Annotated in this window: 87 protein-coding genes and 4 pseudogenes (2 of these 91 cut by a window edge); 42 read left to right on the top strand and 49 right to left on the bottom strand. The window is 72.4% G+C overall.

Annotated elements, in window-relative coordinates:
* From AB0947_RS01640 to AB0947_RS01540, 21 genes are all read right to left on the bottom strand, one after another.
* Positions 1-152 carry the 5' end (the start) of a hypothetical protein gene (locus tag AB0947_RS01640; RefSeq protein WP_366748271.1) on the bottom strand. The gene continues 1,168 nt to the left of window position 1, outside the view, so 152 of the gene's 1,320 nt are visible here — the first part of the coding sequence; it begins with the start codon at positions 150-152; its stop codon lies off the left edge, out of view.
* A 5-nt stretch (positions 153-157) separates the two neighbouring features.
* Complete coding sequence (locus tag AB0947_RS01635; protein ID WP_366748270.1) at positions 158-1,441, bottom strand: DUF4910 domain-containing protein; 1,284 nt, start codon at positions 1,439-1,441, stop codon at positions 158-160.
* Complete coding sequence (locus AB0947_RS01630) at positions 1,429-2,454, bottom strand: SDR family oxidoreductase (protein WP_366748269.1); 1,026 nt, start codon at positions 2,452-2,454, stop codon at positions 1,429-1,431. The genes AB0947_RS01635 and AB0947_RS01630 overlap by 13 nt, the downstream gene beginning before the upstream one ends.
* Before the next feature lie 3 nt (positions 2,455-2,457).
* Positions 2,458-3,105 carry a PIG-L deacetylase family protein gene (locus AB0947_RS01625; RefSeq protein WP_366748268.1) on the bottom strand — a complete coding sequence of 216 codons (648 nt, stop codon included), beginning with the start codon at positions 3,103-3,105 and terminating at the stop codon, positions 2,458-2,460.
* A complete protein-coding gene (locus tag AB0947_RS01620; protein ID WP_366748267.1) occupies positions 3,102-3,896 on the bottom strand; it encodes a glucose-1-phosphate cytidylyltransferase in 795 nt (264 codons plus the stop codon). The genes AB0947_RS01625 and AB0947_RS01620 overlap by 4 nt, the downstream gene beginning before the upstream one ends.
* Before the next feature lie 11 nt (positions 3,897-3,907).
* On the bottom strand, positions 3,908-5,143 hold the full coding sequence (locus AB0947_RS01615) for a class I SAM-dependent methyltransferase (protein ID WP_366748266.1): 1,236 nt from the start codon (positions 5,141-5,143) through the stop codon (positions 3,908-3,910).
* On the bottom strand, positions 5,140-6,366 hold the full coding sequence (locus AB0947_RS01610) for a glycosyltransferase (protein ID WP_366748265.1): 1,227 nt from the start codon (positions 6,364-6,366) through the stop codon (positions 5,140-5,142). The genes AB0947_RS01615 and AB0947_RS01610 overlap by 4 nt, the downstream gene beginning before the upstream one ends.
* Positions 6,367-6,368: 2 nt before the next feature.
* The gene (locus AB0947_RS01605; RefSeq protein WP_366748264.1) at positions 6,369-7,607 is read right to left on the bottom strand and encodes an O-antigen ligase domain-containing protein; all 1,239 of its coding nucleotides are present in this window, start codon (positions 7,605-7,607) and stop codon (positions 6,369-6,371) included.
* A 1-nt stretch (position 7,608) separates the two neighbouring features.
* A complete protein-coding gene (locus AB0947_RS01600; RefSeq protein ID WP_366748263.1) occupies positions 7,609-9,147 on the bottom strand; it encodes a right-handed parallel beta-helix repeat-containing protein in 1,539 nt (512 codons plus the stop codon).
* Positions 9,148-9,160: 13 nt separating this feature from the next.
* The gene (locus tag AB0947_RS01595; RefSeq protein ID WP_366748262.1) at positions 9,161-11,116 is read right to left on the bottom strand and encodes an alginate lyase family protein; all 1,956 of its coding nucleotides are present in this window, start codon (positions 11,114-11,116) and stop codon (positions 9,161-9,163) included.
* A complete protein-coding gene (locus AB0947_RS01590) occupies positions 11,113-13,293 on the bottom strand; it encodes a bi-domain-containing oxidoreductase (RefSeq protein ID WP_366748261.1) in 2,181 nt (726 codons plus the stop codon). Before AB0947_RS01590 ends, AB0947_RS01595 begins: the two co-directional genes overlap by 4 nt.
* Before the next feature lie 18 nt (positions 13,294-13,311).
* The gene (asnB, locus tag AB0947_RS01585) at positions 13,312-15,246 is read right to left on the bottom strand and encodes an asparagine synthase (glutamine-hydrolyzing) (protein ID WP_366748260.1); all 1,935 of its coding nucleotides are present in this window, start codon (positions 15,244-15,246) and stop codon (positions 13,312-13,314) included.
* Positions 15,247-15,249: 3 nt separating this feature from the next.
* On the bottom strand, positions 15,250-16,770 hold the full coding sequence (locus AB0947_RS01580; RefSeq protein ID WP_366748259.1) for a Wzz/FepE/Etk N-terminal domain-containing protein: 1,521 nt from the start codon (positions 16,768-16,770) through the stop codon (positions 15,250-15,252).
* The gene (locus AB0947_RS01575; RefSeq protein ID WP_366748258.1) at positions 16,767-18,137 is read right to left on the bottom strand and encodes a Wzz/FepE/Etk N-terminal domain-containing protein; all 1,371 of its coding nucleotides are present in this window, start codon (positions 18,135-18,137) and stop codon (positions 16,767-16,769) included. Before AB0947_RS01575 ends, AB0947_RS01580 begins: the two co-directional genes overlap by 4 nt.
* The gene (locus tag AB0947_RS01570) at positions 18,134-19,387 is read right to left on the bottom strand and encodes a glycosyltransferase family 4 protein (protein WP_366748257.1); all 1,254 of its coding nucleotides are present in this window, start codon (positions 19,385-19,387) and stop codon (positions 18,134-18,136) included. Before AB0947_RS01570 ends, AB0947_RS01575 begins: the two co-directional genes overlap by 4 nt.
* 1 nt (position 19,388) lies before the next feature.
* Positions 19,389-20,705 carry a nucleotide sugar dehydrogenase gene (locus AB0947_RS01565; RefSeq protein ID WP_366748256.1) on the bottom strand — a complete coding sequence of 439 codons (1,317 nt, stop codon included), beginning with the start codon at positions 20,703-20,705 and terminating at the stop codon, positions 19,389-19,391.
* Positions 20,706-20,778: 73 nt separating this feature from the next.
* Positions 20,779-22,257, bottom strand: coding sequence for a sugar transferase (locus AB0947_RS01560; protein WP_366748255.1), 1,479 nt, complete (start codon positions 22,255-22,257; stop codon positions 20,779-20,781).
* Positions 22,258-23,009: 752 nt separating this feature from the next.
* On the bottom strand, positions 23,010-24,014 hold the full coding sequence (meaB, locus tag AB0947_RS01555; RefSeq protein ID WP_366748254.1) for a methylmalonyl Co-A mutase-associated GTPase MeaB: 1,005 nt from the start codon (positions 24,012-24,014) through the stop codon (positions 23,010-23,012).
* Between the two features lie 7 nt (positions 24,015-24,021).
* Positions 24,022-26,196: a methylmalonyl-CoA mutase gene (gene scpA / locus AB0947_RS01550; protein WP_366748253.1), complete on the bottom strand. Its 2,175-nt coding sequence runs from the start codon at positions 26,194-26,196 to the stop codon at positions 24,022-24,024.
* On the bottom strand, positions 26,196-28,010 hold the full coding sequence (locus AB0947_RS01545) for a methylmalonyl-CoA mutase family protein (RefSeq protein ID WP_366748252.1): 1,815 nt from the start codon (positions 28,008-28,010) through the stop codon (positions 26,196-26,198). The genes scpA and AB0947_RS01545 overlap by 1 nt, the downstream gene beginning before the upstream one ends.
* 100 nt (positions 28,011-28,110) lie before the next feature.
* On the bottom strand, positions 28,111-28,608 hold the full coding sequence (locus AB0947_RS01540) for a winged helix DNA-binding protein (protein ID WP_366748251.1): 498 nt from the start codon (positions 28,606-28,608) through the stop codon (positions 28,111-28,113).
* Between the two features lie 129 nt (positions 28,609-28,737).
* Here AB0947_RS01540 and AB0947_RS01535 point away from each other — a divergent pair, with 129 nt between their 5' ends.
* On the top strand, positions 28,738-29,253 hold the full coding sequence (locus AB0947_RS01535; RefSeq protein WP_366748250.1) for a YceI family protein: 516 nt from the start codon (positions 28,738-28,740) through the stop codon (positions 29,251-29,253).
* Here the strand turns inward: AB0947_RS01535 and AB0947_RS01530 are convergent.
* Positions 29,234-30,955 carry a hypothetical protein gene (locus AB0947_RS01530; RefSeq protein WP_366748434.1) on the bottom strand — a complete coding sequence of 574 codons (1,722 nt, stop codon included), beginning with the start codon at positions 30,953-30,955 and terminating at the stop codon, positions 29,234-29,236. The two genes, AB0947_RS01535 and AB0947_RS01530, sit on opposite strands and share 20 nt — an antisense overlap.
* 276 nt (positions 30,956-31,231) lie before the next feature.
* On the opposite strand from AB0947_RS01530, the gene AB0947_RS01525 reads away from it, so the two are divergent.
* Complete coding sequence (locus tag AB0947_RS01525; protein WP_132783268.1) at positions 31,232-31,621, top strand: cell division protein SepF; 390 nt, start codon at positions 31,232-31,234, stop codon at positions 31,619-31,621.
* A 606-nt stretch (positions 31,622-32,227) separates the two neighbouring features.
* Here the strand turns inward: AB0947_RS01525 and AB0947_RS01520 are convergent.
* The 3 genes from AB0947_RS01520 to AB0947_RS01510 form a co-directional block, all read right to left on the bottom strand.
* Positions 32,228-34,252 carry an Hsp70 family protein gene (locus AB0947_RS01520; RefSeq protein ID WP_366748249.1) on the bottom strand — a complete coding sequence of 675 codons (2,025 nt, stop codon included), beginning with the start codon at positions 34,250-34,252 and terminating at the stop codon, positions 32,228-32,230.
* Positions 34,249-35,025, bottom strand: a complete 777-nt coding sequence (locus tag AB0947_RS01515; protein ID WP_366748248.1) for a hypothetical protein — start codon at positions 35,023-35,025, stop codon at positions 34,249-34,251. Before AB0947_RS01515 ends, AB0947_RS01520 begins: the two co-directional genes overlap by 4 nt.
* Before the next feature lie 62 nt (positions 35,026-35,087).
* Complete coding sequence (locus AB0947_RS01510; RefSeq protein WP_366748247.1) at positions 35,088-36,758, bottom strand: hypothetical protein; 1,671 nt, start codon at positions 36,756-36,758, stop codon at positions 35,088-35,090.
* 161 nt (positions 36,759-36,919) lie between these two features.
* On the opposite strand from AB0947_RS01510, the gene AB0947_RS01505 reads away from it, so the two are divergent.
* The 3 genes and pseudogenes from AB0947_RS01505 to AB0947_RS01495 all read left to right on the top strand — a co-directional run bounded on the left by AB0947_RS01505 (position 36,920) and on the right by AB0947_RS01495 (position 39,194).
* Complete coding sequence (locus AB0947_RS01505; RefSeq protein ID WP_366748246.1) at positions 36,920-38,107, top strand: ATP-binding protein; 1,188 nt, start codon at positions 36,920-36,922, stop codon at positions 38,105-38,107.
* Positions 38,104-38,433: pseudogene (locus AB0947_RS01500) on the top strand (nucleotide pyrophosphohydrolase); the annotation flags it as partial. The gene AB0947_RS01505 and the pseudogene AB0947_RS01500, both read left to right, overlap by 4 nt.
* 275 nt (positions 38,434-38,708) lie before the next feature.
* Complete coding sequence (locus tag AB0947_RS01495) at positions 38,709-39,194, top strand: DUF6099 family protein (RefSeq protein ID WP_366748245.1); 486 nt, start codon at positions 38,709-38,711, stop codon at positions 39,192-39,194.
* A 49-nt stretch (positions 39,195-39,243) separates the two neighbouring features.
* On the opposite strand, the gene AB0947_RS01490 is transcribed toward AB0947_RS01495, so the two are convergent.
* Positions 39,244-39,408, bottom strand: a complete 165-nt coding sequence (locus AB0947_RS01490; protein WP_171151986.1) for a hypothetical protein — start codon at positions 39,406-39,408, stop codon at positions 39,244-39,246.
* A 238-nt stretch (positions 39,409-39,646) separates the two neighbouring features.
* Here AB0947_RS01490 and AB0947_RS01485 point away from each other — a divergent pair, with 238 nt between their 5' ends.
* Complete coding sequence (locus tag AB0947_RS01485; protein WP_366748244.1) at positions 39,647-40,570, top strand: LLM class F420-dependent oxidoreductase; 924 nt, start codon at positions 39,647-39,649, stop codon at positions 40,568-40,570.
* A gap of 208 nt (positions 40,571-40,778) precedes the next feature.
* On the opposite strand, the pseudogene AB0947_RS01480 reads toward AB0947_RS01485, so the two are convergent.
* A pseudogene (locus AB0947_RS01480) lies at positions 40,779-41,012 on the bottom strand (D-alanyl-D-alanine carboxypeptidase); the annotation flags it as partial.
* A 127-nt stretch (positions 41,013-41,139) separates the two neighbouring features.
* Between AB0947_RS01480 and AB0947_RS01475 the strand changes: the two are divergent.
* From AB0947_RS01475 to AB0947_RS01440, 8 genes are all read left to right on the top strand, one after another.
* A complete protein-coding gene (locus AB0947_RS01475; protein WP_366748243.1) occupies positions 41,140-42,081 on the top strand; it encodes a hypothetical protein in 942 nt (313 codons plus the stop codon).
* A gap of 97 nt (positions 42,082-42,178) precedes the next feature.
* Complete coding sequence (locus AB0947_RS01470) at positions 42,179-43,648, top strand: 3' terminal RNA ribose 2'-O-methyltransferase Hen1 (protein ID WP_366748433.1); 1,470 nt, start codon at positions 42,179-42,181, stop codon at positions 43,646-43,648.
* Positions 43,645-46,212 (top strand): polynucleotide kinase-phosphatase, encoded by a 2,568-nt coding sequence (locus tag AB0947_RS01465; protein WP_366748242.1) that lies wholly within the window; start codon positions 43,645-43,647, stop codon positions 46,210-46,212. Before AB0947_RS01470 ends, AB0947_RS01465 begins: the two co-directional genes overlap by 4 nt.
* Positions 46,213-46,451: 239 nt before the next feature.
* Positions 46,452-48,299: a RiPP maturation radical SAM C-methyltransferase gene (locus AB0947_RS01460; RefSeq protein WP_366748241.1), complete on the top strand. Its 1,848-nt coding sequence runs from the start codon at positions 46,452-46,454 to the stop codon at positions 48,297-48,299.
* Between the two features lie 123 nt (positions 48,300-48,422).
* Positions 48,423-49,031, top strand: coding sequence for a DUF5825 family protein (locus tag AB0947_RS01455; protein ID WP_366748240.1), 609 nt, complete (start codon positions 48,423-48,425; stop codon positions 49,029-49,031).
* 90 nt (positions 49,032-49,121) lie between these two features.
* On the top strand, positions 49,122-50,345 hold the full coding sequence (locus AB0947_RS01450; protein ID WP_366748239.1) for an arginine deiminase: 1,224 nt from the start codon (positions 49,122-49,124) through the stop codon (positions 50,343-50,345).
* An 89-nt stretch (positions 50,346-50,434) separates the two neighbouring features.
* Positions 50,435-51,457 (top strand): ornithine carbamoyltransferase, encoded by a 1,023-nt coding sequence (argF, locus tag AB0947_RS01445; RefSeq protein ID WP_366748238.1) that lies wholly within the window; start codon positions 50,435-50,437, stop codon positions 51,455-51,457.
* A gap of 111 nt (positions 51,458-51,568) precedes the next feature.
* The gene (locus tag AB0947_RS01440) at positions 51,569-53,014 is read left to right on the top strand and encodes an amino acid permease (protein WP_366748237.1); all 1,446 of its coding nucleotides are present in this window, start codon (positions 51,569-51,571) and stop codon (positions 53,012-53,014) included.
* On the opposite strand, the gene AB0947_RS01435 is transcribed toward AB0947_RS01440, so the two are convergent.
* Positions 52,974-53,426: an ATP-binding protein gene (locus tag AB0947_RS01435; RefSeq protein WP_171151951.1), complete on the bottom strand. Its 453-nt coding sequence runs from the start codon at positions 53,424-53,426 to the stop codon at positions 52,974-52,976. The two genes, AB0947_RS01440 and AB0947_RS01435, sit on opposite strands and share 41 nt — an antisense overlap.
* Before the next feature lie 280 nt (positions 53,427-53,706).
* On the opposite strand from AB0947_RS01435, the gene AB0947_RS01430 reads away from it, so the two are divergent.
* Together AB0947_RS01430 and AB0947_RS01425 are read left to right on the top strand one after the other, a co-directional pair.
* Positions 53,707-54,534, top strand: coding sequence for an enoyl-CoA hydratase family protein (locus tag AB0947_RS01430; protein WP_366748236.1), 828 nt, complete (start codon positions 53,707-53,709; stop codon positions 54,532-54,534).
* 6 nt (positions 54,535-54,540) lie between these two features.
* The gene (locus AB0947_RS01425) at positions 54,541-56,862 is read left to right on the top strand and encodes a bifunctional salicylyl-CoA 5-hydroxylase/oxidoreductase (protein ID WP_366748235.1); all 2,322 of its coding nucleotides are present in this window, start codon (positions 54,541-54,543) and stop codon (positions 56,860-56,862) included.
* 36 nt (positions 56,863-56,898) lie between these two features.
* Here the strand turns inward: AB0947_RS01425 and AB0947_RS01420 are convergent, their stop codons facing one another.
* Together AB0947_RS01420 and AB0947_RS01415 are read right to left on the bottom strand one after the other, a co-directional pair.
* Entirely contained in the window at positions 56,899-57,711 is an 813-nt protein-coding gene (locus tag AB0947_RS01420; RefSeq protein WP_366748234.1) for a PaaX family transcriptional regulator C-terminal domain-containing protein, read from the bottom strand.
* A gap of 15 nt (positions 57,712-57,726) precedes the next feature.
* Positions 57,727-59,319 (bottom strand): AMP-binding protein, encoded by a 1,593-nt coding sequence (locus AB0947_RS01415; protein ID WP_366748233.1) that lies wholly within the window; start codon positions 59,317-59,319, stop codon positions 57,727-57,729.
* Positions 59,320-59,528: 209 nt separating this feature from the next.
* Between AB0947_RS01415 and AB0947_RS01410 the strand changes: the two genes are divergently transcribed.
* The 3 genes from AB0947_RS01410 to AB0947_RS01400 all read left to right on the top strand — a co-directional run bounded on the left by AB0947_RS01410 (position 59,529) and on the right by AB0947_RS01400 (position 61,627).
* On the top strand, positions 59,529-60,659 hold the full coding sequence (locus AB0947_RS01410; RefSeq protein ID WP_366748232.1) for an acyl-CoA dehydrogenase: 1,131 nt from the start codon (positions 59,529-59,531) through the stop codon (positions 60,657-60,659).
* On the top strand, positions 60,656-61,054 hold the full coding sequence (locus tag AB0947_RS01405) for a RidA family protein (RefSeq protein WP_366748231.1): 399 nt from the start codon (positions 60,656-60,658) through the stop codon (positions 61,052-61,054). Before AB0947_RS01410 ends, AB0947_RS01405 begins: the two co-directional genes overlap by 4 nt.
* A gap of 144 nt (positions 61,055-61,198) precedes the next feature.
* Complete coding sequence (locus AB0947_RS01400; protein ID WP_366748230.1) at positions 61,199-61,627, top strand: DUF6299 family protein; 429 nt, start codon at positions 61,199-61,201, stop codon at positions 61,625-61,627.
* Positions 61,628-61,646: 19 nt separating this feature from the next.
* Here AB0947_RS01400 and AB0947_RS01395 read toward each other — a convergent pair whose 3' ends face one another.
* On the bottom strand, positions 61,647-62,465 hold the full coding sequence (locus AB0947_RS01395; protein ID WP_366748229.1) for a GntR family transcriptional regulator: 819 nt from the start codon (positions 62,463-62,465) through the stop codon (positions 61,647-61,649).
* Positions 62,466-62,767: 302 nt separating this feature from the next.
* On the opposite strand from AB0947_RS01395, the gene AB0947_RS01390 reads away from it, so the two are divergent.
* The 9 genes from AB0947_RS01390 to AB0947_RS01350 all read left to right on the top strand — a co-directional run bounded on the left by AB0947_RS01390 (position 62,768) and on the right by AB0947_RS01350 (position 72,798).
* On the top strand, positions 62,768-64,048 hold the full coding sequence (locus AB0947_RS01390) for an extracellular solute-binding protein (protein WP_366748228.1): 1,281 nt from the start codon (positions 62,768-62,770) through the stop codon (positions 64,046-64,048).
* Positions 64,049-64,126: 78 nt separating this feature from the next.
* Positions 64,127-65,125, top strand: a complete 999-nt coding sequence (locus tag AB0947_RS01385) for a sugar ABC transporter permease (RefSeq protein WP_366748227.1) — start codon at positions 64,127-64,129, stop codon at positions 65,123-65,125.
* Positions 65,122-65,952, top strand: coding sequence for a carbohydrate ABC transporter permease (locus tag AB0947_RS01380; RefSeq protein WP_366748226.1), 831 nt, complete (start codon positions 65,122-65,124; stop codon positions 65,950-65,952). The genes AB0947_RS01385 and AB0947_RS01380 overlap by 4 nt, the downstream gene beginning before the upstream one ends.
* An 8-nt stretch (positions 65,953-65,960) precedes the next feature.
* Positions 65,961-67,472, top strand: coding sequence for a glycoside hydrolase family 3 protein (locus tag AB0947_RS01375; protein ID WP_366748225.1), 1,512 nt, complete (start codon positions 65,961-65,963; stop codon positions 67,470-67,472).
* A gap of 102 nt (positions 67,473-67,574) precedes the next feature.
* Entirely contained in the window at positions 67,575-68,606 is a 1,032-nt protein-coding gene (locus AB0947_RS01370; RefSeq protein WP_366748224.1) for a phytanoyl-CoA dioxygenase family protein, read from the top strand.
* Positions 68,603-69,892: a DUF6271 family protein gene (locus AB0947_RS01365; protein ID WP_366748223.1), complete on the top strand. Its 1,290-nt coding sequence runs from the start codon at positions 68,603-68,605 to the stop codon at positions 69,890-69,892. Before AB0947_RS01370 ends, AB0947_RS01365 begins: the two co-directional genes overlap by 4 nt.
* Positions 69,889-71,115: a type III PLP-dependent enzyme gene (locus AB0947_RS01360; protein ID WP_366748222.1), complete on the top strand. Its 1,227-nt coding sequence runs from the start codon at positions 69,889-69,891 to the stop codon at positions 71,113-71,115. The genes AB0947_RS01365 and AB0947_RS01360 overlap by 4 nt, the downstream gene beginning before the upstream one ends.
* Before the next feature lies 1 nt (position 71,116).
* Positions 71,117-71,620 carry a GNAT family N-acetyltransferase gene (locus AB0947_RS01355; RefSeq protein WP_366748221.1) on the top strand — a complete coding sequence of 168 codons (504 nt, stop codon included), beginning with the start codon at positions 71,117-71,119 and terminating at the stop codon, positions 71,618-71,620.
* Positions 71,620-72,798 (top strand): MFS transporter, encoded by a 1,179-nt coding sequence (locus AB0947_RS01350; RefSeq protein WP_366748220.1) that lies wholly within the window; start codon positions 71,620-71,622, stop codon positions 72,796-72,798. Before AB0947_RS01355 ends, AB0947_RS01350 begins: the two co-directional genes overlap by 1 nt.
* Before the next feature lie 52 nt (positions 72,799-72,850).
* Here AB0947_RS01350 and sbnA read toward each other — a convergent pair whose 3' ends face one another.
* The 5 genes from sbnA to AB0947_RS01325 are packed head-to-tail and all read right to left on the bottom strand — an operon-like array spanning position 72,851 to position 81,886.
* Positions 72,851-73,873, bottom strand: coding sequence for a 2,3-diaminopropionate biosynthesis protein SbnA (sbnA, locus tag AB0947_RS01345; protein ID WP_366748219.1), 1,023 nt, complete (start codon positions 73,871-73,873; stop codon positions 72,851-72,853).
* 37 nt (positions 73,874-73,910) lie between these two features.
* Positions 73,911-74,981: a 2,3-diaminopropionate biosynthesis protein SbnB gene (gene sbnB, locus AB0947_RS01340; RefSeq protein ID WP_366748218.1), complete on the bottom strand. Its 1,071-nt coding sequence runs from the start codon at positions 74,979-74,981 to the stop codon at positions 73,911-73,913.
* On the bottom strand, positions 74,978-75,982 hold the full coding sequence (locus AB0947_RS01335; protein WP_366748217.1) for a TauD/TfdA family dioxygenase: 1,005 nt from the start codon (positions 75,980-75,982) through the stop codon (positions 74,978-74,980). The genes sbnB and AB0947_RS01335 overlap by 4 nt, the downstream gene beginning before the upstream one ends.
* 40 nt (positions 75,983-76,022) lie before the next feature.
* The gene (locus tag AB0947_RS01330) at positions 76,023-79,289 is read right to left on the bottom strand and encodes an amino acid adenylation domain-containing protein (protein ID WP_366748216.1); all 3,267 of its coding nucleotides are present in this window, start codon (positions 79,287-79,289) and stop codon (positions 76,023-76,025) included.
* Positions 79,290-79,303: 14 nt separating this feature from the next.
* Positions 79,304-81,886 (bottom strand): Pls/PosA family non-ribosomal peptide synthetase, encoded by a 2,583-nt coding sequence (locus AB0947_RS01325; protein WP_366748215.1) that lies wholly within the window; start codon positions 81,884-81,886, stop codon positions 79,304-79,306.
* 618 nt (positions 81,887-82,504) lie between these two features.
* Between AB0947_RS01325 and AB0947_RS01320 the strand changes: the two genes are divergently transcribed.
* Positions 82,505-82,774: a hypothetical protein gene (locus AB0947_RS01320; protein WP_366748214.1), complete on the top strand. Its 270-nt coding sequence runs from the start codon at positions 82,505-82,507 to the stop codon at positions 82,772-82,774.
* Between the two features lie 17 nt (positions 82,775-82,791).
* Here the strand turns inward: AB0947_RS01320 and AB0947_RS01315 are convergent, their stop codons facing one another.
* Positions 82,792-82,956 (bottom strand): hypothetical protein, encoded by a 165-nt coding sequence (locus tag AB0947_RS01315; RefSeq protein WP_366748213.1) that lies wholly within the window; start codon positions 82,954-82,956, stop codon positions 82,792-82,794.
* A gap of 319 nt (positions 82,957-83,275) precedes the next feature.
* Between AB0947_RS01315 and AB0947_RS01310 the strand changes: the two genes are divergently transcribed.
* From AB0947_RS01310 to AB0947_RS01300, 3 genes are all read left to right on the top strand, one after another.
* Positions 83,276-84,241: a Rieske 2Fe-2S domain-containing protein gene (locus AB0947_RS01310; protein ID WP_366748212.1), complete on the top strand. Its 966-nt coding sequence runs from the start codon at positions 83,276-83,278 to the stop codon at positions 84,239-84,241.
* Entirely contained in the window at positions 84,225-84,770 is a 546-nt protein-coding gene (locus tag AB0947_RS01305; protein WP_366748211.1) for a DUF1360 domain-containing protein, read from the top strand. Before AB0947_RS01310 ends, AB0947_RS01305 begins: the two co-directional genes overlap by 17 nt.
* A gap of 70 nt (positions 84,771-84,840) precedes the next feature.
* Positions 84,841-85,380 (top strand): hypothetical protein, encoded by a 540-nt coding sequence (locus AB0947_RS01300; protein ID WP_366748210.1) that lies wholly within the window; start codon positions 84,841-84,843, stop codon positions 85,378-85,380.
* A 25-nt stretch (positions 85,381-85,405) separates the two neighbouring features.
* Here the strand turns inward: AB0947_RS01300 and AB0947_RS01295 are convergent, their stop codons facing one another.
* Together AB0947_RS01295 and AB0947_RS01290 are read right to left on the bottom strand one after the other, a co-directional pair.
* Positions 85,406-86,500 carry a glutamate--cysteine ligase gene (locus AB0947_RS01295; protein ID WP_366748209.1) on the bottom strand — a complete coding sequence of 365 codons (1,095 nt, stop codon included), beginning with the start codon at positions 86,498-86,500 and terminating at the stop codon, positions 85,406-85,408.
* A 245-nt stretch (positions 86,501-86,745) separates the two neighbouring features.
* Positions 86,746-86,949 (bottom strand): annotated as a pseudogene (locus tag AB0947_RS01290) (hemerythrin domain-containing protein); the annotation flags it as partial.
* Between the two features lie 465 nt (positions 86,950-87,414).
* Between AB0947_RS01290 and AB0947_RS01285 the strand changes: the two are divergent.
* Positions 87,415-89,481 (top strand): putative Ig domain-containing protein, encoded by a 2,067-nt coding sequence (locus tag AB0947_RS01285; RefSeq protein ID WP_366748208.1) that lies wholly within the window; start codon positions 87,415-87,417, stop codon positions 89,479-89,481.
* 83 nt (positions 89,482-89,564) lie between these two features.
* On the opposite strand, the pseudogene AB0947_RS01280 reads toward AB0947_RS01285, so the two are convergent.
* The 3 genes and pseudogenes from AB0947_RS01280 to rpmB all read right to left on the bottom strand — a co-directional run.
* A pseudogene (locus AB0947_RS01280) lies at positions 89,565-89,687 on the bottom strand (TIGR03769 domain-containing protein); the annotation flags it as partial.
* Between the two features lie 61 nt (positions 89,688-89,748).
* The gene (rpsN, locus tag AB0947_RS01275; protein ID WP_366748207.1) at positions 89,749-90,054 is read right to left on the bottom strand and encodes a 30S ribosomal protein S14; all 306 of its coding nucleotides are present in this window, start codon (positions 90,052-90,054) and stop codon (positions 89,749-89,751) included.
* Complete coding sequence (rpmB, locus tag AB0947_RS01270; RefSeq protein ID WP_366748206.1) at positions 90,054-90,290, bottom strand: 50S ribosomal protein L28; 237 nt, start codon at positions 90,288-90,290, stop codon at positions 90,054-90,056. Before rpmB ends, rpsN begins: the two co-directional genes overlap by 1 nt.
* Positions 90,291-90,373: 83 nt before the next feature.
* Between rpmB and rpmG the strand changes: the two genes are divergently transcribed.
* From rpmG to rpsR, 4 genes are read left to right on the top strand one after another with little or no spacing between them, the layout of a single operon-like run.
* Positions 90,374-90,538, top strand: a complete 165-nt coding sequence (gene rpmG, locus AB0947_RS01265; RefSeq protein WP_026252351.1) for a 50S ribosomal protein L33 — start codon at positions 90,374-90,376, stop codon at positions 90,536-90,538.
* A 5-nt stretch (positions 90,539-90,543) separates the two neighbouring features.
* A complete protein-coding gene (locus AB0947_RS01260) occupies positions 90,544-90,801 on the top strand; it encodes a type B 50S ribosomal protein L31 (RefSeq protein ID WP_366748205.1) in 258 nt (85 codons plus the stop codon).
* A gap of 5 nt (positions 90,802-90,806) precedes the next feature.
* Positions 90,807-91,952, top strand: a complete 1,146-nt coding sequence (locus AB0947_RS01255) for a GTP-binding protein (protein ID WP_366748432.1) — start codon at positions 90,807-90,809, stop codon at positions 91,950-91,952.
* A gap of 20 nt (positions 91,953-91,972) precedes the next feature.
* Positions 91,973-92,215, top strand: a complete 243-nt coding sequence (gene rpsR / locus AB0947_RS01250; RefSeq protein ID WP_366748204.1) for a 30S ribosomal protein S18 — start codon at positions 91,973-91,975, stop codon at positions 92,213-92,215.
* Positions 92,216-92,359: 144 nt separating this feature from the next.
* Here the strand turns inward: rpsR and AB0947_RS01245 are convergent, their stop codons facing one another.
* Positions 92,360-92,518 carry a hypothetical protein gene (locus AB0947_RS01245; RefSeq protein WP_366748203.1) on the bottom strand — a complete coding sequence of 53 codons (159 nt, stop codon included), beginning with the start codon at positions 92,516-92,518 and terminating at the stop codon, positions 92,360-92,362.
* 247 nt (positions 92,519-92,765) lie between these two features.
* Complete coding sequence (locus tag AB0947_RS01240) at positions 92,766-94,295, bottom strand: UDP-N-acetylglucosamine 1-carboxyvinyltransferase (protein WP_366748202.1); 1,530 nt, start codon at positions 94,293-94,295, stop codon at positions 92,766-92,768.
* A 446-nt stretch (positions 94,296-94,741) separates the two neighbouring features.
* On the opposite strand from AB0947_RS01240, the gene acnA reads away from it, so the two are divergent.
* A complete protein-coding gene (gene acnA, locus AB0947_RS01235; protein WP_366748201.1) occupies positions 94,742-97,459 on the top strand; it encodes an aconitate hydratase AcnA in 2,718 nt (905 codons plus the stop codon).
* 190 nt (positions 97,460-97,649) lie between these two features.
* Here acnA and AB0947_RS01230 read toward each other — a convergent pair whose 3' ends face one another.
* From AB0947_RS01230 to AB0947_RS01215, 4 genes are all read right to left on the bottom strand, one after another.
* A complete protein-coding gene (locus AB0947_RS01230; protein WP_366748200.1) occupies positions 97,650-100,406 on the bottom strand; it encodes a SpoIIE family protein phosphatase in 2,757 nt (918 codons plus the stop codon).
* 913 nt (positions 100,407-101,319) lie between these two features.
* A complete protein-coding gene (gene grpE / locus AB0947_RS01225; protein ID WP_366748199.1) occupies positions 101,320-101,769 on the bottom strand; it encodes a nucleotide exchange factor GrpE in 450 nt (149 codons plus the stop codon).
* Between the two features lie 2 nt (positions 101,770-101,771).
* Positions 101,772-103,679 carry a molecular chaperone DnaK gene (gene dnaK, locus AB0947_RS01220; RefSeq protein WP_366748198.1) on the bottom strand — a complete coding sequence of 636 codons (1,908 nt, stop codon included), beginning with the start codon at positions 103,677-103,679 and terminating at the stop codon, positions 101,772-101,774.
* A gap of 35 nt (positions 103,680-103,714) precedes the next feature.
* A complete protein-coding gene (locus AB0947_RS01215; protein ID WP_366748197.1) occupies positions 103,715-104,086 on the bottom strand; it encodes a J domain-containing protein in 372 nt (123 codons plus the stop codon).
* Positions 104,087-104,925: 839 nt separating this feature from the next.
* On the opposite strand from AB0947_RS01215, the gene AB0947_RS01210 reads away from it, so the two are divergent.
* A complete protein-coding gene (locus tag AB0947_RS01210) occupies positions 104,926-108,195 on the top strand; it encodes a GH92 family glycosyl hydrolase (RefSeq protein WP_366748196.1) in 3,270 nt (1,089 codons plus the stop codon).
* A 99-nt stretch (positions 108,196-108,294) separates the two neighbouring features.
* On the opposite strand, the gene AB0947_RS01205 is transcribed toward AB0947_RS01210, so the two are convergent.
* A complete protein-coding gene (locus tag AB0947_RS01205) occupies positions 108,295-112,101 on the bottom strand; it encodes a GH92 family glycosyl hydrolase (protein ID WP_366748195.1) in 3,807 nt (1,268 codons plus the stop codon).
* 342 nt (positions 112,102-112,443) lie between these two features.
* Here AB0947_RS01205 and ngcE point away from each other — a divergent pair, with 342 nt between their 5' ends.
* The 3 genes in view from ngcE to AB0947_RS01190 are tightly spaced (at most 29 nt apart) and all read left to right on the top strand, a layout consistent with a single transcriptional unit that may run on beyond the window.
* Entirely contained in the window at positions 112,444-113,889 is a 1,446-nt protein-coding gene (gene ngcE / locus AB0947_RS01200; RefSeq protein ID WP_366748194.1) for an N-acetylglucosamine/diacetylchitobiose ABC transporter substrate-binding protein, read from the top strand.
* A 29-nt stretch (positions 113,890-113,918) separates the two neighbouring features.
* Positions 113,919-114,845: a sugar ABC transporter permease gene (locus AB0947_RS01195; RefSeq protein ID WP_366748193.1), complete on the top strand. Its 927-nt coding sequence runs from the start codon at positions 113,919-113,921 to the stop codon at positions 114,843-114,845.
* Positions 114,846-114,849: 4 nt separating this feature from the next.
* Positions 114,850-115,343, top strand: partial view of a carbohydrate ABC transporter permease gene (locus AB0947_RS01190; protein WP_366748192.1) — the 5' portion only. Its footprint extends 433 nt past the window's final position; the window shows 494 of its 927 coding nt (coding positions 1-494); it begins with the start codon at positions 114,850-114,852; its stop codon lies off the right edge, out of view.

The following is a 115,343-nucleotide window of genomic DNA, read 5'->3' as shown; positions in this document are numbered from 1 at the left end:
CCCACCGCGAAGTTGCTGATGCTGGAGGCCGCCTGGTCGGCGAGCCCCCAGGACAGCCGGCCGGCGACGGCCCGCCGGGCGGAGCGCCGGGCGTGCGCGGCCCGGGCCGCCGGTGGCGCCGTGGTCCGCGGGTTCTCCCCCTCGGTGGTCATCGGCGTCATGCCTTGATCAGCCCGGCGCCGTGCAGGGCGTCGGCCGCGGCGGCGACGGTGTCGAACGGCAGCCCGGACCGCTCGGTGACGTCCAGCAGACCGTGCTCGCCGTCGGAGAGGCTGAGCACCCAGAGCATGGCCATCTGGGCCTGCTTGGTGTCGCTGCGGCCGCCGAGCGCGTCGTACAGTCCCCGCCGGCCCAGCTGCGGTTCGCCGTAGGGGCTGAGGTTGACGTACCGCCGGTTGCGGTCGAGGACGGCGAACGCCTCGCGGCAGACGGCGAGCGTGTCGGCCATCGCCTCCGGGGAGACGAAGTCCAGGTCGTCCGCCGAGGTGTGGTACTCGGGATAACCCGCGTACGGCGTCCGGGTGAGCGAGCCCACCCCGAGGTCGAAGCCGGGCGAGCAGTACTGCCGCTCGTCGTAGCCGTAGGGCGTGAACTCGGTGACGCGGTGCGGGCGTTCGGAGGCGGCCAGGACGTGCCGCATCACCCGGTCGATCTCCGCGTCGCCGCGCCGGCTCTGCTTGTACGTCAGCCGGCCCGGGTCGCCGGCGCAGGCCAGCACCAGGCCGTGCCTGACCCGGTCCACCCGCTCCGCGTTGCGGGCCAGCCAGGTGATCGCCCCGATGGTGCCGGGCGCGAAGACGAACCGGTAGGTGTAGTACGGCGTCCGCTCCGCCAGCGCCCGCGCCAGGAACGTCGCCACCGCGATGCCGGCCAGGTTGTCGTTGGCCAGCGACGGGTGGCAGACGTGGCAGGAGACGATCACCTCGTCGGGGACCTGCCCGGGGACCACGTGCTCGGCGTAGCTGAGGTGGCCGTCGGCGAGGGTGGAGTCGATGCGGACCTCGTAGTCGCCGTCCTCCATCGCGTCCAGGGTCTGCTGGGCCAGGCAGAACCCCCAGTCCGGCTTGTAGTAACTGGTGCGGTACGGCACCCAGGCCGGCTGCTCCGGCAGGGTGTGCAGGTGCCCGCGCAGTTCGGCCAGCGGCATGGTCGCCGACACCGGCACGCTGTAGCCGAGCACGTGCAGGCTGGACGCGGCGAAGTCGACGACCCGGTTGCCGGCGGTGTCGGCGATGTACGCGTCGCGGATGTTCCACTCCTGCGGCACGGTCCAGTCGAGCACCTGCGTGCCGGTCGGCACCTCGTGCCGCTGGAGCGGGATGTACTCCCCGACGATGTCCAAGGTGGCGCGGACACCGTCGCCGGTGATGCTCCGGCACAGCGGGTACATCCGCTCCACCAGCGCGTACATCTCCTCGCCTGCCCCGGTCACGGGCGCCACCGCAGGGTGTCGTCGACGGCACCGGACCCGGACGCCGCGCGCAGCACGGCGAGGCGGGTGAAGCGCTGCTCGAAGTCCTCCCGGGTGAGGCCGGACTTCCGGTAGGCGTCGGCGAGTTCGAGCGCGCCCCGCTTCACCGTCCACGCGCAGTCGAAGCCGGGCACCGCGGCGCGGAAACGGGAGAAGTCCACCCGGTACGACCGCGGATCGGCACCGGTCTCCCCGGTGATCACCACCTTCGCCCCGGGCACCGCCTCGGCGACCTGCCCGGCGATCTCGGCGACGGTGACGTTGTTGGTCTCGCTGCCGATGTTGAACGCCCGGTCGTGCACCGCTTCCCGCGGCGCGCTCAGCGCGGCCGAGAAGGCCCGTGCGATGTCGGCGGCGTGCACCAGCGGGCGCCAGGGGGTGCCGTCGGAGAGCACGAGCACCTCACCGGACAGCAGGGCGTGGCCCACCAGGTTGTTGAGCACGATGTCGGCGCGCAGCCGGGGCGAGAAGCCGAAGGCGGTGGCGTTGCGCATGTACACCGGGGTGAAGTCGCCGTCGGCCAGGGAGTGCAGGTCGTCCTCCACCCGCACCTTGGACTCCGCGTACGGCGTCACCGGGCGCAGCGGGGCGTCCTCGGCCACCAGGTCGTCGCCGCCGGCGGCGCCGTAGACGGAGCAGGTCGACGCGTACAGGAAGCGCCGCACCCCGGCGTCGCGGGCCAGCCGGGCCAGCCGCACGGACGCGTGGTGGTTGATGTCGTAGGTGAGCTCCGGTGCCAGCGATCCCAGCGGGTCGTTGGAGAGCGCGGCCAGGTGGATCACGGCGTCCACCCCGGTCAGGTGGTCGGCCGTGACGTCACGCAGGTCCACCCGGTGCCCCGGCGGGTCGGCGGGCGCGGGGCCCAGGACGCAGTCGGCGAACAGGCCGGAGTCGAGGCCGACGACCTCGTGCCCGGCGGCCGTCAGGACCGGCGCCATGACGGTGCCCAGGTAGCCCTGGTGCCCGGTGAGCAGTACGCGCAAGGTTCATTCCCCCAGGTCAAGCGTGAGTTTGGTGACGGTGAACGCCTCGGCGTAGCGCTCGTGGCATTCGATGCCGCGGATCCGGGCCAGGCCGAGGAAGGCCTCTTGGTCGTACCAGGGCCGGTGCCGCTGCGAGGGGTAGTGCTCCTGCAGCAGCCGTACCTTCTGTTCGGCGGTCCGCGGTGACAGCGGCTGGTAGGCGGACGGCCGGCCGAGATCGCCGTCCCACTTGACGATCTCGTAGCCGAGGACCAGGTGGTCGCGGAACGCGGTCGGTACCAGCCGCGCCAGGCCGCGGTGGTCCTGGTGCGCGTCGTCGGTGCGCGGGGCGAGGACCAGGTCCGGGTCGGTCCGCTCGCGCAGCGCCTCCACGGCGGACTTGGCCTCCTCCCAGTGCGCGGGAAGCCGGCCGTCCGGCAGTTTGTGCACGGTCAGCCGCAGGTCGGCGCCCGGGCAGAAGGCGGCGAGCGCGGCCCGCTCCTCCTGCTCGCGCTCGCCGCCACCACCGGAGAGCACCAGCGCGTCGACACGGACACCCGGCCGCGCCTGGCACAGCGTCAGCAGCGTGCCGCCGGCGCCGATGGCGATGTCGTCGCAGTGCGCGCCCACCGCGACGATCCGCTCCAGGGGTCCCGCCCCCAGCCGGATCACGCGGTCACCCCCGCGCCGTCCCGCTCCCACACGGCCCACGGACGGTCACCCCGGGCATAGGCGGCGTCGAGCGCGGCCCGCTCCTTCACGGTGTCGGTCGGCTTCCAGAAGCCGCGGTGCCGGTGCGCGACCAGCCGTCCGCGCTTGGCCAGCTGGGCGCATCCGTCGGCGACCAGGTCCCCGTTCTCGGGGATGTGGTCGAAGACCTCCTGGCGGAGCACGAAGTAGCCGCCGTTCTCCCACAGCGGCAGTTCGCTCACCGCGGTGATGCCCCCCACCAGGCCGTCCTCGCCCAGCTCCACGCAGTGGAAGGACGACTGCGGCGGCACCACCATCATCGACGCGCCGGCGTCGCGCCGGGCGAAGTTCTCGATCATCTCCGGCAGCGGGGCGTCGGTGAGCACGTCGGCGTAGTTGGCGAGGAACATCTCGTCGCCGTCCAGGTGGTGCCGCACCCGGCGCAGCCGCTCCCCGATCGGCGACTCGATGCCGGTCTGCGCGAACGTGATCGTCCAGTCCGAGATGTCGGTGGACAGCAGCTCGGTCCGCCCGCCCCGCAGCACGAAGTCGTTGGACGTCGTCTCCTCGTAGTTGAGGAAGAACTCCTTGATGTGGTGGGCCCCGTACCCGAGGCACAGGATGAACTCCGTGTGGCCGAAGTGCGCGTAGTAGCGCATGACGTGCCAGATCAGCGGTCTGGGGCCGACCATCGCCATCGGCTTGGGCACGTCGTCCGCGGCACCGCTGCGCATCCGCATCCCGTAACCGCCGCAGAACAGAACGACCTTCATGCTGTGCCCTCTCACGACGCGGCCTCGACAATGCTCAGTTCCGGGATGGGGAAGACCAGCCGGCCGCCCCAGTCGTGCACGTAGGACAGCTGCTCGACCAGTTCGGCCCGCAGGTTCCACGGCAGGACCAGCACGTAGTCCGGCTTGTCGGCGGCGATCCGCTCGGGCGGCAGGATCGGGATGCGGGTGCCCGGGGTGAACCTGCCGTGCTTGTAGGGGTTGCGGTCGACCGTGTACGCGAGCAGGTCGGGCCGGATGCCGCAGTGGTTGAGCAGGGTGTTGCCCTTGCCCGGGGCGCCGTAGCCGACGACCGTCTCGCCGCGCTCGGCCGCCTCGACGAGGAACCTCAACAGGTCCCGGCGCACCTTGGCCACCCGTGCGGAGAACTCGGTGTACCCGGACAGCTCCTGGAGCCCGGCGGCCTTCTCCCGGTCCAGCACGTCGGCCACCCGCCGGGACGGCTCGCCGGCGGCCTCGGCCGGCCGGGCCCACAGCCGGATGGAACCGCCGTGCGTGGGCAGCAGCTCGACGTCCACCAGCGCGAGTCCGCCGCCGGCCAGCGCCCGGATCGCGGAGGCGACCGTGTAGTACTGGAAGTGCTCGTGGTAGATCGTGTCGTACTGGTTCTCCTCGATCAGGGTCAGCAGGTGCTGCACCTCGATGGAGACCCAGCCGTCGTCGGCGACCAGGGCGCGCAGTCCCCGGGTGAACCCGACGACGTCGGGGATGTGCGCGTACACGTTGTTGGCCACGACCAGGTTCGCCGGGCCGTGCCCGGCACGGACCGCCGCGCCGGTGTCCGGGCTCAGGAACTCCGTGAGCGTGGGCACGCCCGCGTCCCGGGCCGCCGCGCCGACGTTCACCGACGGCTCGATGCCGAGGCAGCGGATCCCCCGGTCCACCACGTGCTTCAGCAGGTAGCCGTCGTTGCTCGCGACCTCGACCACGAAGGCGTCCGGGCCGAGTCCCACCCGCCGCACGGCGTCGGCGACGAACGTGCGCGCGTGCTCCACCCAGGACGTCGAGTACGAGGAGAAGTACGCGTACTCCTTGAACGTCTCCTCCGGCGTGATCAGCGGCGGGATCTGCGCGAGCCAGCAGTCGGTGCAGACCCGCAGGTGCAGCGGGTACGTCGGCTCCGGCTCGTCCAGTCGGTCCGCCGCGAGAAAGCTCTCGCACGGCGGCGTCGCCCCCAGGTCGACGACGCTCACCAGCGCCGCCGAGCCGCAGAGTCGGCATCGTGTCATCCAGTGCCCCCCATTGGTTCCGTCCCCCCTCGATGCGCCCGCCCCGCGATCGCGGCGCGGTACTCCTCTTCCAGGCGCTCCAGCCCGACGGCCGGGCTGAAGCCCTTCTCGTAGCGGCGCCGGGCCGCCTGGCCCATCTCCCGGCCCAGCTCCGGCCCGGTCGCGATCCGGCGGATCCGGTCCGCGAGCGAGACGGGGTCGCCCGGCCGGTGCAGCAGCCCGGTCACCCCGTCCTCGACGAGTTCGACGAACCCGCCGTGACCGGCGGCGACAGCCGGCACGCCCGCCGCCATCGCCTCCGCGACCACCAGGCCGAACGTCTCCATGGCCATCGACGGGGCCACCACGGCGACCGACCGCGCGACGGCCTGCCGCACCTGGGCCGGTTCGAGCAGACCGGCGTAGCGCACGTCGTCCCGGCCCGCCGCCCACGCGGTCACCTTCCGCTCCAGCGGCCCCGCGCCGGCGAGCACGAGCGGCACGCCGACACCGCCGTCCGCCGCGATCGCGTCCCACGCGGCCATGAGCAGCCCCACCCCCTTGGCCTCCGCCAGCCGGCCGAGGAAGAGCAGGTGCTCGCCGTCGCCCTGCCGGCAGGCGCCGGGATCGGGTACGAAGTTGTGCTTCACCGTCAGCAGCCCGGCCGGCAGGCCCGACCGCACCAGGACGTCGCGCTGCGCCTCGGAGATGCACAGGAACCGCTCCACGCCGGACCACCACCGCCGCCGGTTGACCGACAGGCTCACCGCGAGCGGCACCGTCGCGAGACGGGAGCCCCGGTAGCAGCCGTGCCGGACGGCGGGCAGCGGCACCGCCGGGCCGACGCACTCGGTGCACAGCCGGCCGTCCCGTTGCAGCGTGCCGGGCGGGCAGACCTGGGTGTAGTTGTGCAGCGTCGCGACGACGGGCACGCCCACGTCGGCGCAGGCCGCGAGGACCGCGGGCGACAGGAGCGGGAAGACGTTGTGGACGTGCACCACGTCCGGCCGCTCGGCGCGGAGCCGGGCGGCGAGCTCCCGGCGCACCGCCGGGTTCCACGGCACGAGCAGCGGCACCGCGACCTTGCCGGACAGGGACCGGCCGGCGATGTCGTCGCTGCGCCGCTCGAACACCCCGACCCGGTGGCCGGCCGCGCGCAGCAGCGCCACCTCCTCGTCGACGACCCGGTTCTCGCCGCTCGGCTGCGCCGAGGAGTAGCGGTTGTGCACCACGAGGACGTGCATGGTCAGCTCACCTCCCGGTCCTGGGCCCAGCGCGGGACACCTGGCCGGGGCGGCGGGGGCGCCGGCGGTGGTGGAGCCGTGGCGGGCGCCGCGAGCAGCGAGGCGGCCAGGGCCAGGTGCAGCAGGTACGGCGAGGCGTCGCCGAGGCCCGCCTCGGTGTAGGACGAGATCGCGACGTAGCTGATCAGGAAGATCGCACAGGCCCTCGACAGCGACGGCGGCCGCAGCAGCGCGACACCGCCGAGCACGAGGATGACCGCCGCCACGAGGGCGACACCGACCAGGCCCTGCTCGTTGTAGACGGCCAGCCAGCTGTTGTCGATCGGCAGCCCGCCGAACGACTTGTCGCCCAGGCCCACGCCGAAGAACCGCTCCCCGGTCGTCCGGGGCGCCGCCAGCAGGGCGTCCCAGACCTTGGCCCGGCCGGTGAGGCTGGAGAAGTTCTCCTTGCTCTGTCCGCGCAGGAACCACGCCTGGAGCGCGGAGGCGAACCCCACCGCGGCCACCGTCGCGCACAGCACCGCCCAGGTGAAGAAGCGGCGGGCCGCGGCGCTGGTGAGCATGAGCGAACCGATCGCCAGTGCCAGCCCGGCGAGCAGGCCGACGGTGGCCGTCCGGGTGTGGGTGAGCGCGAGGAGGACGAGTGACGGAACGATGACGACCACCGCGCTCGTCCTGTCGACCTGGCGGCCCAGGAGCAGCAGCACGGTCAGCCCGGTGATCACCGCCGTGTACTGCCCGATCTGCGGCGGGGTGAGCGGCCACAGCGCGCCGACGAGGCGTCCGCCGTAGAGGTCGGGCATGGCCGCGCCCGGTGAGATGGCCAGGCCCGCGGCCACCGACACGAGCACCGCGAAGTACATGCGGATGTGGTACCGGACGAAGGTCACACTCCCGTCCCACCAGCGGCTCACCAGCCACAGCGTGCCGATGAAGAGGGCAAGCCGGGTGCAGCGGAACAGCGCGCCGAACCCGGACTCCAGGTGCACGCTGGAGAGCACGCTCGGCACCAGCAGCAGGGTGAGCAGGAACACGAAGGCGCTGGGTCTGACGCGCAGCCGCACATTGAGGGCGAGCGCCAGCGCGAACGCGGCGACCAGCGAGCCCATGGTGACCAGCTGGATGAGGGAGCGCGGCAGCTGGACGATGGTCTTCGCCCCGGCGGAGCCGAGCGTGTTGAGACCCAGCAGCAGCCAGACGATCCCGACGGCCTTCGGTGGGGTGGCGGGGGCACGGTCCATCTCAACCACCGGCCCGCTTCGTCGCGAAGGTGCTGCCCGTGTCCTGCCGGTACGGCGGGCCCTGCCACTGCCACCGGTCGAGCACCCGGCTCGGGTCCTGGACGACGAACTGCCACGGTCCGCGGTAGGTGTTGTCGTGCCAGCGGTTGTGCTGCTCCAGGGTGATCGCCTCGGCCACCCGCTTGCCCTTGTAGGGCGACCAGTCCGGATAGGTGCCGTAGTTGGCCAGCACCGCCATGCGGTCGCACTTCTCCGTGCACTTGACGACGGACCTGTCCAGGACGAAGCGGTTGTCGTGGATGTCCACGCGCTGCGTCTTCCAGCGGCAGTCGGCGTACAGCGGTGCCCTGGCGATCGCCGGTTTCGCGCAACGGGCCTTGTCCTTCACCAGCAGCGTGCAGTCACCGGAGGAGGTGTTGGCCGGACTGTTGCAGAACCGGTCGGCGTTCTCCCACAGGGTGATCCCGTTCCAGTTGTTCTCCAGCAGGTTCCGGTAGATCTCGATCTTGTCCGTGCGGGCCGCGACCCGTGGCTCGCCGCCGGCCTCCGACAGGTAGACGGTCCCGAACGGGAAGTCGTCGCCGCGCTCGGCGCTGCCGCGGCCCTCGACCCAGTTGTTCCGCCGGATCGTGTTGTTCCGGATGACCGCGTTGTAGCTGATCTCGTAGATCAGCGCCGCGCCGTCGTTCTTCTCGATCAGGTTGTCCTCGAAGCGGAAGTCGTTGTTGTTGGTGTCCGCCCACAACCCGGCCCCGCGGTTGTCGTGCACCCAGTTGCCGCGCACCTCGGCGCCGTCGACCGACCAGAACTTGACGCCTCCGGTGCAGCCGCAGCCGGGCTTGCGCCGCTCCCAGTCGCCGGTGTTGTTGCCGGTGATCTCGTTGCCCTCGACCACCAGGTCGCGGATGGTGTTGCCGGTCTTGTACGCGTTCATCCCGTACTGGCCGTTGTCGCGCAGGCAGTTGGCGCGGACCTGCTGGCGGGCGCCGGCCATCAGCCCGGCGCCGTCGTTGTCCTGGATCGTGCTGTGCTCGATCACCCACCCGTCGGCCATGTCGTGGTTGACCACGCCCTCGTCGGTCGGGGCGACGAAGCGCCGCACGGTCAGGTAGCGGATGGTGACATCGGGGGCGGTGCCGCTGAACGCGTACGCGTTCTTCCTCCCGCCGTCGAGGACCGCGCCCGGCGCGCCGAGGTAGCGGTCCCCCTTCTTGGGCATGACCTGGGCGTAGCGCTCCGGATCGAGCCGATGCGTGCCCGGCCGCAGCCAGAACGTGGTGCCCGCGGGGCTGTTCTTCGTCTTCTCGGCCAGGTCGCCGACCACGTCGGGGTCGACCGTCACCGCACCCGCCGGAGCCTTCGCGGGCCCGGCGCCGGGCTTGGCGCACACCCGGGCCACGGCTGAGGCGGCCCCGGATTTGGACGGCGCGGCGGCCGGCCTGCCCGGAGTGTCCGGCGAGCTCGTACAGCCGGCCGCCGCCAGCAGGGCCAGCGTCAGCGGTGCCGCGGGCCACGCCCAACGCCGGCACTCGATCCCCACGGGTCCTCCCCCCCTAGCCGCGGAACGTCAGTACGGTGGTGAACCCCCGCAGGCCGTCGGCGACACCGGTGCCGACCAGCGTGGTGGTGGGTTCCTTGCGCCCGAAGCCCGCGGAGTACCAGCCCAGCGGCGGCTCGGTCTCGCCGCGGTGCGCCCGCCAGGTAAGTTCCCCCGGCAGCACCAGCACCGCGGAGCGGTCCTCGCCGTCCCGGGTCCAGGTGAGTTCCGCCAGGTTCCCCACCAGCTCCGCGCCGACGGCCGGGCCCAGGTGGAAGGCGAGCCGCACGGGCCGGCGCGGGCCGAGCACCTCGTCGACCACCCTCAACTCCCGCTCCGCGGCGCTCAGCTCCACCCGCCGGCGGTGCGTGGAGGGGCGGTAACCGTCGTGCTCGGCACACCAGCGGGCCGTGCCGTGCGAGGAGGCGCCGGAGGTGTCCGCGGCCAGGACGCGGCTGCGGGCGTGCCGGGTCCACAGGAACGGGCCGCCGGAGACGGACTGGTCACCGCCGTCCAGTTCCAGGGTGTTGTGGCCGAGCGTCGACCGGAAGTACCGCCGCCACGCGGGCTGCCCGTGGTAGCAGTACGTCCCCGGGTCGGCGAGCACGTCGACCCCGTCGTGGCGGACCTCCACGGACAGCGCGTCCGCGTGGGCGTGCGCGGCGATGGACAAGAAGCCGTGCGGGCCGCCGTCGCAGCGGCACCAGATTCCCTCCGGACCGCGCAGGATCGTCATGCCCGCGTCGGCGAAGTGGGCCGGCCGGCTCGCCGGGCGGGACACGGACAGCCGGGCGGGTCCGCAGAGCGCGGCCAGCAGCGGGGTGCGCACATCGGTGCCGGTCACCTCCGGCCACCAGGCGAGCCGGCCGAACACGGCGTCGCCGGTGGCCAGCAACGAGGCCCAGCGGTCGGTGCCCGCGCCGTCCACGACCAGACCGTGCCCGTCGTCCGCGTCGCCCTGGCGCGGCGGGCGCAGCCGGTCGTCCACGACGGCCGCGAGCGCGTCGGTCATCCGCAGCAGCACCAGGCGGACCGTCGCGGGAACCGGCACGCCCGCGGCGTCCGCCTCGGCCACCGCGGCCAGGCCGAGCTCCAGCACGAGTCCGTGGTACTCGGAGGCCAGCTCGCGGTTGAGACCGGAGGGGAAGGTGTTGGCGCGCAGGTGCCGCTCCAGCGACCGCAGCGCGTCGGCCCGCCAGCGCGCCGAGGCGGGGAACCAGTCGAACGCGCAGGCCGCGGCGAACTGCCCGGCGGCCTCGGCGATCACGTGGTTGTTCGCCGACGACCCCCGGCTGGGGAAGGCGGCCAGCCAGCGCTGGTGGTGCCAGATCTGGTGCAGCGCCACCGGGTCGCCCTCGAACAGGGCGGCCGCGCCCGGCCAGCCGTCGAGCAGCCGGCGGATCCACACCCAGGACAGCAGCCGGATGCCCAGCTCGATGCCGCTGGTCCAGTGCACCCCGCGCAGCGGCGGGTTGGCCGCCCACCACGACCGCAGGTGCCCGGCCACGCGTTCGGCGTACCGCTCGTTCCCGGTGACCGCGTAGGCGGCGGCGAGCACGGTGAGGTACTGGTGCCGGGACGGCTCCCAGATCTGCTTGATGTCCCCGACCGCGTCCTCGTCCCGGTACGGCACGTCGAAGGCGTAGCCCTGCGGGGCCCGGCGCCCGGTCTTCGGGTCGTACCGCCAGTCCGGGTCGGCCAGGTCGTCGCGGACCACCCCGAAGAACTCGGCGTGCCCGTCCATCAGCCGGTCCGCCTCGGCGACGAGTCGTTTGGCGGCGTCCGGCGGCACCGCGGCGACCGTCCCCGCGGGCAGGACCGCGGTGAACCGGGCGCCGGTCACGCTCGGACAGTCCGGCGGCGGTGCCGCACGCCACCGCCGTCTGCGCACCGCGTCGCCCGCCCGGCCCGCGACCTCCCGCGGTCCCATCCGGGACAGCCGCCGCAGGTACCAGCCCGCGCTCATGGTCATCGCGCCCGCTCCAGCGTCACCGGCGCACCGGCGGCCAGCCCGGTCCGCACGGCGAGGGTGGCCGCCGTGGTGGCGACCAGCGACGGGAGCGGCACCGGCATCGGCCCGCCCGTCCGCACGGCCTTGACGAACGCGGCCAGCTCGGCGTTCTGCCCCTTGTCCCGGGCCTTGGGCAGCCGCGAACTCACCCACCGCTTGCGGTCGTACACGAAGGCGCGGACGAAGTCGTCGAGCCGCAGCGCCTTGCCGTCCGCGACCAGGTCCAGCGTCTCCTTGGGGAAGCCGGCCGGGCCGCTGGTGACGTAGCTGACGGTGGCGGTGGACCCGTCCGGGTAGCGCAGGACGACCTGGAGGTCTTCGTTGCCGGGCGAGGCGACCGCGTACACCGAGACCGGGTCGGCCCCGAGCAGCCAGCTCGCCGTGTCGATGAAGTGCCCGCCCTCGCCGGCGAACCGCGAGCCCTCGGTGCCCTGCTGGAGGTACCAGCTGGTGTGGTCCAGGCGGCCCGCGTTGACCAGGTACCGCAGGTTCGCCGGGCCGGTCCGGGTTCCGAACCGCGCCCTGGCCTCCCGCAGCAGCGGCGCGAACCGGCGGTTGAAGCCCACCTGCAAGCGGTCGTTGCCGGACTCCTCCACCGCCGCGAGCACCCCGGCCAGCTCCTCCTCGGTGAGGGCCAGCGGCTTCTCCACGAACACGGCCTTGCCGGCCAGCAGCGCCCTGCGGGTCAGGTCGGCGTGCGAGCTGTGCCGGGTGACGACGAACACCGCGTCGACGGACTCGTCACCGAGCACGGCGTCGAGGTCGGTGGTCGCCTGGGCGAAGCCGAACTTGCGCTGCGCGTTGGCCGCGGACAGCGCCGTCGTGGTGACGACGGTCGCCAGCTCGACGCCGTCGCGCTGCGCCAGGTGCGGCAGCAGCATCGACGTCGCGTAGTTGCCCGCGCCGACGAACGCCAGCCGCACCGACGCGTTGGCCGCCCGGACCGGACGCCGCCGCACGTTCACCGCGGGCACGGCCACCGCCGGTGCCGCCGCCTCCCCGGTCCCGCCCTCCTGCCGGGGATAGCGGAACAGCACGGCCACGGCCTTCAGCTCGCCGTCCTTCAGCCGCCGGTACGTCTCGACCGCGTCGTCGAAGTCGGCGACGTGGGACACCAGGGGCTCCACGTCGACGCTGCCGCGGGCGAGGAGGTCGAGGAAGCACGCCAGGTTGCGACGCTCGGTCCAGCGCACGTAGCCGATCGGGTAGTCGCGCCCCTCCAGCTCGTACTCCGGGTCGTAGCGCCCGGGGCCGTAACTGCGGGAGAACCGGACGTCCAGCTCCTTCTCGTAGTACGCGTTCCACGGCAGGTCCAGGCGGCACTTGCCGATGTCGACGACCCGGCCGCGGTCCCGGCTCAGCCGGGCGGCCAGCTCGACGGGCTGGTTGCTGCCGCCTCCGGCGGCCAGGTACACCTGGTCCACGCCCAGGCCGCCGGTGAGTTCCGCGACGGCGCTCTCCACGGCCGCGGACGCGGGATCGCCGCAGGCCGCGGCGCCCAGACGCCCGGCCAGCTCGCAGCGCACCGGGTCGGGGTCGACACCGACGACGCGCACCCCCGACGCGGTCAGCAGCTGCACCACCAGCTGCCCGATCAGCCCGAGGCCGATGACCAGGGCCACTTCGCCGAGCCGTGGCTCACCCTGGCGGACGCCTTGGAGGGCGATCGACCCGACGGTGCCGAAGGCCGCGTGCCGCGGCGCGAGGCCGTCCGGCACCGGGACGTACAGGTTCCTCGGCACCCAGTTCACCTCGGCGTGCAACGCGTGCTCGTTGCCCGCGCAGGCCACGAGGTCGCCGGCCTTCACATCGTCGATCCCGGCGCCGACCTGCTCGACCACCCCGCACAGCGAGTAGCCCAGCGGCGTGTAGGAGTCCAGCTTGCCCATCACCTTGCGGTAGGTGGCGGGCACCCCGTTGGTGGCCACGCTCTGCATGACCTTGGCCACCTGGTCGGGACGGGAACGGGCCTTGCCCAGCATCGACATGCCGGCCTCGGACACCTTCATGAGCTCGGTCCCGGTGGAGATCAGCGAATAGGCGCTGCGGACCAGCACACCGCCCGGCTTGCACCCCGGCACCGGCACGTCGAGCACCGCCAGCTCGCCGCTCTTGTAGTTCTGCACAACCTGTTTCACCCGAACTCCTCTGAATTCCTAAGCCGTCATCCGAGTGCGCTGGCCGGACCCAGAGGTCGCGTCGCGGTACCAGTACTCGAGCGTCAGTACGTGCCACAGATGCTTGGAGAAGTCCCGCTGCCCGGCGGCGTCCTCGGCGACCATCCGCCGCAGCGCGTCGCGGCGCAGGAACCCGGAACGGACGAGCTCCCCGTCGTCGACCACCTCACGCACCAGCGGTGCCAGGTCCCGGCTCATCCAGGCCCGCAGCGGCGCGCTGAACAGGCCCTTGGGCCGGTACACGATCTCCCGTGGCAGGACGGAGGCGGCCGCCTCCTTGAGGACGGCCTTGCCCTGCCGTCCGGCGATCTTGCGGTCGCCGGGCACCGCGAAGGCCGCCCTGACCACCTCGACGTCGACGTACGGCACCCGCACCTCGGTCGACGCGGCCATGCTGGAGCGGTCCGTGTACGCGAGGTTCAGACCCGGCAGGAACATCCGGGCGTCGGTCAGGCACATGCGGTTGACGAAGTCGTCCAGGTCGTTGTCCCGGTAGGTGTCCGCGTGCTCGGTGAGCACGTCCTCGACCGTCCCCGCCAGGTCCGGATCGAGGAGGGCGAGCAGCTCGTCCCGGTCGTACATGGTGTAGCTGCGCCGGAACGCGGTCTCCTCCGGCAGGTCGGCGAAGGAGAGGAACCGCTTCGCGAAGCGCACCGACCGGTACCCCCGGCGGGACGTGGCGACCGGCAGCCGGTCCACGGCCGCGGACACCCCGCGCCGCAGGGGCCGCGGGACGCGCTGGTAGCGCAGCGCGAGCAGGTTGGCCAGGTGCTTGCGGTACCCGGCGAACAGCTCGTCGGCGCCCATCCCCGACAGCAGCACCTTGACCCCGGCCTCCCGGGCGGCCGAGCAGATCAGGAACGTGTTGATCGCGGCGGGGTCGCCGATCGGCTCGTCCAGGTGGTACGTCATCCGCGGCAGCAGGTCGAGCACGTCCGGAGCGATCTCGATCTCGTGCAGGTCGACGCCGAACCGCTCGGCCACCTGCCGGGCGTAGCGCAGGTCGTCGGGCATCGCCTCGAACCTGGCGTCCTCGGCGCGGAACCCGATCGTGTAGGCGGAGATGCCGGGCCGGTGACGGGCCGCCAGCGCGGTCAGGTAGCTGGAGTCCAGCCCGCCGGAGAGGAAGGTCGCCACGGGCACGTCGGACAGCAGGTGGCGCCGGGTGGACTCCTCGACGACGGCGGCGAGGTCCGGCCGCTCGCCGGCCCGGGCCCGCTCCCGGCCCTCGGCGGCGACCTCCCTCAGGTCCCAGAACCGGCCGCGCTCCACCGAGCCGTCGGCCCGGCACCGCAGCCAGCTGCCCGGCGGCAGCTTCTCCGCCTCGCGGAACGCGCACCGCGAGTCCGGCACCCAGTAGTACAGCAGCGAGGCCACCAGCGCCGCGTGGTCCACCTCCAGCGGCCCGCCCGTCACGGCGGCGAGCGCCTTGAGCTCGGAGGCGAACACCAGGCCCGCGCCGCGCCGCAGCAGGAACAGCGGCTTGATGCCGAGCTGGTCCCGGACGAGGACGAGGTCACCGGTGCGCTCGTCGAAGATCCCGAACGCGAACATGCCGCGCAGCCGGGGCAGACAGTCGGTGCCCCAGCGCCGCCAGGCCTCCAGCAGCACCTCGGTGTCGGAGGTGCCGCGGAAGCGCACCCCGGCGGCCGCCAGCTCGGCACGCAGCTCCGGCGCGTTGTACAGCTCGCCGTTGTACGTCAGGGCGAGGCCGCCCGAGACCATCGGCTGGGCGCCGGTCTCCGACAGGTCGATGATGGCCAGCCGGCGGTGCCCGAGGTGCACCTCGCCGTCACCGGCCCGGTGGCTGTACCGGCCCGACCCGTCCGGACCGCGGTGGGCCAGGGTGCCGGTGAGCCGGTCGGTCACGGCCTTGCCGTCCGGCCAGCGGTACGTACCCGCGATGCCACACATCTCCTACCGTGCCTCCTGGTCGTTGTCCGCGCCCCGTGCGGCCCACATCGGCTGCCGCTCCGTGCGCCGCCAGCCCGTCTGCTGGGCCGGGCGCTCGCTGCGGCCGCGGAGCGCGGTGTGCAGCCCGTCCCACAGCGTGCCGTCGGTCCGGTCGCGCGGATCGGGGTCGATCAGCACCACACCGATCACCGCGATGTGCTGGTCCGCCAGTTGCCGCGCCACGGTGTGCAGCCATGCGGCGCTGCCGTGGCCGGCACGCACGACGAGCACGGTCTGCGTGCCCAGGTGGCGCAGGTCGGTCCACGCCGTGCCGGGCGCCACCGAGCCGACGCCGAGCCGGCGTTCCTGGGGCGGCACGGCCTCGGCGCGCTCGCCGCTGACCACGGTCGGGTCTCCCGGCTTCGGGCGGTGGTCCGCGAGCTGCGGGCCGGGCAGACCGTCGACGACGGTCACCGCCCCGTCCGCCGCCATCGCCCTGGCGAGGTCGAGGGCGATCGCACCGGTGGCGCGCGCACAGCCGAGTTCCAGCAGCGACACCGGTTCCGTGGAGCCGCGCACGGTACGGGCGAGGTGCGCGGTGAGCCGTTCGCGCGACAGCCGGGTCCGTCGGCGCTGCCAGGGCCTGCCCGGCCGGCGGGGCAGCTCGGCGATGACCGAGGCGCCGAGGTTCGCCGCGATGTCCCGGCGCAGCACGGGGCGGTCGGCGACCACGACGCCCACGGCGGCGACGGAGAGGCCGAGGACGAGACCGAGGACGAGTCCGATCGCGGCGTCGGTGGCCGCCGACTTGGGCAGCGAGTGCTTCACCGGGCGCGGGGCGTCCACGATCTCCGTGCCGGCGACGACCTGGGGCGTGCCGACACGCGCCTCCTCGGCGCGCTGGTTGAAGTCGGCGATCCGCGTCGTCAGTTCGGCCCGGCGGGCGAACAGCGACTCGATGCTCGCCGACTCCTGCGGGTCGGCCGCCGTCTCCGGTGACCGGTCGCCGATGTCCTTGTTGACCTGCGCGAGTTCGTCCTTCATGCGGTCACGCTGGTCGAGCAGCGCCTTGGCCTCGGCGTTCGCCGTCGCCCGCATCCTGCGCACGTGGTCCGCGACGAACGCGTCGGCCAGGGCCCCGGCCCGGGCCACCGCCTCCGCGTCGCTGCCGCCGGTCACGGTGATCTCCAGCAGGTTGTTGGTGAGGCCGGCGCCCCGGTAGTCACGCAGGAAGTCCTCGGGGTTCTCGGAGGACTTGAGCGACCGCAGGGCGCTCTCGGCGATCCGCGTGGTCCCCAGCACCTCGACGTCGGTGCGGATCAGCGTTCCGGTGTCGTTCGGCTGGTCCTCCTTGTGCGCGACCAGCACCTTGGTGACCGCGGTCGGCGGCGGTGGCATCAGGACCGCCACGGCCGCGCCGGCCAGCAGTCCGAGGAGTGCCAGGGCGCACCAGAGGCGGCGGCGCCTGCGCACCGCGACCACCAGTGCCTGGAGGTCGAGGAGCGGGGTGGTGGCCGGCGGCTCCGGCGCCGTGCTCGTCGTCACGCCGAACCCCCCGTCGCGTGGCCGCGTACCGCGAGGGCCAGGGTGGCCTCGTCCGAAGGGCGCGCGGCCGTCCTCGTGGGCCGGGTGCGGACCAGGCCGGCGACGACGATGCCGACGACCTCGTGCCCGCCGTCCGCGCACGCCTCGGCGATGCCGGCGAGCTCCTCCGCGGTCCAGCTCCCCGCGCTCAGGACGACCAGGACGCCGGACTCGGTGTCGCGGTCCGGTACGACCGGCCGGTCCACCGGGACCCGCACCACCCGCAGCTGCGGGTCGCTCTTGGCCTCGGCGGCGAGCTGTTCGGCGGCCCGGCCCCCGATCTCGTCGCCGTCCGGTACGACGGCCAGCAGACGCCGGGGAGACGGAACCCGGGTCCGGAGCCGGGCGCACACCCGGCGGTAGCGGATCCGCCGGCCGGCCTCGTCGCCGGATGCCTGCGGGGCCGGGAGGTCCCACCGGGTGTCGACCCCGAGGAGCCGGCGGATCCGGGCCCGTGGACCGCGGCCCTGCGGCCGGTGCCCGCCCCGCCGTTCGCCGGGCACGTCGACGGTGCCGAGGAGCGCCGAGCCGAGCGCAGCGGCGATCTCCGGCTCGGTGCGCAGCCGGCGATCCGCCCGAGCGGCGACGAGATGGCCGATGACCGCGAGCAGGAAGAACAGCAGCGCCCCGGCGACGACGAGCTGCACCCTGGTCGGCGGCGCCTCGCCGGTCGGGCGGGCCGCCGGCCCCATGACGACCATGCCGGCCACGGTGTTCGCCGGGTCGGCCTGCTCCAGCTTCGTCATGGCCTCCTCCAGCGACGTGCGCAGCTTCTCCAGCTCGGTGCGGGCCTGCACGCTCTCCACGGTCTGTCCCGGATCGGCCGCCCTCGCCAGTTCGCTGATGCGGCGGTTGGTCTCCTCGACCTGCTTCCGCAGCGCCGCGGGCCCGGTGGCCGCCTTGGCGTCGGTGCCGCCGCCCGCGATCCGCGCCGCGAACTTCACGAACTGGTCGGCCACCTGGTCGGCCAGCCGCTGCGCGCGCTCCGGCGTGTCGGCCGTGCCCGAGATCTTGATGATGTTGCCGTCGGAGGCCTTGGCGGCCACCTGGTCCCGCAGCTCCGTGCCGCTGACGCCGGGCCAGCCGAGCGCGGCGGCGGCGCGGTCGACCACCGTCGAACTGGTCGCGATGTCCACCTGGGTGAGCAGTTCGCGCTCTTCCCACTGACCGGGCAGCAGGACCGAGGCCGACGTCGTGTAGCGCGGCGGGAACAGCAGGGAGGCGCCGTAGCCGGCGAGCGCCCCCACCAGGGCGAGGACGGCGAGGAGCCGCCAGCGCCGGTGGAATATCCGCCCGATCGTGACCAGGCGTATCGTGTCGTTGCTCAACGTCGCGGCCTCTTCCCCGCCCGGACCGGACCGCCCGCCGGCACCGGGGCGCGGTCACGGCAGGCAGCGGCGTAGGCGGCGAGCAGCGACGCCTGCGAGTTGCGCCAGGACAGCGGCCCGCTGATCCGCTCCTGGCCGAGCTTGCCCATCCGGGCCCGCTGCTCCGGATCGTCCAGCAGCAGCGCGATGAGCCCCGCGAACTCGGCCTCGTCGTTGGCGCGCGCGTAGACGGCGGCGTCACCGGCGGAGACCCGCGCCTCGCGGAGGTCGAACGAGACGATGGGCCGGCCCATCACCATGTACTCCAGGACCTTGTTCATGGTGGACACGTCGTTGAGCGGATTGAGCGGGTCGGGGGAGAGGCACACGTCCGCGGTGGACAGGTAGCGCACCAGGTCGGCGTCCGGGACGCGCCCGGTGAACTCCACCTGCTCGGCGAGCCCGAGCCGCCGGGACAGCTCCACCATCGCGTCGAAGGTGTCGCCGGCGCCGACGAACACCGCGTGCCAGTCGGTCCGCCCGAGCTCGTCGCGCAGCTTCGCGAGGGCCCGCAGGGCGTAGTCGACGCCGTCCTGCGGACCCATGACGCCCAGGTAGCACAGCAGATGAGGCTTGCCGCGCTTCAGCTCCGGCTCGGGCGGTACCGGCTGGAACCGCTCGGTGTCGGGCGCGCTGCGCACCACGAAGACGTCCTGCGGACGCCGGCCGCCACGGCGCAGCGCGACGCCCCGGTAGCTCTCGTTCGTGGCGAGCACGACGTCCGCGGCCCGGTAGGTGAGCCGTTCCAGCGCGCACACACCGCGGTAGAGCAGGTCCTTGCCGCGGTCGAACCGGGACAGGTACAGCTCGGGCACCAGGTCGTGCTGGTCGAACACGAACCGCGCCCCGCGCCGCTTCAGCCACAGCGCCGGCAGGAACAGCAGGTCGGGCGGGTTGCAGGCGTGGACCACGTCGACCGGGCCGACCTTCCGGGCCAGCCGGACCGTGTGCCACAGCGCCGATCCGTACTCCCGCAGGTAGCCGGCCGGTCCTCCGGTGGCGGCGCGCAGCGGGTAGCGGTGGATGCGCACCCCGTCGATCTCCGCCTCCGGCTCCGTGTCCCGCTTGGTCCCCCGGGGGCAGATGACGTGCACCTCCCAGCCGGCGTCGCGCAGCGTCGTGCACTCCTGCCACACCCGCCGGTCGAACGGCACGGACAGGTTCTCCACCAGGATCAGCGCGCGCCGGGCCGGGCCGGCGCCGCCCGTCATGTCACCAGGCAAGGCCCACGTACCCCGGTTCGGCCCGGCGCGCCTCGGCGTCGGGGAGACGGACGAGGTCGACGAGCACCGGTCCGCCGCCCTGGGGCAGGGCCGACAGCACGGCCGGGTCCCTGGTGCCGACCAGGCACACCTCGGCGTGTTCCAGCACCTCGCCGACGGAGTCCGCGAGCAGCTGCGCGAGGTGCGGCAGCCGGTTCTCGATGTACTCGCGGTTCGCGCCGATCAGCCGGGACAGGTTCACGTTGGCGTCGTAGATCCGCAGGTCGTACCCCTTGCCGAAGAGCCTCTCCGCCAGCTCGACGAGCGGGCTCTCGCGCAGGTCGTCGGTGCCGGGTTTGAAGGAGAGCCCGAACATGCCTATGCGTCTCCTGCCGGTCCGCTCGACCAGGTCCACCGCGCGTTGCAGATGGTCGGAGTTGGAGGGCAGCACGTGCGCGAGGATGGGCACCGAGACGTCGGCCCGCCGCGCCGCGTGCACCAGGCTGCGCAGGTCCTTGGGCAGGCAGGAGCCGCCGAAGGCGAAGCCGGGCCGCAGGTAGGCGGGGCTGATGTTCAGCTTGCGGTCGGCCAGGAAGACGTCCATCACCTGGTGCGAGTCGACCCCGAGCGCCTGGCACACCGCGCCCAGTTCGTTCGCGAAGCCGATCTTGAGGCCGTGGAACGCGTTGTCCGCGTACTTGATCGCCTCGGCCGTCGGCACCGGCACCCGGAACACCTCTCCGGGCAGGCCGTCGTACAGCGCCGCCACCGTGTCGCCGCTCGCCGGGTCCAGCTCGCCGATGACGGTCTTGGGCGGGTCGAAGAAGTCCCGCACGCTCGTGCCCTCGCGCAGGAACTCCGGGTTGACCGCGACCCCGACGTCCACGCCGGCCGTACCGCCGACGTACTTCTCCAGGATGGGCACCAGCAGGTTCAGGCAGGTGCCCGGGAGCATGGTGCTGCGGAAGACGACGGTGTGCCGCCCGCCGCGTTCGGCCAGCGCCGCGCCGATCTGCTCGGTGACCCGCTCCAGGTACGTGGTGCACAGACTGCCGTTGGGCTCCGACGGCGTCCCCACGCAGACCAGCGACACCTCGCTGTTCACGACCGCCTCGCGGACGTCGCCGGTGGCGCGCAACGCCCCCGTCCGCACGACCTCGGCGGTGAGCTCGCCGATCCGCTCCTCGACCACCGGGGCCTTGCCGTCGTTGACCAGGTCGACCTTCACCTGGTTGACGTCCACCCCGATGACCTCGTGCCCCATGCTGGCCAGGCACGCGGCCGACACGCAGCCCACGTAGCCGAGCCCGAAAACGCTGACTCTCATGACCCGTTCCTCCCCCCAGGCAGGCCTGGTGGCCTGCGGTCCGCGCGTCCGGCCGGACGACGGCCCCCGCACATCAGTAGGCGCCCTGCCCGTAGAGCACCGCACGCAGCGTCTTCCACAAGATCACTGTGTCCAGGGCGAGCGACCAGTCCTCCACGTACCGCAGGTCCAGGCGGACCGCTTCCTCCCACGACAGGTCGCTGCGCCCGCTGATCTGCCACAGGCCGGTGAGTCCGGGCTTGACCAGCAGCCGACGCCGGATGTCCGGGTCGTACGCGGCGCACTCCTCCGGCAACGGAGGCCGCGGACCGACGAGCGACATCGATCCGGTGAGCACGTTGAACAGCTGCGGGAGCTCGTCGAGCGAGTACCGGCGCAGCACGGTTCCGACCCGGGTCACGCGTGGATCCCGGCGGAGCTTGAACAGCGGGCCGGCACCCTCGTTGCGGTGGGCCAGCTGGGCACGCGCCCCGTCGGCCCCGACGACCATGGTGCGGAACTTGTACATGGTGAACTCGCGGCCGTCCTTGCCGACCCTGCGCTGGCGGTAGAACGCCCCGCCCCGGCTGTCCGCCACCACGAGCAGCCCGACGAGCACCATCAGCGGCGCGAACAGCAGCAGCAGGAGCGCCGCGCCCATCCGGTCGACGACGCCCTTGACCGCCCGACGGCCCCCGGTGAAGGCCGGCATGCTGACCCTCAGCAGCGGGATGCCGAGCACCGCGTCGACGTGCAGCCGGGGACCGGCCACCTCCATCAGCACGGGTGCGACGACCATCTCGGCGTCGCTGCCCTCGAGGTTCCAGGCCAGCCGCTGCAGCCGGGCCGGTGACCAGTGCGGGTCCGGTGTGACCGCGACGACACGGTAGCCGTCGTGGTGGACGTGCTTGGCGACGTCCGCGAGCCGGCCGACTACCGGCACCCCGTCCAGTTCGTCACCGTCGAGACCGAGACCGTCCGTCGTGCACACGGCGTCCACGCGCCAGCCGAGGTGCGGGAACTTGCGGGTCCGGATGATCAGGTCGCGCGCGGTGGCCACGCTCCCGGCGGCGAGCACCGGTCGCAGGCACTGCCCCTCCTTGCGCTGCCTGTGCAGCCACAGGCGCAGCAGGTACCGCGCGGTCATGGTGACGAGCGCGATCGCGGGGACCGCGACGAAGATCCAGAGCTTGATGTTGCGGGAGGTGAGGGCTATCCCGCCGAGCGCGAGTACGACGGTCGCCGTGAACAGCGAGCGTCCGAGCCGCCGGAACTCCTCGGCTCCCTGGCCGAGTACGGCCGGAGCCCACGCCCGGCTCACCGCGAGCGCCCCGAGCACCAGCAGTTCGGTGCCGAAGGCGAGTATCCCCCACTTCTCATGCCAGTTGGCCGCGTCGCGGGCCCCGAAGAAGTTGCCGATAGCCGCCACCACGCAGGCCGTGGCCACGGTGTCGCTGATGATCACGATACGGCGGTACCGCTGCTCCCAGTCGGTTATGGACCGGCTGGCCGCCCCGTTCGCCAGACGCTCGCGCGCAGACGGAAACGGGCTGACAAGTCCCCCTTGCCGCACAGAACCCCCCCAGGTCCCAGTGGTTCGACGTGTTCGCCCAACACTGTTCGTCCCCCTCGGGAGGCCCCCGCCTCCCGCACTGTTCCTCCCCCGGGGGCCCCCACCCCCGCGCATGCCGTCCCGGACTACCAGAATTGATCATCAACACGTCCGGCACAGGGGACGCGACTACCGGCCTTCCATTGCGCCGGACTTAAAGATCATTAATTGGTTGCCAAGTGTCCGAACAGCTGAAGCACGGTCAATCTAGACCATCGGGGCCGATCTGAAGAGAGGATGTGTGGAATTTGTGCTCAGGCTTTTGGGGCTCGGTCCACCGCCCGGTGACCGCCCACGGGCGCCTTTGCGCCACCGCGCGCCCAGCGGCTCATCGAGCCCCGGGAGCGGCTTCCACGCGACGTGATCGTGTGGGTAGAGGTCCTCTGACCTGCGGCTTCTGTGGCCGGCCGAGGGAGGTGGGCGCCGCGCCGATCATGGCGCGGGCCGTCATGAATGCAGCCGGGCGCCCGTGCGGTGGGCGACCGGCGTGATCGAAACCAGCGCTGCGCGGTATGGCCGGTCTTCACTGGTTACCGCCCGACCCCGCCCATCACTTCAGGAACTGACGTTCATATATCCGCGCGTTTGTTCGCGCTGCGCGCTTCCCCTGATTCCTGGATCGCACACCCGGGTGCATTCCACGGAAGGGATTTCCACGCGGTACCGCCGGTGGCCCGCCGCGCCGAAGGGACGCGGCGGGACCCGGGTGTCGCTCAGCCTTCGGCCGGAAGCGCCGTACGGCCCTCGAAAGCCGCCAGGATGCGCTCCGCCGCCAGCGTGGCCGTCAACCGGCCCTCCCTGACCTGCTGTTCGAGGTCCGGTGCCGTCGCGCGGACCGCCGGGTCGGCGTGCAGGCGGCCGAGGAGTTCGTCGCGGACCATCGCCCAGGTCCAGCCGACCTGCTGGTCCCGGCGTTTGGCGGCCAGCCGGCCGGTGGAGTCGAGCAGGACGCGGTGCTGCTCCAGACGCTCCCAGACCGTGTCGAGACCGGCCGGCTCGCGGGCGCTGCAGTGCAGCACCGGCGGGGTCCAGAAGGCGTCCTTGCCGTGCATCAGGCGCAGCGCTCCCGCCAACTCCCGTGCCGCCGCCCGCGCGTCGCGCTCGTGCGGACCGTCCGCCTTGTTGACGGCGATCACGTCGGCCAGCTCCAGGACGCCCTTCTTGATGCCCTGCAACTGGTCACCGGTGCGGGCCAGCGTCAGCAGCAGGAAGGAGTCGACCATCTCGGCGACCGTCGTCTCGGACTGCCCGACGCCGACGGTCTCGACCAGGATCACGTCGTAGCCCGCCGCTTCCATCACCACCATCGACTCCCGGGTGGCCTTCGCGACCCCGCCCAGCGTGCCCGCGCTGGGGGAGGGACGGACGAAGGCCGCCGGGTCGACCGCCAGGCGCTCCATCCTGGTCTTGTCGCCCAGGATGGAGCCGCCCGTGCGGGTGGAGGACGGGTCGACGGCGAGGACCGCCACCCGGTGGCCCAGCGAGGTCAGCATCGTGCCGAACGCGTCGATGAACGTCGACTTGCCGACACCCGGCACCCCGCTGACGCCGATCCGGCGCGCCCGGCCGCTGTGCGGCAGCAGCTCGGTGAGCAACTGCTGCGCCAGCGCCCGGTGCTGGGGCCGGGTGGACTCGACGAGGGTGATGGCGCGGGCCACCAGGGCCCGCTTCCCGTCGAGCACGCCCTTCACATAGGTGTCCAGATCGATCGCGGCCATCGCGGCCCTACAGCTCGTGGCCGAGGTCGGCCGACAGGCGCTTGACCAGGTCGTGGGCGGCGTCCGGGATCACGGTCCCCGGCAGGAACACCTCCGCCGCGCCCATCTCCCGCAGGGCCGGCACGTCCTGCGGCGGGATCACCCCGCCGACCACGATCATGATGTCCTCGCGGCCCTCCTCGGCGAGCTTCTCGCGCAGCGCCGGGACGAGCGTGAGGTGACCGGCGGCCAGCGAGGAGACCCCGACCACGTGCACGTCCGCCTCGACGGCCTGCCGGGCGACCTCCTCCGGCGTCTGGAACAGCGGGCCGACGTCGACGTCGAAGCCGAGGTCGGCGAAGGCGGTCGCGATCACCTTCTGGCCGCGGTCGTGGCCGTCCTGGCCCATCTTGGCGACCAGGATGCGCGGCCGGCGCCCCTCGGCCTCCTCGAACGCGTCCACCAGCGCCCGGGTGCGGTCCACGGACGGGGACCGGCCTGCTTCGTTGCGGTACACGCCGGAGATCGTACGGATCTGGCTCGCGTGCCGCCCGTACACCTTCTCCAGGGCGTCGGAGATCTCGCCGACCGTCGCCTTCGCGCGGGCCGCGCGCACGGCCAGCTCCAGCAGGTTCTCCGTGCCGTCGGCCGCCCGGGTGAGCGCGTCCAGGGCGTCCTGGCAGGCCCGCTCGTCCCGCTCCGCCCGCAGCCGGCGCAGCTTCTCGATCTGCTGCGCCCGCACGGAGGAGTTGTCGACCTTGAGGACCTCGATCCGCTCGTCGCTGTCGACGCGGTACTTGTTGACGCCGATCACCGGCTGCCGCCCGGAGTCGATGCGGGCCTGGGTGCGGGCCGCCGCCTCCTCCACTCGCAGCTTGGGGATGCCCGCGTCGATGGCCTGCGCCATGCCGCCCGCCTGCTCGACCTCCTGGATGTGCGCCCACGCCTTGCGGGCGAGGTCGTACGTCAGCCGCTCCACGTAGGCGCTGCCGCCCCACGGGTCGATGACCCGGGTGGTGCCCGACTCCTGCTGGATGAGCAGCTGGGTGTTGCGGGCGATGCGCGCCGAGAAGTCGGTCGGCAGCGCCAGGGCCTCGTCGAGGGCGTTGGTGTGCAGCGACTGGGTGTGGCCCTGGGTCGCCGCCATCGCCTCCACGGCCGTGCGCGTGACGTTGTTGAAGACGTCCTGCGCGGTCAGCGACCAGCCCGAGGTCTGCGAATGGGTGCGCAGCGAGAGGGACTTGGCGTTCTTCGGGTCGAACTGCCGCACCAGCTTCGCCCACAGCAGCCGGGCCGCGCGCAGCTTGGCGATCTCCATGAAGAAGTTCATGCCGATCGCCCAGAAGAAGGACAGCCGGGGCGCGAACGCGTCGACGTCCAGGCCCGCCTCCCGCCCCGCGCGGATGTACTCCACCCCGTCCGCGAGCGTGTACGCCAGCTCCAGGTCGGCGGTCGCGCCGGCCTCCTGGATGTGGTAGCCGGAGATGGAGATGGAGTTGTAGCGGGGCATCCGCTGCGAGGTGTACGCGAAGATGTCGGAGATGATCCGCATCGACGGCTTCGGCGGGTAGATGTAGGTGTTGCGGACCATGAACTCCTTCAGAATGTCGTTCTGAATGGTCCCGGCCAGCTTCTCGGGCGGTACGCTCTGCTCCTCCGCCGCCACGATGTACAGCGCCAGCACCGGCAGCACGGCGCCGTTCATCGTCATCGACACCGTCATCCGGTCCAGCGGGATGCCGTCGAACAGCCGGCGCATGTCGTAGATCGAGTCGATGGCCACGCCCGCCATGCCGACGTCACCGGTCACGCGCGGGTGGTCACTGTCGTAGCCCCGGTGGGTGGGCAGGTCGAAGGCGACCGACAGGCCCTTCTGGCCGGCCGCCAGATTGCGCCGGTAGAACGCGTTGGACTCCTCGGCGGTGGAGAAGCCCGCGTACTGGCGGATCGTCCAGGGCTGGTTGACGTACATCGTCGGGTAGGGGCCGCGCAGGTACGGCGCGATGCCCGGGTAGGTGCCCAGGAAGTCCAGGCCCTCCAGGTCACGGCCGGTGTACAGCGGCTTGACCCCGATGCCCTCCGGGGTCTCCCACAGCGGCTGCGGGCCCCCGGTGGCCCGCTCCAGGGCCGCACGCCACTCGCCCTCGGTGGCGTCGGCGGCCGGGGTCCCCAGCTCGATGCCGGAGAAGTCGGGGATTCCCATCAGGACACTCCCATGCGGTCGAGGGTCGCGGACAGGACGTCCACGGCGTCACAGCCCGCGAAGACGTACGAGTCGATGCCGGCGTAGTCGCCCCGGCCCGCCAGGAAGACGTGCCGGGCACCGGCCGCGCGCAGCGCCCGCGCGGTCTCCTCGGCCTGTTCGGCGTAGAGCGCGTCGGTGGAGCACAGCACGGCCTCGGTGGCGCCGCTGTCCTCGAAGCGGCCCTCGGCGACCGGCTCGATGCCGCCGGCCTGGAAGAGGTTGGCGGCGAAGGTCGAGCGGGCGGTGTACTCGGCGGCGGAGCCGATCGTGGCGAGGAAGACGCGCGGCCGGGCGCCGGTCGCCGCCAGATGGGCGTCGGAGCGGGCGCGCAGCTCCTCGAACGCCTCGTCGCGGCGCACGCGCGGCAGCCCGCCGGACGGCGGCTCGGGCGCGGGCGCGCGCTCCACCGGCTTCTCCGCCAGCAGCGGGAACTCGCTGACGCCGGTGATGGGTTCGCGCCGCTTGGCGAGCCGCTTGGAGCGCTCGGCCCAGGTCGTCGCCAGGTCGGTGCGCAGCCGGCCGGAGCGCAGGACGGCGGCCTGGCCGCCGTCGCGCTCGACCGACCGGAAGAACTGCCAGGCGGCCTCGGCGAGTTCGTCGGTCAGCCGCTCGACGTACCAGGAGCCCCCGGCCGGGTCGATGACCCGGGCCAGGTGGGACTCCTCGATCAGGATGGAGGAGGTGTTGCGGGCGATCCGGCGCGCGAACGCGTCCGGGAGGCCGAGCGCGTGGTCGAACGGCAGCACGGTCACGGAGTCCGCCCCGCCCACCCCCGCGGCGAGCGTCGCGACCGTCGTGCGGAGCATGTTCACCCAGGGGTCGCGGCGGGTCATCATCACCGGCGACGTCACCACGTGCTGCACCTGCGCGCCCGCGTCCGGTGCCCCGCACACCTCGGCGACCCGCGCCCACAGCCGGCGCGCGGCGCGCAGCTTGGCGATGGTCAGGAACTGGTCGGCGGTGGCCGCGTAACGGAACTCCAGCTGGGCGGCGGCCTGGTCGACGCCGAGCCCGGCCTCGGTCAGCTCCCGCAGGTAGGCCACGCCGGTGGCGAGCGAGGCGCCCAGCTCCTGCGCGGCCGAGCCGCCCGCCTCGTGGTACGGCAGCGCGTCCACGGTCAGCGCGCGCAGGCCCGGGTACCGCTCGGCGCAGCGGACGGCCAGGGCGGCGAAGGGGGCGAAGTCCAGTGCGGTGCCGGTACGGGCCTCGTACCCGAGCGGGTCGCCGCCCAGGTTGCCGCGGGCGGCCTCGGGGTCGACGCCCTTGTCGTCGTACAGCCGCAGCAGCGCCTCGGCGGCGGCCTCGGTGTCGCGGCCCGCGTCCAGGGCGACCGCCGCCAGATCGAGGTAGACGCCGTCGAGGGCGCGGCCCAGCGCGGAGACCGGGATGCCGCCCTCGCCCAGCACCAGCCACAGGGAGGTGCCGCCGTTCTCCAGGTCGGCGAGCACGGCGTCGGCCGTGCCGTCGGCGAGTGCCGTGTGCCGCTGCCGTACGTCCCAGCCGCTCGTGCTGGTGCCCTGCGCGCGGCTGCCCCGCACGAAGGGGGCGAAGCCCGGCAGGCCGGGGTCGGGCGCGCTGTCGCGCGCGGTGTACAGGGGCCGGGTGCGCAGCCCGTCCTCCAGCGTCGTGGACAGGGCGTCCTCGGCTGCCGCGCCGGTCAGTTCCTTGCCGGACTTGCGCAGGACGCCCTCGACCAGGCGTTGCCACTGCTCATGTGTCGCGTCAGGGAACTCGGCGGCCAGTGAGAGCCCGTCGTCAGGCAGGACCGTCATGGCTCGGATGCTAGGGCAGGCTGTCGGAGCAAGGGCGGAGCACGGGCTGTGAGGTTTCTCTTCTTGCGGTGGTGACGTGTGTCTCTCCGTGCCCGGCGGCTCAGCGGGTCCCGGTCTCCAGATCCGGGACGAGGGCGCACACGGCCGCCCGCTGCTCGGGGCCCATGGAGTCGGCGAGGGCCTGGCGGACGGTGCCGGCGAGCAGGGCGGAGGTCTCGCGCAGCAGGTCGCGGGCCTTGTCGGTGAGGGCGACCTGCACGCCCCGCTTGTCGCCGCACACGGACGTGCGGCTGACGAGACCGGCCCGCTGGAGGCAGGCGATCTGGTAGGTGAGGCGGGTCTTGGGGCGGCCGAGGAGATCGGCGACCTGCGTCATCCGCAGTCCGGTGCGCGGCTGCTCCGCCAGCAGGCACAGGATCAGGAACTCGTCGTGGGAGACGTCGAGGGTCTCCTTCACGGCCGACCGCAGCCGCTGCTCCACGGCGCCGGTCGCGGCCAGCAGGACCATCCAGGCGCGCAGTTCGCCCGGGAGCAGCCCGTCGCCGTGCGCGAGGGGGCAGGAGGGCTGGTCGGCGGTGTGCGCGTCGGAGGCGGACATGGGTCGAGTCTACCTGTTGTCCAAATTTGTACGAGAACACCCGGCGCTGGTTGTTCAAATTTGGATGAGGGGCTAGCGTGAGATCCAGTCATCCAAATTTGAATCACCTTTGAGCCTCTGGAGTACGACATGACCGTCGCCGTGGAGACCGGCCTGTGGCAGCTCGACCCGACCGCGTCCACCGTGGGCCTGCGGCACAAGACCCTGTGGGGCCTGGTCACCGTCAAGGGCGCCTTCACCGGCGTCGGCGGCACCGGCGAGGTGCGGCCCGACGGCTCGGCCACCGGCACCGTGACCCTGGACGCGGCCTCCCTCGACACGAAGAGCGCCAAGCGGGACGCGCACCTGCGGTCGGCCGACTTCTTCGACGCCGAGCGTCACCCGGAGATCACCTTCGCCGTGCGCGGCGCGGACCGGCTCGAAGGCGACACGGTCCGGGTCACCGGACAGCTCACCGTCCGGGGCGTCAGCCGGCCCCTGTCCCTCACGGCCCGCCTGACCGGCGTGAGCGCCGACGCGCTGACCCTGGAGACGGAGTTCGGCGTGGACCGCGAGCAGTTCGGCATGGGCTGGAACCAGCTCGGCATGATGCGCGGCCTGACCACGGTCACGGCCGCGCTCCGCTTCACCCGCGCCGCGGACTGAGGCCCAGCGCCGCCCGGGGCACGTCCTGGGTGGACAGCGTCTGCGGGTCCGCCGTGAAGGCGCGCAGCCGGTAGCGGGTACCGGGCTTCACCGGCGCCGGGACATCACCGGACGGCGCCCACAGTACGACGGTCGCCGTGCGGTGCGCGGGAATCGTCGCCGGGCCGCGCATCAGCGACCAGTAACGGCCCATCCCCTGGCCGGCGCTGAGCATGTAGTGCGGGGTGAGCGCGGTGCCGCCCGTGTTGGTGACCCGCAGGGTCAGCCGGGACAGGGTCCGTGCCGGGGTCCGCCGGGCCGCCGTGACGTCCATCCGCAGCGGCGGCGTCCCCGTCACCGCCAGGGCCGCGCTCACCAGCGCGGGAGTGATCAGCGCGGTGGCGGCCACGGCCAGTGCCGCCCGGCGGCGCGGACCGGTGAACGGGCGGGGCCGCGGCTGCCAGGCGTGGGCGAACTCCGGCAGGGGCGCGGTCACCGCCGCCGCCAGCCACAGCGGGGTCATCATCAGGTAGTAGCCGTCCTGGGACCGGGTCGCCAGGTAGAACGCGCACCAGGGCAGCACGGTCGCGGCCGGCCCGAGCCGCCGGACGAACAGCGCGAACACCGCCAGCAGGGCGGCGGCGAGCAGCACGCTCGCCCGGCCGTACCAGTCGAGGCGGTCGCTGCCGTGGGTGAAGTACAGCGAGACGTCCACCAGCCCCTGGCCGTGCAGCACCGCGCCCTGGGTCAGCGGCAGGGCGATGCCCCGCAGCCACCGGCCGGGCTCGCTCACGACGAAGTACACGTTGATCAGCAGCCAGGTGAGCACCGCGGTCCCCGCGATCCGCAGCACCACCCGCGCCGCCGCCTGGCCGCCCAGCTCCCCGCGCCGCACGGCGTAGATCCCGGCCAGCAGGAACGGCGCGACGAACCACGGAAGTTGCTGGGCGGCGCACGCGGCGCCCAGACACGCGGCACGCGCGAGCCCGGCCGCGCCCAGCCGGCCGCGCGCGCCGAGCCGGGGCCAGCGCACCACCACCGGCAGCAGCAGGACCAGGCCGATGATCGCCGGGTAGCCCTGGCGGGCGTACATCGGCAGGAAGCCGAAGCCGAGGCAGACCATCGTCGCCGCCGAGCGCCAGGGCACCGGGAGCAGCCGCCACAGCACCACCGCGCCCACGACCAGCGCGACCGTCGCCGCCGCCGTCGCCGGGGCGCCGCGGTGCCCCAGCCACAGCAGCGGCGCGGTGAGCAGCGGGGCCAGCGGGGGGTAGCCGTAGGTGAAGTCGTATCCGCCGCCCATGGTCGGCGTCAGCGCGACGCCCTCGGCGTGGAACAGCCAGGGCCAGGGCTGGTCGTACACCGGGCGCCCGGCGACGAGTTCCCGCGCGGCCTGGGTGGTGAGGACCGCCTCGTCACCGCCGCCGTGGTTCAGGGCCCAGGCGCACAGGGCGAGGGTGACCGCCGTCGCCAGCACCACCAGGTCCAGACGGGCCAGCGAGCGCGTCCGGCGGACGGTGAGGGCGAGCACGCCGGTCACCAGGATCGAGGCGTAGCAGACCGAGACGACCCCCGCGAGGACCAGCTGGTGCGTCGCCGCCTGGGTCCACACCGAGCGCGTGCCGATGAACAGGCTCACGTCGGCGAGGAGCGTCAGTACGCGGTGCCACTGCGCGGGGCCGTCCGGCACCGCGGCGCGGGCCCCCGGATCGGCGGACACCACCGACGATGTCCGCCGTCCGGGTGTCACCTGCTGTGTCTCTGCCAAGTGCACGGCACGCGACGCTAGCGGGGAGGAGTGAGCGGTGCGCGCGGACCGATGAAGAGTCGGGTATGAGCCCGGTAAGAAACGGGCGTATCCGTACATCTGACGCAGGGTGTGACGCGCGAGATACGGCCGGCCCGGTCGCGCACCGTGTCGTTGTTGGGCCGAACGGGTGACTTGGCGTAAGAATTGGCTGGTGCAGGCAACAAGTGCGAGTCAGGTCAGGGGGAGCCGGTGAGCCGTTACGACGTCACCGATGAACAGTGGGAAGGGCTCGCCCAGGTCGTGCCGCTGCGGGGCCGGGACGCCTGGCCGTCCGCGGTGGACCACCGCTCGCTGCCCGACGCCGAGACCGAGACCCGGCGCCGGTTCGTGGTCCTGCGTGTCAACGTCTTCGCGGACGCCCGGGAAGTCGCCGAGACCCTGATGGCCGGGGCGCCGGTGCTGCTCGACCTGTCCGGCGCGGAGGGCGACGTCGCCAAGCGCGTCCTCGACTTCAGCACGGGCGTCGTCTTCGGCCTGGGCAGCGGCATGCACCGCGTGGACCGCAACGTCTTCCTCCTCACCCCGCCCGGGACGGAGGTCAGCGGACTCATGGAAGGCGCGGCGATCTCGGGCGGCTGACCCCGCGCCGCGCCCTGCCGGGGGGTGCGGGAGCACGGGCGGTGCTGCGGGAGCGCGGGAGGTGTTGCTGGAGTTCCGGCCGTGCTGCGGGTGGGCGGGCCGTGTTGCGGGAGCGCAGCGCGCCGCGCGAGGACGCGTGGCTGGAGTCCCGGTCGTGAAGGCGGAACCGCACTCGTGACGCTGGACCCCACCCGTGCCGCTGGAGCCCGGCAGGGCGTGATGCGGCTCAGCCGTGCGCGTTACGGCACCTTTGCTACGCGATGCGGGCATGACGCGGCGCCAGGCGGTTCCGGCCGCGCATGATGCCGAACGGCGGGGCGCGAGGCGGTCCGGCGGTGCGTGACATGGCCCCCGTGGTGCGGACGCGGCTCCGGCGGTGCGGGATACGGGCGCGGCCATGCGCGACGCGGCTCGGCTCGTGTGAGGTGCGGTCCCGGCTGTGCGTGACATGACCCCGGCGGTGCGTGACACGGCTCCAGCGGCGCCCTACGGGCACGGCGGGCGCGATACGGGCACGGCGCTGCGCCGTGCGCGGCCGTACCCGGTGCGGAGTGGCGCCCGCGACCGCCCCCCTGGGGTGGCCGCGGGGCCGCGGGACGCGTGTTCTCAGTGCCGTGCGGCGCCCGCCGCGGGGTTCGGGGTGCGGGCGGTGAACACCCACACGCCGTGCGACTGCGTCGCGCCCATGACGCGTCCCTTGGTCAGCAGCCAGGGGCTGTCCTTCTGGAACGGGGCGAAGTTGTCGTTGGAGACGATGATGCCGCCCACTTCCTCGGCGATGCTGATGACCAACGCGTCACCCCGGCCCTCCGTGCCGGCCGGCGGCTGGACCACCTGGTGCTCCGCGACCGCTTGCTCCACCAGCGGCCGTTCCTCCACGCTGACCTGGTGCCGCAGGGAGGCGTCCACGACCACGTGGATGTCGCGCTGCGGATGCTTGAACCGGAGCGCGGTCACCGCCGCCTGAAGCGCCGCGAAGCTCGGCCGGCCGCCCTGCGCGCGCGGCGGCCTGCCGTTCCAGGCGAGGTTGGAGCCGTCCACGACCAGCGGCTCGGTGGATTCGCCGGGCTGCCGCGGCCTGCCCTGCGGGGTCTGCGGATGCGTGGGCTTCGGCACCGGCCGGGAAGCGGGGGACAGGGCCAGCAGCCGTTCGAGCTCCTTGGTCACCTCAGGCTCCACCGCGCCGTCGCCGAACACCTCGACCTCACCGTTGAGCACGACCTCGCCGGTGCGCTGAAGGGTCGCCTTGACCGACAGCAGTCCCTCCTTGCTGTAGGTGAACTCCAGGTCGAAGACGCCCTCGCTGCGGTCACGGCAGGGCTCCGGGTACGTCAGCCGCAGCTCGGTCAGCTTGACGTTGTCCGGGTGCTCGACCGGCCGGTCCGGCGCCCCTTCCCAGACCTCGACCGTCAGCTTGGTGACGTTGTCCTTGTTGGGCTCGTACGACTTCACGCGCTGCTGGGGCAGCCTGAGGTTGCGCGGGATCAGGGTGCTGAACCGCCTGTTGCCGTCGCTCCCGGTCGTGACCGTGCCGAGCGCGTGCGTGTTGACGACCCGGATGACGCTGCTCAGCTCCCCGGCCATGGCGGCGGCGCAGATGGCGGCGCCCTCGGCCACCGCCGTCATCGGGTCGAACGCCTCGACGGACACCGGATCACGGTCGAGGGCCTCGGCGACCGCGGCGCGTACCGCCGGGATCTGGCTGCTGCCGCCGATCATCAGCACGGCGGTCAGGTCCTCCGGATCGAGCTGCGCCTGGGCCAGACACTCCTCGACGGGCTCCAGCGCCCGGGTGATCAGGTCCTGGATCTCGTACGAGAACTCGTCCTGGCCGATCTCCACCGACGCCCCGTCCGGGGTCAGCACGCTGACCGACTCCTGCTGGGACAGCAGAATCTTGCTGCGTTCGATGTCGAGCCGGAACTGCCGTTTCTCCGACTCCGTCCACGCCCGCCGCGCGGGGGACCGCTCCAGGACCATGCGGCGCAGCCGTTCGTCGATCTCCAGACCGCCGAGCCGGTTGACACCGCGGCTGGCCTTCTCGTCGAAGAAGCCGTCGTCGTGCAGCAGGAGGGTGGCGTCCATGGTGCCGCCGCCCCAGTCGAAGACCAGGAACTCGCCCTCCTCCTCCAGGTAGTGGGCGTAGGCGATGGCCGCGGCGGTCGGCTCGTTCAGCAGGGCGCGCACCCTGATGCCCGCCGCACGGGCGGCTTCCCGGGTACGGAACCGGGCCGCGCCGGTGGCGTTGGCCGGCACGGTGATGACCGCCTCGTCGATGTCCGTGGCCGCCTCGTCCTGAGCGGCCACGGCCATCGAGCGGAACACCGCGGCCGCGGCGGTGGTGGCGGCGAACCGTTCGCCCCCGATGGTGACGAGCGGTTCCTCGCGCAGCATCCGCTTGCACGCCTCCACGGCGCGCTCGGAGCGCAGCTTGGCCTCCCAGCCGAACAGCGTGCCGGCGCGCAGCGAACTGGTGCCGACCACGGACGGGTACAGGCGCTCGAAGCCCGGACGGCGCCAGGTGGCGTCCAGTCCGTGGCCGCCGATCTCCAGCACCTCGGCGAACTCGCCACCGGTCCACTGCGCGGCCACCGAGTTCGTGGTGCCGAAGTCGATACCGGTGGCCGTCATGCGTCTTCTCCCGTGGTGTGCTGTGCGGCGTCCGCCGCGATCCGCCGGAGCTGACCGGCGAGGATGACCTTGCCCGTCAGCTCGTCGACGTAGGCGGGGCGGAGCAGTTCGAAGGCGTCGCCCGCCCCCTCCGTGACGACGAACGCCTCCGCCTGCTCCGGTGTGTCCAGCCGCCGGATCCCGAGGGCCTTGAGGTGGTCCGCCATCGCGGCGCGGACGGCCGGGCCGCCGTGGTCCGGCTGGGTCCACAGCAGGGCGTCCATCTCGGCCACGCGTCCGGTGAAGGCCGCGCGGGTGCGGAACTCGTCCAGCACCGCCTTGCGCACGGCGGCCGTGAGCGCGCTCGGCGCGGGCGCGTCGCCCGCCCCGGACTCCGCCAGAGCGGCGGGGACGCGTTCGACGATGCCCTTGATCAGCGTGGGCGCGTCCACCGGGACCCGGGCGGGAGCCGGCGCCGGGGTCTCGGCGGGCGCGGGCGGTCCGGCGGACTCGACGGGTGCCCCGGCGGGGTCCGGGCGTTTCGCCGCCGCGGCCGGTGCCGGCCGGGCGGTGGCCGCGCGGCCGGCCTGGCGGATGCGCAGACCGGTCGGCTTGGGGCCCTTGGCGCGCCCCTCCGTCCCGGGCTGCACACCGCCGCACGCCGGGCAGATGCGCCCTGGGCGGTCGGCCTTGTCGACCCTCTTCCTGGCGGCGGCCTTCCTCGGCGCGGCCTTCTGGTCGGCTGACCGGCCCCGGGAGCCGGTCGATCGAGAGGGGTTGTTGCTGGGGGACATCGCGGACGGTTACCTCGCAGAGAGGGTGTGGAGCAGGGCGGGGAGAGGCGGCCGGGCGGTGATCAGGCCCGTCGGTCGTGGCGGTCGAGACGCGGTGGCGTGCTGCGCAGGTCCTCCAGGAGTTCCACGGCGGCGCGCGCCCGGATCCGCTCCAGCTCCGCGCCGCTGACCGCGGGCGTGCGCCGGGGCAGCGGCGCCGGCGGCGGTACGAGCGTGACGGGAACCGAGTCCGGCATCAGATAGCGGTCGGGCTCCAGCGGGATGCGGAAGAAGACCGACAGACCGGCGTCGGTGCCCTGCGCGGCGCGGATGCGTTCCTCCGCGTCGTTGATGCGCGCCTGTTCGGCGTGGTCGCCCTCGGCCTCGCGGAACAGCTCCCGGCAGTGCTTCTCCCACCGGAACGAGCCGTGGTCCAGACCGAGTTCGATGAAGGGGTTGGTGACCCGGTCGCGGCTGTTCCTCGGCGTGGCCCGCCAGCGGCGCACCAGCGCCAGATTGGCCTGCGCCTGCTCGCCCAGACCGGTGGCGGCCTCCGCGAGCGCCTCGGCCTGAGCGAGGTCGCCCTCGACCGCGGCGACGTACGCCCTGATGACGAGGGCCTCCTGACGCAGTCCGGTGCCGGCCTTCCTGCCGGTGCCGCCCTTCTCGAACCGTGCCGCCTGCTGCCCGGCCTCCTCCAGCCGGCCCGCCTTCAGCAGGTCGTACGCGCGGTTCAGCGCCACCAGCGCGTGGAACGGGCTCAGTTGGGGGCTGACGCTCTCCCGCGGCTGCCACAGACTGGCCATCAGCAGCCACAGTCCCGCGTCGGCGACCGTCTCGCGCGGCCATTCCCCGTTGATCGCCCCGGACCTGAGGTCGCGGAGCTGGATCTGCTGGGTGCGGGGCAGCAGGGCGTCGAGTTCGTCGATTCGCGTGACGTCCCCGTCGGCGACGACGTCGTACAGCAGGTCCCACAGATCGGCGGGGTCCAGCCGCTCCAGGGGCGCACCGTTCAGGAACGCCTCGCGCCGCAGGTGGCCGGTCCATTCCAGGGCGGCCGCGTCCTGCGGAGCGATCGTGTCCGGCACGAGGCGTGCGCGCAGGTAGAGCGCCTCGTCCGGGTCCCGGTCCGCCCACGGCCTGTCCTCGGGCAGCAGACCGCCGTGGTCCACCAGGTCGTCCAGGACCGGCAGCGGCGCCCAGGGCAGGATGCCGGGCAGATGGCGGGTGGGCACGGGAACGGCGCCGCGGGTGGCGGCGGCGGCGAAGAGGGAGAAGGCCGGGCCCCCGGATACGCCGCGCGCCCGGCCGCTGACGAGCAGCAGGCTCGGCGCGCTGGAGCAGATCACCCGGCAGCGCTCCGCCCCGGCATCGGTCAGCCAGGGTACGTCCGCTTCCCACAGGACCCGTACGTGCGCCAGCACCTCTTCGGGAGCCGCGTGTTCCAGGGCCCTGCGCACCGCCGGGAGGAGCGCCTCGCGGTCCGGCGCGCCGGCGGCCGCGGCCCGCAGGACGGCACGCGGTTCCTCGGGCAGACCCGGTACGGCGGAGAGTTCGTCCAGGACGCCGTGCACGGCCGGGACGGCGTCCCCGGTCACGCCCAGCCAGGCCCACTTGCGGCGCAGGAAGCCGCTGACCGCCGTGCGGTCGCGGGACTCGCGCCGCTCGCGGTCGCGGGCCAGCCGCTCCTTCTCCGCGGCGATCGCCGCACGTCTGCGCGCCGCGGGATCGCCCGTCTCGAACTCCTCGTACACCCCGGCAGAGTAACGGTGGGCACCGACAACGACCACAAGAGCGTCATCTTTTGCAAAATTCCTGGTCCGCGCCGGATGTCCGCCGCGTCAGGTCCCCCGATCGTAGGAACGTCCCCGCAGTGAAACGGTTCGGCGTACGGGCGGAGCCGTACCGTCCGCATATGGCCGTGCCCTCCGTGTCCGCTGAGCCGCCGGCGGCCGACGCCGCCGTCCCCGCGCACTCCCGTCCGTCCCCGGACATCCGGTCCCGGATCACCGAACTGCGGCTGTCGGCCTTCGCCGGGCACCGGCGGGCCGGGTTCCCGCTCGGCCCGGTCACCGTGTTCGCGGGGCCCAGCGGGACCGGCAAGACCACCGCGCTCGCCGCGTACGAGGCGCTGGCACGGCTCGGCGGCGGCGCCCCGCTCGCCGAGGCGTTCCCGGACCCGGCCGCCTGCGTGCCGGAACGGGCCCGCCCCGACGCCGGAGGGCGGCGGGGATTCCGGATCGGCTGCACCGCCGACGGCGCCGAGGGCCCGGTCCGGCTCGACCTCGCCGTGCAGGCCGAACCGTACCCGCGGATCGTGGGGGAGCGGCTGACCGCGCGCGGGGTCGTCCTGCTGGAGACCGCCCTGCGCGACCCCGGACGCCGGACCGTCCAGGCCGCCTGGCACACCGCCGGCTCCGCCCCGGTCACCCGCGCCCCGCTCCCCGACGACCGCCTGGGCACCGCCCTGCTGCCGCTGCGCGTGGCCGGCAAGACGGACGGCCAGCGCCATGTGCTCGCCGCGGCCGAGCAGATGGTCGTCGCCCTGCGCTCCGTCTTCCCCTGCGACCCGCGCCCCGAGCACATGCGTGCCCCCGTCCCGACCGGCTCGGGCCGGCTGCTGCGCGGCTGCGGCAACCTCGCCGACGTACTGTGGCGCACGCGCGCGGAGTGCGGCCGGCGGCACGGCCTGCTGGTCGAGGCGCTGCGCGGGGGCTGCGCCGGGCGGGTGGCCGACCTGGTCGCCGAGCCGCTGGCCGACGGCACGGTACGGGCGCTGATCGACCGCGGTGACGGCTTCCGCAGCGAACTCGCCCGGCTGGGCGACGGCGAGCTGCGCTACCTCGCGCTGACGCTGGTGCTGCTGACCGGGCCGGGCGTGCTCGACGTGGACACCCCCGGCGAGGTGCCCGACGCGCTGCGGACCCTCACCGTCCTCGCCGACGGTTTCGACCGCGGCCTGGATCCGCGGCAGCGCCGGGAGGTGCTGCGGACGGCCGCGCGGATGGGCGAGCGGGGGCACATCCGCTGTGTGGCCGCGGTGAGCGACGCGTCATGGGCCACCGGGACCCCGGGTGTCACGGTGGTACACCTGAACCCGTGACCGAACACCCCGATCCCGGCCTGGCCCGACTCCAGCGCCGACTGGCCGAGTTCGCCGCCGCGCGGAACTGGCAGCCCTACCACACGCCCAAGAACCTCGTCGCCGCCCTCTCGGTGGAGGCCTCCGAACTGGTCGAGATCTTCCAGTGGCTGACCCCCGAGGAGTCGGCCCGGGTGATGGACGACCCCCGGACGGCCCACCGCGTCACGGACGAGGTCGCCGACGTCCTGGCCTATCTGCTCCAGCTCTGCGAGGTCCTCGGCGTCGATCCGCTCGCCGCGCTGGCCGCGAAGATCGACCGCAACGAAGGCCGGTTCCCGCTTCCCGGTGCCGGGCACGGCGGCCTGGACGGCGGCCTGGACGGCGGCCTGGACGACGATCCGGACGGGGAAGAGGGTCGGAGCCGAGGCCGGGACCAACAATCGGAGTCCTGAACTCCGACATTACTCTCCGCAGTCAAACTGCCGGTCGAATCCGAATTGTTGTCCACAGATTTCGGTCTTCCTCTGGCTTTTCGCCCTACCGTCCCTCACGCTGGGTAGTGAACAAGGGAGTTCGGCTGGCCGTGTGAGGCGGCGCGGCGGAGGGACGGGGGCACCGTATGGATGCGGTACGGCTCATTCTCACGAGCAGGCGGGCCCTGGCGGGCGGCGCCGACACGGCGGAGATGATGGCGGAGGTCTGGCAGGCACAGGCCCTGGCGCAGGCGATCGGGAGCCGCCTCGCGGTCTCCGGCCCGCCGGAACTGCGCGGCGAGGCACTGGGGCTGACGGAGCTGGCGGGCCGGGGCTGCGGAGTCCTGGACCCGCCCGAACTCGACCCCGGCGACCTGCGCGCCGCCCAGCTCACCCGGCTGGACGACGCCCGCGAGACCCTGCTCTGCCTCGGCGGCCTGCTCGGCGAGGTCGGCATGGCCCTGGTCGGCATGGCCAGCGCCGCGGCCGACGAGACGACGTACTGGCAGTGCATGGAGGCGATCGACGCCGCCGACGAGTCGCGTGACCGCGTCCTGGAGATGCTGCGCAAGCTGGCGGCCCGGGAGGAGATGCTGCCGGGCGGCATCCAGGACAGCCCGTCGGGCGTCTGACCGGCGGCCCTGCCGCGTGGTCACCGCGCGCGTCGCCGAGCCGTCCGCCTCATCGCGCCTCGTCGGCCGCGCCCGGCGCCGGCGCCCCGGCCTGGAGGTCCGCCAGGGCCGACAGGTCCGCGTTCAGTGCCGCCATCAGCTCCTCCATCTGCTCCAGCAACCCCTTCGGCCGGCCGGCGGGGCCCTCCGGCCGGGGGACGGACTCTTCGGACATGACGGCCTCCTCGGCCCCCGGCCCGCCGGGGCCGGCGCGGTGACGCGCGACGGAGGACACGGTCCGGCGCGGGGCGCCGGACGGTCCGGCTCCGACGGCCCAACGATCACCGCCGGAGCCGGTCACCGGCCCGCGACGGGACCCGCGCGCGGGACGGAGGAACGTCACCCGACCGGGGACCGCCGTGCCGGACGGTACCGGCGCGGTTGACGCGGACGGCGCCGTGCAGGATAGATGTATGGACCTTCGAATCTTCACCGAGCCCCAGCAGGGGGCCACCTACGACACCCTGCTCACCGTGGCCAAGGTCACCGAGGACCTGGGCTTCGACGCCTTCTTCCGTTCCGACCACTACCTCCGCATGGGCAGTGTGGACGGCCTGCCCGGCCCGACGGACGCCTGGATCACCCTGGCCGGCCTCGCCCGCGAGACCAAGCGCATCCGTCTCGGCACGCTGATGACCGCCGGCACCTTCCGACTGCCCGGCGTCCTCGCCATCCAGGTCGCCCAGGTCGACCAGATGTCCGGCGGCCGGGTCGAACTCGGCCTGGGGGCGGGCTGGTTCGAGGAGGAGCACAAGGCGTACGGCATCCCCTTCCCGAAGGAGAAGTTCGCGCGGCTGGAGGAGCAGCTCGCGATCGTCACCGGGCTGTGGGCCACCGAGGCCGGCAAGACCTTCGACTTCCACGGCACGTTCTACGACCTCACCGACTCGCCGGCGCTGCCCAAGCCCGCCCAGAAGAAGGTCCCCGTGCTGATCGGCGGCCACGGCGCGACCCGGACCCCGCGGCTCGCCGCCCGGTACGCCGACGAGTTCAACATCCCGTTCGCCTCGATCGAGGACAGCGAGCGGCAGTTCGGCCGGGTGCGGGCCGCGGCGGCGGAGGCGGGCCGCGACGCGGACGACCTGACGTACTCCAACGCGCTCGTCGTCTGCGTCGGCAGGGACGACCAGGAGGTGGCCCGGCGCGCCGCCGCGATCGGCCGTGAGGTGGACGAGCTGAAGGCCAACGGGCTGGCCGGTTCCCCGGCGGAGGTCGTCGACAAGATCGGCCGGTACGCCGAGATCGGTTCCCGGCGGATCTACCTCCAGGTGCTGGACCTCGGCGATCTGGACCACCTGGAGCTGATCTCCGGCCAGGTCCAGTCCCAGCTGTCGTAGCCCCCCGGCGACCCGGCCCCGGCCCACCGGGGCGGGCGGTGCCGATGGGCGGGTCAGGGCGGGGGCCCCGCCGTGCCCCTGACCGACCGGAGGGCCAGGTGGCGGGCGTGGGCGCCGGCCGCGCCGGGACTGCCGGGGCTGCCCGCGCGGCCCGGCCGACCGGCCCGACGCGGGTGCCGGGGGGACCCGTGGATCCCCCCGGGCCGGCTCAGCCCCCCTGGGTGAAGCCGTAGTCCAGGATCTTCGCCGCGTCCTTGAAACGCTGGTCCGCCGACGTGTCCGCGAGGATCGTGCCCACGACCGTCCTCGAACCACGGGTGGCCGCGAACACCAGGCAGAACTTCGCCTCCGGACCGGAGCCGGTCTTCACGCCGAACGCGCCCCGGTAGGAGGTGAGGAGCTTGTTCGAGTTGTTCCACGGCTGCATGGCGTGCGTTCCCCCGCCGGGCCGGTACGACCGCATGTCGTCGTAGACCTTGGTGCCGACGATGGGGCTTCTGTGCACACCATGTGCCGGAACTATGGCTTCCGTCACAGCGCACATGATCCCTGCCTGGTCATATGACCGCGTGCGTAAAATCCTCCCCCTCGCCCTCACCGGCCTGCTCGCCGTGTCGGCGTGCCAGTTCGCCGGCGGCGACGACCCCGGCGACGAGGCCCACCGCCTCAACACCATGGAGTCGTTCCCGCTGCACGCCTACGTACCGGACGCGACGTCCCGCGACGGCAAGGCCGTCGGCACGGCCCAGTGGATCCTCGCCAAGCGGTGCATGGTCCGGCTCGGGTTCACCGGTTTCAGGACACTCGACATCAGGACCGTCGAGTCGACCTACCCGGTCCGGCAGGGCACCTTCATGGGCGGAGGCAAGGTCGGGGACGACAGCCCGTACGGTGTGGACGACCCCGGCCGGGCGGCCGAGCACGGCTACCACAACGTGGTGCGGGACGAGTCCGCCGGCCAGCCCATGGAATGGCCCGCCGACCAGTACGCGGCCCTCACCGGCACGTTCGAGTCCCGCGACAGCCACCGGGCGCACGGCCACCCCATCCCCGCGAAGGGATGCATGGGCGAGGCCTTCCGCAGGATCTACGGCCCCGAGCCCAAGCCGGCGAAGATCGGCGGCGTGCGGCTCAGCGGCTACTACTCGCTCCCCGTGCAGTACTGGTACCAGGCGCACAAGCAGGCGCGGAAGGACCCCGCCTGGAAGAAAGCCGAGCGCGAGTGGTCCGCCTGCATGAAGGACAAGGGCTTCCACTACTCCGACCCGGACCAGGCGTCCACCGACTCCGACTGGTTCCGCGGTGACGAGCCGTCGGAGAAGGAGAAGAAGACCGCCACAGCGGACGCCCGCTGCAAGCTCGACACCGGCTTCATCCAGGCCGTGCACGCCGTCGAGAGCCGCGCGCAGAAGACCGCCATCGGCAAGAACGAGAAGGCGCTGGACGCACGGCTCGCCGACGACCGGCGGGCCATGGCGAAGGCGCGGAAGATCGTCGACGACGCGTCCTGAGCGGGCGGGCCCGGCCGCGGAGCCGGGCCCGCGGGCCACCGCCGCACGGAAAACCTGTGGTCGGCGAGGTCCCGGCCGGGGAGACTCGGCGGCGTTCCTGACGATCTCCACCACCGGCACGGCCGGGAACCCGGCCACCGACCTCGGGTACCTGCTGCACAAGCACCCCGACAAGGCGCAGGCGTTCTCCACGTCGTACGGCACGGCGCACGTCTTCTACCCCGAAGCCGACGCCGAACGCTGCACGGCCGCCCTGCTGCTGGAGACCGACACGCTCGCACTGCTCCGCCGGGGCAAGGGCAAGGGGCGCGGCGGCGCCCCCGACGCGGCCCTCGCGCAGTACGTCAACGACCGCCCCTACGCGGCCTCCTCGCTGCTCGCCGTCGCGCTGAGCAGCGTCTTCTCCAGCGCGCTGCGCGGTGTGTGCAACGCCCGCCCCGAGCGGGCGGCGGCCCCGCTGCCGCTGCGCGTCGAGGTCCCGGCGCTGCCCGCCCGCGGCGGAGCCGACCTCGTACGACGGCTCTTCGAGCCGCTCGGCTGGACGGTCACCGCCGATCCCGTGCCGCTCGACACCGCGTTCCCGGAGTGGGGCGACTCGCGGTACGTCCGGCTCGTGCTGGAGTCGCAGCGGCTGACCCTCGCCGCGGCACTGCGCCACCTGTACGTCCTGCTGCCGGTGCTGGACGACGCCAAGCACTACTGGGTCTCCGCCGACGAGGTCGACAAGCTGCTGCGTGCCGGTGAGGGCTGGCTCGCCGGCCACCCGGAGCAGCAGCTGATCACCAGCCGCTACCTGTCCCGCCGCTGGTCGCTGACCCGGCAGGCACGCGAGCGGCTGGAGCTGGTGCGGCTGGCCGAGGCCGACGACAGCGAGGTCGAGGACATCGACAACGCCGTCGCGGAGGAGACCGAGGCGGAGGAGAAGCCGGCCCCGCTCGCCGAGCAGCGCCGGGCGGCGATCCTCACCGCGCTGCACGCCTCCGGTGCCGCGCGCGTCCTCGACCTCGGCTGCGGGCAGGGGCAGTTGGTGCGGGCGCTGCTCAAGGACACCCGGTTCACCGAGATCGTCGGCGTGGACGTGTCCGTACGGGCCCTGACCATCGCGGCGCGGCGGATCGGGCTCGACCGGATGGGAGAGCGGCAGGCGGCCCGCGTCCGGCTCGTCCAGGGCTCCCTCGCCTACACCGACAACCGGCTCAAGGGGTACGACGCCGCCGTGCTCAGCGAGGTGATCGAGCACCTCGACCTGCCCCGGCTGCCCGCCCTGGAGTACTCCGTGTTCGGGCACGCGCGTCCCCGCACGGTCGTCGTGACCACCCCGAACGTCGAGTACAACGTCCGCTGGGAGAGCCTGCCCGCCGGGCACGCCCGGCACGGCGACCACCGCTTCGAGTGGACCCGCGAGGAGTTCCGCGCCTGGGCGGCGACGGTGGCCGGACGCCACGGCTACGACGTCGAGTTCGGTCCCGTCGGCCCGGAGGACCCCGAGGTCGGGCCGCCCACCCAGATGGCCGTGTTCCACCGCGACGACCGCGACGACACCGACAAGGAGGCGAAGGCCGCATGAACGGAACCCGCCGGCCAGGACGGGAGCTGCCCGTCACCGACCTGTCCCTCGTCGTCCTCGTCGGCGCCTCCGGCTCCGGCAAGTCCACGTTCGCCCGGCGGCACTTCAAGCCCACCGAGGTGATCTCCTCCGACTTCTGCCGCGGTCTGGTCGCCGACGACGAGAACGACCAGAGCGCCAGCCGGGACGCCTTCGACGTCCTGCACTACATCGGCGGCAAGCGGCTGGCCGCCGGCCGCCGCACCGTCGTCGACGCCACCAGCGTGCAGCAGGACGGCCGGCGCCAGCTGATCGAGCTGGCCAAGCGGTACGACGTGCTGCCCATCGCCATCGTGCTGGACGTGCCGGAAGAGGTGTGCGCCGCGCGCAACGCGGCCCGCACCGACCGCGCCGACATGCCCCGCCGGGTCATCCAGCGGCACATCCGCGAACTGCGCCGGTCACTGCGCCAGCTGGAGCGCGAGGGCTTCCGCAAGGTGCACGTCCTGCGCGGCACGGAGGAGGTGGAGAACGCCACCGTCGTCACCGAGAAGCGCTACAACGACCTCACCCACCTCACCGGCCCCTTCGACATCATCGGCGACGTCCACGGCTGCTCCGCCGAACTGGAGGCGCTGCTGGCCAGGCTGGGGTACGCGGACGGGGCGCACCCCGACGGCCGTACCGCCGTGTTCGTCGGCGACCTGGTCGACCGCGGCCCGGACAGCCCCGGTGTGCTGCGCCGGGTGATGTCCATGGTGAAGTCGGGCAACGCCCTGTGCGTCCCCGGCAACCACGAGAACAAGTACGGCCGCCACCTCAAGGGCCGCCGGGTCCAGCCCACCCACGGACTCGCCGAGACCATCGCGCAGATGGAGGGCGAGAGCGAGGAGTTCCGGGCCGAGGTACGGCAGTTCATCGACGGACTGGTCAGCCACTACGTCCTGGACGGCGGCCGGCTCGTGGTCTGCCACGCCGGCCTGCCGGAGAAGTACCACGGCCGCACCTCCGGACGGGTCCGCTCGCACGCCCTGTACGGGGAGACCACCGGCGAGACCGACGAGTTCGGGCTGCCGGTGCGCTACCCGTGGGCGGAGGACTACCGGGGCCGGGCCGCGGTGGTCTACGGCCACACACCCGTGCCCGAGGCCACCTGGCTCAACAACACCATCTGCCTGGACACCGGTGCCGTCTTCGGCGGCAAGCTGACCGCGCTGCGCTGGCCGGAGCGGGAACTGGTCGACGTACCGGCCGAGCGGGTCTGGTACGAGCCGGCGCGGCCGCTGCGCACCGAGGCGCCCGGCGGGCAGGACGGCCGGCCGCTGGACCTGGCGGACGTGCACGGCCGCCGGGCCGTGGAGACCCGGCACGCGGGCCGGGTGGCCGTCCGCGAGGAGAACGCGGCGGCGGCCCTGGAGGTCATGAGCCGCTTCGCGACCGACCCGCGCCTGCTGCCGTACCTGCCGCCGACCATGGCGCCGACGGCCACCTCACGGGCCGAGGCCCGCGACGGAGCCGCTGACGGACACTTCCTGGAGCACCCCCAGGAGGCCTTCGCGCAGTACGCGCGGGACGGCGTCGCGCGGGTGGTGTGCGAGGAGAAGCACATGGGCTCCCGCGCGGTGGCCCTGGTCTGCCGGGACGCGGAGACGGCGCGCAAGCGGTTCGGTGCGGACGGCCCCACGGGGTCGCTCTACACCCGTACCGGGCGGCCGTTCTTCGACGACGCGGAGGTGACCGAGGAGATCCTCGGGCGGCTGCGCTCGGCGATCGGGGACGCCGGTCTGTGGGACGAACTGGACACCGACTGGCTGCTGCTGGACGCCGAGCTGATGCCCTGGTCGCTGAAGGCCACGGGGCTGCTGCGCGGCCAGTACGCGGCCGTCGGCGCCGCGTCCGGCGCGGTGTTCCCGGGCGCGCTCGCCGCCCTGGAGGCCGCGGCGGCGCGCGGTGCCGACGTGGGCGCCCTGCTCACCCGGCAGCGCGAACGCGCCGCCGACGCACGGGCGTTCACCGCCGCCTACCGCCGCTACTGCTGGACCACCGAGGGCCTGGACGGGGTCCGGCTGGCCCCCTTCCAGCTCCTGGCCGTCCAGGGCCGCAGCCTCGCCGCGCTCCCGCACGACGAGCAACTGGCCCTGATCGACCGGATGGTGGAGCACGACGGCACCGGACTGCTGCAGACCACCCGGCGGCTGTACGTCGACACCGGCGACCCGGAGTCGGTCCGCGCGGGCGTCGACTGGTGGCTGGAGATGACCGGCCGGGGCGGCGAGGGCATGGTCGTCAAGCCGGTCGGCGCGCTGGTCCGCACCCCCGAGGGGCGGCTGGTGCAGCCCGGCCTCAAGTGCCGGGGCCGCGAGTACCTGCGGATCATCTACGGTCCCGAGTACACCCGGCCGGAGAACCTGGCCCGGCTGCGGCAGCGGTTCCTGAACCACAAGCGGTCCCTGGCGCTGCGCGAGTACGCCCTCGGCCTGGAGGCCCTGGACCGGCTCGCCGGCGGGGAGCCGCTGTGGCGGGTGCACGAGGCGGTGTTCGGGGTGCTGGCGCTGGAGTCGGAGCCGGTCGACCCGCGGCTGTAGGCACCGCCGGGCACACCGCCTCACGGCACCGGCGCACGCCTTCCCGACGCGCCGGTCACACGACGCCCTTGTGTCGCACACACCTCTGTCCATATGGTGGACAGCCGTGCGACGCAAGGGCGTTGGCGTGTCCTGGGGGGAGTGGCGAGCGTGGAGATCAAGAAGATCGTGGTCCGCGAGGACCAGCGGGGCACCACCCGCAGGCCGGCGATCCTGGAGAAGCGGCCGACCCGCTGAGCATGCGCGTCCACCTGGTCACGATGCCGTGGCACCCCCTCGACCTGCCCTCGCTGCAACTGGGTCTGCTCCAGCGGATCGTGCGGCGGTCCCGCCCCGGTGACGAGGTGAGCGAGTTCCACGCCTCGCTGCGCTGGGCGGAGTACCTGCTGGAGGGCTCCGGCGGCCGGCTCCGCCCGGGCGACTACGTCGCGGTCGGCAGCGACGCCGTCTTCCACGGCCTCGGCGACTGGGTCTTCTCCGGCGTCCTGTACGACGACCCCGGCTGGGGCGAGGCCCGGCTGAAGGAGTACGCGGCCGACCGGGACGTCCCCATCGGCACCGCGCTCGCGATGCGCCCGTACGCGGCCGGCTTCATCGACGCCTGCGCCGCCGAGATCCTGGCCGCCGGACCGGACGTGGTCGGGTTCACCAGCACCTTCATGCAGAACGTGCCGTCCCTCGCCCTCGCCCGCGAACTCAAGCGAAGACGCCCCGGGGTGACGGTCGTCCTCGGCGGCAGCAACTGCGACGGCCCGATGGGCCACGCCCTGCACCGCAACCACCCCTTCGTCGACCACGTGGTCCGCGGCGAGGCCGAGTACGCCCTTCCCGCGCTCCTGGACCACCTGGAAGCCCGGACCGCCCCGGCGGACGTCCCCGGACTGTGCTGGTGGGACGGCACGGTGTCCCGGGCCAACACGGAAACCCGGCGGACCGTGGCCCCGGCCGACATACCCTCGCCCGACTACGACCAGTGGCAGGCAGCCCTGGACGCCTCCCCGGTCCAGGAGCACATCCATCCGAAGCTCGTCGTGGAGGGCGCCCGTGGCTGCTGGTGGGGCGAGAAGCACCACTGCACCTTCTGCGGGCTGAACGGCACGGCCATGGCCTTCCGCGCCAAGCCGGGGGAGCGGCTGTGGACGGAGATCGACCGGCTGGTGCGCCGCCACCGCCTCCTCGACGTGGTCACCGTCGACAACATTATCGACATGGCGTACTTCCGCGACTTCCTGCCCCGCGTGGCCGGGAGCGGCTGGGACCTGCGGCTGCACTACGAGGTCAAGTCCAACCTCACCCCCGCCCAGCTCGGACTCCTCGGCGCCTCCGGCACCGTGCACATCCAGCCCGGCATCGAGAGCCTGGGCAGCCGCGTCCTGGGCCTCATGGACAAGGGGGTCACCGGCGCCCGCAACGTCCGCACCCTGCGCGAGTGCGAGAACCACGCCCTGACCTGCTCCTGGAACCTGCTGTACGGCTTCCCGGGCGAGAGGGCGGACGACTACACGCCCGTCATCGACCAGCTGCCCGCACTGGTCCACCTCCAGCCGCCGAGCGGCGCCCACCGCATCCAGCTGGAACGGTTCAGCCCGCACTTCACGGACCCCGGCCTCGGCTTCGGCGAGCGCCGCCCGGCCGCGATGTACCAGCACGTCTACGACCTGCCCGAGGACGAACTCGCCGACCTGGTCTACCTGTTCGACACCGAACCGGCGGGCATCGGCGGCCCGGTCGAACGGCGGCTGAAGGAGGCGGTGGCCGACTGGCGGGCCGGGCACGCGGACTCCCGGCTGCTGTTCGAGGAGGACGGCGCGGAGCTGCTGGTGCACGACCGCCGCTCCGGCCGCCCGCCCGCCACCCACCGCCTCACCGGCTGGCGGGCCGCGGCCCTGCGCCTGCTGGAGGACGGCCGGACCGTTCCCGCGCTGCACCGCCTGCTCACCGCCGACGGCCACGAGGTGCCGGGCCCGTCCCTGGACGCCTGGGTCGGCCACGCGTACTCCCTGGCCCTGCTGTTCCGCGACGGCACCACATACGTCTCCCTGCCGACCTGGCAAGAGCCGGTCCGGCTGCCCGAGGGGGCCGGCTGAGGGGCTGGCCGGGGCGGTGGTGTGAGGGGCTGCCGGGGGACGGGGTGAGTGGGCCCGCGGTGGGCCCCGCGACTGAGCGGCCGGCCAAGGGAACGGGACGAGCCGGCTGCCGAGAGGGAGGGTGTGAGCGTGCCGATCGGGGGCGTCGGGAGCGTGTCGATCGAGGGGGACCGGGCGAGCGGGCCCACCGGGGAACGCGGGCTGCCCGGCTCCGTTCCGCACCGGCGTGCCGGGCGCCGGGTCGAGGTCGCCGGGGCCCTGGACATGAGCGGCACGGGCCGTGCGACGGCGGAGGCGGTGCGGTTCCTGCGCGAGTGCCAGGGGCTGGGCCTCGGCGTGAGCTGGCGGGCGACGGGCACACCGTCGTACGACCCCCGCCTGCTGTGCCACCTCCCGCCGCCCGCCGAACCGCCCGGCGAGGAAGGCGTGCCGGCGTCCTGGCGGGCCTCTCACGCCCACGGCATCCTCTACCACCGGCGCGGCCCGGACTTCGTCACCGTCCTGGACCGCAGGGAGCGGGGCACGGCCGTCCGCCTCACCCTGGACCACCCCGCGCTGCACGCCACGTTCCTCCGGCTGCTGGAGCCCACGCCCGTCGCGGAGCTGGACGCGACCGCGCGGGAGGCGCTGGGGCTGCTCACGGCCGAGCGGCTGGTCCTCGCCGCCGGCGGCTGGGCCGTGACCCTGCCCCCGCGCATCCGCCGGTGGCCGGTGCCCTGCACCGCGATCTGACCCCCGCCCGGCGCGTCACGGCGGAAACCGGCGGGCGCGGAAACCGCCGGGCGGAGGGTGAAGAGGGGCTCCGGTGGTCAGGATGGAGGCATGGGATTCCACGTCGACTCCGAGGCCGGGCGGCTGCGCCGCGTCATCCTGCACCGGCCGGATCTGGAGCTCAAAAGGCTCACCCCCAGCAACAAGGACGCCCTCCTCTTCGACGACGTGCTCTGGGTGCGCCGGGCGCGCGCCGAGCACGACGGCTTCGCCGACGTACTGCGTGACCGGGGGGTCGAGGTGCACCTCTTCGGGGACCTGCTCACCGAGACCCTGGCGCTCCCCGAGGCCCGCGCACTCGTCCTGGACCGGGTCTTCGACGAGAAGGAGTACGGCCCCCTCGCCACCGACCACCTGCGCGCCGCCTTCGACCGGATGGCCCCGGGCGAGCTGGCCGAGGCCCTGGTCGGCGGCATGACCAAGCGGGAGTTCCTGGCGGAGCACGCGGAACCGACCTCGGTCCGCTTCCACGTCATGGAGCTGGACGACTTCCTGCTCCGCCCGCTGCCCAACCACCTGTTCACCCGCGACACCTCGGCGTGGATATACGACGGCGTCTCCATCAACGCCATGCGCTGGCCGGCCCGGCAGCGGGAGACCGTCCACTTCGAGGCGATCTACCGCCACCACCCGCTGTTCCGTGACGAAACGTTCCACGTGTGGTCCCGGGGGCAGGCGGACTACCCCTCCACCATCGAGGGCGGCGACGTCCTGGTGATCGGCAGCGGCGCCGTGCTGATCGGGATGAGCGAGCGCACCACCCCGCAGGCCGTGGAGATGCTGGCTCACAAGCTGTTCGCGGCCGGTTCCGCGCGCACGATCGTCGCGCTCGACATGCCCAAGCGGCGCGCCTTCATGCACCTCGACACGGTGATGACCATGGTCGACGGCGACACCTTCACCCAGTACGCGGGCCTCGGCATGCTCCGCTCGTACACCATCGAACCGGGCGTCGGCGAACGCGAGCTGAAGGTCACCGACCATCCGCCGGAGCACATGCACCGCGCGATCGCCGCCGCGCTCGGCCTCGGTGAGATCCGGGTGCTGACCGCCACCCAGGACGTGCACGCCGCCGAGCGTGAGCAGTGGGACGACGGCTGCAACGTCCTCGCCGTCGAGCCGGGTGTCGTCGTCGCCTACGAGCGGAACTCCACCACCAACACGCACCTGCGCAAGCGGGGCATCGAGGTGATCGAGATCCCGGGCAGCGAGCTGGGCCGCGGCCGGGGCGGCCCGCGGTGCATGAGCTGTCCGGTGCAGCGGGACCCCGTATGAGAGGGCGGGGACATGCGGATCGCATAGAAATGTGAAGGGTCGTATAGACTTACAGAGTCCCTTGCCGTCATACATCTGGAGCGCCCCTCATGGCGACAGTCCCGACCGCCCTCGCCGGCCGCCACTTCCTCAAGGAGCTGGACTTCACCGAGGAGGAGTTCCGCGGCCTGGTCGAGCTGGCCGCCGAGCTGAAGGCCGCCAAGAAGGCCGGGACCGAGACGCCGTACCTGCGGGGCAGGAACATCGCGCTGATCTTCGAGAAGACCTCGACGCGCACCCGCTGCGCGTTCGAGGTCGCCGCCGCCGACCAGGGCGCCCACACGACCTACCTCGACCCCTCGGGCTCGCAGATCGGGCACAAGGAGTCGGTCAGGGACACGGCGCGCGTGCTGGGCCGGATGTTCGACGGGATCCAGTACCGGGGCGACAGCCAGGCCAAGATCGAGGAACTGGCCGCGTACGCGGGCGTGCCCGTCTACAACGGACTCACCGACGACTGGCACCCCACCCAGATGCTCGCCGACGTGCTCACCATGACCGAGCACAGCGCCAAGCCGCTGCGGAAGACCGCCTTCGCCTACCTCGGCGACGCCCGCTTCAACATGGGCAACTCCTACCTGGTCACCGGCGCCCTGCTCGGCATGGATGTACGGATCGTCGCCCCCAAGTCCTACTGGCCCGCTCCGGAGATCGTCGACCGCGCCCGCGCGCTCGCCGGGGCCAGCGGTGCCCGCGTCACCCTCACGGAGGACATCGCCGAGGGCGTCCTGGGCGCGGACTTCGTCGCCACCGACGTCTGGGTCTCGATGGGCGAGCCCAAGGACGTGTGGGACGAGCGGATCGCGGCCCTCGCGCCCTACGCCGTGACGATGGACGTGCTCCACGCCACCGGCAACCCGGACGTGAAGTTCCTGCACTGCCTGCCGGCCTTCCACGACCTCGGCACCACCGTGGGGCAGCAGATCCACGAGACCCACGGCCTGGCGTCGCTGGAGGTGACGGACGAGGTCTTCGAGTCCGCCCACTCCATCGTCTTCGACGAGGCCGAGAACCGCCTGCACACCATCAAGGCGGTGCTGGTCGCCACACTCGGCCGGGAAAGCCTTGCCTGACCCGCCTCACCAGGCCTTATCCTGACCGGCGGCCCCGAGCCACCCCTTCTCGGCGCCGACGCCGCGCCCCTACGCCGGGCGCCCGCACCACCAGAAACGAGCACCACCCGCATGCCCGCTCCCCGCATCAAGTCCCCGCACCTGCTCGTCGCCGAATCCGGAGCCGACCGCGAGGGACACGGCCTGAAGCGCACCATGGGCCTCTTCCAGCTCATCTGCTTCGGCGTCGGCGCCATCGTCGGCACCGGCATCTTCGTCGGCCTCTCCGACTCCGTCGCACAGGCCGGTCCGGCCGTCGTCGTCTCCTTCGTCCTCGCCGCGCTGACCTGCGTCTTCACCGCCTTCTCCTTCGCGGAGCTGGGCGGCGCCATCCCGGTCTCCGGCTCCTCGTACTCCTTCGCCTACGCCGGCCTCGGCGAGTCCACCGCCTTCCTGGTCGGCTGGTGCCTGCTGCTGGAGTACGGCATCTCCATCTCCGCCGTCGCGGTCGGCTGGAGCGAGTACGTCAACGAACTGCTGCACAGCCTCACCGGACTCCAGCTCCCGGCCGCCCTGTCCGCCGGCCCCGGCGACGGCGGCCTGGTCAACCTCCCCGCCGTGCTCGTCATCGCCATGGCCTCCGTGCTGCTGGTGCGCGGGGTGCGCGAGAGCGCCCGCGCCACCGCCGCGATGGCCGCCGTGAAGCTCGCGATCCTCCTCGCCTTCTGCGTCATCGGCTACAGCGCCTTCAAGCACGGCAACCTCACGCCGTTCTCTCCGGCCGGGCTCGGCGGCATCGGCGCGGGCACCACCGCCGCGTTCTTCTCCTACATCGGCTTCGACGCGATCACCACCGCCGGCGAGGAGGCGAAGAACCCCCGCCGGGACATCCCGGTCGCGATCATGGTGTGCATGGGTCTGGTGACGCTGCTGTACTGCGCGGTCGCGCTCGCGGCGATCGGCGCCATCGGCGGCGACCAGGTCGCCGGCCGCCCCGCCGCCCTCTCCTACGTGGTCAACGAGGTCACCGGCTCCACCGTCGGCGGCGGTGTCATCGCCTTCGGCGCGGTCGTCGCCATCGCCTCCGTGGTCCTCGCCGTGATGTACGGCCAGACCCGCATCCTGATGTCGATGTCCCGGGACGGCCTGATCCCGCGCGTCTTCGAGAAGGTCAGCCCGAGGACCTCCACGCCGGTCGCCGGCACCCTGATCGTCGCGGTCGTCTTCGCGCTCCCGGCGGCCTTCGCCTCCCTCGACGCCGTGATGAACCTGTGCACCATCGGCACGCTCGCCATCATGGCCGTCGTCAACATCGTGGTGATCGCCCTGCGCCGCCGCGAACCGGGCCTCGCCCGCAGTTTCCGGGTGCCGCTCTACCCGGTGGCCCCGCTGCTCGGCGTCGCCTTCTGCCTGTACCTGATGTACGAGACGGGCTGGCGGACCTGGCTCCAGTTCGCCGTGTTCCTCGCGGTGGGCCTGCTGGTGTACGGCGTCTACGGCCGCCGGCACTCCACGCTGGCGCGGCCGGCCGCCGAGGTCACGCCGGCCGTCGCTGAGCGGGAATCACAGGCAGTCTGAACCACACCGCCTTGCCCGAGGGGGTGGGGCGGTGCCCGCAGGACGAGCTGAGGGCGCGGATCAGCAGCAGCCCGCGCCCGCCCTCCTGCCAGACGTCGGGCTCCTCGATCACGGGCCGGGTCAGGTGCCCGGGCGGCGCCGGGTCCGGGTCGTGCACCTCGACCTGGCAACCGGTCGGCGCCAGCTCCACCACCAGCTCTATCGGGCCGCGCCCGGCGGTGTGTTCCACCGCGTTGGCCACCAGCTCGGCCGTGAGCAGCTCCGCCGTGTCGCAGTCGGCCACGTGCTCCACCTCGGTGAGGGCCGAGCGCACCAGGGCACGCGCCACGGGCACCGCCGCCGCGGTGTGCGGCAGGGCGATGCGCCAGGAGGCCGATTCGGCGGGGCGTTCGTGCAAGGCGAGTCCGTTCATGGAGCAGGCTGTCCTGCTTTCGACTGTAGGAATGGTACGGGCCCGGCCACCCAGGGCCGTCGCCGGGCTTCGTCCGGGACCCCCAGGCCCCGGCACCAGGCGGCCTACCCAGGCGAACGGCCCGCCTCGCCCGCGCGCCCACATTGTTACGGCGCTGTCGACGACCGGTGACCCGCGCGCCGACCGCCTTGTCGCGCCCTGATGACGACAGTCACAAACAGGTGATAACTTCATGGGACAGAGCAACGTACGGCACCGCCGCGCTAGGAGGCCGCACGTCATGAGTCCCTTCACCGGCTCCGCCGCCCGCACCGCCGACTGGGCCCACCTGCGGGTCGAGATCGCCGACGGGGTGGCCACCGTCACCCTCGCCCGCCCCGAGAAACTCAACGCGCTCACCTTCGGCGCCTACGCCGACCTGCGCGACCTGCTCGCCGAGCTGTCCCGGGAGCGCTCGGTGCGCGCCCTGGTCCTGGCGGGGGAGGGCCGCGGTTTCTGCTCCGGCGGCGACGTGGACGAGATCATCGGCGCCACGCTCGCCATGGACACGGCCCAGCTGCTCGACTTCAACCGGATGACCGGCCAGGTCGTCCGCGCGATCCGCGAGTGCCCGTTCCCGGTGATCGCGGCGGTGCACGGCGTGGCGGCCGGCGCCGGCGCGGTCCTCGCCCTGGCGTCCGACTTCCGGATCGCCGACCCCTCGGCCCGCTTCGCCTTCCTCTTCACCCGGGTCGGCCTGTCCGGCGGCGACATGGGCGCGGCCTACCTGCTGCCCCGGGTCGTCGGTCTCGGCCACGCCACCCGCCTGCTGATGCTGGGCGAGCCGGTGCGGGCCCCCGAGGCGGAGCGGATCGGCCTGATCAGCGAGCTGGCGCCGGAGGGCCGGGCGGACGAGACGGCCGCCGGACTGGCCCGCCGCCTCGCCGACGGCCCGGCCCTCGCCCACGCCCAGACCAAGGCGCTGCTCACGGCCGAGCTGGACATGCCCCTGGCGGCGGCGGTGGAACTGGACGCCTCCACGCAGGCCCTGCTGATGAACGGCGAGGACTACGCGGAGTTCCACGCGGCCTTCACGGAGAAGCGCCCGCCGAAGTGGCGGGGGAGGTGAGGTCCGGTGCGCGTGGCGATCATCGGCGGAGGCCCCGGCGGGCTCTACGCCGCGGCCCTGCTGAAACGCCTCGACCCCGCCCGCGACGTCACCGTCTGGGAACGCAACGCGCCCGGCGAGACCTTCGGCTTCGGCGTGGTCCTCTCCGACGAGACCCTCGGCGGCATCGAGCACGCCGACCCCGTCGTCCACGAGGCCCTGCGGCGCGACTTCGTGCGCTGGGACGACATCGACATAGTGCGCCGCGGCACACGGCACCGCTCTGGTGGCCACGGGTTCGCCGCGCTGGGCCGGCACCGGCTGCTGGAGATCCTCCAGACGCGCTGCCGCTCCCTGGGCGTGGAGCTGCGGTTCTCCACGCAGGCGCCGCCCCTCGACCGGCTCGCGCGGGATTACGACCTCGTCGTCGCCGCCGACGGTGTGCACAGCACCACGCGCGAGACCCGCTCCGATGCGTTCCGCCCCCAGGTGACCGAACACCGCTGCCGCTACATCTGGCTCGCCGCCGACTTCGCCTTCGACGCCTTCCGCTTCGAGATCGCCGAGACCGAACACGGCGTGATGCAACTGCACGGTTACCCGTACGCCCGCCGGTCTCCCGAGCACCACCCCTCGACGAGGGACTCCGGGCCGCAGAGCCCGTCCGGCTCCTCCACCGTCATCGTCGAGATGCGCGAGGAGGTCTGGCGGGCCGCGGGATACGACGAACTCACCCCCCAGGAGTCCGTCGAACGCTGTGCCAAGGTCTTCGCCGACGCGCTCGGCGGACGCCCCCTGCGCTGCGGCACGTCGGCCTGGACCACGTTCCGTACGGTGGTCAACGAGCGCTGGTCGCACGGCAACGTCGTCCTCCTCGGCGACGCCGCCCACACCGCCCACTTCTCCATCGGCTCCGGCACCAAGCTCGCCGTCGAGGACGCCCTCGCGCTGGCCGCCTGCCTGTCGGAACAGCCGGACGTGCCCCGCGCGCTGGCGGCCTACGAGGAGGAGCGCAAGCCCGTCGTCGCCTCCACGCAGCGGGCCGCCCGGGCCAGCCTGGAGTGGTTCGAGAACCTGCGGCTGTACCTGGACCAGCCGCCCCGGCAGTTCGCCTTCAACCTGCTCACCCGCAGCCGCCGGGTCACCCACGACAACCTCCGGCTGCGCGACGCCCGCTTCACCGGGGCCGTGGAGCGCGAGTTCGGCTGCCCGCCCGGCACGCCCCCGATGTTCACGCCGTTCCGGCTGCGCGGCCTGACCCTGCGCAACCGGGTCGTCGTGTCACCGATGGACATGTACTGCGCCACCGACGGCGTCCCCGGTGACCTCCACCTCGTCCACCTGGGCGCGCGGGCCCTCGGCGGGGCCGGCCTCGTGATGACCGAGATGGCGTGCGTCAGCGAGGAGGGCCGGATCACCCCCGGCTGCGCCGGCCTCTACACCGGCCGGCAGGCCGAGGCGTGGCGGCGCGTCACCGACTTCGTGCACCGCCAGGCACCGGGCGCCGCGATCGGCGTCCAGCTCGGGCACTCCGGGCGCAAGGGTTCCACGAAGCGGATGTGGGAGGGCATGGACGAGCCGCTGCCCAGCGGCAACTGGCCCGTCGTCGCCCCCTCTCCGCTGCCGTACAAGCCGGGCAGCCAGGTCCCGCGCCAGCTCTCCCGCGCCCAGCTCACCGACATCCGCGAGCAGTTCGCGGCGGCCGCCTGGCGGGCCGCCCGGGCCGGCTTCGACCTGCTCGAACTGCACTGCGCCCACGGCTATCTGCTCTCCGGTTTCCTCTCCCCGCTCACCAACCACCGCACCGACGCCTACGGCGGCTCCCTGGAGAAGCGGCTGCGGTTCCCGCTGGAGGTCTTCGACGCCGTCCGCACGGTGTGGCCGGCCGAGCGGCCGATGACGGTCCGGATCTCGGCGACCGACTGGGCCGAGGGCGGGACGACCGCCGAGGACGCCGTCGAGATCGCCCGCGCCTTCGCCGCGCACGGCGCCGACGCCATCGACGTCTCCACCGGGCAGGTGGTGGCCGAGGAACGGCCGGAGTTCGGGCGGTCGTACCAGACGCCGTTCGCCGACCGGATCCGGCACGAGGTCCGCGTCCCGGTGATCGCGGTCGGCGCGATCTCCTCGTGGGACGACGTCAACTCGCTGATCCTGGCGGGCCGCGCCGACCTGTGCGCGCTGGCCCGGCCGCACCTGTACGACCCGCACTGGACCCTGCACGCGGCGGCCGAACAGGGTTACGACGGCCCCGCCGCACCCTGGCCCGCCCCCTACCGCGCGGGCAGCCGCCGCCCCCGCACCGGCCGCACCGACGCCCCCCGCCCCCGGCTCTCGCTCGGCGGCTGAGAGACACCGGGCCGGCCCCCTGGCGAGCGCCGGGCGTCACAGCCCGGCGAACTCCGCGCCCGCGTCGCGGAGTCGTTCGTGCAGGCGGTGGAAGACCCGGGCCGAGCGGACGCCCGGCCAGTTCGCCGGGAGGAGGCGGGCGGGCAGGCCCGGGTCGGTGTAGGGGAGGTGGCGCCAGGAGTCCAGGGCGAGGAGGTAGTCGTGGTACGCCTCCTGGGGCGGGGTGCCCGGCCGGCGCTCCCAGGACTGGAGCACGGGCTCGTGCGCGTCCAGGAAACGCTCGTGCTCCTTGGCGATCGCGGCCAGGTCCCACCAGCGGCCCACCGCCTCGGCCGTGGCCGCGAAGCCCAGGTGCTCACCGCGGAAGAAGTCCACGTACGCTTCCAGGCGCAGCCGCCGCAGGGTGTGTTCCGTCTCCTCGTACAGCCGGGCCGGGGCGATCCACACCCCCGGGGCCGCGGTGCCGAAGCCCAGTCCGGCCAGCCGGGAACGCAGCACGTGGCGTTTCTGCCGCTCCGACTCCGGGACCGAGAACACCGCGAGCACCCAGCCCTCGTCCGCGACGGGCGCCCCGGCGTAGATGCGCCGGTCGCCGTCCTCCAGCAACTGCCGCGCCTCGGGCGAGAGTTCGTACGCCGCCGCGCCGGACTCCGTGCGGGCCGGCGACAGCAGACCGCGCCGTTTGAGCCGGGACACCGAGGAACGCACCGAGGGGGCGTCCACGCCGACCGCGGCCAGGAGCCGGATCAGCTCGGCGACGGGCACCGGGCCGGGCATGAAGCGGCCGTACGCGCCGTAGAGCGTGACGATGAGGGACCTGGGTGCGTGCTGCTCGGACACGTTGATCATTTTAGGTCGTCGGCATCACTGCTGGTCACTTCCGGTGCGCAGCCGGAACCGCTGCAACTTGCCGGTGGCCGTGCGCGGCAGCGCGTCGAGGAAGACGAACTCGCGCGGGCACTTGTAAGGCGCCAGCTGGGAGGTGAGGAACGCGCGCAGCGCCGCCGGGTCGCGCGGGGCCCCGGCGCGCAGCACCGTGTAGGCGATCGCCACCTGGCCGCGGGCCTCGTCGGGACGGCCGACGACCGCCGTCTCGGTCACGTCCGGATGGCGCAGCAGCGCCTCCTCCACCTCCGGGCCCGCGATGTTGTACCCGGCGGAGATGATCATGTCGTCGGCGCGGGACACGTAGCGGAAGTAGCCGTCGGCCTCGCGGACGTAGGTGTCGCCGGTGACGTTCCAGCCGCCCCGGACGTAGTCCCGCTGCCGGGGGTCGGCCAGGTAGCGGCAGCCGACCGGTCCGCGCACGGCCAGCAGGCCGGGCTCGCCGTCGGGCACGGGCCTGCCGTCGGCGTCCTGGACGCGCGCCTGCCACCCCGGCACCGGCAGGCCCGTGGTGCCGGGCCGGATCAGCTCGTCGGCGGCGGAGACGAAGATGTGCAGCAGTTCCGTGGCCCCGATGCCGTTGATGACGCGCAGGCCCGTGCGCTCGTGCCAGGCCCGCCAGGTGGCCGTCGGCAGGTTCTCGCCGGCCGACACGCAGCGCCGCAGGGACGAGACGTCGTACGTGTCCAGCTCGTCCAGCATGGTGCGGTAGGCGGTCGGCGCGGTGAACAGGACCGAGACGCGGTGCTCGGCTATCGCGGGGAGCAGCTGGCGCGGGCCCGCCTGTTCGAGGAGCAGGGCGCTGGCGCCGGCCCGCAGCGGGAAGACCACCAGTCCGCCGAGGCCGAAGGTGAAGCCCAGCGGGGGACTGCCGGTGAAGACGTCGTCCCCGTGGGGGCGCACCACGTGCCGGGAGAACGTGTCGGCTATCGCCAGCACGTCCCGGTGGAAGTGCATGCACCCTTTCGGGCGACCCGTCGTGCCGGAGGTGAACGCGATCAGGGCGACGTCGTCGGAGGCGGTGTCGACCGCCCGGTAGGGGTCGGCGGGGGCCGGCCGGCGCAGGAGGTCGTCGGGGGTGTCACCGCCGTACGTCGTGATCCGCAGTCCGGGCACCGCGGCCTTCGCCAGGTCGTCCACCACCCGGATGTCGCACAGCGCGTGCCCGACCCGGGCGATGTCGCACAGGGTCGCCAGCTCGTACGGGCGCTGCTGGGCCAGCACGGTGACCGCGACCGCGCCCGCCTTGAGCACCGCCAGCCAGCAGGCGGCCAGCCAGGGCGTGGTCGGGCCGCGCAGCAGCACCCGGTTGCCCGGGACCACGCCCAGGGTGCCGGTGAGGACGTGCGCGATCCGGTCGACCCGCGCGCGCAGCTCCCCGTACGTCCAGGTGGGGCCGTCCGGGGTGTGGAAGGCCGGGCGGGCCGGATCGGCGTGGTCCAGGAGCTCGGCGGCGCAGTTGAGCCGCTCGGGGTACCGCAGTTCCGGCAGGTCGAAGCGCAGCTCGGGCCACTCGTGCGGCGGGGGCAGATGGTCGCGCGCGAAGGTGTCGACGTGGGCCGAGCGATGCATGGCGGTCCGCCCCCTTGCCGTGACAGAGGTCCGGGACGTCCGGGACGGATGCCCGGACGGGGCTTCCTGGTGGGCTCGCGCTCCCCCGGAGCGGGGATCCTCAGCGTATCGTGTCGGTGACGACAGTCAACTGTGCGCGATAACGTCGGGAGATGGGTAGGGAAGGGCGTGGGGACGGCCACGGGCCCGCCCCGGAGGGAGGACCGGCTGTGTCCGCATTCTCACTCGCACCGGAGCAGACCGCCTGGTGTGCCGAGCTGCGCGAACTGGCCGCCGGACGGCTGCGCCCGCTCGCCGACGGGGGCGAACCCGGCCGCGTCAACCGGCCGCTCCTCGCCGAACTCGGCCGGCTCGGCCTGCTCGCGCGGCTCTTCGGCTCCGGTGCCCTGGACCTGTGCCTGATGCGGGAGTCCCTGGCCCAGGCCTGCACCGAGGCTGAGACCGCCCTCGCCCTCCAGGGGCTCGGCGCCCACCCGGTGCACGCCCACGGCACCCCGGCCCAGCGGGAGCGCTGGCTGCCCCGGGTCGCCGACGGCAGCGCGGTCGCCGCCTTCGCGCTCAGCGAGCCCGGCGCCGGCTCGGACGCGGCGGCGCTCGCCCTCGCGGCCGAGCCGGACGGCGACGGTTGGCGGCTCACCGGCGCCAAGTGCTGGATCTCCAACGCCCCCGAGGCCGACTTCTACACCGTCTTCGCCCGCACCACGCCCGGCGCCGGCGCCCGCGGGGTGACCGCCTTCCTCGTCCCCGCCGACCGGCCCGGACTCACCGGGGAGCCGCTGGAGATGATCTCGCCGCACCCCATCGGCGCCCTCGGCTTCGACGCCGTGCCGGTCACCGCCGCCGATCTGCTCGGCGAACCCGACCGCGGCTTCGCCGTCGCCATGGGCACCCTCAACCTCTTCCGCCCCAGCGTCGGCGCCTTCGCGGTCGGCATGGCCCAGGCCGCGCTGGACGCCACCGTGGCCCACACCGGCCGGCGCGAGGCCTTCCACGGCAGACTGATGGACCTCCAGGCCGTGTCCCACCAGGTCGCCGAGATGGCCCTGCGCACCGAGGCGGCCCGGCTCATGGTGTACGCGGCCGCGGCGGCCCACGACGCCGGAGCCGCCGACGTGCCCCGGCGGGCCGCGATGGCCAAGCTGCTCGCCACCGAGACCGCGCAGTACGTCGTCGACACCGCCGTCCAGCTGCACGGCGCCCGCGCCCTGCGCCGCGGCCACCTCCTCGAACACCTCTACCGGGAGGTGCGCGCCCCCCGCATCTACGAGGGCGCCAGCGAGGTCCAGCGCGGCATCATCGCCAAGGAGCTGTACGCCACGGCACAGAAGGAGGCACGGTGACGACCGAACGCGTCAACCCGCCCGGGCTGTCCCCGCCCACGGGCTTCTCGCACGCCGTCGTCGCGGCCGGCTCCCGCGTGGTGTTCCTCGCCGGGCAGACCGCCCTGGACGCCGACGGCAAGATCACCGGCGACTCGCTGCCCGAGCAGTTCGCCAAGGCCCTCGGCAACCTCCTCACCGCCCTGCGCGCGGCCGGCGGCACCCCCGCCGACCTCGCCCGGGTCACCGTCTACGCCACGGACGTCGCCGCGTACCGCGCCCACGCGCGGCAACTCGGCCGGATCTGGCGGGAGTCGGCGGGCCGCGACTATCCGGCGATGGCCGTCGTGGAGGTCGTACGCCTGTGGGACGAGCGGGCGCTGGTGGAGCTGGACGGGTTCGCCGTCCTGCCGTAGCCCCGGCGTCCTCCGGGCGTACCCCGCGTGACCTGGCCCGTTCGGTTTCATGACGCGCCACCGATGGGGTGACGGTCACGTTCGCGGGCCCGGCCGCCCGGTACCAGTGGAAGCCCTCGAACCCCTGGAACCGGGAGGTACCCCATGTCCGTACGCCGCCCCCTCCTCGCCTCGGCCCTCGGTGCCGCGGCCCTGTTGTGCGCCGCCGTCGCCCCGGCCTGCGCCGACCCCTCCGAGCTGATCACCGTCGACCCCGTCGGACGGATCGCGCCCGACGGCACGGTGACGCTGTCCGGCACCTACCGCTGCACCGGCGGCACCGGCCCGGTGTTCGTCAGCTCCTCGGTCAGCCAGGGCGACGCCCGCCTCAAGCAGGGCGTCGGCGGCGGCATCGCCCGGTGCGACGGCGCCGAGCACCGCTGGGAGAACTCCGGCGAGGTCACGGCCGGGACGCTGAAGGCGGGAACGGCGCGGGTGGAGGCCACGCTGACCGAGCTGCGCCCCTCGGGCATCATCCTGCTGCCGGCCTTCCACGCGGTGACGGACCGGACCGTCACGCTCGTCCAGGAGTGACGCCGGGCCCGACGTCCCGTCAGGTGCGGGCGGTTCCGTCCGGGTCCGCCGCAGCCGCCCCGCGCCGGAGCACCGGGGTGCCGGGCCGGCGCAGGGCGGCCACGAACTTGTAGCGGGAACCCCGGTACACCGAGCGCACCCACTCCACCGGGGTGCCCGCCGCGTCCCGCGAGTGCCGGGACAGCAGCAGCATCGGCAGCCCCACGTCGGTGCCGAGCAACTGCGCCTCGCGCGGGGTCGACAGCGAGGTCTCGATGGTCTCGTCGGCCTCGGCGAGATGGACGCCGTACACCTCGGCGAGCGCCGTGTAGAGCGAGGGGTACGTGGCGAGGGACCGGCGCAGGCCGGGGAAGCGGCGTACGGACAGATGGGTGGTCTCGATCGCCATCGGGTCGCCGCTGGCCAGCCGCAGCCGCTCGATGCGCAGCACCTTCCCGCCGATCCCGATGCCCAGCAGTCCCGCCAGCTTCTCGTCCGCCGGGACCTCCCCGATGTCGAGCACCTGCGAGGCGGGCGTGAGCCCCTGGGCCCTCATGTCCTCGGTGTGCGAGGTGAGCTGGAGCGTGCGGTACAGCTTGGGCTGGGCGACGAAGGTGCCCTTGCCCTGGATCCGGTCGAGCCGGCCCTCGCCCACGAGTTCCTGGAGCGCCTGCCGGACGGTGGTCCGGGAGGTGTCGAACCGGACGGCGAGCAGACGTTCCGCCGGCATGGCCGAACCGGGCTGCAGCGCCTCGGCCATGGAGAGCAGCTGCTGCTTGATCCGGTAGTACTTCGGCACGCGCGCGGTGCGGCCGGAGGCCCCCCTGTACGGCTGGGCGCTGCTGACGTCGGTGGTCATGCCTGCCTTCCCGGCTGTGTCGACGGTCTCCCGTTATAGCGACCAACTGCCCTATGGTCTAGTCCAACTGGACGGTCCGGACGAAAGGGCCGGAATGCGGACGGACGCGCTCCGGTGACTTTCTCGTAACGGCCCGGACCGGCTTTCCGAACCACCCTTGACACTCCAAAAGGTCTAGGCCAAGCTCCACCGTACTGGTCTACACCATTAGTGGCCAGGTCCCGAGCCCTACGTGCAACAGCGTCGTACGCAGGTCACCGCCGAGGGCGTGGGGGGTTAGTGGCATCCCTGAGGAGGGTGGCGTGAAGCGCAAGCTTGCGGCCGCGATCGTGATCGCGGGCATGATGGTCTCCGTGTCGGCGTGCGGCGGGGACGACGGCGACGACAGCGGCAAGAACGCGGGACCGGACAGCTTCAAGGGGCAGACCCTGACGGTCTGGGCGATGGACGGCTCCACGCCGGACCAGTGGGCCAAGGACGTCACGGCCGCGTTCGAGAAGAAGACCGGCGCCAAGCTGAAGTTCGAGACGCAGAAGTGGGACGGGATCCAGCAGAAGATCACCACCGCCCTCTCCGAGTCCAACCCGCCGGACGTGCTGGAGGTCGGCAACACCCAGACCCCGGCCTACGCGGCCACCGGCGGCCTCGCCGACCTGAGCGACCTGAAGAAGGAGATCGGCGCCGACTGGACGCCGTCGGTCTCGCAGTCCTCCGTCTACGACGGCAAGCAGTACGCCGCCCCGTGGTACTTCGCCAACCGCGTCGTCATCTACAACAAGAAGATCTGGGCGAAGGCCGGCCTCAAGGACACCCCCAAGACCCGGGACGAGTTCTTCAAGGACCTGGAGACCATCGGCAAGAAGACCGACGCCGAGCCGCTCTACCTGCCCGGCCAGAACTGGTACTTCTTCGACGGCCTGACCATCGGCCAGGGCGCCGACCTGGTGAAGAAGGACGGCGACAAGTACGTCTCCAACCTCGGTGACCCCAAGGTGGCCCAGGCCATGGAGATCTACAAGAAGTACGCCTCCTACTCCAAGGCCCCCAAGGACAAGGACGAGGCCACCCCGCAGCAGGCCGAGGTCTTCGCCAAGGGCAAGACCGGCGCCTTCATCGGCATGGGCTGGGAGGCCGGCACCGCCGTCACCGCCAACAAGGCCATCGAGAAGGACCTCGGCTACTTCACCATCCCCGGACAGACCGCGGACAAGCCCGAGGGCGTCTTCCTCGGCGGCTCCAACCTCGCCGTCGCCCAGGGCAGCAAGAAGCAGGCCCTGGCCAAGGAGTTCCTGAAGATCGCCCTGTCCGACCAGTACGAGGGCGAACTGGCCAAGCTCAACGGCGTCATCCCGAACAAGCAGGCCCTGGAGTCCAACCTCAAGGGCAACGCCGTCGCCGAGGCCGCCGCCCCCGGTGCCGCCGTCGGTGGCACCACCCCGCTGATCCCCGAATGGGGCGCGGTGGAGAACAACCCGAACCCGATCAAGTCGTACATGACGGCCGTGCTCAACGGCAAGTCCCCGGCGGACGCCGCCAAGCAGGTCGAGGGCGAGATCAACAAGCGCCTGGCCCAGCAGAACTGATGACCGCGCCGGGGGCGCCACTCCGGCGCCCCCGGCTCACCAGTGTCGTCCGTACGGCCACGGAAGAGATGGCAACTCATGTCAGTGCAGACCGAAGGCACGGACACGGCCGGGGGGCCCGCTGTCCGCAAGGCCCGGGTGCCGGCCCCGCCGCGCGGTGACAGCCGCACCACCGGCGCCCCGTCCCGGCGCGGAGCCGCCGCCCCCTACCTGCTCCTGCTGCCCGCGCTGCTGGCCACCGCGGTGCTGCTCGGCTGGCCCCTGGTCAAGAACGGCCTGCTGTCGTTCCAGAACCTCAACCCCCGCCAGCTCATCCAGCACCTCACCGAGTGGAACGGCGTCGACAACTACCAGGAGGTGCTCAGCGGCGGGGACTTCTGGCACGTCGTCGAGCGCTCCGTCGTCTTCACCGCCGTCAACGTCGCACTGATCATGCTGATCGGCACCCTGGTCGGCCTGCTGCTGGCCCGCCTCGGCGCCAGGATGCGGCTGCTGCTGATGATCGGGCTCGTCCTCGCCTGGGCCATGCCGGTCATCGCGGCCACCACCGTCTACCAGTGGCTGTTCGCCCAGCGCTTCGGCGTCGTCAACTGGGTGCTGGACAAGCTCGGCTGGCACTCCATGGCCGACCACAACTGGCTCCAGACCCAGTTCTCCACCTTCGCCGTGATCACCCTGCTCCTCGTCTGGCAGTCCATACCCTTCGTGGCGATCAACCTCTACGCCGCGACCACCACCATCCCCCGCGAGCTGTACGAGGCGGCCTCCCTGGACGGCGCCGGAGCCTGGAAGAGCTTCACCTCGGTGACCCTGCCCTTCCTGCGGCCCTTCCTGTACGCCACGACCTTCCTCGAAGTCATCTGGATCTTCAAGGCGTTCCCGCAGATCTTCGCGATGAACGAGGGCGGCCCCGACCACCTCACCGAGACCCTGCCGATCTACGCCTACGTCGAGGGCGTCGGCAACCAGCACTTCGGAGTCGGCGCCGCCATCTCCTTCCTGACCATCCTGGTCCTGCTCGTCATCACCTCGTACTACCTGCGCATGGTGCTCAAGCAAGAGGAGGACGAGCTGTGAAGCGCTCGCTCTTCGGCCGCTTCTGGCCCAACGCGACCGCCGTCGTCCTCTTCGTCGGCTTCGTGTTCCCCGTGTACTGGATGTTCGCCACGGCCTTCAAGCCGACCGGTGACATCATCTCCGAGAACCCGGTGTGGTTCCCGACCGACGCCACCCTCGAACACTTCAAGAAGGCCGTCGACGCCGACCACTTCTGGACCCTGGTCGTCAACTCCGTCACCGTCACGGTCCTGTCGGTCGTCTTCTCGCTCGTCATCGCCCTGTTCGCCGCCTTCGCCCTCGCCCGGCTGCGGTTCAAGGGCCGGCGCGGCCTCATCGTGACGTTCATGCTGGCGCAGATGGCCCCCTGGGAAGTCATGATCATCGCCATCTACCTGATCGTCCGCGACAACGACATGCTCAACAGCCTGGTCCCGCTCACCGTCTTCTACACGATGATGGTGCTGCCGCTGACCCTCCTCACGCTGCGCGGCTACGTCGCCGCCGTGCCCAAGGAGCTGGAGGAGTCGGCGATGGTCGACGGCTGCACCCGCACCCAGGCCTTCGTCAAGGTGATCTTCCCGCTGCTCGCGCCCGGTCTGATGGCGACCTCGCTGTTCGGCTTCGTCACCGCCTGGAACGAGTTCCCGCTCGTCCTGATCCTCAACAAGGACATCGAGAAGCAGACCCTGCCGCTGTGGCTGTCCCAGTTCCAGACCGCCTTCGGCGACGACTGGGGTGCCACCATGGCCGCCTCGTCCCTGTTCGCGCTGCCCATCCTGATCCTCTTCATCTTCCTGCAACGCAAGGCTGTCAGCGGTCTGACCGACGGCGCCGTGAAGGGATGACGCCCCCGATGACCACCATCGCCACCGCCGCGTCCGGCAGCGGCTCCGCAGGCGGCGACGCCCTGACCCGGGACGCCCTCGCGGTACTGCAACCCGGGTTCGACGGCACCACCGCCCCCGACTGGGTGCGCCGGCGCATCGGCGAGGGCCTCGCCTCCGTCGCCCTGTTCGGCCGCAACGTCGTCAGCGAGGAGCAGGTGACCGCGCTGACCGGCCAGTTGCGCGCCGAACGCGACGACCTGCTGGTCGCCATCGACGAGGAGAGCGGCGACGTCACCCGCCTCGACGTGCGCACCGGCTCCTCCTTCCCCGGCAACCACGCCCTCGGCGCCGTCGACGACCCCGATCTCACCCGGGCCGTCTCCCGCGAGCTGGGCCGGCGCCTGGCGGCCTGCGGCGTCACCTTCGACTGGGCGCCCTCCGCCGACGTCAACGCCAACCCCGACAACCCCGTCATCGGCGTCCGCTCCTTCGGCGCGAGCCCCGGTCTGGTGGCCCGGCACACGGCCGCGTGGGTCGAGGGCCTGCAGTCCACCGGCGTCGCCGCCTGCACCAAGCACTTCCCCGGCCACGGCGACACCAACGTCGACTCCCACCACGCCGTACCCCGCATCGACGTCGACGCCGACACCCTGTACGCACGCGAACTGCCCCCGTTCCGCGCGGCCATCGCCGCCGGCACCCGGGCGATCATGAGCGCGCACATCCTCGTGCCGGCGCTCGACCCGGACCGCCCGGGCACCCTGTCCCGGCGCGTCCTCACCGACCTGCTGCGCGGCGAACTCGGCTACCAGGGCCTGATCGTCACCGACGGCATGGAGATGCGCGCCATCTCCGGCACCTACGGCCTGGAGCACGGTGTGGTCCTCGCCATCGCGGCCGGCGCCGACGCCATCTGCGTGGGCGGCGGACTGTGCGACGAGGGCACCGTGCTGGGGCTCCGGGACGCCCTCGTGGCCGCTGTACGCTCCGGTGAACTCCCCGAGGAGCGGCTCGCCGACGCGGCGGCCCGGGTCCGTGACCTGGCCGCCTGGACCGTCGCCGCCCGCGGCGACGCGGCGGCGACCCCGGCCGACCCCGAGATCGGCCTGGTCGCGGCGCGCCGCGCGCTGACCGTGACCCGCGCCGGCGCCGCCGTACCGGTCACCGGAGCGGTGTACGTCGCCCAGTTCAACCCCACGCCGAACATCGCCGTCGGCGACCGGACCCCCTGGGGCGTCGCCGACGAGCTGGAGCGGCGGCTGCCCGGCAGCGCCTCCGGCTCCTTCACCGGCGAGGACGCCGGTGCTTCCGTCCTCGCCGCGGCCGAGGGCCGCCGGATCGTCGCCGTGGTCCGCGACGAGCACCGGCACGACTGGATGCGCTCCGCGCTCGACACCCTGCTCGCCGCCCGGCCCGACACCGTCGTGGTCGAGATGGGCCTGCCCCAGGCCCCGCCGCGCGGCGCCCTGCACATCGCCACCTACGGCGCCGCCCGGGTCTGCGGTGTGGCGGCGGCCGAAGCGGTCGTCGCGGGCTGACCCACGGGCTCCCCGGCCGCCCGCCGCAGCGGGCGGCCTACTCGCTCTTGCTCTTTTCCCGGATCTCCACCGCACCTCGTGTTCAAGTTCCAGAGGAATCGCATGCAGACGCCCCACCCCTTCCTCCATCGCGCGGCGACGGGCCGCCCCTACTTCAGCGCCGACGGTGAGACCTACCTCGCCCCGACCCCCCTGCGCGACCTCGAGAAGACCCAGCCGCTGCGCGTGCTGTCCGAGCAGGACTTCGCCTTCTGGCAGACGTACGGCTACGTCGTCGTGCGCGAGGCCATCACACCCGGCGAGGCCAAGCAACTCCTCGACTTCGCCTGGGAGTTCCAGGGGCTGGACCCCGACCGACCCGACACCTGGTACGAGGAGCCGCCGTTCCGCAGCGAACTCGACCGGCACCTCTACATCTACGGCTTCGTCGAGGCCTACCACCACCAGCTCCTGTGGGACAGCCGGCAGAACCAGCGCGTGTACGACGCCTTCGCCGACATCTGGGACAGCCCGGAGCTGTGGGTCACCCTGGACCGCCTCAACCTCAACCCGCCGAACGTCCGCACCCGTTCGCGCTGCCTCATCGAAGCCACCGACGAGGGCTTCGACATCGAGCTGCACTGGGACGTCGACACCACCCTCGCCGTCCTCCCGCAGCGCGTGCAGGGCATCATCGCGCTCACCGACACCCGCCCCGAACTCGGCGGCTTCCAGTGCGCGCCCGAACTCTTCCGCCGCTTCGAGGAGTGGCGCGTGACCCGGCCGCCCGGCCGCGACCCGGTCCGCCCCCACACCGACCGCGCCGAGTTCCCGGTGGTCCGCCCCGACCTCCAGGCCGGTGACCTGCTGATCTTCAACGGGCTGCTCGCCCACGGCGTGGCGCCCAACCTCTCCGACAACGGTGTCCGGGCCGTCCAGTACCTGTCGATGATGCCCGCGCTGGAGGAGCACGCCACCCTGCGGGACTCCCGCGTGGACTCCTGGCGCACCCTCGCCACCCCCGACTGGAACGCCACCCTGCTCGGTGACGCCCGCGAGCCCGAAGCCCTCCGCTACGGCCCCGCCGAACTGAACGGCCTGGGGCGCAAGCTGCTCGGCCTCGACTCCTGGGCCACCGCGGCAGGTGCCCGGTGAACCGCGTCTGCCTCACCCTGCCGACCAACCGGGCCTGCTCCGCGACCATCACCGCCCTGCACGCCGAAGCGGCGTACGCCGCCCGGCACCACGGCGCCGACGTCCGGCTGCTGATCCTGGACTCCGCCGACGACCGCACCCGTGGCGAGCACACCCGCACGGTCGCCGCCCTGCCCCCGCACCAGGGCGTGACCGTCCACCACCTCGACGAGGAGGCCCAGCGCGACTTCCTGCGCCGGGTCGTCCGCAAGGCGGGCCTGCCCGAGCCGGACCGCCTGCTGCGCCTCATGCTCCCGTCCGCCGTCTCCTACGGCGCCTGTACCAACCGCGCCTTCCTGCTGGCCGCCGCCCTCGGCTGCGACTCGGTGCACCGCCGCGACTCCGACAGCACCTACCAACTCCACGCCGGGCAGCCGGTGTTCCCCGTCCACCACGAGCTGCCCTGGCTCGGCCGCCCCGCCACCGAGGCCGCGGCCGCCGTCACCCGCACCGACCTCGCACCGGCACTGGCCCACCGCCCGGTCTCGCTGGCCGGAGCCTCCTTCATCGGCGAACTCTCCGTGGACGTCGCGGAGATACGGCGCCTGGACGAGGCGGTCTACCACGACGTGGTCGGTCTCTGGGCGCCCGGCGACTGGCCGGAGGACCGCAGGCGCGCCCTGGTCGAGGAGTCCTTCACCGGCGCGGGCACGGCCCCCTTCACCCAGGACCACTCCACCCTCACCCTGGTGGACCCGATGCGCGTCGACATGTGCAACGTCGCCTTCGACCGCGCGGTGTACGAGCGCGTCCCCCTCCCGCCCGCCACCGACACCATCGGCAGCGACTACTTCCTCCTCCACCTCGTCCACGACGCGGGCCTGCCCGGCATCCTCCACAACCGCCACATCGAGAACTTCCACACCCCCGAACGCCGCACGGACGCTGGCTTCCCGGCCTACCAGCGCCGCTTCGTGAAGTTCCTGCTGTCGATGCTGTACTTCCACGACGTGTACGACCGGATGGCGGCCGAGGGCCCGGGCCTGCTGGACGAGCGGCAGCGGGTCCGGCCCGACCGGATCGTGGAATTCCTGCGCGAAAGCACGGCTCTGGACCGAGCCGAGAACATCTGGCGCCTGGACCGGGTGGACACGGCGTACCGCAAACTGGGCGGCCGGTACGCGACCTTCGCGGACCGACTCTGTGAGGAGCGCGATGGGTTACTCGACCAGGCCGAACAGGACATCGAGGACTTCGCCCACCTGATCGTTGCCTGGCCCGCACTGATAGAGGCGGCCCGGCCATGAGCGCCCCACAGGGGCGCGGGGCCCCGTCCGGCGTGCGGCTGCCGCCGCGTGGGCGCGACCAGCCACGACGGAGCGGCAGCCGCACGACGGACCGCCTCCTCTACGACCTCACCGGCATAGAGCATCAGTACGACACTCTGGTGAGCGAGCTGCCCGGAACCCACGTCCGCTTCGCACTGAAGGCATGCCCAGTGGACGAGGTCCTGCGCTGCCTGACCGCCAGAGGCGCCGGCTTCGACGCGGCCGGCCCCGCCGAGATCGAGCAGGCCCTGCGCGCCGGTGCGCACCCCGACCGCATCCACTACGGCAACACCATCAAGTCGGACCAGGACATCGCCGAGGCCTACCGCCTGGGTGTCCGCACGTTCGCCACCGACAGCGTCCAGGACGTCACCGCCATAGCCGCGCACGCCCCCGGCGCCCGCGTGTTCTGCCGACTCTCCACCAGCGGGGACGGCGCCCTGTGGGGCCTGAACCGCAAGTTCGGGTGCGCTCCGGACGACGCCGTCCGCGTCCTGGACACGGCCCGCGCCGCCGGCCTCGTCCCGGCCGGCCTGTCCGTGCACGTCGGCTCCCAGCAGATGACCGGCGAGGCCTGGCAGCAGGCCCTGGACACCCTCGCCGTGACCCTGACGGCACTGGCCGGGCGGGGGATCGTCCCCGACCACGTGAACCTCGGCGGCGGGCTGCCGGCGCTCGGCTACCTCGACCGGCGCGGCAACCCCCTGGACCCGCCGCTGGACAAGATCTTCACCGTGCTCCGCGAGGGCATGGAACGCCTGACCGCGCTGGCCGCCGCCCCGCTCCGCTTCGTGCTGGAGCCGGGGCGCCACCTGGTCGCCGATCACGGTGTGGTCCACGCCCGCGTCGTCCGGCTGACCGAGCGGACGCAGCCGGACGGCGGGCGGACCCGCTGGCTGTACCTGAGCGTCGGCAAGTACAACGGCCTGTACGAGATGGACCAGGTCACCCACCCGCTGGTCTTCCCCGGGCGGGAGACGCAGGAGCACGTCCCCGCGATCGTCGCCGGACCCACCTGCGACAGCGACGACGCCTACGGCGCCGGCCGGTACCCGGTGCCCGTGCCCCGGTCCGCCGGCTCCGGCGACCCGGTCCTGATCCTCTCCGCCGGCGCCTACGCCAGCAGCTACATGACCCAGGGGTTCAACGGCATCCGCCCGCTGCGGGCCGAGTGCACCCGCGGCCAGGAAGGACACCACTGAGATGACGGCCCTCGTACGGGGCATCACCGAGGCCGACTGGCCGCAGGTCGCCGCCCTGGAGGCCGGGGCGTACGCGGACACCTCGCTCACCGAGGGCGAGGCCGGCCTGCGGTCCCGGGCCCCGGCGGGCACCAGCTTCGTCCTGGAGCTCGACGGGCGGATCGCGGGCTACGTCCTCGCCCTGCCGTACCCGCGGTTCCACTGCCCCGACCCGGCCCGCCCGGAGCGGGTCGCCCACCACACCACCAACCTCCACCTGCACGACCTGGTCGTCAGCGCGCCCGTGCGGCGCCGGGGCCTGGGCACCCGCCTGGTCCGGCACCTCACCGACGCGGCCCGCGCCCGGGGCTTCGCCACCATCTCGCTGGTCGCGATCGCCGGCCGGGAGCCCTTCTGGCGGGCCAACGGCTACCTGCCCCACCACGAGGCGCGGGTGCCGGCCGGCTACGGCAGCGGTGCGGTGTACATGTCGGCCCAGGTGGCCGCCCTGCGGAAGGCGGGCTGATGAGCACACCCACCGCCCCCTCCTTCCGGCGCGCCAAGTGGTCGATCGCCGCGCTGTTCTGCTTCCTCGGCTTCCAGTACGGCACCTGGGTGTCCCGGCTGCCCGCGCTGAAGACCCGGCTGGACCTGGGCGCCGGCGAGGTGGGGCTGCTGCTGATGGCCTGCGGGGCCGGAGCGGCCGCCTCCTTCCCGCTGGTCGCCGTCCTGATGCGGCGGCTCGGCTCCCGCCTGCTGTCCCTGGCCTCCGCCGCCGCCCTGATCGCCGTCCTGGCCGCCCTGTCCGCCGTACCGGACTACCCGCTCGCGCTGCTGGCCGTGTGCGCCGACGGCGTCGCCGTCGGCTGCCTCAACGTGGCCATGAACGCGCAGGGCGCCGCGCTGGAGAGCGCCCACGGCCGTACGGCCATGTCCCAGCTGCACGCCACCTTCAGCGGCGGGCTGCTCGCCGCCGCCCTGCTCACCTCCGGCGCGACCACCCTGACCGGGTCGGTTCCGGCGCACTTCGCCGTGGCCGGTGCGCTGCTGCTGCTCCTGCTCGGCGGCGCCCGGCCGGGCCTGCTGACCCACCGGGAGCCGGACCCCGCGGCCCCGGACGGGCCGAAGCGCCGCGGCCGACGCGGCCTGCCCTCCGGCACGACCCTCCTCATGGGCTGCGCCATGGCCTTCGGCACGATCACCGAGGGCGCGATGAACGACTGGTCGACGCTCTACATGAAGGACGTCGTGCGGGCGCCGGCGGCCGTCGCCCCGCTCGGCATCGCGGTCGTCTCCGTGATGATGCTGCTGGCCCGCGCCTGGGCGGACCGCTGGCGCACCCGCTGGGGCGACGGACGTGTGGTGCGGGCCGGCAGCGCGGTGGCCGCCGTGGGCCTCGCCCTCGCGCTGCTCGCCGGGGGAGTGGTGCCCACGCTGCTCGGCTTCGCCTGCGTCGGCCTCGGCGCGGCGGCCGTCACCCCGTGCGTGTACGTGGCGGCGGCCGGCCACGGCGCGGACGCGCTGGCGCTGGTCGCCGCGATGGGCACCACGGGGCTGCTGGCCGGTCCCGCCCTGATCGGCTTCGTCGCCGGCGCGGCGAACCTGACCGCGGGCATGGCCACGGTGGCGGCCTGCGCCCTGATCGTCACGGCGACCGCCTTCCGCATCCCGTGGCGGGCCCGCACGCCGGAACCGGTCGGCTGACGCCCGATTGCCCGGGCGTGACCCGACCGGCTCCCGCTGAACCGCCCCTCCGCTACGCCCTGCGGCGGCGTCCCGGCGCGCGTGACGCGGAGTTCTCCTCCCAGGCGGTGGGCACCTGGGCGGAGTCCAGCAGGTGCTCGCCGTAGAGGTCCTGCAGCCAGTTGCCCTGGTAGATGGTGTCGAGGTAGCGCTCCCCGAGGTCGGGGGCTATCGCCACCGCCGTGAGGTCACGGGTGCCGTGCCGGGCCAGCCAGTCCGTCGCGGCGCTCACCACAGTGCCCGTGGAACCGCCGAACAGGAAGCCCCGCCGGGCCAGGCGGTGGCAGGTGCGGATGGTGTCCGCCTCCTCCACCCGGACCACCTCGTCCACGTAGCTCTCGTCGAGCAGCGGGGGGCGCATGCTCATGCCCAGGCCGGGGATCATCCGGCGGCCGGGGGTGCCGCCGAAGGCCACCGAGCCCACGCTGTCCACGGCGACGATCCGCACCGGCCGGTGCCACTTGCGGAAGTAGCGGGCGCAGCCCATCAGCGTCCCGGCGGTGCCCGTCCCGACGAACAGCACGTCCAGGCGCGGGAAGTGGACGGCGATCTCCGGTGCCGTCGTGCGGAAGTGCGCCCGCCAGTTGCCCGCGTTGGTGTACTGGCTGAGCCACACGTAGCGGTCGTCGGACGCGCACAGCGAGCGGACGTACTCCAGCCGCGTGCCCAGGAAGCCGCCGCCCCCGTCCAGGTCGGTCACCACGTGCACATGGCTGCCGAGGGCTTCCATCAGCAGTTTCGTCGACAGGTTGCACCGGGGGTCCGTCACGCACAGGAACCGGTAGCCCTTGCTGGCGGCGATCATGCTGAGGGCGACGCCCAGGTTTCCGGACGACGACTCCACGAGGATGGAATCCGGCGTCAGGGATCCTTCCCGCTCGGCGCTCTCCACCATCTCCTTCGCGGCCTTCAACTTGATGGAGCCGGCGAAGTTGAAGCCCTCGCACTTGAGGTAGAGGCGGTGTCCGAAAATCGACTCTAGGTCGACGAAGAGACTTCCTTCGTTGAATGCGTGGGGAGCGGAGATGACGGGCACGGCAGGCCTCCTGGTCCCAGGGCTGAGGGCAACGGCCTCAGCCGTACCGGCGCAGATCGTGGAAGAAGTCGTCGATGAGGCGGAGTTCTCCCGCCCTGGCCACTTGCTCGTAGACGTACTTGCCGACGGCCAGGTCGAGCACGCCCAGGCCGAAGGGCGAGAAGATCACCGGCTGGTCGCCGGGCGGGGCGGCCCGTCCTTGCAGCACGTCGTAGAGGGTCCCGTTGAGGAAGTCGCGGTTGCCGGTGCGCTGCTCGACCAGGTGCGGGGAGGTGTCCGCCTTCAGGCAGTGCTCCACGTCGTCCACGAAGTTGGCCGAGGCGAGCAGGACCTCGGGCGCGAGGTCGCGCAGCGACACGTGCAGCACCAGGGGGTTGTGGGCGAACCAGCCGGGGGCCGTGACATGGGGCCGGCCGGCGATGGTGGCGAAGACCACGAGGTCGCTGGAGCGGACGAGGTCCTCGGCGCTGTCGTGGACGGTGACCTGACCGGTGGCACCCGCCTGGCGCAGGTAGCCGCGGAAGCCGGCGGTGCTGTCGGGGGACACGTCGTGCACGCCGACGGCGTCGAAGGTCCAGCCGGAGCCGGCCAGGAACGTGTGGATGTACCGGGCGATCAGACCGGTGCCGAAGAACCCGACGCGGCGGGGGCGGCTCCGGGTGCGGCTGAGCCAGTCGGCCGCCAGCGCGGCGGAGGCCGCCGTCCGGGTGGCGCTGATGACGGAACTCTCCAGGCACGCGAACGGGTAGCCGGTGTCGTGGTCGTTGAGGATGAGCACCGCGGAGGCCCGGGGCAGCCCGCTGCGCACGTTGTCGGGGAAGCTGGAGATCCACTTCAGGCCGTCCACCCGCGTGGAGCCGCCGATGGAGGCGGGCAGGGCGATGATCCGCGCCGTCGGGCGGTCGGGGAAGCGCAGGAAGTACGAGGGCGGGTTGACCGAGTCCCCGGCTCCGTGCAGCCGGTAGGTGGCCTCCACCAGGTCCACCAGTTCCTTCTCGCGCCCGCCGAGGGCCTGTTCCACCTGCTTGCCGGAGATCACCGCGAAGGAGGGCGCCGGCCCCCCGGGGGGCGTGTCCGCCTCGGTGGCGGTCGACAGCATGTCGGTCATCGACGGCTCGCCTCCCCCGTCGGGCAGGAGTCGGCCAGGCGTCGCGGCTCGGCCATGCCCACCAGCACCTGCCGGTCGCCCGTGAACGCCTCCCGGCTGTGCGCGGAGCCGATGTTGTCCACGAGCATCAGGTCACCGGCCTGCCAGGGTTCGCGCCGGGTGTGCTCCTCGTAGATGGCGTTCAGCAGCTGGACGACGTCCTCGCCGATCGGGCCGCCGTCGCCGTAACGGGTGTTGAACGGCAGGCTGTCGGCGCCGTACTCGTCCACCAGGTACTCGCGCACCTCCGGGGCCAGCGTCCATTCGTTGAGGAACGCGATCTGGTTGAACCAGCACCGCCTGCCGGTGACCGGGTGCCGCACGACCGCGCAGCGGCGCTGCTCGGTGCGCAGGGACCCGTCCGGCTGCCAGTGGAAGTCGATGGCGTTGGCCCGGCAGTAGCGCTCGATCGCGGCACGGTCGTCGGTGCCGAAGGACTCCGCCAGGGACGCCCCGATCTCCTCGTTGTAGCTGCGGGTCAGCAGCCAGCCCTCCCGCTCGAACCGCTCGGTCAGCTCGGCGGGCAGGGCCTGAAGGACCCGCTCGGCGTCGGCGACCCCGGTCGCCCCGCCCTGTCCGGGCGCGGTCAGGCACGCGAACAGCAGCAGGCCGGGCACCTCCAGCGGGTAACTCAGCTCGTGGTGCATGCACATCGGCTGGTTGGCCGGCCACGGAGTGGAGGAGTACAGGCCGTGGCCGTGGTCCTGCCGGGGGGCGAAGGCCTCCCGCTCCGGCATGAGCGTCCCGGCCAGCCGTGCGAAGACGGCACCGACCTGCTCCGCGTCCCGCAGGCCCAGCCCGCGCACGAGCAGCGCCCCGTGCTCGGTGACCTGTGCCCGCAGCGCCTCGCGGTGTTCGGCCGCCCAGCTCGCGGCGTCGGCGGGCCGGTCCACGCGCAGCAACGGTGGCCGGTCCGGCCGCAGCTCCACGTCGAGCGGTGCTGCCAGGGATGAGGACGGCATCTCGGTTTCCTTTCGGTCGCCCGTCGTGTGGACGTACGGGTCAGGTGGAGGCCAGGGGGACGGCCGCGTTCAGCACCGCGTGCGCGGCCTCGGCGGGCCGGGTGCGGAGGAAGTAGTGGCCCCCGTCGGCCAGTTCGTGCAGGTCCACGTGGTCGGCCAGCAGCAGCCAGTCGCGGTGGTGACCGGCGTGGCCGGCGGTGTGCGGGTCGTCGGCGGCGACCACCACCGTGACCGGCGCGGCCAGCTTCACCGGCGGCGGGGCCTTCAGGACCGCCTGGAAGTAGCGGTGGGCGGACACGCAGTCGTGCCGGTAGGCGGCACCGATGTGCTCGGCGTGCCGCGCGTTCAGTTCGGCCAGCTCGGTGTAGCCGCCGTCCGCGGCCAGCCGCGCCGCGATCTCCGCGTCGCTCAGGCCCGTCAGCTCGGCGACGGCGGCACCGCGCTCCTCGGCCGTGCCGAGCAGTTGCGCCCCGAGGAACACCCGGGTGACCCGCACCCCGCGCTCCTGGAGCGTCCTCGCCGTCTCCAGGGCCGGTGCGGCGCCCGAGGAGTGGCCCCACAGCATGACCCGGGCCAGGCCGCGCGCCGTGATCTCGTCGGCCACCCGCGCGGCGACGTCCGCGATCGACGCGAACGGCTCCCGGTGCGCCGCCAGATCGTGGCCGGGCAGGTCCACCGCGAGGACCGCCGTGCCGCTGCCCGCCAGCGCCGCCGCCATCGGCCGGTAGTTCACCGCGTTGCCGCCCGCGTACGGGAAGCAGACCAGCGCGCACTGGGGGGAGCCGTCCGCCTCCGACAGCGGCTGGAGCAGCTCCGGGCGCTGCCGGGCGGCACCGTCGAGGAGGGCGGCCAGGTCGGCGAGCACCGGGTGCCGGGTGATGTCCCGAAGGGAGACCGCGCGGTCGAGCGCGATGCTGAGCTTGACGGCCGACAGGGAGGTGCCGCCCGCGTCGAAGAAGTTGTCCGTCCGGCCGATCCGGTGCTCGGGCACGCCCAGCAGTTCGGCCCAGGCCGCCGCCAGCCGCCGCTCGCCGGGGCTGAGCGCCTCCCGGTCAGCGCCGGCCGCCGCCTCGGGTCCGGGGCCGGTCCGCGCGGCCTCGGCGGTCAGGGCCTTGCGGTCGATCTTGCCGTTGGCGGTCAGCGGCAGGCTCTCCCGCCAGTGGAAGGCCGCCGGGACCATGTAGGCGGGCAGTGCCGCCGCGAGCGCCTCGCGCAGCACGTCCGGCTCGTGACGCCGGCCGGAGTGGAAGGCGATCAGCTGCGTGTTCCCGCCGCCCCGCTCGACGACGACCACCGCACCGTCGCGCACCCCGCCCACCCGCAGCAGGGTGTTCTCGATCTCCCCGATCTCGATCCGGAAGCCGCGGATCTTGACCTGGCTGTCCCGGCGGCCGAGGAACTCCAGCTTGCCGCCGGGGTGCCAGCGTCCCCAGTCACCGCCCAGGTACAGCCGCTCCCCGGGCCGGTACGGGTCCGTCCGGTAGGCCTCCCGGGTCCGCTCCGGATCGTTGACGTAGCCCCGGCCCACACAGACCCCGGAGAACGCGATCAGCCCGGGAGCGCCCAGCGGCACCAGCGCCAGCTGCTCGTCCACGACGTACACGCGTACGTTGTTGACCGCGCGCCCCAGCAGCACGCGGTCGGGGACGCCGTCCAGGACTTCGTGGTTGGTGTCGTCCGAGGTCTCCGTCAGCCCGTAGGCGTTGAGCAGCCTGATGCCCGGCTGGAGCGCGAACCAGCGCTGCACCAGCTCCCGTTTCAGCGCCTCACCGGTCACCGACACCCACCGCAGGTCCGGCAGTTCCCGCGGGCGCTGTTCCAGGTACGAGACCACGACCTCCAGGTAGGAGGGCACGAGCTGGGTCACGGCGACCCGCCCCCGCACCAGCGTGTCCACGAACCGCTCCACGTCCACGACCACGTCCTGGCCGATCAGCAGGGTCCGCCCGCCGACCAGCAGCGCGGACACCAGCTGCCACAGGGAGATGTCGAAGCACTGCGGGGCGGTCTGCGCCACCACGGAGCCCTCGCCGATCCCCAGGTCGTCGATCTTGGCGTACAGGTGGTTGAGCAGACCGGCGTGCTCGCACATCGCGCCCTTCGGCTCACCGGTGGAACCGGAGGTGAAGAAGAGGTAGGCCAGCTGACCGGGGTCGACCCGCACCCCGAGGTCGTCGTCGGCGTGGGGTTCCGCGTACGCCGTTCCGACCAGCAGCTTCTCGGCCTCCGGCACGGTGGCCAGCGCCTCGTCGAGGGTTCCGGTGCTGCCGGACTCGGTGAGGACCAGCCGGCACCCCGCCCGCGACAGCGTCGCCGCGATACGGCCGGCCGGGAAGTGCGGCTCGATCGGCAGGTACGCCCCGCCCGCCTTGAACACCGCCAGCGTCGCCGCCAGCCAGTCGAGGTTCCGCTCGGTGACGACGGCGACCACGTCCTCCCGGCCCACCCCGCGCGCCACCAGCGCCCGCGCCAGCCGGTTGGCCCGCGCGTTCAGCTCCCCGTACGTCCACTCCCGCTCGCCGTGCACCGCGGCCACCGCCCGCGGATGCGCCCGCACCCGCTGCTCGAACAGCTCGTGCGCGCGGGCATCCGGCAGCGGCCGGTGCGGCCCCGCCAGCCCTTCCAGCTGCTCGCGCACCTCCACGGCCGACAGCAGGCTCTGCTGGGTGTGGTCGGCGTCGGGATCGGCCGCCAGCAGCCGCAGCGCCTTCAGGTGGTAGCCGCCGATGCGGTCCGCGCCGTCCGCGTCCAGCACGTCCGTGCGGTGGCGCAGGCGCAGCTTCAGCCGGCCGCCCACTTCGCACCAGCGCACCTGGAGCACACCGTCGTCGTGGTGGTCGTCCTCGGCGTCCATGGGGCCGAACACCACCTCGTACGACGGCTCGGTCACCCCCAGTTCCCGCCGCAGTTCCGGCACCGGGAACTCCCGGTGCGCCAGCACCTCCGCCTCGGCGCGCTCGGCGGCCGACACCAGGGCCCGCCAGGACCCCGACGGCACGGTCAGCCGGAGCGGCAGCGGCTCGCCGCGCACTCCGGCGGCGTACCCCGTGACCACCTCGCGCTCGCCGGACAGCGCGGCCAGCACCTTGGCGTGCGCCGCCAGCAGCAGCGCGCTCAGCGGCAGTCCCGACCGGCGCACCAGTGCGCGCACCGAGGTCACCACGTCGTCCGGGACCGGCGTCTCCTGCTCCGCCGCTCCCGGGGCCGGCTCCCGGACCCACCGCGGCACGGCGGTGCTGCCGCCCGCGGTCAGCACACGGCTCCAGAACTCCCGGTCCGCTTCCACCGCTTCCACGCGCGTTCCCATCGAAATGTCCTTCCTCATCTCGTGACGGACGCGGGGGCGTCGGTCGCTTCCAGGGCCCGGACCGTGCCGCCGGGCCGGTGGCCGGCCCCGGGCATGTCCACGGCCGGGTTGCCGCCCCACCGCGCGTGCGGGGGGACTTCCTCGCCTTTCATGAGGAAGGAGTCGGGTGCCAGCACCGCGCCGTCGCCCATGGTCACGCCGTAGTGCACATGCGCGCCGACGCCGAGCGTGCAGCCCACGCCGAGCGTGGTGCCGTCGGACTTGAACGTGCCGTCCTCCTGGGAGTGGCACTGGATCTTGCTGCCGGCGTTGAGGGTGCACTCGTCGCCGACGGTGGCCAGGGTCCGTTCGGTCATGTAGCAGCCGTCGTCGAACACCCGGCGGCCGATGCGCACGCCCAGCAGTCGCCAGACCAGGGCCTTGAAAGGAGTCCCGTTGAAGATGTTGAGGTAATGGCTCGGCATTTTCCACACGCGCTCGTGCCACCAGAAAATCGGGTGGTAGATGGAGCACAACTGGGGAGTGAGTGCGCGGAACCTCGTCAGGCAGCGCTCCACCAGGATGTAGTAGCCGGTGGAGAACGCGAGCGTCATGGCCAGGTACAGGGCGATCACGACGTGCCCGACCACGCCGTACAGGTCCACGGAGAGGAGTCCGAACAGGGTGAGCGCGAAGACGAGGAACCAGCGCATGCACAGCATCAGGGCCATCGAGCGCAGGTTGTAGCGGTTCTTCGCGCTGAGGTGGCGGTGGAGTTCGTCGCCTTCGCGCAGATGGTCGAACCGGGCGTCCCGGTCCACCGAGCGGGGAATCTCGAAACACGGCGAACCGAGCAGTCCCACGCCTTCCCGTACCTCGCCGTCTAGGGGAATCATCACCTTGGTCGCGAGAAGGCAGTTCTCACCCGTCCTGCCGCCCACGGGATAGGCGATGTTGTTGCCCAGGAAACTGCGCGGACCGATCTCCACCCGGGACACCCGGAAGGACGTGCTGGAATAGTCGGCGTTGACGACGGAGAGGCCGTCGGCGATCATCGTCCCGCTGCCGACCGTGACCATGAAAGGCGTCTCGTGCTGCATCTCGGTGCCGAAATTCGAGCCGGTCTGCTCCACCCGTGACAGGTTGTAGCCGAGCCCGCGCAGATAATGCACGATGTACGAGCTGTCACCGAAGAGCCAGGCGAAGAACTTGATGTTCGTCATGCGTGCCGCCGCCCGGTGCAGGGCGTAGTGGAACCCGTAGAGCGGATACACCCGGTCGGGTTTGACGAACAGACCCAGCAGGCGGGGAACGGTGTACAGGACCACGAGGCCCATGACCAGGAAGCCGCAGAACAGGGCCAGCGAGATGCCGAGCGCGTCCGGGATCAGTTCCGGCCGGGTCAGCACCGCCGTCTGCGGATCGAGCCGCTTGCCGATCGCCGGGACCTCGGTGAACAGCATGTACACGCCGCCGAGGGTCAGCGGCAGGTACAGGAAGACCGTCTGCAGCAGTGTGACGGCACCGAACCAGGCCCGGCGCGCGGTGCCGCACCTGGCCGGCGGGACCCGCAGGTAGTCGACCTGGGCGGGCTCCGCCGGGGAGCCGTGCCAGCGCTCGCCGTCCGGCACCGCCTGGCCGCTGTGCAGCGCGGAGGAATGGCCCAGCTGGGCGCCGTCGCCCAGCGAGGTGTCGATGTCCAGGACGGTCTTCTCGCCGATGTACACGTCCCGGCCCAGCGTGACCCGGCCGGTCTGGATCCGGCCCGCGTGGGCCCGGTAGCAGAGGAAGAACGTGTCCTTGCGGATCACCGTGCCGGCGCCCACCGTCAGCAGGTCGGTGCAGACCGGGACCGTGCGGGAGAGGATCGTGACGCCCTTGCCGATCCGCGCGCCCAGCGCCCGCAAATACAGCACGTACAGCGGGGTTCCGACGAAGAACACCATCGGATTCGCGTGCAGCAGTACCTTCACCAACCAGAAGCGCAGATACGCCGCTCCCCAGAGGGGGAACTCACCCGGCTTCCAGCGGCCGACGAGCAGCCATTTCGCGATGACCGGAAAGGTGCACAGGGCGAGGAAACCGATACCGCCGAACAGCAGCGACCGCACATAGATGCCGACGAACCCGGAACCGGCGGCGATCCACTCGTACCCCCGGGCGGTGACGAATCCCCAGACGAGGGAATAGACGAGGAAGATCAGCAGCTGGGCCGTCCCGCACAGAAGGTGGTGGACGGGATTCACGCGCGTCACCGGAGCGGGGGAGACCGCGGGCTCCGGCTCCGGCACCGGCGCGGCCGTGCCGGCGGGAGGCACCTGGACGAGGGCCGCCGTCAGGCTCCGAATCGTGGGATGCCGGTAGATGTCCCGCATGGACGGTGAGGGAAGATCCGGGTTCTTCCTCAGCCGCGCGCAGAACTGGGCCATCACCAGGGAATTCGCCCCGAGGTCGTTGAAGAAGTTACTTTCGGCGGGAACGTGGTCGCAGCCGGTGACCTCGGCCAGGATTTCCGCGAGTTTCCGCTCGGTCCACTCCGTGTCCGACCTTATGTCGCCCAGGGAGACGGCAGGTTCGTCGGGCCGGGATATGGGGACCGCGGAGGACTGCTCCACCATTACATCTCCTGAGGGCGTTCGGATCGCCTTTGGCCGGCCGGCGGTCCCTGATCAGGAACCATCGGTTTCAGTCTGGCGAGGCGCACAGCAGGCTGCCACTTCGCATCGCCCCCATTCGCCGCCCCCGGAAGCGCGGATGGCTCCGTATTCCTTGGTTTCCCCGGTTTCCGCGCGGCGCCCTCCCCACCAGGCCTCACCCGAACGGCCGCGCCCCGGATCACCCACGTGTCCCAAGGAGCACCGCCGAGGGCATGACCCGGTGCCGGATATACCGTGCCCCTGGCCACCCAGCCGCGTGGTCTGACGGCGGCGCCCATCCGGCTCGCCGGCCGGCGGCACGGGACGACCGGAGCGACCGGAGTCCGTCGCCCCTGCTCGCCCTGCCCTGCACACCGTGCCCCAGGCATTCCGGCACGGCGGGCGTCACCTTCCGGACCCGAGTTCCCTGGTCCTGGCCGGCGCAGCTGCCGATGCCCAGGGCGTCACGGAGACGGCCGACGCCGCTCGGCGGCACCCCCGAGTCGGGCGCCCGTCCGGGTACCCGCCGGACCGACCCGGACATCGCGGGGAGCCACCGCGGTACCCGTCACGGCGCAGACCGACCGGAGGAGGGAAACGGTGGCCCGGAACGACGACGCACTGCTCGCCTTCGACACCGGCGACCTGGAGGACTGGGACGAGCACCGTGCGCGAGCCGCTCTCGACGGCAGGCACGGCGCCTTGTACCGGAACCACCTGCGCATCGCCCTGCATCTCGACTCCTGGGCCCACGCCGAGGGCGGCCGGACGGATGTCGACGCACCGTACAAAGCCGGATACGTGCAGGCCCTGCGGGACATGGCCGCGTTCCTGCGACAGACCTACTACCTCCCCAGCGGCCCGGACTGAACCCGGGTCACCGGGTGTCAGCCGTCGCCCTCCCCGGACTCCGCCCGTTCCGCCAGGGCCTCATCGGTGCCCTCGCCGGACGTGTGGGGCCCGGGGCGCCCTTCCTCCTCCGGGTGGACGTCCCGCTCGTCCGTCTCCCGCTCCAGGCGACGTGGGCTCGCGCCGTGCTTCTCCGTGCTCACACAGGCGCTCACCGCCCTCCGTGGTGCGCGCCGCCGGAAAGCGCTGACGGTGGCCGCTGCCGGGCCGGCCGCCGGTGCGTTCGTCGTCCTGCGGCGAGCGAAGGCACGCCCGTCCGGCACAGCCGCCGCGGCTCGCCGGCGGCCGGCGAGCCGAGTCCGGCCCACCTGGCGACCCACACCGCGCCCCTGGACGAGGCGCCGCGGGCCTACGAGATGTTCAAGGAGAAGGCGGACGGCTGCGTGCGCGCGGTGATCCGGCCGGGCGGCTGACCCCGTCCTGGCCCGTTTGCGGCCGGTGGGGATGGGGACCCGGCCGACCATGAGCACAAGGTCACGCTATCCCCGGACAGGGCGCAACCGCCTTCTGCGGCTGCTGGACCGCCTGGAGCGGGAACCCAGGGCCGACGCGGTGATCGACAGGATCCGCAAGGGGGTGCAGGCCCTGCCGCTCGGCGACGGGCGCGACCTCCTGCACGGCAGGTGGCTGGGGCACCCGGTGCATCCGCTGATGGTGCAGGTGCCGATCGGCAGCTGGCTGTCGGCGGCGGTACTGGACGTGTACCCCGGCCGCTCCCGCGAGGCGGGACTCCTGGTCGGCGTCGGCCTGGCCTCCGCCGCGCCCGCGGCCCTGGCGGGCTGGGTCGACTGGGCGGAGCTGCACCCCCAGCAGCAGCGTGTCGGACTGGCGCACGCCCTCGCGAACTCGGCCGCCGTCGGTCTGTACGCCGCCTCGCTCGGCTGCCGCGTCAAGGGACGCGGCGCGGCGGGCCGGGCCTACGGCTTCCTGGGCCTGACGGCGGTCGCGCTCGGCGGCATGCTGGGCGGCCACCTGGCCTACCGCCAGGCGTCCGGCGCCAACCACGCCGAAGAGGTCCCGCACGTCGTCACCGAGGGCTGGCACCGGATCGGAGCCGTGGCCGAGTTCCCGGCCGACCAGCCTGTGCGGCGCAGCGTGGACGACGTCCCGGTCCTGGTCGTCCGGGAGTCCGGCGGGACGATCCACGCCCTGGCCGAGCGGTGCAGCCACCTCGCCGGACCGCTCTCCGAGGGCACGGTCAGCGACGGATGCGTCCAGTGCCCCTGGCACGGAAGCGTCTTCCGGCTCTCGGACGGCTGGAACGTCCGCGGCCCGGCCACCGCGCCCCAGCCGGCGTTCGACACCCGCATCACCGACGGCCACGTCGAGATACGCCTGCGCCGGCAGGACCGGGACGGGCAGCCTTCCGACGAGGCCGGTGCGGGACGGCGACGCACGGGAACGGGAGCCCATGGCTACGGCAGCTGACGGCCGCCCCGCGGGACGTCTGCACGGGCTGCTGCGGCGGACCCGAAGGCGGTACGCGGCAGGGCACGACCGCCCGCTGGGCGGCTACCTCGCGGCCATGGCGGGCTTCGCCACGTACACGACGGCCTGGGCCACCGCCGTACGGCTGCGCGGCCGGCCGCTGCCCGACCGGCCCGAACCGTGGGACGTGGTCCTGACCTCGGTCGCCACGTTCCGGCTCAGCCGACTGCTGACCAAGGCATCGGTCACCAGCCCGCTGCGCGCCCCCTTCACCCGGTACGTCGCCCCGCAGGGCCCCGCCGAACTGCACGAGGAGGCGCGGCGCGAGAACGGCAGGCACACCGTAGGAGAGCTCGCCACCTGCCCCTTCTGCATGAGTGTCTGGGTCGCCTCCACCCTCACCGCCGGCCAGCTCCTCTGGCCGCGCGCGACCCGCACCGCCATGGGCGCGCTCACGGCCCTGGCCGGGGCGGACACCCTGCAACTGGCATACGGCGCGCTGGTCGGGAAGACGACCGCCGGTGAATGACCCGCCGGCGAGGGAGTGAAGGGGACCGGCCGCGCGGGTGAGGGCGGTCGTCGCGGGTACCCGCCGGGGCATGCTCAAGCGCGCACTGTGGCAGGGACTGCTCGCCGGCACCGCCGGAGGGGTCGTCATGACCCTCGGTGAAAAGGTGGAGCAGGCCGTCACCGGCCGGCCCGACTCCCATGTGCCCGCGCGGGTGCTCCAGCGGCTGACCGGCCTGCCCGAACGTCCCGGAAGACAGCCGCTGCCGGTCAACTGGGCCATGCACTACGGCCAGGCCGCCCTCCTCGGGGTGCTGCGCTCGGTGATGGCCCAGACCGGACTGCGCGGACCCCTCGCCTCCGCCAAGTTCGCGGTCGTCCGCCTCACCAACGACCAGATCCTCGAGAACGCGACCGGCGTCGGCGCCCCACCCGGCACCTGGCCCCGCCGGGAGCTCGCCGTGGACCTTCTCCACAAGGCCGTCTACGCCTTCACCACCGGCGCCGTCGCCGACGCACTCGCCGCCCGCGGTGGACCCGGCCCCGGACAGCGCCATGCCGCCGCCCGCCCCGGCCGCCACGCCCACGCCGGCCCTCTGCCCCGCGGACAGGCCTCCGGAGCGGGCAGGTGAGGGTGAGCACGCCGGCCGGCCCCCCTCAGGGCATGGTGCTCTGGGCGAGGATCAGGTCGGTGACCGCGGGCAGGCCGCCTTCGGCAAGGGCGGCCCGCTGCCGGTCCGCGCCGGTGCCGTCCTGCAGAAGCCGGTGCACCAGGGCCGTCACCTGCCGGTTGTCGCCGGACGCGTCGAGCGCGGGGGCGACGTAGCGCAGCAGCTCGTACAGCATCTCGCCGGCCCGGCGCTGCCGGCCGCCCGGATCGACCAGGGTGCTGCTCAGCCCGTGGCGGGCCGCGTGCCACATGCTCGCCTGGAGCAGCTCCTGGTCGCAGTCGAGCGCCGGAGCGCCGGCGGCGGCCTCCGCGAGCACCGTCTCCACCAGGGCCCGGACGAGACCCGCGAGCATCACCGCGTCGTCCGCGCGCAACTGCACGTCGAGACAGCGCACCTCGACGGTGGGGTACCGGGCCGAGAGCCGGGCCTGCCAGTAGAGCTGGCCGGTGTCCGAGATCAGACCGCTCTCCAGCAGCTGCCGCACACGCCGGTCGTGGTCGGCGATGTCGGCGAAGTGCGGGGGCATGCCGCTGACCGGCCAGCGGCTGAAGATCACGGTGCGCCAGCTGGCGAAGCCGGTGTCGTGGCCGTCCCACAGCGGGGAGTTCGCGGACAGGGCGGTGAGGGCCGGCAGCCACACCCGGATCCGGTTCAGGATCTGCACACCGGTGTCCCGGCTGGGTACGCCGACGTGCACGTGCATGCCGTTGACCAGCTGCTCCGCCACGAGCTGGGGCGCCTGGACGAGCATGGCCCGGTACCGGGCCTGGTCGGTGACGGCCACGGGGTGGCCGTGGCGCAGTGGCGGTGTGGCGCAGGCCGCGACCCGGCAGCCGTGCTCCTCGGCGGCCGCCCCGACGGCGTGCCGCAGCCGGAGCAGGTGCCCGCCGACCTCCTCCAGCGTGCCGCACACCGGGGTGGCCACCTCCACCTGCGCCTGCAGCAGCTCGCAGTGCACCTCCTGGTCGGCCACGAGATGCCCCAGACCGGCCGCGGCCCGCACCTTGTCCGCCACGGGCACCGGTAGCCCCGTGACCGGGTCGAGCAGCAGGTACTCCTCTTCGACACCGATCGTCGTCATCGATCGCCTTCTGTTCCGCCCGGCTGTGACACCGGACTGGCTCCCGATGCGCCTGGCCGGTGCATCGCACGGCGAGGGCCCGTCGGAAGGACCGCTCGCCGTGCCCGAGTTGCCGCGGCCGCTCCCCGGTAAACCACCATCCACCGCCGACGAGCCCGGCGCGCTGCCGCGCCCCTCGACCGGTCCCGCCGCCCCGCGGGTCCGCAGGCCGGCGGGCCCGGCGGCTCCGGCTGACGGCGTCGGCCCTTGCCCATGGCCTTGCGGACGGCGTCCTTCGTGCGGTCCATGACGGCGGCCACCGGACCGAGGGCCACGCTGGCGGCGGCCGACTCGACACGGGGGTGCGGCCGGGTGGGAGCCATGGCCCCGGCGCCCCTGACCGCCTTGGCCATCACCGCGAGGTTCGTGACGTCGGTGCTGCGGCGGATGTGCGCGAACTCGTAGCGCTCCGGCACTCTGCCGGTCAGCGGTTCCGATGCCGTCTCCCTCGCGGTTGCCGGTCCCCCTCCGGAGCCGGCCCCGCGCGGCGGCTCTGAGGAAGGGTGAGGGAACGAGCGCTCGCGGTTGCCATCCGGTCCAAGAGCGGCTTTCTGGATGATCAGCAGGATGAGCCCCACCACGGAAGTCGCCAGAGAGCCACCAGGGCCGGTTCTGAGCCCAGCCCCTGACCCAGTGCGCGCCGGCCCCCAGGAGGGGGCCAACCGCATTCTATGGAGAAGCAAAGAATTCGGCCCAGCCCTGCCCGGTACGCCCTGTCAGGGTCTACGTTCCTCCCGCGCCCTGTCATGTCACGCTCACCCCGACATGCGGGCCTGCGAGTGTCATGCTCATGACTGCGCGGTTTGGCCGCCGCTACGCGCGTCACGGGCTGCCCATCCAGTGCGATACCCCACGTCAACCGGAGGCAGTACCCCATGCGTGAGTCACACCCGAGCGGGCCGAGACGGAGTCTGCGAAGACTCGTCGCCGTCACCGTCCCAGCCCTCGCCCTGACCGTCGCCGGATTCACCGCCGCCCCGACTGCCGGCGCCCAGCCTGCCGCGACCTATACGCAGACCTCCAAGGTCACGCAGAACCACAAGGCGCTGACCGCACCCGAGCGGCAGACGTACCACGCCACCGGCAAGGCCGGTCAGAAGGTGCCGACCCAGCATCTGTGCACCACCGCCGGGCCTGGCCACGCGTCCTGTTTCGCCCAACGTCGCACGGACATCAAGCAGCGCCTCGCCTCGGCGCTCGCCGCCGCGCCCTCCGGCCTCTCCCCGGCCAACCTGCACAGCGCCTACAACCTGCCCACCACGGCGGGCTCGGGCATGACCGTCGGCATCGTGGACGCCTACAACGACCCCAACGCCGAGCCGGACCTGGCCACGTACCGCTCCACCTACGGCCTCTCGTCCTGCACCAAGGCGAACGGCTGCTTCAAGCAGGTCGGCCAGACCGGCTCCACCACCTCGCTGCCGGCCAACGACACCGGCTGGGCCGGTGAAGAGATGCTCGACATCGACATGGTCAGCGCGGTCTGCCCGAACTGCAACATCATCCTGGTCGAGGCCAACTCCGCGAGCATGGCCGACCTCGGCGCCGCCGAGAACGAGGCCGTGGCCCTCGGCGCCAAGTTCATCTCCAACAGCTGGGGCGGCTCCGAGGACTCCTCCCAAACCACGGACGACACCCAGTACTTCAAGCACCCGGGCGTCGCGATCACCGTCTCCTCCGGTGACTCCGCCTACGGCGCCGAGTACCCGGCCACCTCCCAGTACGTGACCGCCGTCGGCGGCACCGCGCTCACCACCGCCTCCAACGCGCGCGGCTGGAGCGAGTCGGTGTGGCACACCAACTCGACCGAGGGCACCGGCTCCGGCTGTTCCGCCTACGACCCCAAGCCGAGCTGGCAGACCGACACCGGCTGTGCCAAGCGCATGGAGGCCGACGTCTCCGCGGTCGCCGATCCGGCCACCGGCGTCGCGGTCTACGACACCTACGGCGGCTCCGGCTGGGCGGTCTACGGCGGCACCAGCGCCAGCTCGCCGATCATCGCCTCCGTCTACGCTCTCGCGGGCACCCCGGGCGCGAGCGACTACCCGGCGAGGTACCCGTACTCCCACACGTCCAACCTGTATGACGTGACCACCGGCAACAACGGCAGTTGCTCCCCGTCGTACTTCTGCACCGCGAACGCCGGCTACGACGGCCCGACCGGCTGGGGCACCCCGAACGGCACCGCCGCCTTCACCGCCGGCACCTCCACCGGCAACACGGTGACCGTCACCAACCCCGGCAGCCAGTCCACCACCACCGGCAGTGCGGTCAGCCTGCAGATCAAGGCCGCCGACAGCGCGGGCGCGGCCCTCACCTACAGCGCCACGGGCCTGCCCACCGGCCTGTCCATCAACAGCTCCACCGGCCTGATCTCCGGCACCGCTTCCACCGCCGGCACCTACCAGGTCACCGTCACCGCCAAGGACTCCACCGGCGCTTCCGGCTCGGCCTCCTTCACCTGGACCGTCGGCTCCAGTGGCGGCACCTGCTCCGCCTCCCAGCTGCTGGCCAACCCCGGCTTCGAGTCGGGCAGTACCGGGTGGAGCGCCACCAGCGGTGTCATCGCCAACGGCACCGGTGAGGCGGCCCACGGCGGTTCGTACTACGCCTGGCTGGACGGCTACGGCTCCTCGCACACCGACACGCTGTCGCAGTCGGTGACGATCCCGGCCGGCTGCAAGGCCACACTCACCTTCTACCTGCACGTCGACACCGCCGAGACCACCACCAGCACCCAGTACGACAAGCTGACGGTGACCGCGGGTTCGACGACCCTCGCGACCTATTCGAACCTCGACGCGGGCTCCGGCTACACCCAGAAGACCTTCGACCTGTCCTCGCTGGCGGGCTCGACGGTCACGCTGAAGTTCAACGGCGTGGAGGACTCCTCTCTGCAGACCAGCTTCGTGGTGGACGACACCGCCCTGACGACCGGCTGACCCGCATGAGCTGAGCACTCGATCCCGCACGCGGAAACCGTCCGCGTGCGGGAGACGCCGTTACCAACGCCGACGACGAAGGACACGGTCTCGGTGTCCTGGACCGCCGTCCCGTCGGCGAGTTTGCCGCTCATCTTGAAGGTCAGCCGGCAGGTGCCCTCCTCGGTGAACGCCCAGCCGCCGTGCGCGTGGGTGTTCGCCGGGATGCCGAAGAAGTCCAGGACTCCGTCCTTGCTCGGCTCGCCCTGTGAGCGGATCGGACGTCGCTCACCAACTGCTCTTGGTCACGCCGGGCAGTTCGCCGGCGTGTGCCATCTCGCGTACCCGGATGCGGGACAGGCCGAAGGTGCGCAGGTGGCCGCGGGGGCGTCCGTCCACGGCATCGCGATTGCGCACGCGGGTGGCGCCGGCGTCACGGGGCTGCCGACGCAACTCCCGCTGAGCCGCGGCCCGGTCGTCCTCCGAGCTGCGGGGGGACGCGATGATCGCTTTCAGTGCGGCACGCCGTGCGGCGTAGCGCGCCACGACGAGGCGCCGCTGCTCGTTCTTCGCGATCTTGCTCTTCTTCGCCATCAGACCTTCCCTCCCCGGGCGCGGATGCGGGCCACCGCGGCTTCGATGCCGATCGTGTCGATGGTCTTGACGCCCTTGGCGGACAGGGTGAGGCGGACGTGGCGGCCCTCGCTGGGCAGCCAGTAGCGCTTGCGCTGGATGTTCGGGTCGAAGCGGCGCTTGCTGCGCCGGTGGGAGTGGGAGATGTGGTGGCCGAAGCCGGGCCGGCGGCCGGTGAGTTGGCAGTGGGCGGACACGGGTTCCTCCTCGGTGGGTCGGTGAGGACAGCACACTAGCAGTCAAATGAAAATGAAAATCAAAGTCGTGTATGGTGCCGCCCATGGCCCGTAACGAACTCCGCCCGATCATCAAGCTGAGGTCCACCGCCGGGACCGGCTACACCTACGTGACCCGCAAGAACCGCCGTAACGACCCCGACCGGCTGACGCTGCGCAAGTACGACCCGGTCGTCGGCCGCCACGTCGACTTCCGTGAGGAGCGCTGAGAGCCATGAAGCCCGGAATCCACCCCGAGTACCGCCCGGTCGTCTTCCGCGACCGCGCCGCGGACTTCGCCTTCCTCACCCGCTCGACGGCCACCAGCGACAGGACCGTCGAGTGGGAGGACGGCAACACCTATCCGGTCATCGACGTCGAGATCTCCTCGGCGAGCCACCCCTTCTACACCGGCACCCAGCGAGTCCTGGACACCGCCGCGCGGGTCGAGCGCTTCGAGCGGCGCTACGGACGCGGACGAGGTGAGCGGTGAGCGGGCTGCCGGTCGCGATCGTCGCCGGACTGCACGCCGACGCCCGCCGCGCCGCTGTCGAGGAGATCCTGCGCACGGTCCCCGGCTCCATCGCGCTGCACCACGACCTGACGTCCGCCGTCGACAGCGCCGTGCACCGCACGGTCCGCGACGCCGCCGGCCTGCTGGGCCACGGCGACGCTCCGCTGGTGAACGACTGCGCGTGCTGCGCACTGCGTGAGGACCTGGTCCCCGAACTGCTGCGGCTCGCCGAGGAGGACAGGTACCGGCTGGCCGTCGTGGAACTGTGGGACTCGGTCGAGCCGCAGGCCATGGCGGCGGTCATCGCCGGCGCGGGGGCGCCGCTGGTGCTGACCGGCGTCGCCACCGCGGTCGACCCGGCCCTCGTGCTGCCGTACCTGGCCAATGGCGACGACCTGGCCGACGCGGGCCTCGCCGCCGCCCCGGCCGACCAGCGCACCGTCGCAGACACCTTCGCCCGGCAGCTGGAACACCCGACGGTGATCGCCGTCGTCGAGAACGGCTCGTCGGGGGAGAGCGCCGACGACGCCGACCGTGCTCTGCTTGCCCAGCTCACACCAGGTGCGCGAAAGCTGCGCGTGGACGGCGGGGCCCTGGGGCCCGCCCTGCTGGCGGGCTTCGACGTGGCGGCGGCCGCCGCCCGCCTGCACCCGGCGTGCGCGCTGCTGCCGCAGGAGTGCGACGAACACGGCGTGACCACCCTCGTCTGGCGGCGCACCCGGCCCTTCCACCCGCAGCGCCTCTACGCCGCTCTGGAGGACCTGACCTGTGCCGCCGCGCGCAGCCGTGGGCGTTTCTGGTTGGCCGACCGCCCCGACACCCTGCTGTCCTGGGACGCCGCGGGCGGTGCCCTGTGCGTGGAGTCGGTGGGTCCCTGGCTGGCCGCTTTGCCGGACGCCGCGTGGGAGATGGTGCCCGCCGAACGCCGTCTCGCCGCTTCCCTCGACTGGCACCCCGAACACGGCGACCGCTGCCAGTACCTCACCTTCACTTCGCCCGGCCTGGACCGCGACGCTCTGCCGGCCCTGCTCGACTCGTGCCTCCTCACCGACGACGAGTACGCGGCCGGCCGAAAAGGCTGGCGACAACTCCCGCACGTCTTCGACGACTTGCTCGACCCAGTGACCTGACAGGAAGGACCGACCTCACCATGCCCCGACGCACGAGCACCGGGCGGCAGACCACCAAGCGTCAGCGCGTCAACCCGCTGGACGCCGCCGGCATCACCTATGTCGACTACAAGGACACCGACCTGCTGCGGAAGTTCATCTCCGACCGCGGGAAGATCCGCAGCCGTAGGGTGACCCATGTGAGGCGTCAGCAGCAGCGGCAGACAGCACAGGCCATCAAGAACGCACGGGAGATGGCGCTCCTGCCCTACGGCACCCGGTAGCCGGCACAGCCGAACGGATCGCCCCGGCGCCGTCACCGCTTCTCGTACGGGTTCGACGGCTCGGCGACCTGGCGGACCGTATTCACGTCCAATACGGGGGGCCAGGCCGCTTCCGAGCCCAGCCGCACGAGACCGGCAGCCGGGTCACGTACCAGTGTCGCCGTCCCCATGGGTGACGAAACCGCTCAGCCGGACCGTACGGCCCTTCAGGGAGTGCCCGCTGTCGTACATCGCCGGGGAGGCGAAGGCAGTCACGCTCAGGCCCACCGGGTCGCCGGCGGGCAGCGCCCGGAACGTGCCCACACCCTGCGCCGCGCGCCGCGCCTCCTCAGGTCACCACGCAGGCCCTCGTGCAGGACGGTGCGGTACAGGCCCATGCGCCGCCCCGCGCAGGACGGACTCCCGGCCTTGACGCTCCGCGCGTCTGCGCGAAGGAGAAACCGATCCGACCAGGGATTTTCTGGGAGCGCCCGGCACTCGCGCCACGAGCTCCCTCCCGCCCCGCGAACGTGCGGTCAGGAGGGAGCTCGCGGTGCCATTCCCAGGGCTCTCAGATGTCCCGGAAGATCTCGATCTGGGCCCCGATCGAGTTCAGGCGCTCGGCCAGGTCCTCGTAGCCGCGGTTGATGACGTACACGTTGCGCAGCACCGACGTGCCCTCGGCCGCCATCATCGCCAGCAGTACGACCACCGCGGGACGCAGGGCCGGCGGGCACATCATCTCGGCGGCGCGCCAGCGGGTCGGGCCCTCGACCAGCACCCGGTGCGGGTCCAGCAGCTGGAGCCGTCCGCCGAGGCGGTTGAGGTCGGTCAGGTAGATGGCCCGGTTGTCGTACACCCAGTCGTGGATGAGGGTCTGGCCCTGCGCCGACGCGGCGATGGCCGCGAAGAACGGGACGTTGTCGATGTTCAGGCCGGGGAACGGCATCGGGTGGATCTTGTCGATCGGCGCCTCCAGCTTGGAGGGGCGGACCGTGAGGTCGACCAGCCGGGTGCGGCCGTTGTCCGCGAAGTACTCCGGCGACCGGTCGTGGTCGAGGCCCATCTCCTCCAGGACCGCCAGCTCGATCTCCAGGAACTCGATGGGCACCCGGCGCACCGTCAGCTCCGACTCGGTGACCACGGCGGCGGCCAGCAGGCTCATCGCCTCGACCGGGTCCTCGGAGGGGGAGTAGTCGACGTCCACGTCGATGTCCGGCACACCGTGCACGGTGAGCGTGGTGGTGCCGATGCCCTCCACCCTGACGCCCAGCGCCTCCAGGAAGAAGCACAGGTCCTGGACCATGTAGTTCGAGGAGGCGTTGCGGATGACCGTGACGCCGTCGTGCCGGGCGGCGGCCAGCAGCGCGTTCTCGGTCACCGTGTCGCCGCGCTCGGTCAGCACGATCGGCCGGCCGGGACGCACGGAGCGGTCCACCCGGGCGTGGTAGTGGCCCTCGGTGGCCGCGACGTCCAGACCGAACCGGCGCAGCGCGATCATGTGCGGCTCGATGGTCCGCGTACCCAGGTCGCAGCCACCGGCGTACGGCAGCTTGAAGCCGTCCATGCGGTGCAGCAGCGGGCCGAGGAACATGATGATCGAGCGGGTGCGGACGGCGGCCTCCGCGTCGATCGCGTCCATCTCCAGCTCGGCGGGCGGGACGAGTTCGAGGTCGACCCCGTCGTTGATCCAGCGGGTGCGCACGCCGATGGAGTTGAGCACCTCCAGCAGGCGGTACACCTCCTCGATCCGCGCCACGCGGCGCAGCACCGTGCGCCCCTTGTTCAGCAGCGAGGCGCACAGCAGCGCCACGCACGCGTTCTTGCTGGTCTTGACGTCGATGGCGCCGGACAGACGGCGGCCGCCGACCACGCGCAGATGCATCGGACCCGCGTAGCCCAGCGACACGATCTCGCTGTCCAGGGCTTCACCGATTCGCGCGATCATCTCAAGGCTGATGTTCTGGTTGCCGCGCTCGATGCGATTGACGGCGCTCTGGCTGGTGCCGAGCGCCTCCGCGAGCTGCGCCTGTGTCCAGCCCCGGTGTTGCCGGGCGTCACGGATGAGCTTGCCGATGCGTACGAGGTAGTCGTCTGACATGAGGTCGAGGTTATCTCAGATATGAGATGGCGCCTGTCAGGGGGTCCATTCGGGTGATGTCGGTGACGGACTGTCAGGGCTGGTCGCTCCAGGGCACGCTGGGTGACCGGAAAGGGGTGGATAAATCCACCGATGTCGTCCGGTTCGGGGCTCGGTGCGGTAGGCGGTCGTCTGGTGCGCGCCCCGGCCGCCGAGGGCCCCGCCGGCCGGGCGGGTCCGCTGTCGTGGTGCGGCGCGTGGTGCACGGGCACACCGGGGCCGGGTCGGGCATGACCGGACCGCGCCCATGTATTAGAGTTATCTCGACATCGAGATATCTGCCGAGGCGCACCGTAGCCGCCACTCCAGTAAGGCTTGCCTAACTTAGCCTGACCTTACTGGTTCGGCCAAGCCGGCGAGGCGGCACGATTGACGGTGGTACGCGCACATCAATGAAGGAGACTGTCGTGTCGGCGAACAGCTTCGACGCCCGCAGCACGCTGCAGGTGGGCGACGAGTCGTACGAGATCTTCCGGCTGGACAAGGTGGAGGGCTCGGCCCGCCTGCCGTACAGCCTCAAGGTCCTGCTGGAGAACCTGCTCCGCACGGAGGACGGCGCGAACATCACCGCCGACCACATCCGCGCCCTCGGCACCTGGGACTCCCAGGCCCAGCCCTCCCAGGAGATCCAGTTCACGCCGGCCCGCGTGATCATGCAGGACTTCACCGGCGTGCCCTGTGTCGTGGACCTCGCCACGATGCGTGAGGCCGTCAAGGAGCTGGGCGGCGACCCGGCCAAGATCAACCCGCTGGCGCCGGCCGAGCTGGTCATCGACCACTCCGTCATCGCCGACAAGTTCGGCACGAACGACGCCTTCAAGCAGAACGTCGAGCTGGAGTACGGCCGCAACAAGGAGCGCTACCAGTTCCTGCGCTGGGGCCAGACCGCGTTCGACGAGTTCAAGGTCGTCCCGCCGGGCACCGGCATCGTCCACCAGGTGAACATCGAGCACCTGGCCCGTGTCGTGATGGTCCGCGACGGCAAGGCCTACCCGGACACCCTGGTCGGCACCGACTCGCACACCACCATGGTCAACGGCCTCGGCGTCCTCGGCTGGGGCGTCGGCGGCATCGAGGCCGAGGCCGCCATGCTCGGCCAGCCGGTCTCCATGCTGATCCCGCGCGTCGTCGGCTTCAAGCTCACCGGTGAGCTGCAGCCCGGCACCACCGCCACCGACCTCGTGCTCACCATCACCGAGATGCTGCGCAAGCACGGCGTCGTCGGCAAGTTCGTCGAGTTCTACGGCGAGGGCGTGGCCGCCACCTCGCTCGCCAACCGCGCCACCATCGGCAACATGTCGCCGGAGTTCGGCTCCACCGCCGCGATCTTCCCGATCGACGACGAGACCCTGAACTACCTGCGCCTGACCGGCCGCTCCGCGCAGCAGGTCGCCCTGGTGGAGGCCTACGCCAAGGAGCAGGGCCTCTGGCTGGACCCGGCCGCCGAGCCCGACTTCTCCGAGAAGCTGGAGCTGGACCTCTCCACCGTCGTGCCGTCCATCGCCGGCCCGAAGCGCCCGCAGGACCGCATCGTCCTCGCGAACGCCGCCGAGCAGTTCAAGCTGGACGTCCGCAACTACGTCGACGACATCGACGAGGCGGGCAAGGAGTCCTTCCCGGCCTCCGACGCCCCTGCCGTCGCCCCGAACGGCTTCCCGAGCAACCCGGTCCCGGTGACCGCCCCCGACGGCACCACCTACGAGCTGGACCACGGTGCGGTGACGGTCGCGGCCATCACCTCCTGCACCAACACCTCCAACCCGTACGTCATGATCGGCGCCGCCCTGGTCGCCAAGAAGGCGGTCGAGAAGGGCCTCACCCGCAAGCCGTGGGTCAAGTCCACCCTCGCCCCGGGTTCGAAGGTCGTCACCGACTACTTCGACAAGGCCGGCCTCACCCCGTACCTGGACAAGCTGGGCTTCAACCTCGTCGGCTACGGCTGCACCACCTGCATCGGCAACTCCGGCCCGCTGCCGGAGGAGGTCTCCAAGGCCGTCAACGACCACGACCTCGCGGTCACCTCGGTCCTCTCCGGCAACCGGAACTTCGAGGGCCGCATCAACCCCGACGTCAAGATGAACTACCTGGCGTCCCCGCCGCTGGTCGTCGCCTACGCCATCGCGGGCTCCATGAAGGTGGACATCACCCGCGACGCCCTCGGCACCGACCAGGACGGCAACCCGGTCTACCTGAAGGACATCTGGCCCACCGAGGCCGAGGTCAACGACGTCGTCGCCAACGCCATCGGCGAGGACATGTTCGCCAAGTCCTACGAGGACGTCTTCGCCGGCGACGCCCAGTGGCAGTCGCTGCCGGTCCCGACGGGCAACACCTTCGAGTGGGACCCGGAGTCCACCTACGTCCGCAAGCCCCCGTACTTCGAGGGCATGGGCATGGAGCCGACCGCGGTCGAGGACATCTCCGGCGCCCGTGTCCTGGCCAAGCTGGGCGACTCGGTCACCACCGACCACATCTCCCCGGCCGGCGCCATCAAGGCCGACACCCCGGCCGGCAAGTACCTCACGGAGCACGGCGTCGAGCGCCGCGACTTCAACAGCTACGGCTCCCGCCGCGGCAACCACGAGGTCATGATCCGCGGTACGTTCGCCAACATCCGCCTGCGCAACCAGATCGCGCCTGGCACCGAGGGCGGCTACACGCGTGACTTCACGCAGGACGGCGGCCCGGTCGCCTTCATCTACGACGCCTCGCAGAACTACCAGGCCGCCGGCATCCCGCTGGTCGTCCTGGCCGGCAAGGAGTACGGCTCCGGCTCGTCCCGCGACTGGGCGGCCAAGGGCACCGCGCTGCTCGGCGTCAAGGCCGTCATCGCCGAGTCCTACGAGCGCATCCACCGCTCCAACCTCATCGGCATGGGCGTGCTCCCGCTGCAGTTCCCCGAGGGCGCCTCGGCCCAGTCCCTCGGCCTGACCGGTGAGGAGACCTTCTCCATCTCCGGCGTCACCGAGCTGAACGAGGGCCGTACGCCGCGCACGGTCAAGGTCACCACCGACACCGGTGTCGAGTTCGACGCGGTCGTCCGCATCGACACCCCCGGTGAGGCCGACTACTACCGCAACGGCGGCATCATGCAGTACGTGCTGCGCAGCCTGATCCGCAAGTAGGCGGCAGGGCACGGCACAGCCGTCAGGGCCGTATCCCCGGTGCCGGGGGTACGGCCCTTCGCCGTGCCCGTGCCCGTGCCCGTGGCCGCTGCGGCGAGTGCGCCCGTACCGCTTCACCCGCGCGCGGCCCGCTCGCGCCCTCGTGGGCCTCTCAGGGGACGGAGCGCCCGGCCGGGCGCGGGCTGAACCGTCAGTCCGCGAGGTCCCCGAGGTCTCCCGGGTCTTCCAGGTCCCCGAGGTCTTCCAGGTGTGAGAAGTCCCCGAGCAGCCGGGTGGGGTCCGGCGCCGCCAGCTCCGCCCAGATCACCTTGCCCTGGGGTGTGTAGCGGGTGCCCCAGCGCTCGGCGAGCCGCGAGACCAGGAACAGGCCCCGGCCGCCCTCGTCGGTCGTCGCCGCGTACCGCAGGTGCGGTGAGGTGCTGCTGCCGTCGGCCACCTCGCAGATCAGCGTGCGGTCGTGGATGAGCCGCACATGGATCGGGTCGGAGCCGTACCGGATGGCGTTGGTGATCAGCTCGCTCAGCACCAGCTCCGTCCCGAACTCCAGCTCGGACAGTCCCCACTCGGCCAGCTTCGCCGAGACCACCCCGCGCATCCCCGACACGGCGGCCGGGTCGCGCGGCACGTCCCAGTCGGCGACCCGGTCGGCCGGCAGGGCCCGGGTGCGCGCGACGAGCAGGGCGACGTCGTCACCGGGACGCTCGGGCAGCAGTTGCTCCAGCACCGCCCGGCAGCTCTCCTCCGGTGAGCGGCCGGGGTGACCCGCCAGGGCCCGGCGCAGCAGCTCCATGCCCTCGTCCAGGTCGCGCCTGCGGTCCTCGATCAGACCGTCGGTGTACAGGACCAGCTGGCTGCCCTCGGCCAGCTCCAGCTCGGCCGTCTGGAACGGCAGGCCGCCCAGGCCCAGCGGGGGACCGGCCGGCACATCGGGGTAGGTGACGCTGCCGTCGGGGTGGACCAGCGCGGGCGCGAGGTGCCCGGCGCGGGCCATCACACAGCGGCACGTGACCGGGTCGTAGATCGCGTACAGGCAGGTGGCGCCGACGATCTCGCCGGACTTCTCCGGGCAGGGCTCGTCCTGGTCGAGGCGGCCGACCAGCTCGTCCACGTGCTGGAGCAGCTCGTCGGGCGGCAGGTCGAGCGTGGAGAAGTTGTGCACCGCGGTCCGCAGCCGGCCCATCGTCGCGGCGGCGTGCAGACCGTGTCCGACCACGTCACCGACGGCCAGCGCCACCCGGCTGCCCGACAGCGGGATCACGTCGAACCAGTCACCGCTCACCCCGGACTGCGCCGGCAGATAGCGGTAGCCGACCTCCAGGGCGCTCTGCTCGGGCAGGGCCCGGGGCAGCAGACTGCGCTGCAGGGTGACCGCGAGGGCGTGCTCGCGCGTGTACCGGCGGGCGTTGTCGATGCTGACCGCGGCCCGGGTCACCAGCTCCTCCGCCAGGGCCAGCTCCTCCGCGTCGAAGGGCTCCCGCTTGGACCGCCAGAAGTTGGCCATGCCCAGGACGACACCGCGCGCCCGGATGGGAGCGGCGATGAGCGAGTGGATGCCGAAGTCCAGGATCCGCCCGGTCCGCTCGGGGTCCTGCGCCCGCCAGCCCTCGGCCTGCGACAGGTCGGTCACCAGCTCCGCGCGTCCGGCGCCGTAGCCGCGCGCCTGCGGGGTGGAGGGCAGGAAGTCGATCAGCCGGCCCAGCTCGTAGAGGGGGTGGTCGTCCTGGATGCCGCTCACGACGACCCGGCGGACGTGGGGCGCCGTCGGCGCCGGTTCCTCGCCGTGCAGGACGGCGTCGGCCAGGTCGACGGTGACGAAGTCGGCGAACCGGGGCACGGCGACCCGCGCGAGTTCCTCGGCCGTGCGGACCACGTCCAGGGTGCTGCCGATGCACAGCCCCGCGTCGTACAGCAGCTCCAGCCGCTCGCGGGCGGCCTCGGCCCGGCCGGACACCGCCTGGAGCTCGGTGGAGTCGCGGAGCGTCACGACGGTGCCCCGGGGGCCGCCCGCGTACTCCGTGGGCCGCTGGTTGACCGCCAGCAGGCGCCCCTTGGCGAAGTGCACCTCGTCGCTGGCCTCGCGCCCGGAGACGAGCAGTTCCACCGTCGCCGGGTCGAGTTCCCCGAGCTCCCGCACCGTGCGCCCCTCGGCGTCGGGGGGCAGCTCCAGCAGGCGCCGGGCCTCGTCGTTGACGAGCAGCAGCCGGCCGTCGGGGCCGACGATGACGACGCCCTCCCGCACCGAGTGCAGGACCGCGTCGTGGTGCTCGTACATGCGGGTCATCTCGTCCGGGCCCAGGCCGTGGGTCTGCCGCCGCAGCCTGCGGCCGACCAGGGCCGTGCCGCCGGTCGACACCACGAGCGCGCCGGCCCCGGCGGCGAGGATGATCGGCAGCTGCCGGTCCAGCTCGCTGGTGACGTGCTTGACCTTCAGCCCGGCGGAGACGAGGGCGACGACCTTGCCGTGGGCGTCGTCCACGGGCACGGTGGCCTGGACCTCGTGGCCCAGCGGGCCCTGGACGCTCTCGGTGTAGACCTTCCCGGCCAGCGACGGCCCTATATTGCCCACGAACCGCTCGCCGATCCGGGCGGGTATGGGGTGGGTGTAGCGGGTGCCGTGGGTGTCCATGACCACGATGAAGTCCACCCCCGCCGATCTGCGTCCCGCCTCGGTCAGCGGCTGGAGGACACGGGACGGGTCGGGGCTCCGCAGGGCGCGCAGCAGGCCCGGGGAGTGGGCGAAGGTCTGCGCGACGGCTATGGACCGCCGCCTGGCCTCCGTGCTGGTGTCCCGCCTCGACTGCAGTACGAGAGCGACGACGGCGCAGATCACGAGCAGCACCACCAGCGCCACCTGGAGCAGGAAGACCTGTCCGGCGACGCTGCGGGGGCTCTTGCCGATCACAGTGCGCCAGGAGAGGCGCCTGAATCGGACAGGTGCGTCCGACATGCGGCATTTGTAGCACCGCGTTCCGCCGGATGGCTACGGTCCGTCCATGAGATGGACGGGCCGGACCTCCGGCCTGCCGACCGCACGCGGGTCCGTGGGCGACGGGTACGGCACCCCACCTGCGCCGGCGACACCGGCCGGGCGGGGCGCGTCCGCGCCTGGCCGCGGCGGCCCTGGGGGCGGTCATCGGGCCGGGCCCGTGGGGGCGCGGGTGGGGCCGGACGCCGGGGTTGGTGGTTGCGGCGGCTCAGTGCTCACCGACGGGTCGGGTGGGGGTGCGGGTGCGGGTGCGGAGGCTGGGGGCTGGGCCGCGATCCGAGGGCCGGGTGGGGTGCGAGCACGCCTGGCTGCGGTGGTTCGGAGGGCTTTTCGGACCGGGTCCGTGCGGCGCGGGTGTGGCGGCTGCGGCGGCGCTTCGGCCTGTCAGTCGGGGCGAGCTGGGGACGGCGGTTGCGGCGGCTCAGTGCTCGCGGGCGCGAAGGCTGGGCTGGGCCGCGACCCGTTGGCCGGGTGGGGTGCGGGCACGCTCGGCCGCGGTGGGTTCGTCTGCGGAAGGCTGCGGCCGTCCCGGGGCGGTCGGCCGGGCCGGGCTCCGTGAGTCGGCGGCCACGGCACCGCCGGCCTGCCCAATCTGCGCGGGTGCTGCGGATGCGCCGGTCCGTGCGCTGCCGGCCGGGCAGGGCGCGTCCGCGCCCGGCGACGGCGGATCAGCCCCCGTCCCGCCCCGGCCAGCCGGGGCACCCGCCGCGCCCCGGACCGCACCCTGATTCCTGACCGCCCGCCCCGCCTCCCCGGTCCCCGGGCAACCTCCACTCCCCGGGGGCACCCTCGCCCACCCCCGGGGCACCCTCGCCCACCCCGGGGTCACCGCGGTCACCGTCGCTCGTTCAAGGCCCCGCCCCCGCCCCCGGCCTCACGGCGGTCCCGTCACCGTCACGCGGGCGGGGCGCAGGAGGCGGTCGCCGATGCGGTAGCCGGGGTGCAGGATCTCCGCGCAGACCAGCCGCCGCGCGCCCGGCGCCGCCTGGTGCGCGACCGCCTCGTGGCACGCCGGGTCGAACGGCTCGCCCTCCTCCCCGAACGTCTGCAGCCCCAGCGAGCCCAGCTGGGTCCGCAGGGTGTCGGCGATGTCCTTCAGGCCGGGGGTCAGCGGCTCGTGCGCGCACGTCCGGTCCACGGCGTCCACCACCGGCAGGAGGGCCGTCAGCACGTTGGCCACGGCGATCTCCCGCACGGCCATGCGGTCCCGCCGCACCCGCTTGCGGTAGTTGTCGTACTCCGCCTTCACCCGCTGGAGATCGGCGGTGCGCTCCCGCAGCAGGCGCTCCACCTCGTCCGAGCTCCGCGTCCGCGCCCCGTCCATCGTCAGCCCGCCTCCGGCTTGTCGTCGTCGACGATCTCGGCGTCCACCACCTCGTCGTCCCCGCCGGAACCCGCCTTACCACCGGCACCGGCACCGGCACCGGCACCCGCACCGGCCTGGCCGCCCTGGCCCGCCTCCCCGCTCTGCGCGGCCTGCTCGCTGCGCGACCGCTCGTACAGCGCCGTACCGATCTTCTGCGCGGCCTGCGCGGCATGGTCCAGGGCCTGCCGGATGCCCGCCGTGTCCTGCGACTTCAGCTTCTCCTTCAGCTCGGCCAGCGCCGTCTCCGTCTCGGACTTCGCGTCCGCCGGGATCTTGTCGCCGTTCTCCCTGATCAGCTTCTCGGTGGAGTAGACGAGCTGCTCGGCCTGGTTGCGCGTCTCCGCCGCCTCCCGCCGCTCGCGGTCCTCCTCCGCGTGCTGCTCCGCCTCCCGGACCATCCGGTCGATGTCGTCGCGGGGCAGCGCCGAACCGCCGGTGACGGTCATCTTCTGCTCCTTGCCGGTGCCGAGGTCCTTCGCCGAGACGTGCATGATGCCGTTGGCGTCGATGTCGAAGGCCACCTCGACCTGCGGCACCCCGCGCGGGGCGGGCGCGATGCCGCTGAGCTCGAACATGCCGAGCTTCTTGTTGTACGCGGCGATCTCCCGTTCGCCCTGGTAGACCTGCACGGTCACCGAGGGCTGGTTGTCCTCGGCCGTCGTGAAGATCTCCGCACGCCGGGTCGGGATGGTCGTGTTCCGCTCGATCAGCTTGGTCATGATGCCGCCCTTGGTCTCGATGCCGAGGGACAGCGGGGTGACGTCGAGCAGGAGGACGTCCTTGACCTCGCCCTTGAGCACACCGGCCTGGAGGCTGGCGCCGACGGCCACCACCTCGTCCGGGTTCACGCCCTTGTGCGGCTCCTTGCCGGTCAGCTCCTTCACCAGCTCGGTCACGGCCGGCATCCGCGTCGAACCGCCCACCAGGACCACGTGGTCGATGTCGGACACCTTGATCCCGGCGTCCTTGATCGCGTTGTGGAACGGCGCCTTGCAGCGCTCCAGCAGATCCGCGGTCAGCTGCTGGAACTGGGCCCGGGTGAGCTTCTCGTCCAGGTGCAGCGGACCCTCCGCGGACGCGGTGATGTACGGCAGGTTGATCGAGGTCTCACTGGACGACGACAGCTCGATCTTCGCCCGCTCCGCCGCCTCCCGCAGCCGCTGCACGGCCATCTTGTCCTTGGCCAGGTCCACGCCGTAGTTGTTCCTGAACTGCGTGACCAGGTGGTCCACGACCCGCTGGTCCCAGTCGTCGCCGCCGAGACGCGTGTCGCCGTTGGTGGCCTTCACCTCGATCACGCCCTCGCCCATCTCCAGCAGCGACACGTCGAAGGTGCCGCCGCCCAGGTCGAAGACGAGGACCGTCTGGTCGTTCTCCTTGTCCAGCCCGTACGCCAGCGCCGCCGCCGTCGGCTCGTTGATGATCCGCAGGACGTTCAGGCCCGCGATCTCACCGGCCTCCTTGGTCGCCTGGCGCTGGGCGTCGTCGAAGTACGCGGGCACGGTGATCACCGCGTCGGTGACGTCCTCGCCGAGGTACGCCTCCGCGTCCCGCTTCAGCTTCTGCAGCACGCGCGCGGAGATCTCCTGCGCGGTGTACCGCTTGCCGTCGACGTCCCCCTGGTCGGGGAACCGCCACGCATGGTCCCCCATGTGCCGCTTGACCGAGCGCGCGGTGCGCTCCACGTTCGTCACGGCCTGCCGCTTGGCGACCTCGCCGACCAGCACCTCGCCGTTCTTGGCGAACGCGACGACCGACGGCGTGGTCCGTGCGCCCTCCGTGTTGGTGATGACGGTGGGCTCGCCGCCCTCCAGGACGGAGACCACCGAGTTCGTCGTACCGAGATCGATTCCGACCGGACGCGCCATCTGCGTGCTCCCTCTTGTTCGTCGGCTCCTGTGCCCTACGGCCGCTCACCGGGTTCCCAGTGCACCGGTCCCGCGCGCAGCGGCGGCTCGGCAGCCGTGCCGCCCGGCACCAGGAGGTACCGGAGGCGGGCCGGCGGGCTCGCCGCGGCGGCGCCGGACGGGGCGCGGTGCCGCCGCCGGGACGACCGCTCGTGCGCCCGGTCGTAGGCCGCGCGCCGCACCGGGTCCCGGAGCGTCTCGTACGCCGTGCGCAGCTCGGCGAACCGGGCCGCGGTGACCGCGTCCACCCGGGTGTCCGGCCGCAGTTCCCACGCCCTGCGGCGGAAGGCGGAGGTGATCGCCTCGGCCGGGGCGGAGGGTGCCGTACCGAGCACCGCATACAGGTCCAGCTCCACCGTGCGGGTCACCTCCTCACCCACCGCGAGCTGCGCGTTTGAAACCGAATTGCCTATCAATCGGGATAAAACTTGAGTGGACTCATGTCAAGGGTGACCTGCGCCGAAGCCGGACCGGCCGCTCCGGCACCCTCCGTCGCCGCAGGACGCCGAGCAACTCGCCGGCCTCCTCGGGCGGCGGTCGACGTCGAACAGCCGGGTACCCACTCCGCAGCACCACGAAGTCCCGTCCGCGCGGATGCCGCCACTCGCCCGGAGGGCGCGGCCGTCGCGGGCGTCACTCCGGCACCCCCGGCGGCGGGCGCCACCGGTCGGGCCCGTTCCGCGCGTCCTTGATTCGCCACGTGGGGTCACGAGGGGACCGGCAGGTCCATGAGCGCGAGTCCGGCCGGATCGAGGGCGGCTCGCCTCCCGGTGCGATACGGAGCCGGGCAGCGAAGGGCGGGCCAGGGGGCCCTTGCGCCCCGGGCCCGCTCGCCAGGGGCGACCGGTGCTGCGCTGGTCACGGGAACACGGCGGCGTGCTCTGGGCGGACCCGGTGGCATACGCACCGGGTCCGCGAGCCGGGCAGGCGAGGGGGGTGGGCTGCCTGTCCGGAGGGGAATGACCTGAAACCGCGTGGCTTGTGCGGCGAGATGGCGTGCGACATCGTTGTCAGTCGTCGTGCTCATGACTCTACCGCCTCAACCGACAACGATGTCAACCCACTTGGCTGGGCCGGCCGGGTGATGAGGGCGTACGCCTCCCGGCGCGCACGCGGTCTTCCGTGGTACCGGTGGCGCACGTTACTGTCCCTGCGGCTTGTGCGACCTGTGGTGCGCGACCCGTCCGTTAGGAGGAAGGGCCGCGTCATGCGTTTCAGACCCGCTTCCCTGCTGCTGTCCGCGCTCCTCGCGACCGCCGGCACAGCGACTCCCGCCCTGGCGGCGACCACCGCACCCCCCGGCCTCGTCAAGGACCCGACCCCGTACGTCGATCCGCTGATCGGCACCAGGAACGGCGGCGACGTCTTCCCGGGCGCCGTCGTGCCGTTCGGCATGCTCTCCTGGAGCCCGGAGAACACGCGCGGCGACGCCACGAGAACCGCAGCGCCGGGCGGCTACCAGTACGACGCCACCCGCATCCGCGGCTTCAGCCTCACCCACATGTCCGGCACCGGCTGCGCCGGCGGCAGCGGGGACATCCCGTTCTTCCCGTACGCCGGCGAGGTCACCTCCTCCCCGGCGAGCGACACCAAGGACGCCGTCTACGCCTCCGACTTCCGGCACGCCGACGAGACCGCCGAACCCGGCCACTACGAGGTCGGCCTTGCCTCCGGCGTCACCGCCGACCTCACCGCCACCGCGCGCACCGGCTCGGCCCGCTTCACCTACCCGGCGGGCAAGCCCGCCTCCCTGCTCGTGCGCACCGCCAACTCCGAGGTCGGCTCGGAGGACTCGACGGTCACGATCGACCCGGACACCCGGACCATCTCCGGCTCGGTCACCTCCGGCAACTTCTGCGGCTACCTCGACCCCGAGGGCCAACGCTCCTACTACACCCTCTACTTCACGGCCCGCTTCGACCGCGCCTTCCAGGCCACCGGCACCTGGCACGACGACCGGCTGGACCCCGGCTCGCGCGAGGCGTCCGGCGGCACCGGCGGCTTCTCGCACGGCGGGCGGCCGGTCGCCGGCAAGGGCGCGGGCGGCTACGTCGAGTTCGCGCCCGGAGACGGCCCGGTCAACGTCAAGGTCGGCATCTCCTACGTCAGCCGGGAGGCCGCCGCCGCCAACCTGGCCGCCGAGAACCCGCCCGGCCGGTCCTTCGACGCGGTCCGCCAGGCGGCCCGGCGGGCCTGGCGGGAGCGGCTCGGAGCCATCCGGGTCGGCGGCGGCACGGACGCCGACCGCACCACCTTCTACACCGCGCTCTACCACGCGCTGCTGCACCCCAACGTCATCAGCGACGCCGACGGCAGGTACCGGGGCGCCGACGGCCGCGTGCACAGGGTCGACCGTCGCCGGCACGCCCAGTACGGCACCTTCTCCGGCTGGGACGTCTACCGCGACCAGGTCCAGCTGCTGACACTGCTCGACCCGCGCACGGGCTCGGACATCGCGCAGTCCCTGTACGAGCTGGCCCGGCAGAACGGCGGTGTCTGGGACCGCTGGCTGCACGGCGGGAGCGGCACCCACGTCATGAACGGCGACCCCTCGCCGACCGCGCTCGCCGGCATCCACGCCTTCGGCGGCACCGACTTCGACCTCGAAGGAGCCCTGGGGTCCCTCGTGCGGGCGGCCACCGTCCCGACCCCGCAGGACCTGTCCCCGGCCGGCAAGCCCGTACTGTCGGCGGGCCAGCGCCCCTCCCTCGACAAGTACCTCGAGCTGCACTACATGCCGAGCGTGTCCAACGCCTGGGGCGGGGCCGCCGAGACCCTGGAGATGTCCACAGCGGACTTCGCGATCTCCCAACTGGCCCGCGCGGCCGGGGAGAAGGGCACGGCGGACACCTTCGCCCGGCGCGCCCAGTGGTGGCAGAACAACTTCAACGTAGCCGCCGCGCCGGACGGCGGCTACATCGCCAACCGCAAGGCCGACGGCAGCTGGGTCACCGGCTTCACCCCGGACACCGGCAACGGCTTCGTCGAGGGCACGGCCGCCCAGTACACCTGGATGGTCCCGCACGACCCGGCGGGCCTCTTCGCCGCGCTGGGCGGCCGGGACAAGGCGCTCGCCCGGCTGGACGACTTCTTCCACGACGCCGACGGCGGCTGGGCCTTCACCGGCAACGGCGGCACCAAGTCCGAACTGGACAACGAGCCCTCGATCAACGTCCCCTACCTGTACGACTACGCCGGCGCCCCCTACAAGGCGCAGCAGACCGTCCGCGCGGCGATGCGGCAGCTGTGGTCCACCGAGCCCGGCGGCATCCCGGGCAACGACGACCTCGGCGCGATGTCCGCCTGGTACGTCTTCTCGGCCCTCGGCATGTACCCGCAGGTGCCGTCGCGCGCCGAACTGGTCCTCGCCTCACCGCTGTTCGAGCGGATCGAGATCGACCGGCCGCACGGCAACGACATCTCCGTCCGCGCCACGGGAGCGGCGGCCGACGCGCCGTACGTCCGGTCCCTGAAGGTGAACGGCCGCAGCAGCGACCGGCCGTGGCTGCCCGCGTCCTTCGTCCGCGACGGCGGCCGGCTCGACTACACGCTGTCCGCCACCCCGGACCGGAACTGGGGCGCCGGCAGCCCGCCGCCGTCCTTCCGGCAGGGCGAGCAGCCGTACCAGATCGGCGTCGGGCCCACCACGGCCACCCTCGCCCCCGGTGACAGCACGAAGATCGGCATCCGTGCGCTGTCGCTGACCGGCGGCACCGGCCCCGAGGTCCGCTTCCGGGTGGAGACCCCGGCCGGGGTGACGGCCACGCCCGCCGAGGGCAAGGTCACCGACGGCGCCCAGGAGATCACGCTCACGGCGGCCCGGGACGCCGGGCAGGGCTTCGCCGACGTCCGGGTCACGGTGACCTCGGGCGACTCCTCCTACGAGCAGCCGGTGGCGCTCACCGTGGCGGCCCCGGGCACCCTGCTCGCCGCCTACAACAGCACCGGCGTCTCCGACGACGACGGCGACCACGACGAGGCCGACTACGACGGCGGCGGCTGGAGCTACTCCCGGCAGGCCCTCGCGGCGGCGGGCCTCAGCCCGGGCAAGCAGGCCACGGTCGGCGGTCTCGCCTTCACCTGGCCCGCCTCGCCCGCCGGCCGCCCCGACAACGCCTCGGCGTCCGGCCAGACCATCCTGCTGGACAGCCCGGCGGACGAGCTGTCCTTCATCGGCAGCGCCGTCAACGGCAACCAGCAGACCAAGGCGACCGTCGCCTACACCGACGGCACCACCGGCACCGTCGACCTGTCCTTCACCGACTGGACCGTGGGCGGCGGCGGTGGCTCCGTCCAGTACGGCAACGAGGTCGTCGCGAAGACCGCGTACCGCAACGTCGCCGGCGCGGACAAGGACCCGGTGGCGACGTACGTCTTCGCCACCAAGCCGTACCAGGCCCCGGCGGGCAAGCAGATCAAGAGCGTCACGCTCCCGCGCAACACGGACCTGCACGTGTTCGCCCTCGCCACGGGCTGAGCGCACAGGCTGAGCGCACCGGCTGACCGCACCGGCCGGGCGAGGACACGGCACGGGGGCGGGCCCATCCGGGCCCGCCCCCTCTTCCGGTGTCCCCGGTCAGCCCAGCAGTTCCACCTCCGCCAGGGTCGACTCGCCGTCCAGGACCAGGCGGTACTTCGTGTAGGTGCCCGGTGCGGCGATGGTGAAGGCGCGGGTCTGGCGGTCCCAGGCGAACGATTCCCCGGAGCGGTGGTCCAGGGTCCGCCAGGTCGTGCCGTCGGTGGAGCCCTCCAGGGTCCAGCCGGCCGGCGCCTTCGTGCGGTCGGCTCCCGAGGTCAGCGTGTACTGGACCGGCCGTGCACCGGCCTTGGCCGGGAGGTCGGCCGAGGTGAGCGTCGCGCTCGTCGCCGAGGTGTCGTCGAAGAGCGGGCCGTCACCCTTCAGCACGTCCGCGCGGGGCGTCGGCACCTTGTCGTCCTGGGTGACCGAGGCCGGCGCCGCGTCCTTCCCGGTGCCCCACGCCGACGGCTTGGAGCCCATGAAGAAGTCCAGCACCCCGCCCTTGGACAGCAGCGAGTGCGGCAGCGACGTCGACTTCCAGGGGCGGCCGTTGAACATGACGCCCTGGACGTAGACGTTCTTCGCGCTGTTCCCCGGCGCCCGTACCACCAGGTCCCGGCCGTTCTCCAGGTGCACGGTGGCCTTCTTGAACAGCGGGGAGCCGATGGAGTACTCGCCGCTGCCCATCACCAGCGGGTAGAAGCCGAGCGCGGAGAAGAGGTACCAGGCGGACTGCTCGCCGTTGTCCTCGTCGCCGTGGTAGCCCTGCCCGATCTCGCTGCCGGTGTACAGCCGCGACAGCGCCTCGCGGACGTTCGCCTGCGCCTTCCACGGCTGGCCGGCCGCGTCGTACATGTAGATGACGTGGTGCGCGACCTGATTGGAGTGGCCGTACATGCCCATCCGGACGTCCCGCGCCTCGGTCATCTCGTGGATGACACCGCCGTAGGAGCCGACGAGGTCGGGGGAGGCCGTCTCCGGGGTGGCGAAGTACTCGTCCAGCTTGTCGGCCAGGCCCTGCCGGCCGCCGTACAGGTTGGCCAGGCCCCGGCTGTCCTGCGGGGCGGTGAAGGCGTAGCCCCAGCCGTTGGTCTCCGTGTAGTCGTAGCCCCACACGCGCGGGTCGTACTTCGCGGAGTCCACGCGCCAGTCGCCCTTGGCGTCGCGGCCCTGGAAGAAGCCGGCCTTGGCGTCGAACAGGTTCACGTAGTCGCGGGCCCGGTTGAGGAAGTACTCCGACTCCTCCTGGTAGTGCTTCTCGCCGGTCTTCTTGTAGAGCGCCTCGCCCATCTTCGCGATGCCGTAGTCGTTGACGTAGCCCTCCATCGCCCACGACAGGCCCTCGTGGGTGTCGGTCGAGGTGTAGCCGAGGAAGGGCGAGGTGGACATGCCCTTGCGGCCCACGCCCGACATCGGCGGGACGACGGTCGCGTTCTTCACGGCCGCGTCGTACGCCGCCTTCGCGTCGAACTTCACGCCCTTGACGTAGGCGTCGGCGAAGGCCACGTCCGAGGAGGTGCCGGTCATCAGGTCGGCGTAACCGGGGGAGGACCAGCGGGAGGTCCAGCCGCCGTCCTTGTACTGCTGCACGAACCCGTCGACCATCTCGCCCGCCTGGGACGGCGTGAGGAACGAGTACGCCGGCCAGGTGGTCCGGTAGGTGTCCCAGAAGCCGTTGTTGACGTACACCTTGCCGTCGACGATCTTCGCGCCGGTGTGCGTCGGGGTGTCCGGGCCCGGCATCGCGGAGAACGGCGAGGCGTACCGGTCGTTGCCGTCGACCCGCTCGAAGCCGGAGTTGGGGTACAGGTACAGCCGGTACATGCTCGAGTACAGCGTGGTGAGCTGGTCCGGGGTGGCGCCTTCCACCTCGACCTTGCCGAGCAGCTTGTCCCAGACCCGCTGCGCGTGGTCCTTGACCGTGTCGAAGGAGGTGCCGTCCGGGATCTCCTGGCGCAGGTTGTCCTTCGCCTGGTCCACGCTGATGAGCGAGGTCGCCAGGCGCAGGGTGACGGTGCGGTCGGCGCCCGCGTCGAAGCGCAGGAAGCCCTTCACCCCGCTGGAGCCGCCGTCGGTGACCGGCTTGTCGAACTCGCCGTACACGAACAGCCGGGTCGCGCCCGTCGACAGGCCCGACTTCACGTCGGAGTAGCCGGTGACGGTCCCGTGCTCCTTGTCCAGCGTGAGTCCGGCCTGCTCGGTGACGTTGTCGAACAGCACGCTCGCGTCGTCACCGGGATAGGTGAAGCGGAGGGCGGCCGCGTGGTCGGTCGGGGCCATCTCGGCCTTGAGGCCGTTCTCGAACCGGACGCCGTAGTAGTACGGCCGAGCCGTCTCGTTCTCGTGCCGGAAGGGCAGTTCCCGCGCCTCGCGGCCGGTGTCCGGGGTGCCGGACGCGGCCGACGGCATCAGCTGGAAGGTCTGCCGGTCGCCCATCCAGGGGCTCGGCTCATGGCTCGCGCTGAACGCCTGGATCGTCGGCAGGTTGTCCGCGTTGTTCGCCCGCGCGTACTCGTACAGCCAGCTCAGCGAGGACGCGTTGGTCACCGGGGTCCAGAAGTTGAAGCCGTGCGGCAGGGCCGTCGCCGGGAAGTTGTTGCCGCGCGAGAAGCTGCCGCTGGAGTTGGTGCCGCGGGTGGTCAGCGCGTAGTCCGACAGGTGCGCCTTCGGCTTCTCGGGCGCGACCGGCTTCAGGGCCACGTCGTCCAGCCAGCCGCGGAACTTCGCCGGGCCGGCGGGGGAGTCGTACGCCACCAGGATCCGGTCGACGGTCTTGCCGGCCGCGACCGAGCCGATCCGCGCGGACACGTTGTTCCACTGGTTGACGTACAGGGCCTTCGACGCGCCCTGCCCGCGCGGGGTGAGCGGGAAGCCGTGCTGGTCCAGCGCGCCCAGGCCGCTCAGATAGGTGCCGTCGGTGAAGGCCAGGTCGACGGAGACGTTGGTGGCGTCGTAGTCGCGGTCGCCGTCGGCCATCGACGGGAAGACGCGGTACGACAGCTGGGTGTCGCCGCCCACCTTCACGTTCACGTCGAAGACCTTGTTGTACGAGTAGGCCCGGCCGGCCGCCGTGTGCCGGCCGGCGTAGCGCAGGGCGCGCTTCCCGGTGAACCCGGCCCGCGCCTTGGCGGTCGGGGAGCCGCTCGGGCCCTTGTCGACCAGGGTCAGCATGTCCTGCGGCACCGGGCTGCCGCCGTCGCTGCCGGTGGAGAACTGCACGTCGGCGAGCTGGAGGATGCCCGACGCGCCGGCGTTCTTCGTCACCTCCAGCCGGAAGTGCTGGTACTCGGCCGGCTCGGCGAGGTCGTAGGACTTCGTCTGGAAGCGCTCGGCGAAGTCCTCGCCCGAGCGGGTGTCGACCGTCTTCCAGTCCTTGCCGTCGGTGGAACCCTTCAGGGTCCAGTCCGCGGGGTCGCGCTCGTCGAAGTCGTTGGCCGAGGTGAGCGCGTACGTCGTTATCTTCACGGGCTTGTCCAGGTCGAACTCCACCCAGCCGGTGGGTTCGAAGGTCAGCCACTTGGTGCCGGGCTCGCCGTCGACGAGGTTCTCCTTGACCTCGCCGGCGCCCGCGTTCTCGCCGCTGGCCCGGACCTCGGTGACATGGTCGGTGACATTGCCCGGGATGCCCGTGCTGTAGCCGCCGTCGACACCCGAGGCGCGCTTGGTCCCGTCCCGTCCGGTGTCGACGGTGTTCAGCCAGTCCGGCGCCGGGTCGCCCGCCTCGAACGAGGATGCGAACTCCCGGTCGGGTGCCTGGGCCTTGGCGGGCAGGGCGACCGCCGCGCCCTGCGCGCCGACGGCCATGACAAAGGCGGCCGTGAGGACGACCGCCGGGCCCCATCTGTGCCGCGTTCTCCGCTGCATCTACCGATTTCCCCTCCTGCGCCCCCTCCGGACAACGTTGTCAACTACGGGACGCAGGAACCAGTAGGTGGTCAAGTGGCCCATGATGTCAAGGGTGTTGGCTGTGGCATTCAGGGAGTAATGTCGCGACTTTTTCCGGCGGGCCGCTGCGCGGGCCTTCATATTTCCGCGAGGTCTCAACTCGGAAAAGACCCAACGCGAACCCTGCATTCGATCTTGCCCAGTTGACGGGAAGTGGACTATACCTGTCGGCGTTTCCAGCACGACCCAGCACTACCCGACAGCGGTGCCGGGGAGGATCCGGTTCACCGCCTGAGTCCTGGAGAAGGCGAGGACTTGAGCATGGGATCCACTGTGCCCCACGGCGTCGAAGGTGTAGGCCGTCGTGATCTGATCAAGCGGTCCGCGGCACTCGGTCTGGTCGCGGCCCCGGGAATGGGCCTTTTGTCCGCCTGCGCCAGCGGGGGCGGTGACGGGCAGGACAAGGCGAAGGCGGGCAAGAAGACCGCGAAGAACCCCCTGGGCGTCAACGACACCGCGGGCATGGAGTTCGTCCTCTTCGACGGCGGCTTCGGCAAGGAATACGCCCAGGACGCCGTGAAGGTCTACGGGAAGGACTTCCCCAAGGCCAAGGTCAAGTTCGCCGCCACCCAGAAGATCCAGTCCACCTTGCAGCCCCGCTTCAACCAGGGCAACCCGCCGGACCTCATCGACAACTCCGGGGCCGAGCAGATGGACATGGGGGTGCTCGTCGGCAAGAACCAGCTGGCGGACCTCACCCCGCTGCTGGACGCGCCGTCGTACGACGACCCGGGCAAGAAGGTCCGCGACACGCTGCGCCCCGGCATCGTGGAAATGGGCCAGTTCGACGGCAAGCCGGTCTGGGTCCTGTACTACGCCTACACGGTCTACGGCGTGTGGTACTCGCAGAAGGCCCTCGACTCGCTGGACGCGGAGTACCCGCAGACCTGGGACGAGATGCTGGCGGTCTGCGCGAAGGCCAAGAAGAAGGGCATGGCGGGCTGGACGTACGCGGGCAAGTACCCGTACTACATCCCCTTCTCGCTCTACCCGATGATCGCCAAGGTGGGTGGCCGCGAGGTCCTCGACGCCATCGACAACCTGGAGCCGAACGCCTGGAAGCACCCCGCGGTCAAGGCCTGCTTCGAGGCTTACTACGAGCTGTACAAGAAGGGCTACGTCCTCAAAGGCACCCCGGGCCTGGACCACATCCAGTCCCAGACCGCCTGGGCCAAGGGCGAGGCACTGTTCATCCCGAACGGCTCCTGGGTGGAGAACGAGTCGGCCAACGTCATCCCGGCCGACTTCGACCTCGCCGTGTCCGCGCCCACCGGCATCGACTCCTCCGACAAGCTGCCGTTCGGCACCATCTGGGCCTCCGGCGGTGAGCCCTTCATCGTGCCGGCCAAGGCGAAGAACGCCGAGGGCGGCATGGAGCAGCTGCGCATCATGCTCTCCGAGGCGTCCTCGAAGAACTTCACCACCAAGGTGAAGTCGCTGACCGCGTACAACGGAGGCACCAGCGGCATCAGCCTCACGCCGGGTCTGAAGTCGGGCGTGGCGGCGCTGGACAAGGCAGGGTCCAACGTGGTGAATCCGCGTCTTCAGGACTGGTACGTGCAGTTGCAGAAGGAGAAGATCGGCGTGTCCGGTCTCGGCGAGATGATGGCCGGACGGCTCACCCCGGCCGAGGCCGTCAAGAAGATCCAGGGCTTCGCCGACGAGGCGGCGAAGGACACCTCGATCAAGCACTACAAGCACCAGTAATCCAGCACCCTGACAGCACCGGAGTGGCGATGCAGCACGGCAAGTACCGGTTCATCGTGGGGTTTCTGGCACTGCCCCTCGGACTGTACGCGCTCTTCGTGGTGTGGCCGTTCATCCAGTCCATCTACTACTCGTTCACGGACTGGACGGGCCTCAGCCCCGAATTCCGAATGGTCGGCTTCGACAACTACAAGAGGATGTTCGACGACGACATCTTCTGGAAGTCGCTGGAGCACAGTCTGCTGTTCGCTCTGGTGCTGCCGGTGGTGACGATCGGTCTCGCGCTGTTCTTCGCCTTCATGATCAATGTGGGCGGACGGCGCAGAAGGGGCGGCCCCGTGATCTCCGGGGTCCGGGGCTCGTCCTTCTACAAGATCGTCTATTTCTTCCCGCAGGTGCTGTCGATCGCGATCGTCGCGCTGCTGTTCGCCTTCGCTTACAACCCGGACAGCGGAGCGATCAACTCACTCCTGCGCGGCATCGGCCTCGACGGCGTGCAGCCGCTGTGGCTGGGCGACCCGAGCCTCGCCCTGTGGTGCGTGATGGCGGTGCTCGTGTGGTCCACGGTCGGCTTCTTCGTGGTGCTGTTCTCCGCCGGCATGGCCTCGATCCCGGCCGAGCTCTACGAGGCGGCGCTGCTGGACGGGGCCGGCCGCTCCACCACCTTCTTCCGCGTCACCCTGCCGCTGCTGTGGGACACCGTGCAGTCCGGCTGGGTGTACATGGGCATCCTCGCGCTCGGCGCCGAGTCGTTCGCAGTCGTACAGATCATGACGACCGGACCGGGCGGCCCCGACTACTCGACCACGGTGATGGTCCTGTACGTGTACCAGAAGGCGTTCCGGGACGGTCAGGCCGCCTACGCCACCACCATCGGCGTCGCCCTGCTCGTCATCACGCTCGCGTTCGCCGCGCTCGTGATGAGGCTGGGCCGTCGCGAGCGGCTGGAGTACTGAAGCGATGAAGACGACCGAGACCCCCGCGCCGCTGCCCGCCGAGTCCGGCGCCCGCGTCTCCGAGGTGGACCTGCCGCCGGCCGGGCGGCCGACCGTGCGGAAGAGGGAGGGCAACGTCCTCAACGTCTTCTCCCACGGCATCCTGGTCATCTGGGCGATCATGGTGGTCCTGCCGCTGGTGTGGGCGGTGATGACGTCCTTCAAGGACGACGGCTCCATCTTCGGTTCGCCCTGGTCCCTGCCCGACAGCCTGCACTTCGACAACTGGGCGCGGGCGTGGACCGACGCCAACATGAGCGACTACTTCCTGAACACCGTGCTGGTGGTCGGCGGCTCGCTGATCGGCACCCTGGTGCTCGGCTCCATGGCGGCGTACGTGCTGGCCCGCTTCGACTTCCCGGGCAACCGCTTCGTCTACTACCTGTTCGTCGGCGGCATGAGCTTCCCGATCATGCTCGCGCTGGTCCCGCTGTTCTACGTCGTCAACAACATGGGGCT

This window comes from Streptomyces sp. NPDC047841, assembly GCF_040704085.1.
GTDB classification, from domain to species: Bacteria; Actinomycetota; Actinomycetes; order Streptomycetales; family Streptomycetaceae; genus Streptomyces; species Streptomyces argyrophylli.
Note: the sequence above shows the minus strand (reverse complement) of the source record. Positions and strands in the feature narration are given on the sequence as shown.

Bases quoted from the DNA above. Each gene is read 5' to 3' on its own strand.
- AB0947_RS01620 (WP_366748267.1), bottom strand. From the start codon at position 3,896: ATGAAGGTCGTTCTGTTCTGCGGCGGTTACGGGATGCGGATGCGCAGC.
- AB0947_RS01615 (WP_366748266.1), bottom strand. From the start codon at position 5,143: ATGACACGATGCCGACTCTGCGGCTCGGCGGCGCTGGTGAGCGTCGTC.
- AB0947_RS01610 (WP_366748265.1), bottom strand. From the start codon at position 6,366: ATGCACGTCCTCGTGGTGCACAACCGCTACTCCTCGGCGCAGCCGAGC.
- AB0947_RS01605 (WP_366748264.1), bottom strand. From the start codon at position 7,607: ATGGACCGTGCCCCCGCCACCCCACCGAAGGCCGTCGGGATCGTCTGG.
- AB0947_RS01595 (WP_366748262.1), bottom strand. From the start codon at position 11,116: ATGACCATGAGCGCGGGCTGGTACCTGCGGCGGCTGTCCCGGATGGGA.
- asnB (WP_366748260.1), bottom strand. From the start codon at position 15,246: ATGTGTGGCATCGCGGGTACGTACCGCTGGCCGGACGGCAAGGCCGTG.
- AB0947_RS01570 (WP_366748257.1), bottom strand. From the start codon at position 19,387: ATGACGGGCGGCGCCGGCCCGGCCCGGCGCGCGCTGATCCTGGTGGAG.
- AB0947_RS01565 (WP_366748256.1), bottom strand. From the start codon at position 20,705: ATGAGAGTCAGCGTTTTCGGGCTCGGCTACGTGGGCTGCGTGTCGGCC.
- meaB (WP_366748254.1), bottom strand. From the start codon at position 24,014: ATGGCCGCGATCGATCTGGACACCTATGTGAAGGGCGTGCTCGACGGG.
- scpA (WP_366748253.1), bottom strand. From the start codon at position 26,196: ATGGGAATCCCCGACTTCTCCGGCATCGAGCTGGGGACCCCGGCCGCC.
- AB0947_RS01545 (WP_366748252.1), bottom strand. From the start codon at position 28,010: ATGACGGTCCTGCCTGACGACGGGCTCTCACTGGCCGCCGAGTTCCCT.
- AB0947_RS01540 (WP_366748251.1), bottom strand. From the start codon at position 28,608: ATGTCCGCCTCCGACGCGCACACCGCCGACCAGCCCTCCTGCCCCCTC.
- AB0947_RS01535 (WP_366748250.1), top strand. From the start codon at position 28,738: ATGACCGTCGCCGTGGAGACCGGCCTGTGGCAGCTCGACCCGACCGCG.
- AB0947_RS01520 (WP_366748249.1), bottom strand. From the start codon at position 34,252: ATGACGGCCACCGGTATCGACTTCGGCACCACGAACTCGGTGGCCGCG.
- AB0947_RS01515 (WP_366748248.1), bottom strand. From the start codon at position 35,025: ATGTCCCCCAGCAACAACCCCTCTCGATCGACCGGCTCCCGGGGCCGG.
- AB0947_RS01505 (WP_366748246.1), top strand. From the start codon at position 36,920: ATGGCCGTGCCCTCCGTGTCCGCTGAGCCGCCGGCGGCCGACGCCGCC.
- AB0947_RS01495 (WP_366748245.1), top strand. From the start codon at position 38,709: ATGGATGCGGTACGGCTCATTCTCACGAGCAGGCGGGCCCTGGCGGGC.
- AB0947_RS01490 (WP_171151986.1), bottom strand. From the start codon at position 39,408: ATGTCCGAAGAGTCCGTCCCCCGGCCGGAGGGCCCCGCCGGCCGGCCG.
- AB0947_RS01485 (WP_366748244.1), top strand. From the start codon at position 39,647: ATGGACCTTCGAATCTTCACCGAGCCCCAGCAGGGGGCCACCTACGAC.
- AB0947_RS01465 (WP_366748242.1), top strand. From the start codon at position 43,645: ATGAACGGAACCCGCCGGCCAGGACGGGAGCTGCCCGTCACCGACCTG.
- AB0947_RS01460 (WP_366748241.1), top strand. From the start codon at position 46,452: ATGCGCGTCCACCTGGTCACGATGCCGTGGCACCCCCTCGACCTGCCC.
- AB0947_RS01450 (WP_366748239.1), top strand. From the start codon at position 49,122: ATGGGATTCCACGTCGACTCCGAGGCCGGGCGGCTGCGCCGCGTCATC.
- argF (WP_366748238.1), top strand. From the start codon at position 50,435: ATGGCGACAGTCCCGACCGCCCTCGCCGGCCGCCACTTCCTCAAGGAG.
- AB0947_RS01440 (WP_366748237.1), top strand. From the start codon at position 51,569: ATGCCCGCTCCCCGCATCAAGTCCCCGCACCTGCTCGTCGCCGAATCC.
- AB0947_RS01435 (WP_171151951.1), bottom strand. From the start codon at position 53,426: ATGAACGGACTCGCCTTGCACGAACGCCCCGCCGAATCGGCCTCCTGG.
- AB0947_RS01430 (WP_366748236.1), top strand. From the start codon at position 53,707: ATGAGTCCCTTCACCGGCTCCGCCGCCCGCACCGCCGACTGGGCCCAC.
- AB0947_RS01420 (WP_366748234.1), bottom strand. From the start codon at position 57,711: ATGATCAACGTGTCCGAGCAGCACGCACCCAGGTCCCTCATCGTCACG.
- AB0947_RS01415 (WP_366748233.1), bottom strand. From the start codon at position 59,319: ATGCATCGCTCGGCCCACGTCGACACCTTCGCGCGCGACCATCTGCCC.
- AB0947_RS01400 (WP_366748230.1), top strand. From the start codon at position 61,199: ATGTCCGTACGCCGCCCCCTCCTCGCCTCGGCCCTCGGTGCCGCGGCC.
- AB0947_RS01395 (WP_366748229.1), bottom strand. From the start codon at position 62,465: ATGACCACCGACGTCAGCAGCGCCCAGCCGTACAGGGGGGCCTCCGGC.
- AB0947_RS01385 (WP_366748227.1), top strand. From the start codon at position 64,127: ATGTCAGTGCAGACCGAAGGCACGGACACGGCCGGGGGGCCCGCTGTC.
- AB0947_RS01375 (WP_366748225.1), top strand. From the start codon at position 65,961: ATGACCACCATCGCCACCGCCGCGTCCGGCAGCGGCTCCGCAGGCGGC.
- AB0947_RS01370 (WP_366748224.1), top strand. From the start codon at position 67,575: ATGCAGACGCCCCACCCCTTCCTCCATCGCGCGGCGACGGGCCGCCCC.
- AB0947_RS01360 (WP_366748222.1), top strand. From the start codon at position 69,889: ATGAGCGCCCCACAGGGGCGCGGGGCCCCGTCCGGCGTGCGGCTGCCG.
- AB0947_RS01355 (WP_366748221.1), top strand. From the start codon at position 71,117: ATGACGGCCCTCGTACGGGGCATCACCGAGGCCGACTGGCCGCAGGTC.
- AB0947_RS01350 (WP_366748220.1), top strand. From the start codon at position 71,620: ATGAGCACACCCACCGCCCCCTCCTTCCGGCGCGCCAAGTGGTCGATC.
- sbnB (WP_366748218.1), bottom strand. From the start codon at position 74,981: ATGACCGACATGCTGTCGACCGCCACCGAGGCGGACACGCCCCCCGGG.
- AB0947_RS01335 (WP_366748217.1), bottom strand. From the start codon at position 75,982: ATGCCGTCCTCATCCCTGGCAGCACCGCTCGACGTGGAGCTGCGGCCG.
- AB0947_RS01330 (WP_366748216.1), bottom strand. From the start codon at position 79,289: ATGGGAACGCGCGTGGAAGCGGTGGAAGCGGACCGGGAGTTCTGGAGC.
- AB0947_RS01325 (WP_366748215.1), bottom strand. From the start codon at position 81,886: ATGGTGGAGCAGTCCTCCGCGGTCCCCATATCCCGGCCCGACGAACCT.
- AB0947_RS01310 (WP_366748212.1), top strand. From the start codon at position 83,276: ATGAGCACAAGGTCACGCTATCCCCGGACAGGGCGCAACCGCCTTCTG.
- AB0947_RS01305 (WP_366748211.1), top strand. From the start codon at position 84,225: ATGGCTACGGCAGCTGACGGCCGCCCCGCGGGACGTCTGCACGGGCTG.
- AB0947_RS01300 (WP_366748210.1), top strand. From the start codon at position 84,841: ATGCTCAAGCGCGCACTGTGGCAGGGACTGCTCGCCGGCACCGCCGGA.
- AB0947_RS01295 (WP_366748209.1), bottom strand. From the start codon at position 86,500: ATGACGACGATCGGTGTCGAAGAGGAGTACCTGCTGCTCGACCCGGTC.
- AB0947_RS01285 (WP_366748208.1), top strand. From the start codon at position 87,415: ATGCGTGAGTCACACCCGAGCGGGCCGAGACGGAGTCTGCGAAGACTC.
- rpsN (WP_366748207.1), bottom strand. From the start codon at position 90,054: ATGGCGAAGAAGAGCAAGATCGCGAAGAACGAGCAGCGGCGCCTCGTC.
- rpmG (WP_026252351.1), top strand. From the start codon at position 90,374: ATGGCCCGTAACGAACTCCGCCCGATCATCAAGCTGAGGTCCACCGCC.
- AB0947_RS01260 (WP_366748205.1), top strand. From the start codon at position 90,544: ATGAAGCCCGGAATCCACCCCGAGTACCGCCCGGTCGTCTTCCGCGAC.
- rpsR (WP_366748204.1), top strand. From the start codon at position 91,973: ATGCCCCGACGCACGAGCACCGGGCGGCAGACCACCAAGCGTCAGCGC.
- AB0947_RS01240 (WP_366748202.1), bottom strand. From the start codon at position 94,295: ATGTCAGACGACTACCTCGTACGCATCGGCAAGCTCATCCGTGACGCC.
- AB0947_RS01230 (WP_366748200.1), bottom strand. From the start codon at position 100,406: ATGTCGGACGCACCTGTCCGATTCAGGCGCCTCTCCTGGCGCACTGTG.
- grpE (WP_366748199.1), bottom strand. From the start codon at position 101,769: ATGGACGGGGCGCGGACGCGGAGCTCGGACGAGGTGGAGCGCCTGCTG.
- dnaK (WP_366748198.1), bottom strand. From the start codon at position 103,679: ATGGCGCGTCCGGTCGGAATCGATCTCGGTACGACGAACTCGGTGGTC.
- AB0947_RS01210 (WP_366748196.1), top strand. From the start codon at position 104,926: ATGCGTTTCAGACCCGCTTCCCTGCTGCTGTCCGCGCTCCTCGCGACC.
- AB0947_RS01205 (WP_366748195.1), bottom strand. From the start codon at position 112,101: ATGCAGCGGAGAACGCGGCACAGATGGGGCCCGGCGGTCGTCCTCACG.
- ngcE (WP_366748194.1), top strand. From the start codon at position 112,444: ATGGGATCCACTGTGCCCCACGGCGTCGAAGGTGTAGGCCGTCGTGAT.
- AB0947_RS01195 (WP_366748193.1), top strand. From the start codon at position 113,919: ATGCAGCACGGCAAGTACCGGTTCATCGTGGGGTTTCTGGCACTGCCC.